118 protein-coding genes (2 of these 118 running past the window's edge) are annotated in these 110,251 nt (G+C 60.9%); 68 read left to right on the forward strand and 50 right to left on the reverse strand.

From position 1 onward, the window contains the following. Positions 1–938, forward strand: the 3' portion of a protein-coding gene (locus tag ACRZ94_RS11555; protein ID WP_480797392.1) for a GNAT family N-acetyltransferase. 250 nt of this gene lie to the left of the window's left edge; 938 of the gene's 1,188 nt are visible here — the last part of the coding sequence; the start codon falls outside the window, past its left edge; its stop codon occupies positions 936–938. Beyond that, positions 935–1,228, forward strand: coding sequence for a 4a-hydroxytetrahydrobiopterin dehydratase (locus tag ACRZ94_RS11560; RefSeq protein ID WP_480653423.1), 294 nt, complete (start codon positions 935–937; stop codon positions 1,226–1,228). Before ACRZ94_RS11555 ends, ACRZ94_RS11560 begins: the two co-directional genes overlap by 4 nt. On the opposite strand, the gene ACRZ94_RS11565 is transcribed toward ACRZ94_RS11560, so the two are convergent. From ACRZ94_RS11565 to ACRZ94_RS11580, 4 genes are all read right to left on the reverse strand, one after another. After that, positions 1,225–1,536, reverse strand: a complete 312-nt coding sequence (locus tag ACRZ94_RS11565) for a hypothetical protein (protein WP_480653425.1) — start codon at positions 1,534–1,536, stop codon at positions 1,225–1,227. The two genes, ACRZ94_RS11560 and ACRZ94_RS11565, sit on opposite strands and share 4 nt — an antisense overlap. Positions 1,537–1,588: 52 nt before the next feature. Beyond that, the gene (locus tag ACRZ94_RS11570; protein ID WP_480653427.1) at positions 1,589–1,936 is read right to left on the reverse strand and encodes an EF-hand domain-containing protein; all 348 of its coding nucleotides are present in this window, start codon (positions 1,934–1,936) and stop codon (positions 1,589–1,591) included. An 11-nt stretch (positions 1,937–1,947) separates the two neighbouring features. Beyond that, on the reverse strand, positions 1,948–2,193 hold the full coding sequence (locus tag ACRZ94_RS11575) for a glycine zipper 2TM domain-containing protein (RefSeq protein WP_480653429.1): 246 nt from the start codon (positions 2,191–2,193) through the stop codon (positions 1,948–1,950). 107 nt (positions 2,194–2,300) lie between these two features. Next, positions 2,301–2,786, reverse strand: a complete 486-nt coding sequence (locus ACRZ94_RS11580) for a redoxin family protein (RefSeq protein ID WP_480797393.1) — start codon at positions 2,784–2,786, stop codon at positions 2,301–2,303. A gap of 99 nt (positions 2,787–2,885) precedes the next feature. Between ACRZ94_RS11580 and ACRZ94_RS11585 the strand changes: the two genes are divergently transcribed. From ACRZ94_RS11585 to ACRZ94_RS11600, 4 genes are all read left to right on the forward strand, one after another. Beyond that, complete coding sequence (locus tag ACRZ94_RS11585; protein WP_480797394.1) at positions 2,886–4,097, forward strand: NAD(P)/FAD-dependent oxidoreductase; 1,212 nt, start codon at positions 2,886–2,888, stop codon at positions 4,095–4,097. Continuing rightward, positions 4,094–4,648, forward strand: coding sequence for a 16S rRNA (guanine(966)-N(2))-methyltransferase RsmD (gene rsmD / locus ACRZ94_RS11590; RefSeq protein WP_480797395.1), 555 nt, complete (start codon positions 4,094–4,096; stop codon positions 4,646–4,648). The genes ACRZ94_RS11585 and rsmD overlap by 4 nt, the downstream gene beginning before the upstream one ends. A 151-nt stretch (positions 4,649–4,799) precedes the next feature. Continuing rightward, the gene (locus ACRZ94_RS11595; RefSeq protein ID WP_480653436.1) at positions 4,800–5,147 is read left to right on the forward strand and encodes a hypothetical protein; all 348 of its coding nucleotides are present in this window, start codon (positions 4,800–4,802) and stop codon (positions 5,145–5,147) included. Positions 5,148–5,212: 65 nt separating this feature from the next. Beyond that, complete coding sequence (locus ACRZ94_RS11600) at positions 5,213–5,392, forward strand: hypothetical protein (protein WP_480653437.1); 180 nt, start codon at positions 5,213–5,215, stop codon at positions 5,390–5,392. Here the strand turns inward: ACRZ94_RS11600 and map are convergent. Continuing rightward, complete coding sequence (gene map, locus ACRZ94_RS11605) at positions 5,380–6,192, reverse strand: type I methionyl aminopeptidase (RefSeq protein WP_480653439.1); 813 nt, start codon at positions 6,190–6,192, stop codon at positions 5,380–5,382. The genes ACRZ94_RS11600 and map overlap by 13 nt on opposite strands. A gap of 369 nt (positions 6,193–6,561) precedes the next feature. Between map and ACRZ94_RS11610 the strand changes: the two genes are divergently transcribed. Then, a complete protein-coding gene (locus tag ACRZ94_RS11610) occupies positions 6,562–6,927 on the forward strand; it encodes a hypothetical protein (RefSeq protein WP_480653441.1) in 366 nt (121 codons plus the stop codon). A 9-nt stretch (positions 6,928–6,936) separates the two neighbouring features. Here the strand turns inward: ACRZ94_RS11610 and sfsA are convergent, their stop codons facing one another. After that, positions 6,937–7,638, reverse strand: a complete 702-nt coding sequence (sfsA, locus tag ACRZ94_RS11615) for a DNA/RNA nuclease SfsA (protein WP_480653443.1) — start codon at positions 7,636–7,638, stop codon at positions 6,937–6,939. Positions 7,639–7,689: 51 nt separating this feature from the next. Between sfsA and ACRZ94_RS11620 the strand changes: the two genes are divergently transcribed. The 4 genes from ACRZ94_RS11620 to ACRZ94_RS11635 are packed head-to-tail and all read left to right on the forward strand — an operon-like array spanning position 7,690 to position 10,605. After that, positions 7,690–8,412, forward strand: coding sequence for a competence/damage-inducible protein A (locus ACRZ94_RS11620; RefSeq protein ID WP_480797396.1), 723 nt, complete (start codon positions 7,690–7,692; stop codon positions 8,410–8,412). Then, on the forward strand, positions 8,409–9,137 hold the full coding sequence (locus tag ACRZ94_RS11625) for a GNAT family N-acetyltransferase (RefSeq protein ID WP_480797397.1): 729 nt from the start codon (positions 8,409–8,411) through the stop codon (positions 9,135–9,137). Before ACRZ94_RS11620 ends, ACRZ94_RS11625 begins: the two co-directional genes overlap by 4 nt. Then, complete coding sequence (locus ACRZ94_RS11630) at positions 9,134–9,706, forward strand: peroxidase-related enzyme (protein ID WP_480797398.1); 573 nt, start codon at positions 9,134–9,136, stop codon at positions 9,704–9,706. The genes ACRZ94_RS11625 and ACRZ94_RS11630 overlap by 4 nt, the downstream gene beginning before the upstream one ends. Continuing rightward, positions 9,703–10,605: an OmpA family protein gene (locus tag ACRZ94_RS11635; protein WP_480797399.1), complete on the forward strand. Its 903-nt coding sequence runs from the start codon at positions 9,703–9,705 to the stop codon at positions 10,603–10,605. Before ACRZ94_RS11630 ends, ACRZ94_RS11635 begins: the two co-directional genes overlap by 4 nt. Before the next feature lie 68 nt (positions 10,606–10,673). On the opposite strand, the gene ACRZ94_RS11640 is transcribed toward ACRZ94_RS11635, so the two are convergent. Then, positions 10,674–11,579 (reverse strand): LysR family transcriptional regulator, encoded by a 906-nt coding sequence (locus ACRZ94_RS11640; protein ID WP_480797400.1) that lies wholly within the window; start codon positions 11,577–11,579, stop codon positions 10,674–10,676. A 228-nt stretch (positions 11,580–11,807) separates the two neighbouring features. Here ACRZ94_RS11640 and ACRZ94_RS11645 point away from each other — a divergent pair, with 228 nt between their 5' ends. After that, positions 11,808–12,248 (forward strand): DUF4399 domain-containing protein, encoded by a 441-nt coding sequence (locus ACRZ94_RS11645; protein ID WP_480653455.1) that lies wholly within the window; start codon positions 11,808–11,810, stop codon positions 12,246–12,248. A 74-nt stretch (positions 12,249–12,322) separates the two neighbouring features. Beyond that, entirely contained in the window at positions 12,323–12,931 is a 609-nt protein-coding gene (locus tag ACRZ94_RS11650; RefSeq protein WP_480653457.1) for a LysE family translocator, read from the forward strand. On the opposite strand, the gene ACRZ94_RS11655 is transcribed toward ACRZ94_RS11650, so the two are convergent. Continuing rightward, positions 12,932–14,959 (reverse strand): FAD-dependent oxidoreductase, encoded by a 2,028-nt coding sequence (locus ACRZ94_RS11655; RefSeq protein WP_480797401.1) that lies wholly within the window; start codon positions 14,957–14,959, stop codon positions 12,932–12,934. A 138-nt stretch (positions 14,960–15,097) separates the two neighbouring features. On the opposite strand from ACRZ94_RS11655, the gene ACRZ94_RS11660 reads away from it, so the two are divergent. The 3 genes from ACRZ94_RS11660 to ACRZ94_RS11670 all read left to right on the forward strand — a co-directional run bounded on the left by ACRZ94_RS11660 (position 15,098) and on the right by ACRZ94_RS11670 (position 17,901). Continuing rightward, complete coding sequence (locus ACRZ94_RS11660) at positions 15,098–15,583, forward strand: RNA pyrophosphohydrolase (protein WP_480797402.1); 486 nt, start codon at positions 15,098–15,100, stop codon at positions 15,581–15,583. Between the two features lie 108 nt (positions 15,584–15,691). After that, entirely contained in the window at positions 15,692–17,065 is a 1,374-nt protein-coding gene (locus tag ACRZ94_RS11665) for a radical SAM protein (protein ID WP_480653463.1), read from the forward strand. Further along, a complete protein-coding gene (locus ACRZ94_RS11670) occupies positions 17,062–17,901 on the forward strand; it encodes a DUF547 domain-containing protein (RefSeq protein ID WP_480653465.1) in 840 nt (279 codons plus the stop codon). The genes ACRZ94_RS11665 and ACRZ94_RS11670 overlap by 4 nt, the downstream gene beginning before the upstream one ends. 16 nt (positions 17,902–17,917) lie before the next feature. Here the strand turns inward: ACRZ94_RS11670 and ACRZ94_RS11675 are convergent, their stop codons facing one another. After that, entirely contained in the window at positions 17,918–18,907 is a 990-nt protein-coding gene (locus ACRZ94_RS11675; RefSeq protein WP_480653467.1) for an adenosine kinase, read from the reverse strand. Further along, on the reverse strand, positions 18,904–19,548 hold the full coding sequence (gene nth, locus ACRZ94_RS11680) for an endonuclease III (RefSeq protein WP_480653469.1): 645 nt from the start codon (positions 19,546–19,548) through the stop codon (positions 18,904–18,906). Before nth ends, ACRZ94_RS11675 begins: the two co-directional genes overlap by 4 nt. 116 nt (positions 19,549–19,664) lie before the next feature. Between nth and ACRZ94_RS11685 the strand changes: the two genes are divergently transcribed. Beyond that, the gene (locus ACRZ94_RS11685) at positions 19,665–20,507 is read left to right on the forward strand and encodes a methylated-DNA--[protein]-cysteine S-methyltransferase (RefSeq protein WP_480653471.1); all 843 of its coding nucleotides are present in this window, start codon (positions 19,665–19,667) and stop codon (positions 20,505–20,507) included. Between the two features lie 51 nt (positions 20,508–20,558). Here ACRZ94_RS11685 and ACRZ94_RS11690 read toward each other — a convergent pair whose 3' ends face one another. After that, positions 20,559–21,998, reverse strand: coding sequence for an aldehyde dehydrogenase family protein (locus ACRZ94_RS11690; protein WP_480797403.1), 1,440 nt, complete (start codon positions 21,996–21,998; stop codon positions 20,559–20,561). A 184-nt stretch (positions 21,999–22,182) separates the two neighbouring features. On the opposite strand from ACRZ94_RS11690, the gene ACRZ94_RS11695 reads away from it, so the two are divergent. Further along, positions 22,183–22,833, forward strand: coding sequence for a peroxiredoxin (locus ACRZ94_RS11695; protein WP_170794155.1), 651 nt, complete (start codon positions 22,183–22,185; stop codon positions 22,831–22,833). 70 nt (positions 22,834–22,903) lie between these two features. Here the strand turns inward: ACRZ94_RS11695 and ACRZ94_RS11700 are convergent, their stop codons facing one another. The 3 genes from ACRZ94_RS11700 to ACRZ94_RS11710 form a co-directional block, all read right to left on the reverse strand. Beyond that, on the reverse strand, positions 22,904–23,635 hold the full coding sequence (locus ACRZ94_RS11700) for a glycosyltransferase family 25 protein (protein ID WP_480797404.1): 732 nt from the start codon (positions 23,633–23,635) through the stop codon (positions 22,904–22,906). Between the two features lie 69 nt (positions 23,636–23,704). Further along, the gene (locus ACRZ94_RS11705; RefSeq protein WP_480797405.1) at positions 23,705–24,394 is read right to left on the reverse strand and encodes an outer membrane protein; all 690 of its coding nucleotides are present in this window, start codon (positions 24,392–24,394) and stop codon (positions 23,705–23,707) included. Between the two features lie 141 nt (positions 24,395–24,535). Beyond that, entirely contained in the window at positions 24,536–25,012 is a 477-nt protein-coding gene (locus tag ACRZ94_RS11710) for a PACE efflux transporter (RefSeq protein WP_480797406.1), read from the reverse strand. A 249-nt stretch (positions 25,013–25,261) separates the two neighbouring features. On the opposite strand from ACRZ94_RS11710, the gene ACRZ94_RS11715 reads away from it, so the two are divergent. Beyond that, entirely contained in the window at positions 25,262–25,897 is a 636-nt protein-coding gene (locus ACRZ94_RS11715; protein WP_480797407.1) for a DUF1326 domain-containing protein, read from the forward strand. Between the two features lie 184 nt (positions 25,898–26,081). Next, a complete protein-coding gene (locus ACRZ94_RS11720) occupies positions 26,082–26,807 on the forward strand; it encodes an ImmA/IrrE family metallo-endopeptidase (RefSeq protein WP_480653482.1) in 726 nt (241 codons plus the stop codon). Between the two features lie 57 nt (positions 26,808–26,864). Here the strand turns inward: ACRZ94_RS11720 and pnp are convergent, their stop codons facing one another. From pnp to rbfA, 8 genes are all read right to left on the reverse strand, one after another. Then, positions 26,865–29,012, reverse strand: coding sequence for a polyribonucleotide nucleotidyltransferase (gene pnp / locus ACRZ94_RS11725; RefSeq protein ID WP_480797408.1), 2,148 nt, complete (start codon positions 29,010–29,012; stop codon positions 26,865–26,867). Positions 29,013–29,211: 199 nt separating this feature from the next. Beyond that, a complete protein-coding gene (locus ACRZ94_RS11730) occupies positions 29,212–30,042 on the reverse strand; it encodes a hypothetical protein (RefSeq protein WP_480797409.1) in 831 nt (276 codons plus the stop codon). A 215-nt stretch (positions 30,043–30,257) separates the two neighbouring features. Then, positions 30,258–30,527 (reverse strand): 30S ribosomal protein S15, encoded by a 270-nt coding sequence (gene rpsO / locus ACRZ94_RS11735; RefSeq protein WP_068336567.1) that lies wholly within the window; start codon positions 30,525–30,527, stop codon positions 30,258–30,260. 145 nt (positions 30,528–30,672) lie between these two features. Then, positions 30,673–31,710, reverse strand: coding sequence for a calcium-binding protein (locus ACRZ94_RS11740; protein WP_480797410.1), 1,038 nt, complete (start codon positions 31,708–31,710; stop codon positions 30,673–30,675). 94 nt (positions 31,711–31,804) lie between these two features. Beyond that, positions 31,805–32,308 carry a DUF1643 domain-containing protein gene (locus ACRZ94_RS11745; RefSeq protein ID WP_480653489.1) on the reverse strand — a complete coding sequence of 168 codons (504 nt, stop codon included), beginning with the start codon at positions 32,306–32,308 and terminating at the stop codon, positions 31,805–31,807. Between the two features lie 20 nt (positions 32,309–32,328). Continuing rightward, positions 32,329–33,234, reverse strand: a complete 906-nt coding sequence (gene truB / locus ACRZ94_RS11750; protein WP_480797411.1) for a tRNA pseudouridine(55) synthase TruB — start codon at positions 33,232–33,234, stop codon at positions 32,329–32,331. Positions 33,235–33,288: 54 nt separating this feature from the next. Further along, positions 33,289–34,032, reverse strand: coding sequence for a phosphodiester glycosidase family protein (locus tag ACRZ94_RS11755; RefSeq protein ID WP_480653493.1), 744 nt, complete (start codon positions 34,030–34,032; stop codon positions 33,289–33,291). Further along, positions 34,029–34,424, reverse strand: coding sequence for a 30S ribosome-binding factor RbfA (gene rbfA / locus ACRZ94_RS11760; protein ID WP_170401134.1), 396 nt, complete (start codon positions 34,422–34,424; stop codon positions 34,029–34,031). The genes ACRZ94_RS11755 and rbfA overlap by 4 nt, the downstream gene beginning before the upstream one ends. Positions 34,425–34,515: 91 nt before the next feature. Here rbfA and dapB point away from each other — a divergent pair, with 91 nt between their 5' ends. Further along, the gene (dapB, locus tag ACRZ94_RS11765) at positions 34,516–35,325 is read left to right on the forward strand and encodes a 4-hydroxy-tetrahydrodipicolinate reductase (protein WP_480653496.1); all 810 of its coding nucleotides are present in this window, start codon (positions 34,516–34,518) and stop codon (positions 35,323–35,325) included. Positions 35,326–35,331: 6 nt separating this feature from the next. Here dapB and ACRZ94_RS11770 read toward each other — a convergent pair whose 3' ends face one another. The 3 genes from ACRZ94_RS11770 to tmpA all read right to left on the reverse strand — a co-directional run bounded on the left by ACRZ94_RS11770 (position 35,332) and on the right by tmpA (position 37,984). Then, a complete protein-coding gene (locus tag ACRZ94_RS11770) occupies positions 35,332–36,183 on the reverse strand; it encodes a hypothetical protein (protein ID WP_480797412.1) in 852 nt (283 codons plus the stop codon). 77 nt (positions 36,184–36,260) lie between these two features. After that, the gene (tmpB, locus tag ACRZ94_RS11775) at positions 36,261–36,851 is read right to left on the reverse strand and encodes a (R)-1-hydroxy-2-trimethylaminoethylphosphonate oxygenase (protein WP_480653500.1); all 591 of its coding nucleotides are present in this window, start codon (positions 36,849–36,851) and stop codon (positions 36,261–36,263) included. Further along, entirely contained in the window at positions 36,848–37,984 is a 1,137-nt protein-coding gene (tmpA, locus tag ACRZ94_RS11780; protein WP_480797413.1) for a 2-trimethylaminoethylphosphonate dioxygenase, read from the reverse strand. Before tmpA ends, tmpB begins: the two co-directional genes overlap by 4 nt. Positions 37,985–38,083: 99 nt before the next feature. On the opposite strand from tmpA, the gene ACRZ94_RS11785 reads away from it, so the two are divergent. Further along, positions 38,084–38,938, forward strand: coding sequence for a LysR family transcriptional regulator (locus tag ACRZ94_RS11785; protein WP_480797414.1), 855 nt, complete (start codon positions 38,084–38,086; stop codon positions 38,936–38,938). Between the two features lie 4 nt (positions 38,939–38,942). Here ACRZ94_RS11785 and ACRZ94_RS11790 read toward each other — a convergent pair whose 3' ends face one another. After that, a complete protein-coding gene (locus ACRZ94_RS11790; RefSeq protein WP_480653506.1) occupies positions 38,943–39,125 on the reverse strand; it encodes a DUF1674 domain-containing protein in 183 nt (60 codons plus the stop codon). A gap of 89 nt (positions 39,126–39,214) precedes the next feature. Here ACRZ94_RS11790 and ACRZ94_RS11795 point away from each other — a divergent pair, with 89 nt between their 5' ends. From ACRZ94_RS11795 to ACRZ94_RS11825, 7 genes are all read left to right on the forward strand, one after another. Further along, positions 39,215–40,471, forward strand: a complete 1,257-nt coding sequence (locus ACRZ94_RS11795) for an RsmB/NOP family class I SAM-dependent RNA methyltransferase (protein WP_480653508.1) — start codon at positions 39,215–39,217, stop codon at positions 40,469–40,471. 90 nt (positions 40,472–40,561) lie between these two features. Beyond that, positions 40,562–42,301 (forward strand): heparinase II/III family protein, encoded by a 1,740-nt coding sequence (locus ACRZ94_RS11800; protein WP_480653510.1) that lies wholly within the window; start codon positions 40,562–40,564, stop codon positions 42,299–42,301. Positions 42,302–42,323: 22 nt separating this feature from the next. Next, the gene (gene purH, locus ACRZ94_RS11805) at positions 42,324–43,913 is read left to right on the forward strand and encodes a bifunctional phosphoribosylaminoimidazolecarboxamide formyltransferase/IMP cyclohydrolase (protein WP_480653512.1); all 1,590 of its coding nucleotides are present in this window, start codon (positions 42,324–42,326) and stop codon (positions 43,911–43,913) included. Beyond that, entirely contained in the window at positions 43,913–44,383 is a 471-nt protein-coding gene (gene lspA, locus ACRZ94_RS11810) for a signal peptidase II (protein WP_480653514.1), read from the forward strand. Before purH ends, lspA begins: the two co-directional genes overlap by 1 nt. 50 nt (positions 44,384–44,433) lie before the next feature. Next, the gene (locus ACRZ94_RS11815; protein WP_480653516.1) at positions 44,434–44,952 is read left to right on the forward strand and encodes a DUF3035 domain-containing protein; all 519 of its coding nucleotides are present in this window, start codon (positions 44,434–44,436) and stop codon (positions 44,950–44,952) included. An 81-nt stretch (positions 44,953–45,033) separates the two neighbouring features. Continuing rightward, positions 45,034–46,374, forward strand: a complete 1,341-nt coding sequence (locus ACRZ94_RS11820) for a M16 family metallopeptidase (RefSeq protein WP_480653518.1) — start codon at positions 45,034–45,036, stop codon at positions 46,372–46,374. Beyond that, positions 46,371–47,675, forward strand: a complete 1,305-nt coding sequence (locus ACRZ94_RS11825) for a M16 family metallopeptidase (protein ID WP_480797415.1) — start codon at positions 46,371–46,373, stop codon at positions 47,673–47,675. The genes ACRZ94_RS11820 and ACRZ94_RS11825 overlap by 4 nt, the downstream gene beginning before the upstream one ends. Before the next feature lie 6 nt (positions 47,676–47,681). Here the strand turns inward: ACRZ94_RS11825 and ACRZ94_RS11830 are convergent, their stop codons facing one another. From ACRZ94_RS11830 to deoC, 4 genes are all read right to left on the reverse strand, one after another. Beyond that, entirely contained in the window at positions 47,682–48,404 is a 723-nt protein-coding gene (locus ACRZ94_RS11830; RefSeq protein WP_480797416.1) for a Crp/Fnr family transcriptional regulator, read from the reverse strand. A gap of 96 nt (positions 48,405–48,500) precedes the next feature. Next, complete coding sequence (locus ACRZ94_RS11835; protein ID WP_480797417.1) at positions 48,501–49,316, reverse strand: SDR family oxidoreductase; 816 nt, start codon at positions 49,314–49,316, stop codon at positions 48,501–48,503. A gap of 26 nt (positions 49,317–49,342) precedes the next feature. Then, positions 49,343–51,676 (reverse strand): aldehyde dehydrogenase family protein, encoded by a 2,334-nt coding sequence (locus ACRZ94_RS11840; protein WP_480797418.1) that lies wholly within the window; start codon positions 51,674–51,676, stop codon positions 49,343–49,345. Between the two features lie 10 nt (positions 51,677–51,686). Next, complete coding sequence (gene deoC, locus ACRZ94_RS11845) at positions 51,687–52,685, reverse strand: deoxyribose-phosphate aldolase (protein WP_480797419.1); 999 nt, start codon at positions 52,683–52,685, stop codon at positions 51,687–51,689. Between the two features lie 201 nt (positions 52,686–52,886). Here deoC and ACRZ94_RS11850 point away from each other — a divergent pair, with 201 nt between their 5' ends. From ACRZ94_RS11850 to ACRZ94_RS11875, 6 genes are all read left to right on the forward strand, one after another. Further along, on the forward strand, positions 52,887–53,840 hold the full coding sequence (locus ACRZ94_RS11850; RefSeq protein ID WP_480653526.1) for a metal ABC transporter solute-binding protein, Zn/Mn family: 954 nt from the start codon (positions 52,887–52,889) through the stop codon (positions 53,838–53,840). Between the two features lie 4 nt (positions 53,841–53,844). After that, a complete protein-coding gene (locus ACRZ94_RS11855; RefSeq protein WP_480653527.1) occupies positions 53,845–54,648 on the forward strand; it encodes a metal ABC transporter ATP-binding protein in 804 nt (267 codons plus the stop codon). Between the two features lie 2 nt (positions 54,649–54,650). Further along, entirely contained in the window at positions 54,651–55,856 is a 1,206-nt protein-coding gene (locus tag ACRZ94_RS11860; RefSeq protein WP_480653529.1) for a metal ABC transporter permease, read from the forward strand. After that, the gene (locus ACRZ94_RS11865) at positions 55,853–56,782 is read left to right on the forward strand and encodes a metal ABC transporter permease (protein WP_480653530.1); all 930 of its coding nucleotides are present in this window, start codon (positions 55,853–55,855) and stop codon (positions 56,780–56,782) included. The genes ACRZ94_RS11860 and ACRZ94_RS11865 overlap by 4 nt, the downstream gene beginning before the upstream one ends. A 282-nt stretch (positions 56,783–57,064) precedes the next feature. After that, positions 57,065–58,924, forward strand: coding sequence for a DNA mismatch repair endonuclease MutL (mutL, locus tag ACRZ94_RS11870; protein WP_480797420.1), 1,860 nt, complete (start codon positions 57,065–57,067; stop codon positions 58,922–58,924). Positions 58,925–58,976: 52 nt separating this feature from the next. After that, a complete protein-coding gene (locus tag ACRZ94_RS11875) occupies positions 58,977–60,206 on the forward strand; it encodes a DNA recombination protein RmuC (protein WP_480797421.1) in 1,230 nt (409 codons plus the stop codon). A 3-nt stretch (positions 60,207–60,209) separates the two neighbouring features. Here ACRZ94_RS11875 and ACRZ94_RS11880 read toward each other — a convergent pair whose 3' ends face one another. The 3 genes from ACRZ94_RS11880 to ACRZ94_RS11890 are packed head-to-tail and all read right to left on the reverse strand — an operon-like array spanning position 60,210 to position 61,990. Further along, positions 60,210–60,614: a hypothetical protein gene (locus ACRZ94_RS11880; RefSeq protein WP_480653536.1), complete on the reverse strand. Its 405-nt coding sequence runs from the start codon at positions 60,612–60,614 to the stop codon at positions 60,210–60,212. Between the two features lie 58 nt (positions 60,615–60,672). Further along, complete coding sequence (locus ACRZ94_RS11885; protein WP_480653538.1) at positions 60,673–61,323, reverse strand: ChrR family anti-sigma-E factor; 651 nt, start codon at positions 61,321–61,323, stop codon at positions 60,673–60,675. Positions 61,324–61,333: 10 nt separating this feature from the next. Then, on the reverse strand, positions 61,334–61,990 hold the full coding sequence (locus ACRZ94_RS11890; protein ID WP_480653540.1) for a sigma-70 family RNA polymerase sigma factor: 657 nt from the start codon (positions 61,988–61,990) through the stop codon (positions 61,334–61,336). 147 nt (positions 61,991–62,137) lie between these two features. Between ACRZ94_RS11890 and ACRZ94_RS11895 the strand changes: the two genes are divergently transcribed. The 5 genes from ACRZ94_RS11895 to ACRZ94_RS11915 all read left to right on the forward strand — a co-directional run bounded on the left by ACRZ94_RS11895 (position 62,138) and on the right by ACRZ94_RS11915 (position 64,722). Beyond that, positions 62,138–62,911: a DUF1365 domain-containing protein gene (locus ACRZ94_RS11895; protein WP_480797422.1), complete on the forward strand. Its 774-nt coding sequence runs from the start codon at positions 62,138–62,140 to the stop codon at positions 62,909–62,911. An 87-nt stretch (positions 62,912–62,998) separates the two neighbouring features. Further along, on the forward strand, positions 62,999–63,316 hold the full coding sequence (locus ACRZ94_RS11900; RefSeq protein ID WP_480653544.1) for a DUF3775 domain-containing protein: 318 nt from the start codon (positions 62,999–63,001) through the stop codon (positions 63,314–63,316). Positions 63,317–63,379: 63 nt separating this feature from the next. Further along, the gene (locus ACRZ94_RS11905) at positions 63,380–63,853 is read left to right on the forward strand and encodes a tetratricopeptide repeat protein (protein ID WP_480797423.1); all 474 of its coding nucleotides are present in this window, start codon (positions 63,380–63,382) and stop codon (positions 63,851–63,853) included. Positions 63,854–64,254: 401 nt separating this feature from the next. Beyond that, entirely contained in the window at positions 64,255–64,491 is a 237-nt protein-coding gene (locus tag ACRZ94_RS11910; RefSeq protein WP_480653548.1) for a DUF1127 domain-containing protein, read from the forward strand. Positions 64,492–64,521: 30 nt separating this feature from the next. Further along, positions 64,522–64,722 carry a DUF1127 domain-containing protein gene (locus tag ACRZ94_RS11915; protein WP_480653550.1) on the forward strand — a complete coding sequence of 67 codons (201 nt, stop codon included), beginning with the start codon at positions 64,522–64,524 and terminating at the stop codon, positions 64,720–64,722. Between the two features lie 58 nt (positions 64,723–64,780). Here ACRZ94_RS11915 and ACRZ94_RS11920 read toward each other — a convergent pair whose 3' ends face one another. From ACRZ94_RS11920 to ACRZ94_RS11935, 4 genes are read right to left on the reverse strand one after another with little or no spacing between them, the layout of a single operon-like run. Beyond that, complete coding sequence (locus tag ACRZ94_RS11920; protein WP_480797424.1) at positions 64,781–65,923, reverse strand: saccharopine dehydrogenase family protein; 1,143 nt, start codon at positions 65,921–65,923, stop codon at positions 64,781–64,783. A gap of 3 nt (positions 65,924–65,926) precedes the next feature. After that, positions 65,927–66,979, reverse strand: a complete 1,053-nt coding sequence (locus tag ACRZ94_RS11925; protein WP_480797425.1) for a saccharopine dehydrogenase — start codon at positions 66,977–66,979, stop codon at positions 65,927–65,929. Positions 66,980–66,994: 15 nt separating this feature from the next. Further along, complete coding sequence (locus ACRZ94_RS11930; protein WP_480797426.1) at positions 66,995–67,609, reverse strand: glutathione S-transferase family protein; 615 nt, start codon at positions 67,607–67,609, stop codon at positions 66,995–66,997. An 11-nt stretch (positions 67,610–67,620) separates the two neighbouring features. Further along, the gene (locus ACRZ94_RS11935) at positions 67,621–68,271 is read right to left on the reverse strand and encodes a histidine phosphatase family protein (RefSeq protein ID WP_480653558.1); all 651 of its coding nucleotides are present in this window, start codon (positions 68,269–68,271) and stop codon (positions 67,621–67,623) included. Between the two features lie 349 nt (positions 68,272–68,620). Between ACRZ94_RS11935 and gcvT the strand changes: the two genes are divergently transcribed. From gcvT to ACRZ94_RS11965, 6 genes are all read left to right on the forward strand, one after another. Further along, positions 68,621–69,715: a glycine cleavage system aminomethyltransferase GcvT gene (gene gcvT, locus ACRZ94_RS11940; protein WP_480797427.1), complete on the forward strand. Its 1,095-nt coding sequence runs from the start codon at positions 68,621–68,623 to the stop codon at positions 69,713–69,715. A gap of 18 nt (positions 69,716–69,733) precedes the next feature. Continuing rightward, positions 69,734–70,099, forward strand: a complete 366-nt coding sequence (gene gcvH / locus ACRZ94_RS11945) for a glycine cleavage system protein GcvH (RefSeq protein ID WP_480653562.1) — start codon at positions 69,734–69,736, stop codon at positions 70,097–70,099. 145 nt (positions 70,100–70,244) lie between these two features. Further along, positions 70,245–73,100 (forward strand): aminomethyl-transferring glycine dehydrogenase, encoded by a 2,856-nt coding sequence (gene gcvP, locus ACRZ94_RS11950; protein WP_480797428.1) that lies wholly within the window; start codon positions 70,245–70,247, stop codon positions 73,098–73,100. Positions 73,101–73,298: 198 nt separating this feature from the next. Next, complete coding sequence (locus ACRZ94_RS11955; RefSeq protein WP_480797429.1) at positions 73,299–74,480, forward strand: phosphoserine transaminase; 1,182 nt, start codon at positions 73,299–73,301, stop codon at positions 74,478–74,480. 72 nt (positions 74,481–74,552) lie between these two features. Further along, positions 74,553–76,148: a phosphoglycerate dehydrogenase gene (serA, locus tag ACRZ94_RS11960; protein ID WP_480653567.1), complete on the forward strand. Its 1,596-nt coding sequence runs from the start codon at positions 74,553–74,555 to the stop codon at positions 76,146–76,148. Between the two features lie 120 nt (positions 76,149–76,268). Next, positions 76,269–76,994: a metallophosphoesterase family protein gene (locus ACRZ94_RS11965; protein ID WP_480653569.1), complete on the forward strand. Its 726-nt coding sequence runs from the start codon at positions 76,269–76,271 to the stop codon at positions 76,992–76,994. Here ACRZ94_RS11965 and ACRZ94_RS11970 read toward each other — a convergent pair. From ACRZ94_RS11970 to ACRZ94_RS11980, 3 genes are all read right to left on the reverse strand, one after another. Then, on the reverse strand, positions 76,987–78,498 hold the full coding sequence (locus ACRZ94_RS11970; protein WP_480653571.1) for a malonate--CoA ligase: 1,512 nt from the start codon (positions 78,496–78,498) through the stop codon (positions 76,987–76,989). The two genes, ACRZ94_RS11965 and ACRZ94_RS11970, sit on opposite strands and share 8 nt — an antisense overlap. Before the next feature lie 80 nt (positions 78,499–78,578). After that, positions 78,579–79,283 carry a UTRA domain-containing protein gene (locus ACRZ94_RS11975; RefSeq protein WP_480653573.1) on the reverse strand — a complete coding sequence of 235 codons (705 nt, stop codon included), beginning with the start codon at positions 79,281–79,283 and terminating at the stop codon, positions 78,579–78,581. 9 nt (positions 79,284–79,292) lie between these two features. Then, the gene (locus ACRZ94_RS11980) at positions 79,293–80,648 is read right to left on the reverse strand and encodes a formimidoylglutamate deiminase (protein WP_480797430.1); all 1,356 of its coding nucleotides are present in this window, start codon (positions 80,646–80,648) and stop codon (positions 79,293–79,295) included. A gap of 81 nt (positions 80,649–80,729) precedes the next feature. On the opposite strand from ACRZ94_RS11980, the gene hutI reads away from it, so the two are divergent. The 8 genes from hutI to ACRZ94_RS12020 all read left to right on the forward strand — a co-directional run bounded on the left by hutI (position 80,730) and on the right by ACRZ94_RS12020 (position 88,032). Then, positions 80,730–81,938 carry an imidazolonepropionase gene (gene hutI / locus ACRZ94_RS11985; RefSeq protein WP_480653577.1) on the forward strand — a complete coding sequence of 403 codons (1,209 nt, stop codon included), beginning with the start codon at positions 80,730–80,732 and terminating at the stop codon, positions 81,936–81,938. Continuing rightward, positions 81,935–83,470, forward strand: a complete 1,536-nt coding sequence (gene hutH / locus ACRZ94_RS11990; RefSeq protein ID WP_480653579.1) for a histidine ammonia-lyase — start codon at positions 81,935–81,937, stop codon at positions 83,468–83,470. The genes hutI and hutH overlap by 4 nt, the downstream gene beginning before the upstream one ends. Next, on the forward strand, positions 83,470–84,267 hold the full coding sequence (hutG, locus tag ACRZ94_RS11995) for an N-formylglutamate deformylase (RefSeq protein ID WP_480653581.1): 798 nt from the start codon (positions 83,470–83,472) through the stop codon (positions 84,265–84,267). Before hutH ends, hutG begins: the two co-directional genes overlap by 1 nt. Further along, entirely contained in the window at positions 84,264–85,946 is a 1,683-nt protein-coding gene (gene hutU / locus ACRZ94_RS12000; RefSeq protein ID WP_480797431.1) for a urocanate hydratase, read from the forward strand. The genes hutG and hutU overlap by 4 nt, the downstream gene beginning before the upstream one ends. A gap of 62 nt (positions 85,947–86,008) precedes the next feature. Further along, a complete protein-coding gene (gene serB, locus ACRZ94_RS12005) occupies positions 86,009–86,887 on the forward strand; it encodes a phosphoserine phosphatase SerB (RefSeq protein ID WP_480653585.1) in 879 nt (292 codons plus the stop codon). 58 nt (positions 86,888–86,945) lie between these two features. Next, on the forward strand, positions 86,946–87,275 hold the full coding sequence (locus tag ACRZ94_RS12010) for an ArsR/SmtB family transcription factor (protein ID WP_480653587.1): 330 nt from the start codon (positions 86,946–86,948) through the stop codon (positions 87,273–87,275). After that, entirely contained in the window at positions 87,263–87,688 is a 426-nt protein-coding gene (locus ACRZ94_RS12015) for an SRPBCC family protein (RefSeq protein WP_480797432.1), read from the forward strand. Before ACRZ94_RS12010 ends, ACRZ94_RS12015 begins: the two co-directional genes overlap by 13 nt. A gap of 23 nt (positions 87,689–87,711) precedes the next feature. Beyond that, positions 87,712–88,032: a YciI family protein gene (locus ACRZ94_RS12020; protein ID WP_480797433.1), complete on the forward strand. Its 321-nt coding sequence runs from the start codon at positions 87,712–87,714 to the stop codon at positions 88,030–88,032. A gap of 2 nt (positions 88,033–88,034) precedes the next feature. On the opposite strand, the gene ACRZ94_RS12025 is transcribed toward ACRZ94_RS12020, so the two are convergent. Beyond that, positions 88,035–89,033, reverse strand: coding sequence for an asparaginase (locus tag ACRZ94_RS12025; RefSeq protein ID WP_480797434.1), 999 nt, complete (start codon positions 89,031–89,033; stop codon positions 88,035–88,037). Positions 89,034–89,211: 178 nt separating this feature from the next. On the opposite strand from ACRZ94_RS12025, the gene ACRZ94_RS12030 reads away from it, so the two are divergent. The 4 genes from ACRZ94_RS12030 to ACRZ94_RS12045 all read left to right on the forward strand — a co-directional run bounded on the left by ACRZ94_RS12030 (position 89,212) and on the right by ACRZ94_RS12045 (position 92,294). Then, the gene (locus tag ACRZ94_RS12030; RefSeq protein WP_480653595.1) at positions 89,212–89,745 is read left to right on the forward strand and encodes an invasion associated locus B family protein; all 534 of its coding nucleotides are present in this window, start codon (positions 89,212–89,214) and stop codon (positions 89,743–89,745) included. A 55-nt stretch (positions 89,746–89,800) separates the two neighbouring features. After that, complete coding sequence (locus ACRZ94_RS12035; RefSeq protein WP_480653597.1) at positions 89,801–90,178, forward strand: lysozyme inhibitor LprI family protein; 378 nt, start codon at positions 89,801–89,803, stop codon at positions 90,176–90,178. A gap of 79 nt (positions 90,179–90,257) precedes the next feature. Beyond that, complete coding sequence (gene rlmN / locus ACRZ94_RS12040) at positions 90,258–91,445, forward strand: dual-specificity RNA methyltransferase RlmN (protein ID WP_480797435.1); 1,188 nt, start codon at positions 90,258–90,260, stop codon at positions 91,443–91,445. 234 nt (positions 91,446–91,679) lie between these two features. Then, complete coding sequence (locus ACRZ94_RS12045; protein WP_480797436.1) at positions 91,680–92,294, forward strand: cytochrome P460 family protein; 615 nt, start codon at positions 91,680–91,682, stop codon at positions 92,292–92,294. Here the strand turns inward: ACRZ94_RS12045 and ACRZ94_RS12050 are convergent, their stop codons facing one another. Together ACRZ94_RS12050 and ACRZ94_RS12055 are read right to left on the reverse strand one after the other, a co-directional pair. Beyond that, on the reverse strand, positions 92,295–92,633 hold the full coding sequence (locus ACRZ94_RS12050) for a hypothetical protein (RefSeq protein ID WP_480653603.1): 339 nt from the start codon (positions 92,631–92,633) through the stop codon (positions 92,295–92,297). It lies immediately after the preceding gene. Next, positions 92,630–93,547, reverse strand: a complete 918-nt coding sequence (locus ACRZ94_RS12055; protein ID WP_480797437.1) for a DnaJ C-terminal domain-containing protein — start codon at positions 93,545–93,547, stop codon at positions 92,630–92,632. The genes ACRZ94_RS12050 and ACRZ94_RS12055 overlap by 4 nt, the downstream gene beginning before the upstream one ends. 142 nt (positions 93,548–93,689) lie before the next feature. On the opposite strand from ACRZ94_RS12055, the gene ACRZ94_RS12060 reads away from it, so the two are divergent. Beyond that, entirely contained in the window at positions 93,690–94,073 is a 384-nt protein-coding gene (locus ACRZ94_RS12060; RefSeq protein WP_480797438.1) for a hypothetical protein, read from the forward strand. On the opposite strand, the gene ACRZ94_RS12065 is transcribed toward ACRZ94_RS12060, so the two are convergent. Both ACRZ94_RS12065 and ACRZ94_RS12070 read right to left on the reverse strand, forming a co-directional pair. Beyond that, positions 94,074–95,168 (reverse strand): cystathionine gamma-lyase, encoded by a 1,095-nt coding sequence (locus ACRZ94_RS12065; protein ID WP_480797439.1) that lies wholly within the window; start codon positions 95,166–95,168, stop codon positions 94,074–94,076. Positions 95,169–95,171: 3 nt separating this feature from the next. Further along, the gene (locus ACRZ94_RS12070) at positions 95,172–96,014 is read right to left on the reverse strand and encodes an LOG family protein (protein WP_480797440.1); all 843 of its coding nucleotides are present in this window, start codon (positions 96,012–96,014) and stop codon (positions 95,172–95,174) included. A gap of 79 nt (positions 96,015–96,093) precedes the next feature. Between ACRZ94_RS12070 and ACRZ94_RS12075 the strand changes: the two genes are divergently transcribed. Continuing rightward, positions 96,094–97,005 (forward strand): threonine/serine dehydratase, encoded by a 912-nt coding sequence (locus ACRZ94_RS12075; protein WP_480797441.1) that lies wholly within the window; start codon positions 96,094–96,096, stop codon positions 97,003–97,005. 98 nt (positions 97,006–97,103) lie between these two features. Next, positions 97,104–97,931, forward strand: coding sequence for a 2,3,4,5-tetrahydropyridine-2,6-dicarboxylate N-succinyltransferase (gene dapD / locus ACRZ94_RS12080; protein ID WP_480653616.1), 828 nt, complete (start codon positions 97,104–97,106; stop codon positions 97,929–97,931). A 51-nt stretch (positions 97,932–97,982) separates the two neighbouring features. Here the strand turns inward: dapD and ACRZ94_RS12085 are convergent, their stop codons facing one another. Continuing rightward, positions 97,983–98,318, reverse strand: coding sequence for a cupin domain-containing protein (locus ACRZ94_RS12085; protein WP_480653618.1), 336 nt, complete (start codon positions 98,316–98,318; stop codon positions 97,983–97,985). Positions 98,319–98,417: 99 nt separating this feature from the next. Between ACRZ94_RS12085 and ACRZ94_RS12090 the strand changes: the two genes are divergently transcribed. Continuing rightward, positions 98,418–98,762, forward strand: coding sequence for a hypothetical protein (locus tag ACRZ94_RS12090; protein WP_170427741.1), 345 nt, complete (start codon positions 98,418–98,420; stop codon positions 98,760–98,762). Here the strand turns inward: ACRZ94_RS12090 and ACRZ94_RS12095 are convergent. After that, positions 98,759–99,817 (reverse strand): transporter substrate-binding domain-containing protein, encoded by a 1,059-nt coding sequence (locus tag ACRZ94_RS12095; protein WP_480797442.1) that lies wholly within the window; start codon positions 99,815–99,817, stop codon positions 98,759–98,761. The two genes, ACRZ94_RS12090 and ACRZ94_RS12095, sit on opposite strands and share 4 nt — an antisense overlap. Positions 99,818–100,014: 197 nt before the next feature. Here ACRZ94_RS12095 and dapE point away from each other — a divergent pair, with 197 nt between their 5' ends. Beyond that, positions 100,015–101,154: a succinyl-diaminopimelate desuccinylase gene (dapE, locus tag ACRZ94_RS12100; RefSeq protein WP_480797443.1), complete on the forward strand. Its 1,140-nt coding sequence runs from the start codon at positions 100,015–100,017 to the stop codon at positions 101,152–101,154. A gap of 48 nt (positions 101,155–101,202) precedes the next feature. Then, positions 101,203–103,461 carry a ribonuclease R gene (gene rnr / locus ACRZ94_RS12105; RefSeq protein WP_480797444.1) on the forward strand — a complete coding sequence of 753 codons (2,259 nt, stop codon included), beginning with the start codon at positions 101,203–101,205 and terminating at the stop codon, positions 103,459–103,461. On the opposite strand, the gene ACRZ94_RS12110 is transcribed toward rnr, so the two are convergent. Continuing rightward, positions 103,452–103,838 carry a DUF1801 domain-containing protein gene (locus tag ACRZ94_RS12110; protein WP_480653627.1) on the reverse strand — a complete coding sequence of 129 codons (387 nt, stop codon included), beginning with the start codon at positions 103,836–103,838 and terminating at the stop codon, positions 103,452–103,454. The two genes, rnr and ACRZ94_RS12110, sit on opposite strands and share 10 nt — an antisense overlap. 111 nt (positions 103,839–103,949) lie before the next feature. Between ACRZ94_RS12110 and ACRZ94_RS12115 the strand changes: the two genes are divergently transcribed. Then, the gene (locus ACRZ94_RS12115) at positions 103,950–105,248 is read left to right on the forward strand and encodes a lytic murein transglycosylase (protein ID WP_480797445.1); all 1,299 of its coding nucleotides are present in this window, start codon (positions 103,950–103,952) and stop codon (positions 105,246–105,248) included. Between the two features lie 75 nt (positions 105,249–105,323). Here the strand turns inward: ACRZ94_RS12115 and ACRZ94_RS12120 are convergent, their stop codons facing one another. Together ACRZ94_RS12120 and ACRZ94_RS12125 are read right to left on the reverse strand one after the other, a co-directional pair. Next, positions 105,324–106,721, reverse strand: a complete 1,398-nt coding sequence (locus tag ACRZ94_RS12120; protein ID WP_480797446.1) for an aspartate aminotransferase family protein — start codon at positions 106,719–106,721, stop codon at positions 105,324–105,326. Positions 106,722–106,796: 75 nt separating this feature from the next. After that, on the reverse strand, positions 106,797–107,480 hold the full coding sequence (locus ACRZ94_RS12125; protein WP_480797447.1) for a GntR family transcriptional regulator: 684 nt from the start codon (positions 107,478–107,480) through the stop codon (positions 106,797–106,799). Between the two features lie 140 nt (positions 107,481–107,620). Here ACRZ94_RS12125 and ACRZ94_RS12130 point away from each other — a divergent pair, with 140 nt between their 5' ends. The 3 genes from ACRZ94_RS12130 to ACRZ94_RS12140 form a co-directional block, all read left to right on the forward strand. Then, positions 107,621–108,709, forward strand: a complete 1,089-nt coding sequence (locus ACRZ94_RS12130) for a polyamine ABC transporter substrate-binding protein (RefSeq protein ID WP_480797448.1) — start codon at positions 107,621–107,623, stop codon at positions 108,707–108,709. Between the two features lie 67 nt (positions 108,710–108,776). Further along, complete coding sequence (locus ACRZ94_RS12135; RefSeq protein WP_480797449.1) at positions 108,777–109,904, forward strand: ABC transporter ATP-binding protein; 1,128 nt, start codon at positions 108,777–108,779, stop codon at positions 109,902–109,904. Continuing rightward, a protein-coding gene (locus ACRZ94_RS12140; protein WP_480797450.1) for an ABC transporter permease subunit crosses the window boundary here: on the forward strand, positions 109,904–110,251 show its start. 543 nt of this gene lie beyond the right edge of the window; only the first 348 of its 891 coding nucleotides appear in the window; its start codon is at positions 109,904–109,906; its stop codon lies off the right edge, out of view. Before ACRZ94_RS12135 ends, ACRZ94_RS12140 begins: the two co-directional genes overlap by 1 nt.

Genomic DNA, 110,251 nt, shown 5'->3' on the forward strand with positions numbered 1-110,251 from the left:
CGCACAGTCAGGGCGAATATATTTTTGACCACAGCTGGGCCCACGCCTATGAAAACGCGGGCGGGCGGTATTATCCCAAATTGCAGATCGCGGTGCCCTTTACCCCCGCCACCGGGCGTCGTTTTCTGGTCCGCCCGGGGTATGAGGCGATGGGCATGTCGGCACTGGTGCAGGGGGCCGTGCAACTGGCCGCCGACAACCGTGTCTCATCCCTGCATGCCACGTTCTGCACCGAAGACGAGGCCATCGCGGGCGAAGCAATGGGTCTGATGGCCCGCCATTCGCAGCAGTTTCACTGGCTGAATGACGGCTACGCCGATTTCGATGGGTTTTTGCAGGCGCTGTCGTCCCGCAAACGCAAGAACATCCGCAAGGAACGCGCGCAGGCCAGTGGCTTTGGCGGCGAGATCACAGCCTATACAGGTCAGGACCTGCGCCCCGAACACTGGGACGCGTTCTGGCGATTCTATCAGGATACCGGCATGCGCAAGTGGGGATCGCCCTATCTAACGCGTCAGTTCTTTGATATTGCACAGGAAACCATGGCCGATGACATGGTTTTGGTTCTGGCCGAGCGCAATGGCTATCCCATTGCAGGCGCGTTGAACTTTATAGGGCGGGAAACGCTGTTTGGCCGCTATTGGGGCTGTGTCGAACATCACCCCTGTCTGCATTTCGAACTGTGCTACTATAGGGCGATTGATTTTGCGATTGCCCACGGATTGGCGCGGGTCGAGGCAGGCGCGCAAGGCGAGCACAAGCTGGCGCGCGGCTATTTGCCCAAGCGCACGCATAGCCTGCATTGGGTTGGTGATCCCGGCTTTGCCGATGCAATCAGAAAATATCTGGACGCCGAGGCCCACGCAGTGGGAGAAGAGATTGAGATTCTGACGGATTACGGCCCGTTCAGAAAATCGAACCCGGAGGAACAGCAATGACCGAACTTTTGTCGACCGAGACCCGCGGCCCCCTTCTGGACCCGCTGTTCAAGAACGGCTGGACCATGGTCGAAGGCCGGGATGCGATCACCAAGACCTTCATCTTTGAGGATTTCGTGCACGCCTTTGGCTGGATGACTCAGGTGGCGATTTTTGCGGAAAAATGGAACCACCATCCGGAATGGTCCAACGTCTACCGCACGGTCGAGGTCACGCTGGCCACCCATGATGTGGGCGGGTTGTCGTCGCTGGATGCCAAGCTGGCGCGCAAGATGGACAGCCTGGTTTAACCCCGGTCGCTTTGCGATCCTTCGCCACCGGCCAGGGCTGCCACTGTTCCCAGCTGCCGGAACTCAACTGGCGTCACAGTTCCGTCGCTTGTGTCGATATTGCCCGGAATGCCGGTTGTGCGATTGCCGATCTGGCGCACGCTGCGCGCAAAGGGGTTAATATCGAGGCATTTGTTGTTGTAGCAGGTCAGGCCGGAGGTGTTGATCTGAATGCGCGGCTGTCCATCCGGCCCGGTCACAACCGGGGCCTGCGGCACATCGCAAGCGGCCAGCAGTCCCATAGCGCCAAGAAAAATCCACTTGTTCATAGTCCGCCTCCACCTGATTGGGCCTGCCCCGCAGGTCACGGGGCACGCCGGTTCAATCCAGCAGGCCGTTCTGATCCTGATCGGCGGACTGGAAATCATCGTTCATCTGAGCGTCGTATTCCGCCCTTGAGATAAAGTCATCCTTGTCGCGGTCAACTTTTTGAAACTGCTTGATGTCCAGAAACGGCTTGGCCTCGTCCAGACCCAGCGTGCCATTCTTGTCCTCGTCCATTTCCTGAAAGGCATAGTCGGAAAAGGCGTTAAACTCATCGCGCGACAGGAACCCGTCATTGTTGGTGTCGACGGATTGCAGCTCTTTCTCGTGCAGCTCGCTTACGGTTTCGGAAATGGCCGGGCTGGCCAGGGCGACGGTTGCGGCGAAAATAAATCCACGTGTCATCTCGGCTCTCCTCAGCATGCGTATCTGTTGCCTTCAAACCCACCGGCAGCAGCGCCTGCTGCGGTCAGAATGGTTTTGCCGGACCCGCCGCCGAATTGATTGCCGATGGCCCCGCCGATCAGAGCACCGCCCAAGGTGCCGCTGAGACAGGCGATTTCATGCTGACGTGCGGCCTGTTGTTGCGGTGTCGGGGCCGGACCGCAGGCCGCCAATGCCCCGGCAGTGCCAAGCAAAAGCGTGAATACTTTCAGTTTCATCAAAAATCTCCCTGATCATATGCCACAACTATTGGCTGATCAGGGCATTGCATCAAGTTAAATAGCGGATAAGGCCCCGGCATGGATGGCACCGGGGCCAAACCGTATCAGATGGCGTCCAACAGACCCTCACCTGCAGAAATCTCGCAGGCACCGGGGCTTTCTTCCAGATTCAGGGCGGTCACCTTGCCATCTTCGACCAGCATGGCATAGCGCTTGGACCGCGCAAGCAGACCGGCGGGGGGCGCGTCGAACTCCATGCCGATGGCCTTGGTGAACTCGGATGCGGCATCGGCCAGCATGGTCAGTCCAGCTTCGGTGGCTCCGGTTGCCTCGCCCCAGGCTTTCATGACGAACGGGTCGTTGACCGACAGGCAAATGATCTCATCCACGCCTTTGGCGTCGAACTGGTCCTTGGTGCGCAAAAAGCTGGGCACATGGGCCGAATGGCAGGTCGGCGTGAACGCGCCCGGCACGGCAAAAATCACCACTTTGCGCCCTTTGGTCTTGTCTGAAATCCGCACCTCTTCGGGGCCGTCCGCACCCATTTGGGTCAGCGTGGCGTCGGGCAGCATGTCACCTGTTGAAATCATTTTTCAGCTCCTGTCGTTTGGATTTGCAGAGTCGGGCTCAGCCGCAATATAGGTGGTCGCGTGGAGGAGACCACGGGAATTCGACAGGGTGAGGGACAGATGAGCCATATTGTCGTGATCGGTGCCGGGCAGGCGGGTGCATCGCTGGTGGCGCGGCTGCGCAAAGGGGGGTTTGACGGGGATATCACCCTGATCGGGGCCGAACCGCATTTGCCTTATCAGCGCCCGCCCTTGTCCAAAGCCTATCTGCTGGGCGAGATGGAGCTGGAACGCCTGTTCCTGCGGCCCGAGAGTTTTTATACCGAGAACAACATCACTTTGCGTCTGGGTCAGCGCGTCACGGCGATTGACGCGCAGGCCAAAACGGTAACGGTGGGGGATGAGGTCATCCCCTATGACGAACTGGCCCTGACCACCGGGTCCGACCCGCGCTACCTGCCCGCTGCGATTGGTGGCGACCTGCAGGGGGTCCACGTGGTGCGCGATCTGGCCCATATCGACGAGATGGAGCCCCGCGTGACCGAAGGTGCACGTGCCCTGATCGTGGGCGGTGGCTATATCGGGCTTGAGGCCGCGGCAGTCTGTGCAAAGCGTGGTGTTCAGGTGACGCTGGTCGAGATGGCGGATCGTATCCTGCAACGGGTGGCCGCGCCTGAGACGAGCGATTATTTCCGCGCCCTGCACACGGGATACGGTGCCGATATTCGCGAAGGCGTCGGGTTGGAGCGTTTGGTGGGCGAAAACGGTAAGGTGGTTGGTGCCGTTCTGACCGACGGATCGAAGATAGATGTTGATTTCGTTGTTGTGGGTGTGGGCATTGTGCCTGCGACCCACCTGGCCGAGATGGCGGGGCTGGAACTGGACAACGGCATCAAAACGGATGCCCATGGCCGCACGTCCGATCCATCGATCTGGGCGGCGGGGGATTGCGCGTCTTTCCCGCATGGCGAGGGCCGTATTCGCCTGGAAAGTGTGCCGAATGCGATTGATCAGGCCGAGATCGTGGCCCAGAACATGCTGGGCGCGGCCAAGGGCTATACGGCGACGCCGTGGTTCTGGTCGGACCAGTATGATGTCAAACTGCAGATCGCGGGTCTGAACACCGGCTATGATCGCGTTGTGACCCGGCAGGGTGAGGGGCAGACGGTGTCCTTCTGGTATTACAAAGGGGATCAGCTGATCGCGGTGGATGCGATGAACGATCCGCGCGCCTATATGGTCGGCAAGCGCCTGATCGACGCCGGAAAAACCGCCGACCCGGCCATTGTGGCCGACCCGGATGCGGACCTGAAACCGCTGCTTAAGGCGTGAGGATCATCGCGGGCGAGTTCCGGGGCCGCGCCTTGGCCTCGGTCGGCAAAGGGGATGCGGGCGCACATCTGCGCCCCACCACCGACCGGGTGCGCGAAAGCCTGTTCAATGTCCTTAGCCATCAGATCGACTTTGACGGTCTGCGCGTGCTGGACCTGTTTGCCGGCACCGGCGCGCTGGGGCTTGAGGCACTGTCGCGTGGCGCCGCACATGCAAGCTTTGTCGATGATGGGCGTGTGGCGCAGGGGCTGATCCGTAAGAATATCGACCTGACTCGCAGTGCTGATCGCACCGACCTGATCCGCCGCGACGCCACGCGGTTGGGCGACAACCCAGGCGCGCCCTATGATCTGATCTTTCTGGACCCGCCCTATGGCAAGGCGCTGGGTGAAAAAGCCCTCGCCAAAGCGGCGGAGGGCGGCTGGATCGCCCCGGACGCGCTGCTGGTTTGGGAAGAGAGCGCGCATATGGCAGCGCCCACTGGGTTCGAACTGCTCAGCACCCGAAAATATGGCGATACGCATATTTCTCTGATGCTTCGCGCTCAATAATATTTTTTAAAATCATGAGCTTATTTGGCTTTCGAGGGGCTGGAGAAGCGCTTTTTTGACCTGCCAGTTTCTGCACATCAATGCGTCACAATTTCGACCAAAATTGCCTCTAGCGGGTGCTGGTTTTTGCAACTTTCACTGAGACCCCCAAATGCTGTCCAAAACTCCCCTAGCTCTGCTCATCACCTGTGCGGCCGCGTCAGCCAGCTTTGCCGAAGCAAAGTTCGATACCAATGAATTTACTGTGAACTGCACATCTGCCGCAGGCGGCGACACCATCACGATCTCGCGGTCTGGCGGGGCTCAGAAAGGACAGATCGCAACCGGTGAAATAGAGGGTGAGGCCCAGATCCTGCTGGGTCTGGGCAATGTGACGTTCCTGTTAATTCAGGGAAAAGACGTCGTTACGTTTGTCGTGGATACGGACAGCATGGACTACGATTTGGCAGTTAAAGGGCCCCATCAGAAAACGGACAGAGGAACATGTGCCGCGTCCTAGGCTGACGCTGCCGGCCCTGTTGATCGTGTTTTGAGGGAACACCCCGGTTGTGCTAAGCTGCAAAAATGGATCGTGCAGTTTCGCCCCCGTTCTGGGGCATCTCTCAGGAAAAAGACACGGCGACGGGGCCGCCATCTAAACCGATGCGCGCACCCGTGTTTATCCACGACGCGGTTATCCCGTGGCGGGATGAGACATTGCTGCTGAAACTGCTTCGGGATCAGGAGGCGGATCAGGATGAATAGGTCGGGTGGTATTTGCCGCCGGGCGACAGGGTAAAAATCTCGACCCCGTCTGCGGTGACGCCGACCGAGTGTTCGAACTGCGCCGACAGGGACTTGTCGCGGGTCACTGCGGTCCAGTCATCGGCCAGCGTTTTGGTCTCGGGGCGGCCCAGATTGACCATCGGTTCGATGGTGAAGAACATGCCTTCTTCCAGCACAGCGCCCGTTCCGGGGCGGCCATAGTGCAGAACGTTTGGCGGTGCGTGGAATACCCGGCCCAGACCGTGACCACAGAAATCGCGGACAACGCTCATGCGGTGTGCTTCGACATATGCCTGAATGGCGTGGCCGATGTCACCGAAGGTGTTTCCGGGTTTGACCATATCAATCCCTTTGAACAGGGCGTCATGGGTCACCTGGATCAGACGCTCGGCCTTGCGGGGCAGCTTGCCTGCCACATACATGCGCGAGGTGTCGCCGAACCAGCCATCCACAATGACCGTGACGTCGATATTCAGGATGTCGCCCTCTTTCAGCCGCTTGTCGCCGGGGATACCGTGGCAGACCACGTGATTGACGCTGATGCAGCTGGCGTGCTGATAGCCCTTGTATCCGATGGTGGCCGAGGTTGCGCCTGCGTCTTCGACCATCTGGGTGATGATGCCGTCGATTGCACCAGTGGACTGGCCCGGAAAGACGTGCTGTGCCATCTCATCCAGAATCTGCGCAGCAAGGGCCCCTGCCGCATGCATGCCGGCAAAGTCACTCTTTTCGTAGATGCGGATGCCGTCCTTTGTCAGGCGGCCACGATGGTCTTTCATCGGTGCGGGGCTCCAAATGTTTCGCGCAGCGCTCCTTTTACGCTGCTTGTGCAGAAAGTTCCAGAGGGCGTCCGGTCGCATCGGCAATGAACGTCCGGTTCAGTCTTTTTTCGTATATACGCCCGACAAATAATCGCGAACCGCCACAAAGCAAGCCTTGTGGGGCGTATGGTGCGTGCCAGACCGTTTGCCTTGGGGCTATGTAGCCGCCGAAACTGCGCCGGATCAGGGAAATTCGTTAGAAATGGCGCCGTTGCCGCATGCGCGCGCAGGCTTTCAAAATCTCTTGAACACATGTTTCGGGCGTGGTCATCCCGCGCAGGATGGTTGCATTCTGCCCGTTCAAAAGGGCGCACCAAGAGGTACGGAATGATCCGACGAGCTGCTGCGGTATTGATTATGCTTGTTGCGGGCTGCCGCGACGAGGTGACGATGCTGTCGCATGACGATCTTGCGGCCCTTTTGTCCGAAGATCGCCACATCGCGTTTCAGCGCAGCGGGGTCAAAGGCACGGCGCGGCTTAACGCGGATTTCACCTTTGACGTTCTTGTTCCGCGGCTGGGGCAGGACAGCGGGGTCTGGTGGCTGGAAGGTGACAGGATCTGCAGCCAATGGGAGGATTTTCGCGCGGGGCGTCCGCAATGTGCCGTGGTGGGGCAGTTGGGGGATGGGACCTATCGCGGATACAGCCCCAAACCCCAAGTCTACCTGGGGGATTTCAGTATTTCCAAATAGGGTGCCAGCCTAGTCCACAGCCCAGGATTTCCTGGCATCCACCCACACGCCTTGCGGTGAAATCCGGGTGCCGACAATCAGCCTTTCGATCCCTTTGGCCGCTTGGAAGGCCCGCGCATAGGTGGGGTCAATATCGGCGGCCAGCGTAAAACGGTCGCAATCGGTGCGCTGCACCAGATACAGCATCACGGCGCGGTGCCCTTGCGCCGCCATCGCTGCCAGCGCGCCCAGATGCTTGGTCCCGCGTGCGGTGACGCTGTCGGGGAATTCGGCCAGACCGGGCTGGCGGGAAAGGGTGACGCTTTTGACTTCGACATAGGCGTCGGGCAGGCCGGGTTGGGTCAGCAGAAAGTCGATGCGGCTGTTTTCGCCGTATCTCACCTCAGGCCGGACGGTTTCATACGCGGCCAGTTGCGGGATTTCGCGGGCCTGTAGCGCGGCGCGCAGGGCTTTGTTGGGGACCAAGGTATCGACGCCGGTGAAGTGCCCGTTCTCATGATCCACCAACCGCCAGCCGTATTTCAGCTTTTTCTTCGGGTCGTCGTTTGGTTCCAGCCAGATTCTCTCACCCGGCTCAGCCAACCCCATCATCGAGCCGGGATTGGCGCAATGGGCCGTGACCTCGCGCCCGTCCTCCAAGGTGCAATCGGCCAGAAAGCGTTTGTAGCGGCGGATCAGGTGGGCGGGGACAAGGGGGGTTTCAAATCGCATGTCTCAGGGCCTATACCTGCCCTGACGGTCGATCAAGAGGGGGCGCATGCCATGGCAAATCCAACCGCTGCAATGCTGGTGATCGGGGATGAGATCCTGTCGGGCCGGACCCGTGACGCCAATATGCACTATCTGGCCGGAGAGCTGACCAAACACGGCATCGACCTGAAAGAGGTGCGCGTTGTCAGCGACGAGGCCCCTGCGATCGAAGGAGCGGTCAAGGCTCTGTCCGACCTCTATGATCATGTGTTCACCAGCGGCGGCATTGGTCCGACCCATGATGACATCACGGCTGATTGCATCGCCCGTGCCTTCGACACGCCGATTGACATCCGCGAGGATGCGCGCGCGCTGTTGCAGGCCCGTTACGATCAGTCGGGGCAAGAGCTGAACGCAGCCCGCCTGCGCATGGCGCGTATCCCGGATGGTGCGGCCCTGATCGACAACCCGGTTTCCACCGCACCGGGGTTCACCATTTCCAATGTGCATGTGATGGCCGGGGTTCCGTCGGTCTTTCAGGCCATGGTGGCCAGCGTTCTGCCCAGTTTGACCGGGGGCAGTCCGATGCTGTCACAGACCTTGCGCGTGGATCGGGGCGAGGGCGACATCGCCGGGCCTTTGTCGGTACTGGCGGGGGACTTTCCCGACCTGTCCATCGGCAGCTATCCGTTCCAGATCAATGGCGCTTTCGGCTCTAACGTGGTGGTACGGGGCACGGATGGGGCGCGGATCGATGCGGCTGTGACCCGGCTGGCAAAAGAGCTTGAGCTTTGAGCGCTCATTGGCCCGACATTGTCGACGGAACATGGCCCGCCGCGCAGTATGAACGGCTGGGCCCGTTTCAGCTGCGCCGTGGGCAGGGCGGTGGATCGCGCGTCTCTGCCGCGAATGCGCTGGGCCCTGCCTCTGAGGCTGAGGTAGAGGCGGCTGAAACCGCGATGCGCGCGATGGGCCAAACTCCGCTGTTCTGCCTGCGTCCGGGGGATGAGGCGCTGGATACGCTGTTGGACAGGCGCGGCTATACCGTGCTTGATCCGGTCAACATATATGCCTGCCCGGTGGAAAATCTGACGGATCAACCGGTGCCCCGTGTGACGGTGTTCAACACCTGGCCCGCGCTGGCCATCATGCGCGAAATCTGGGCCAAGGGCGGTATCGGCCCGGCGCGGGTCGATGTAATGGCGCGCGCGCAGGGCCCCAAGACCGGCCAGTTGCTGCGCCACAAGGATCAACCGGCGGGCGCTGGATTTGTCGCGATGCATGACCGTGTCGCGATGGTGCACGCGCTTGAGATTCTGCCCGACCACCGCCGTCAGGGCCTGGGCGGTTGGGCCATGCGGGGGGCTGCCTTTTGGGCGCAAGCGAACGGCGCACAGGTGCTGAGCGTGATCTGCACCAAGGCCAACGCCGGGGCAAACGGGCTTTACCGGGCGCTTGGGATGGAGGTTGTGGGCGAATACCATTACCGTCGTTACAAAGAAGAGGACAAGCAGACGTGACGCCCCAGACATCTCCGACCGCGCTGAACCTGCCAATGGCGGACCCGCTGCCGCCCGAGACGCAGAGGTATTTCGACATTTGCGTGGAAAAGCTGGGTTTTGTGCCGAATGTCCTGCGGGCCTACGCCTTTGACATCGACAAGCTGAACGCCTTCACCGCCATGTATAATGACCTGATGCTGGGCGACAGCGGTCTGAGCAAACTGGAACGCGAGATGATCGCGGTGGTCGTGTCCGCCATCAACAAGTGTTTCTATTGTCTTGTGGCACATGGCGCGGCCGTGCGCCAATTGTCCGGTGATCCCAAGCTGGGCGAGATGCTGGTGATGAACTACCGCACCGCTCCTTTGGACACGCGCCAGCGTGCGATGCTGGATTTCGCGGCCCGCATGACCACCGCCAGCGCCGAAATCGAAGAGCCTGACCGCCAGCGCCTGCGGGATGTGGGCTTTACCGACCGCGACATCTGGGACATTGCCAATGTCACCGGTTTCTTCAACATGTCCAACCGGGTGGCCAGCGCGACGGCGATGGCCCCGAATGACGAATACCATACGCAGGCCCGATGATCCGTTTCGCCGTTCTGATCCTTCTGCTTCTGACCCCGCCTGTCCTTGCGCAGGAAATGACCCTGCCCGCAGGATCGCGCCAACTGAGTGATCGCGTCAGCCCGCTGGACAGCTACGCCCTGCCCACCGGCCCGTTTGCGGATGGTGTCTTGCCTGCACGACAGGTCGAAGGGCGGGTTGAACGGATCACGTGGCGCCTGCAATCGGGGTCCAGTACAACCTTGCAGCTTTTGGCACCGTTGCGTGATCAGATCATCGCGCAGGGCTATGAAGTGGTGTTTGAATGCGAGGCCCGCGCTTGCGGCGGCTTTGATTTCCGCTTTGGGACTGAGGTGGTTCCGACCCCTGACATGTATGTGGCGATACAGGATTTCAGGTTCCTCTCGGCCACGCGCGGGGATGAGGTTCTCAGCCTGCTGGTCAGCCGAAACCAACCCAGCGGCTACATCCAGATGATCCGCGTCACCCCGGATGAGAGCGAGGCACCGCCCCCTCTGGTGATCGAAGAATCCGTTACCCCCTCGGGCGATTTGCTGACAGGTCTGACGCAGAACGGCCATGTGATTCTGGATGACCTGCATTTCCGCACTGGCGAGATCACCCTGGGCGAAGGTCCGTTTGCCTCGCTTGCGATGATCGCAAAATACCTTGCTGATAACCCCGAAACCCGTCTGGCGCTTGTCGGGCATACCGACGACACCGGCGCGCTTGAGGCCAATATCTCGGTCAGCACGGGCCGGGCGCAGGCCGTGCGCGCCCGGCTGATCGAATCGCATGGGGTCGCCGCTGATCGGGTTGAGGCGCGCGGTATCGGCTATCTGGCGCCGCTGACGTCGAACGCAACGCCCGAAGGGCGCGACCTGAACCGCCGGGTCGAGGCGGTTTTGCTGGTCAACTGATCCTCTGTCGCAGAACAAAAAAAGACCCGCACAAATGTGCGGGCCATCGAGGTTCACCGGGGGAGATATCACCAGTCCATCGGACCCTTTTCGTTGAAGGATTCGACAAGAAAATCAATGAAGGCCCGAACCTTGGGTTGGGTAAAGCGTCCAGGCGGGTAAACGGCATAGATGCCTTGCACCTCGTCGGGCAGGGACGGCATCGCATCCAGAACCGCACCTGATTTCAGCGCGTCTGCATAGAGGTAGCTGGGCAGATAGGCGATCCCCAGACCCGAGATGGCCGCGTTCAGCAGCGATTGCCCGTCATTCACGCTCAGCCAGCCGGCGGTGCGGACCTGCCGCTTTTCACCAGACGGAGCGGTCAGCCGCCACACATTGCCAGAGGATTGGCTGGAATAGTGCAGCAGCTTGTGTTCGTTCAGATCGTCGATCTTCTGCGGGCGACCGAATTTCTCGATATAGCTGGGGGCCGCGACCATGCGTTTGACGGTCTCGGTCAGCTTGCGGGCGCGCAGGGTGCTGTCTTCCAGCTCACCAATGCGAACGGCCACGTCGAACCCTTCGGAAATCAGCTCAACATAGCGGTTGTTCAGCACCATGTTCACGGTGATATCCGGGTAGGCGGCCAGAAAGTCTGACAAAACCGGTGACAGGTGATTCACGCCGAAATCCGTAGCAACACTGATCCGAAGCAAACCCGAGGGGGCGGATTGCATCGAGGTCACCAACGCATCAGCTTCGCCTGCGTCATTCAAAACGCGGCGCGCGCGGTCATAATAGGCCAGACCAATCTCGGTCGGGGAAACGCGGCGTGTCGTTCGGTTCAAAAGCCTGGCGCCCAACCGGGCTTCAAGGCTTGATACGTGCTTTGACACAGCCGATTTGGAAATGCCCATCTTCTTGGCTGCATCAGTGAATCCACCCTGATCAACCACATTGGCAAAGGCTTCCATTTCGGTCAGTCGATCCATTCTCAGTCCCCGGGTGTTTTTTCGTTGTCTGACATTGGCCTTCAATCTGGGCGGAAACAGGGCAGACATGGGATAATATCAGGGATTTAAATCGGATCGTTTGCAGATGGGAAACGCGGAAACAGTGGTTTCCAGCCCCGCCACAGACCCATCATCATAAGGTTATTCGGCGTTGCACGCCGCATATGCTAGGATGAGAATGGCATATTTGTGACCACGGAGGAGATCATGAAAGCCCTATTCGCCCTTGTTGCCCTGTGCCTGTCTGCAACTGTTGCGCTGGCCGCCGGAACAACCCCATCCAGCCCGGATGCCAAGCTTTATTTCGTCAATCTGGCCGATGGGGATGTCGTTCAGTCTCCGGTAACGGTGGTCTTTGGCCTCAGCGGTATGGGCGTAGCCCCGGCGGGGACCGAGGCTGAAAATACCGGCCACCATCACCTGCTGATCAACCGCCCTCCGATCGGTGAGGGCGAGGACGGCGCGGATGAGCTGGCTTATGGTCTGCCCGCGGATGACAATCACATCCATTTCGGCGGCGGCCAGACTGAGGTCACGCTGGACCTGCCTGCAGGCACCCACACGCTGCAGCTGGTGCTGGGCGATGCAGGACATGTGCCCCACAATCCACCGGTCGTGTCCGACGTGATTACAATTAGGGTCGAGTAGGCGCCGAGCGCGCGGAAACCGGTTTACAACACACTGAATGTCGGAAACTCTGTCGGTCAAAACAGGAGGCCGATATGTCGTTGGAGTTCTTTCTGACTTCCCTGATCGTGGTTTTGTTGCCGGGAACCGGAGTGATTTACACATTGGCTGTTGGCCTGGGGCGTGGGTTTCGCGCCAGCCTTGCGGCAGCGGCCGGATGCACGTTGGGGATCGTTCCGGCAGCTTTGGCCAGTATCATCGGACTTGCAGCTCTACTGCATACCAGCGCGCTGGCCTTTCAGGTCATCAAGTATCTTGGTGTCCTCTACCTGTTCTATATGGCGTGGGGTATCCTAAAAGACGGCGGAGCTATGGAGTTGAACGCCGAGAAATCCTCGGCGGGGTACTTCAAGATCACGGTGACGGGGACATTGATCAATGTTCTCAATCCCAAACTGTCGCTGTTTTTTCTGGCCTTCCTGCCCCAGTTTCTTCCGGCCGGTACGGCGAATGCCGGTTTGGAGCTGCTCAAGCTGGCCGCTGCCTTCATGGTGATGACCTTTGTGGTCTTTGTCGGATACGGTGCCTGTGCGGCCCTTGCACGGGACTATGTCATTCGCAGGCCATCCGTGATGGCCTGGATCAAACGGTGTTTCGCGACAGCATTTGGCGCGTTGGGCGTCAAGCTGGCGCTTTCTGAGTGATCAAAACGTTACCGCCAGCCGTGTGCCCTGATTGATTGCGCGTTTTGCGTCAAGTTCGGCGGCCACGTCAGCACCGCCAATCACATGGGGGGTAATCCCGCGGTCGATCAGTGCGTCAGCCAGGCTGCGCTCGGGCACTTGCCCTGAACACAGCACGATTGTGTCCGCCGCGATGACGGTTGGATCTGCGCGGTCTTCGCCAAAGCTGACATGCAGCCCGTCATCATCGATGCGTTCATAATTCACGCCACCCACGAAATTGACGTCCTTCATCTTGAGCGTCGCGCGGTGAATCCAGCCGGTGGTCTTGCCCAGCCCCTTGCCGTGCCGTTGTGCTTTGCGCTGTAACAGCGTGACCTGACGGGCGGGGGCTGCGGGTTGCGGGCCTTCAGGGGCCAGACCGGCGCGGTGCTGTTCGGGGTCGGTGACACCCCATTCCTTCATCCAGGCGGGCAGGTCGGTGGTGACGCTGTGCCCGTCCTCCAGCAGAAACTCGGACACGTCAAAGCCGATGCCACCTGCGCCGATGACGGCGACGGATTTGCCAACATCGGCCTTGTTGCGCAGCACATCGATATAGCTGAGGACATTGTCGCGCTCCTGCCCCGGTATCTGCGGATCGCGGGGGGTGACGCCCGTGGCGATGACAACCTCGTCAAAGCCGGTCAGGTCATCGGCGCTGACCTCGCGGTTCAGTTCCACCTTCACACCCAGATCGTCCATCATGGTGCGATACCAATCGACAAGTCCCCAGAACTCTTCCTTGCCCGGCACCTGTTTGGCCATGTTCAGCTGACCACCGATTTCGCCGGCCCGGTCGAACAGGGTCACGTCATGGCCACGCTGGGCGGCGGTCATGGCGGTCGACAGACCCGCCGGACCCGCGCCGACAATGGCGACGGTCTTGCGGGTGTCTGCTGTGCCAATCTCCAACTCGGTCTCATGGCAGGCGCGCGGGTTCACAAGGCATGAGGTCAGCTTGCCGCTGAACGTATGGTCCAGACAGGCTTGGTTACACGCGATACAGGGCGCGATCTGCGAAGACTGACCAGCAATGGCCTTGTTCACGAAATCCGCATCCGCCAGCATTGGGCGCGCCAGCGACACCATGTCGGCACAGCCGGTGGACAGAACCTCTTCGGCAACCTCCGGCGTGTTGATCCGGTTCGAGGTGATGATCGGAATGCCCACCTTGCCCATCAGCTTTTTCGTCACCCAGGCAAAGGCGGCACGGGGCACTGAGGTCGCAATCGTCGGTATGCGCGCCTCATGCCAGCCGATGCCGGTGTTGATGATCGTGGCCCCGGCCTTTTCAACCTCTTGTGCCAACTGCACCACTTCTTCATGGGTCGAACCATTGGGGACCAGATCGATCATCGACAGGCGATAGATGATGATGAAATCGGTGCCCACGGCCTCACGGGTGCGGCGCACGACTTCGATGGGCAGGCGCATGCGGTTCTCATATGACCCGCCCCAGCGGTCGGTGCGCTTGTTGGTATGGGTCACAAGGAACTGGTTCAGGAAGTACCCCTCGGACCCCATGATCTCGACCCCGTCATATCCGGCCTTTTGGGCCAGAACGGCGGCGTTGACGATGTCAGCGATCTGTTTCTCGATACCCTCTTCATCCAGCTCATGCGGCGGGAAAGGTGAGATCGGAGATTTCACCGGGCTGGGGGCCACGCATTTCGGGCCATAGGCATAGCGGCCCGCATGCAGGATTTGCATGGCGATCTTGCCACCCGCCTCATGCACGCGCTGGGTGACGATGGAATGGTTCGCCACCTCTTTGTCATTGGTCATCATCGACGCGCCGGGCAGGACCGAACCTTCGAGGTTCGGACCAATCCCGCCCGTCACCATCAACGCCACGCCGCCACGGGCGCGGTCGGCATAGAACTCGGCCACGCGGTTCCAGTCGCCGGTTTCCTCAAGCCCCGTGTGCATCGATCCCATCAGGACGCGGTTCCTGAGCGTGGTAAAGCCCAGATCCAGCGGGGCCAGCATGTTTGGGTACGCAGTCATGGCGAACTCTCCCTCCCGATTCTTATGCGTTAGATTGACGTGCACGTAAACTTTGTCACGCGAAACCTAACGTCACCCCCTTTGCGGTGGCGCATGTGCTTGTTACAGACAAGATATATCAGATTGATGAGGCCCCGAATGACCCCCGAAGAAATCGCCAAACTGCCCTATCGCCCCTGCGTCGGGCTGATGCTGATGAATGCCGAGGGCAAGATTTTCGTGGGCCAGCGCAATGATCGCCATGCGGATGCCTGGCAGATGCCCCAAGGCGGCGTGGACAAGGGCGAAGACCCGCGCGATGCCGCCCTGCGCGAGTTGTGGGAGGAAACCGGCGTGACCGCTGATCTGGTCGAGGTGATGGCCGAGACACCGGGTTGGCTGCCCTATGATCTGCCGCATGACATCGTGCCGAAAATCTGGAAAGGCCGCTATCGCGGGCAAGAGCAGAAATGGTTCCTGCTGCGCTTTACCGGCCGGGACGATCAGATCAACATCGACACCGACCACCCGGAATTCACCCGCTGGAAATGGCAGGAGCCCGCACGCTTGGTGGAAGAAATCGTCCCCTTCAAACGCGAGGTCTATGAACAGGTGGTCGCGGCGTTTGAGGCGCATCTGCGCTGAGGGCCCGGAACCACTCTGACGCCGACAGTTCTGCGCTGCGATCACCCGGCCACAACTTGCCGTGAGGGGGCGTAGTTCGGTTTCCGGCGGACCTCTAGCTTGGTGGGCATGAGAGACACCCAACATACCCATCCCGCCATTTTCCCAGCCGGGCGCAGATTCGAAGGCACTGACCAGCGCGCACCCTTGCGAGAGGGTTTGCAAAGCTGTGGTGAATACCGCGCCGGGCAAACCGCGGGACGGTTCTATCCGGTTGCTTGTGTGGCATTGGAAGTCACGCAGCGGTGCAATCTGGATTGCACGCTGTGTTACCTCTCGGATCGGGCCGAGATGACGTATGATCCGCCGCTCTCGGTCCTGTTTGCACGGCTGGCCACGATCCGCAGTCATTATGGGACCGGGGTTTCGGTGCAGCTGACGGGGGGCGATCCGACGCTGCGCAAGGTTGCGGATCTTGAGGCGCTCTGCCGGGAAATCCGCCGTCTGGGGATGCGGTCTTGCCTGATGACCAATGGTATTCGTGCCAGTCGGGCGTTTCTGACGCGTCTGGCGGCGGCCGGGCTGGATGACGTGGCCTTTCACGTCGACATGACGCAGGAGCGCAAAGGGTTCACAAGCGAGGTTGAGCTGAACACTGTGCGTCGCGCCTATATCCGCCGGGCGCGTGGGCTGGGGCTGCGCATTCTGTTCAACACCACGGTGTATGGCGGCAATTTCGATGAGCTGCCGCAATTGGCGCGGTTTCTGCGTGACCGGCCCGAGGTCGCGTTTGTCTCGTTCCAGATGCAGGCGGATACCGGGCGCGGGGTTTTGCGCGCGCGGCCCGATGCGATCACACAAGACAGTGTGGCGCGGGCAATCGAAGAGGGGTACGAAGCCCCGCTGCATTTCGGAACCGCCACTGTCGGGCATTCCAAATGCAACCGCTATGCCAGCGTTGTCCGCGCCGGTGGCCGCGCGGTGTCGCTGTTGTCGAACCAAAAGCTGGTGCATCGAGTGATTGCCGCGCTGGACGGCGTGGATGACAACCAGGACGCCCATATCCGCATTCGCCCCAAAACCTGGCGCCTGATCCGCCGCCACCCGTTGCTTGCGCTGCTCGCACTTGGGCATTTGGGACTCAGCGTAGCGCGGCTGGGTTCCGGTTTGCTGCGCGGTCCGGTGCGGCGGCAGGCGGTGTTCATCCACAACTTTATGGCCGCCGATGATCTGGACGAAGATCGCTGTGCCTCATGCGTGTTCATGGTGGCGACGGCCAACGGCCCTTTGTCGATGTGCGTGCACAACGCCCAGCGTGATTTTCATCTGGCCAGCCCGGACCGTGTTGATGGCCCCACGGGTTCAAGCTGGTGGAATGCGGCCGTGCCGCGCCTGTCCGCGCAGTCCAGCTTACCGGACCTGAATGATCCCGCTTTGGCCCCGCTGAAACGGTTGAAAGGCCAGATGCGTGCGCTGCGCGAAAACCAAAAGGATGCGTCATGAAAAAGCTGCTGATCCTGATTTTGCTGCCTTTGCTGGCGGCCTGCGCCAGTGTGGAACGTCTGGCCTTGCCCAAACCTGTGCCCCTGTCGGACACGGCGCTGACCCAGGCCGCCCCACCTCCGGGTGAGCGGGTGGACCATGGCGACTGGACCGCCTTTCTGTCCCGCTATGTCGCGCCCGATGCGGCGGGGGTGAACCGGGTGGCCTATGGGCAAGTGACGCAGGCCGACAAGGCGCGGCTGGACGGGTATCTGGCGCAGTTGCAGGCGGTTGATCCGGCGGGGCTGACCCGCGATCAGCAACTGGCATATTGGATCAACCTCTATAATGCGGTGACCGTGGATGTTGTGCTGGAAAACTACCCCGTTGCCTCGATCCGCGACATCAAGGACGGGCCATTGTCAATCGGTCCGTGGAACCGCCCGCTGGTGCAGGTGGATGGCGAAACCCTGACCCTGAACGACATCGAGCACCGCATCATCCGGCCTGTTTTTAACGAGCCCCGCATCCACTATGCGCTGAACTGCGCTGCCGTGGGGTGCCCCAACCTGATGGACCGCGCGTGGCAGGCCGAGACGCTGGAGCGGGACTTTGCCGCCGCCGAGCACGCCTATGTCAACGACCCGCGCGGGGTGCGGTTTGACGCGCGCGGCGGGCTGATCCTGTCGAAAATCTACATCTGGTTCCGCGAGGATTTCGGACCGAACGAGGCGGCGGTTCTGGCCTATCTGCAAACCGCCGCTGATCCTGACCTGCAAGCACGGCTGCAGGATGTCCCGCGCGTCAAAGCCTATCAATATGATTGGGCTTTGAACGATGCGGCAGCGGGATCTTAGGGCTCGGCTTGGCGCTTTACAGCAACCCCTCGGCGCGCAGCAGTTCTTGCATATTGGCCTCGGGGCGCGGGCCGATATGGCTGATCACTTCGCGGGCGCAGACATTGCCGATCTTTGCGCAGGTCTCGTAATCGCGGCCCGTGGCCATGCCAAACAGGAAGCCCGCAGCAAACTGATCGCCCGCGCCGGTGGCGTCCACAGGAACCACTTTCTCGACCGGGATGTCAAAGCGTTGGCCGTCATGCAGGACGGTGACACCGTCCCCCGAACGGGTGCACACGACCAGCGCGCAAATCTCAGCTGTCTGTGCCAGCGCCTCTTCCAGATTGTCGGTTTCGAACAGCGATTTGATCTCGGCCTCGTTGCCGATCACGAAGTCCAGCTCATTCTCGATTAGCAGCAGGAAATCGACCCGGTGCCGTTCAACGCAGAACGGATCGGAAATGGCGATCCCCGCTTTGCCTCCGCCAGCGTGGCAGGTGCGCGCAGCCTCAAGAAACGCCGCTTTGCCCTTTTCCTTGTCGAACAGATACCCTTCGAGGAACATGATCTGGCTGTTACCGGCAACCTCGGACGACACATCCGACGAAGACAGCTCGGACGAAATCCCCAGATAGGTGTTCATTGACCGTTCCCCATCCGGCGAGACAAAGATCATCGAGCGCGAGGTCGGCAGCTCACCGCCCGGCACCGGCGGGTTGACGAAATCCACGCCATCCTCGTTCATCGCATCGGCATAAAACCGACCCAGAGCGTCATCATGGACGCGCCCGATAAAGGCCGCATCCAGACCCAGCGCCCCCGCGCCTGCTATGGTGTTGGCGACGGACCCGCCCGGCGTCTGCACCCGACCCTCCATCGAGGCATAAAGAACCTCACCGCGTTCCTGTTCGATCAGCTGCATGATCCCTTTTTCGATGCCCATCAGTTCCAGGAAACTGTCATCGGCCTGAGAGATCACGTCCACAACGGCGTTGCCGATGCCAACAAGCTGGTAGGTTTTCATAGGGTTTTGTCCTCAAATTCGCAGAGATCGCGGATGATACAGGTGGGGCATTGCGGCTTGCGCGCTTTGCAATGATAGCGGCCATGCAGGATCAACCAGTGATGCGCATGCAGCTGGAAATCGGTTGGGATATTGTCTTCGATGGCGCGTTCCACCGCATCCACGTTTTTGCCGGGGCAGATGCCGGTGCGGTTGCCGACGCGAAAGATATGCGTGTCCACCGCCTGCGCCGGATAGCGCCACCACATGTTCAGCACCACATTGGCCGTCTTGCGCCCGACACCCGGCAGCGATTGCAGCGCGGCGCGGGAATTGGGTACCTCGCCACCATAGTCTTCGACCAGAATACGGCTGAGCTTGATCACGTTCTTCGCCTTCTGGCGGAACAACCCGATGGTCTTGATATGTTCGGTCAGGCCCTCTTCGCCCAGATCCAGCATCTTTTGCGGCGTATCGGCGATTTTGAACAGCTCTTTGGTGGCCTTGTTCACACCCGCATCGGTCGCCTGCGCCGAAAGCGCTACGGCAACGACCAGAGTATAGACGTTCACATGATCCAACTCGCCCTTGGGTTCGGGGTCGGCCTCGTGAAAACGCGTAAAGATCTCGCGGATCTGGTGATATCCAAGTTGCTTTGCCATCCGGGCCTTAATGCCGCCCGCAGGGCCCTGACACAAGCCCTAAGCCAATGCGCAAGTTCCGGGTCGCGGTGGCGCGATGCGAGCGCTATGGTCCGGGTCAGCAGATGAGGTGCGAAATGAACGTCCAGACCCCGGAAAGCAACTACCACTATAACGTCATGCGCCGCGCGATTGAGCTGATCGATCAGGGGGGCGAAACCCTCAGCCTTGAGGACCTGGCCCGGCAGATGGATATGAGCCCCGCGCATTTCCAACGCCTGTTCTCGCGCTGGACCGGGGTGTCGCCCAAACGCTATCAGCAATACCTGACGCTGGGCCATGCCAAGGCGTTGTTGCGCGACCGGTTCACCACGCTTGAGACGGCGCACAATGTCGGCCTGTCCGGCAGCGGCCGCCTGCACGATCTGTTCCTGAAATGGGAATCCATGAGCCCCGGCGAATACGCCCGCAAGGGTGCGGGGCTGACGATCTACTGGGGCTGGTTCGATTGTCCCTTTGGTCCGACCCTGGTGATGGGAACGGACAAGGGTATCTGCGGCATGGCCTTCGGGGCCGAAACCGGCCAAGACCCCGCGATGGAGGATATGGTCAGCCGCTGGCCCAAAGCCACCTACGTGCAAGACGAGGACAAGCTGCGCCCATGGGTCGATGCCTCGTTCGGGTCGGATCGGGCGGAAACCCCGTTGCACCTGATCGGTTCGCCCCTTCAGATCAAAGTGTGGGAGGCACTGATGCATATCCCGTCAGGTCAGGTCACCACCTATTCCGAAATCGCGCAGCGGGTGGGGTCTCCGCAAGCGGTGCGCGCCGTGGGAACTGCAGTGGGGCGCAATCCGGTCAGTTGGTTGATCCCATGCCATAGGGCATTGCGGAAATCTGGCGGTTTGGGGGGGTATCACTGGGGTCTGCCGGTCAAACGCGCCATGCTGGCCTATGAGGCCGCTCAGGCGGATGCCTGAGAAATAGAGCGAGGCACCGTCAGGTGCCTCACCGCTGAGTTACACCAAAGGTTATTCGGCTGCCCAGCCACCAACGGCCTTGACCTCAAGGAAGTCTTCCAACCCCCAAACGCCGCCTTCGCGCCCGTTACCTGATTGCTTCATCCCACCGAACGGCGATCCTGCCGAACGTGACTTGCCGTTCATCTCCACCATGCCCGAGCGCAACACCCGCGCCATGCGGTTGGCGCGGTCGCCATCTTGTGTCTGGACATAGTTGGTCAGGCCATAGGGCGTGTCATTGGCGATTTCGACGGCCTCTTCCTCGGTATCAAACGGGATCATGGTCAGGACCGGGCCAAAGATTTCCTCGCGCGCGATGGTCATCTGGTTGTTGGCATCGGCAAAGACGGTGGGGCGCACGTAATAGCCTTTGTTCAGGCCCTCGGGTCGTCCTGTGCCACCTGCGACCAGACGCGCGCCCTCATCAATGCCTTTCTGGATCAGGTCCTGAATTTTCGTCCACTGGACCTCGTTCACCACGGGCCCGATATGGCGGCCTTCTTCTGACGCTGGACCAACGGCCACATTGCCGGCCACCTCGGCGGCGGTCTCAACCGCCTGATCGTAGATCGGGCGTTGCACCAGCATCCGGCTGGGGGCGTTACAGCTTTGGCCCGTGTTTTGCATCATGTGCAGCACGCCGCGTTTGACGGCCTTGTCATCGGCATCGGCAAAGATCACATTCGCGCCCTTGCCACCCAGTTCCAGATGCACTTTCTTCAAGGTATCGGCCGCAGCCTTGGAAATCGCAGTCCCCGCACGGGTTGAGCCGGTAAAGCTGACCATATCAACATCCGGGTGCGCCGAAAGTTGCGAACCGACGCCCACGCCATCGCCATTCACAAGGTTGAACACACCGGGTGGGAACCCGGCCTCATCCATCATCTCGGCAAAGATCATCGCGTTCAGGGGGCTTTGCTCGGACGGTTTCAGCACCATGGTGCAGCCCGCTATCGCAGCCGCGCCGACCTTGAGCGTGATCTGGTTCATCGGCCAGTTCCACGGCGTGATTAGGGCGGCGACGCCCACCGCTTCGTGAATGATACGGTCATTGGGGGCGTGATCGCCCAGGGGGCGTTCGAATTCGAACGCTTTGGCGGCGCGGATGAAGTTCTTCAGGTGATAGATACCTGCGCCCGACTGCGCGCTGCGCGACAGGTCCAAAGGTGCGCCCATTTCCATCGACATCGCTTGGGCCAGATCCTCGGACCGGGTCTGGTAGATTTCGGCAAGCCTTTCCACCAGCGCGATACGGTCTTCAACCGGGGTCGCCATCCAGCCGGGCAGGGCCGCCTTGGCCGCAGCCACCGCCGCGTCGGTATCGGCCTGCGCGCCCAGAGAAATCACCGCGCAGGGTTCCTCGGTCGAGGGGTCTATGACATTGCAATCATTGATGCTTGTGGGCGGAACCCACTGGCCGTTTATATAGAATTCGCGTTTTTCGATCATGGCGCATCCTCCTGATCCTGCAGCCTGATACCTGTGTATCGGCGCCACTGTGTCACTGGTCCCGAAAGGGAGCAAGGAGATATATGATCAAATATTTTCGCGTGCCGGGACGGTTTAACAATTGCGCAAAGTGTTTAGGTTGGCTGCAACCGACTCGGGTTTTTCACAGGAAAGGAGATTCTCCATGGGTTTGCGCATCAACGATACGGTTCCGAATTTCACCGCAGAAACGGATCAGGGCACCATTCAGTTCCACGACTGGATCGGGGACAGCTGGGCCATTCTGTTTTCGCATCCCAAGGATTTTACCCCTGTTTGCACCACCGAGTTTTCCGCCGTTGCCCAGTTGAATGACGAATGGGCCGCGCGGGGGACCAAAGTGATCGGTGTGTCCGTGGACGGTGTTGAGGACCACAAGAAGTGGAAGAAAGATATCGAAGCCTATGGCAATGCCAATCCCGGCTTCCCGATCATCGCGGATGATGGGCTGGCTGTCTCCAAGGCATTCGACATGCTGCCTGCCGAAGCCTACCTGCCCGATGGCCGGACCCCGGCGGACAGTGCCACCGTGCGGTCGGTCTTTATCATCGGACCCGACAAACAGCTGAAGCTGTCGATGACCTATCCAATGACCGTGGGCCGGAACTTTGCCGAGATCCTGCGCGCGTTGGACGGGTTGCAGATGTCTGCCAAGGGTGTGGCGACGCCTGCGAACTGGGTGCCGGGTGAGGATGTGATCATTCCACCTGCGGTGTCAAACGAAGATGCCAAAGCCAAGTTTGGTGAGTTCGAGACGATCTTTCCCTATCTGCGCAAGACCAAGGCGCCGTCGTAAGGGCGGGTTGGGTCAGGGGGGCTGTCTGCCCCCCATCGCGCCATAGGCGCGATTCCCCCCGAGGATATTTTTAGACAGATGAAGCAGGCGGGCGCTGGGGGTGCAGTTGGAGCTTTGCCCGGTAGGCCGCGCGTTTGAATTCGCGTGTCAGCTTGTCTGAGACCGGTGGTTTGACCTGAATGGTCGAGCCTCCGATTTCGCGGGCCACTTCCTGATTTCCGCTGCCCAGCAGGGCGTGGATGGGTTGGCCGGTCAGCCAGTGCATTTGCATGAAGGTGTCTACGGGCCGGTCGATTTGTTCCGTGGCGGCCAGCAAACGGTTGGCGGCGCGCCGTCCCACCAACTGACACACACATTGCAGGCCAATCACCTTGGGCAGGATCAGGCGCAGCCCGTCCTGTTCCGCCAGCGTCTGCACGGGCGTTTCGCGTTGTTTCACCGGGATGCGGATATAGTGGTCGGGGGTGGCGATGGGCTCTAGCATTTCTAACACCTGGGCCATTCGATCCGGGTCGATGCGCAGGTCATCCTCGGTTATGATTGCCAGATCGATCTCTTCCTCGACCAGTTTGCGCCACAGGCGGCGGTGGCTTTCGAAAACCCCGATTTCAGCCGGGCGCAGGGCAAAAGGGTAATGGGGTTTATGCAGGTCGCCGGGGTGGAGGCGTACATGGCTGATCTGATTTGGGTCTTTGCCGTTCACGGCCTCAAATAGTTCGGCATTGGGCAGGGCGGCGCAGAGCTGGTCGGCATTGGGGCGCCGGGCCGTGCTGGAAGACATATGGATGATGAACGAACGCATGTCCCCGTGCATAGAACACGGGAACATGGGGGGGAAGAGTAACCGGGTAAAAACTGGCCAATCGGCAGCTTAGAACCCGTAGCGCAGACCGACATTGACGCTGAAGACGTCGATGTCATCGTCCACCGTGCCGGTCGATGCGCCGTTCGGGGCAAAGCGTTCCGCCGAGACGTCAAAGGCGCGGGAATAGCGGGTGTCCAGCGTCAGCGCGACATTCTGGTCGATCTCATACGCAACGCCTGCAATGACCTGTGCGGCAAAGCTGGTGTCACTGTCGTCAATATTCACGCCCGGACCGTATGAGAAATCCAGATCCGAATAGGTCGCGCCAATGCCCAGACCCACATAAGGGGTGAAGGCCCCGGCCTGGTTGAAATCGACCAGCACATTGGCAAAGAGCGAGGTCTGGGTCACGTCTCCGGACACATTGACCTCGGGTGCGGGGCCGTTGCCGGAAAAGCTCACGCCATCCACGTCGCTGTCGCGATAGGACAGTTCCAGCTCGACCCGCGTGGTGAACTGATCGTTGGACCATTGCGGAATCTCGGTGCCGACCGCGACGCCCAGCCCAAAGCCCGAGTCGAAATCCGTATCGACCGACTCGGGCGATCCGTTGATCGTGCCGCTGAAATCGGTGTCCTGCAATTGGCTGTAGCCTGCGAAGCCCTGAATATACAGACCCTCTGAAAGGCTTTGCGCGGCCAGTCCCGATGCGCTGATTGTCAGGGCCGCTGAGGCGAGAATAAGACGCTTAACCATAACCATGTCCTCTGTTCCAAGTTTGGTATGACGCTCATGTGGGCATCTGACGGGCGAAAGAAAGGCGCTGAAGTCTCACTTTGCGTCACAGGTTTTTGGACGGGCGTGAAGGGCGATCGGCGCGTCAGGGATTTTGGTGCGTCAGCTGGCTGGAGCGGGGGCGGTTCGGCTGGATTGGAACGCGATGGGATCGGGGGATTGAACCGGGCGGAACCGATCATAAACGATATGAAAAACATAGGTATAGGCCGAATAGGTCAGGGTCAGGCCAAGGTTGAACAACAGCGCCTCTTTCACGCTGTGGCCACCCGCAAAGATCAGCAACGGACAGGTGATCATGACGGCTGTGACCTCATGCAAGACCGCGTGAACGATGCGCAACCGGTGCGGGCGCGCGCAGGCCAATCTGCAGGTCCGGTTCCGCTCGATCAGATCGAACAGGGTGTTGAAAATAGGGGTCCAGATCAGAATGGCCATTGAGAGCAGGGCGATCAACGCAAACCCATGCGCCATCGACGCCCCCGCGACATAGGCATAGACAGGTGAGACGCAGGCGATCCCGATCAGCTCAAAACAGCTGGTCTGAATGACGCGTTCCTTCAAGGTTCTGAGTGTCATTGTCTGCCCCTTCGCGCCCGTGGAACGGCTGGGAAGCCGTTTTGATTGTTTCTTTTTTGCAAACTGTCACACTCGGGAAACTCTGACTGTGAACAAGACCACAGTGGCCGCGCGGGCGTCGCACGATCAGCAAAGACCTGTGCTGGTTCGTGATTTGGACGAATTGTGGTAAGGTCGCGTTGGCAAGTTAGGATACAGGCAGGCCGCAACAGCATCGGGCATTCAGACTGTGGGACACAGGAGATGACGATGGCATTTACAGATTGGTATCTGGAAGGTGAGGCATTCGGGAACTGCAATTGCGGATATGCATGCCCCTGCCAGTTTGAGGAATTACCGACCCACGGGCATTGCCGTGGCTTTGAGGTTCTTGAGGTCTCCAAGGGGCATTTCGCTGACACCGACCTGAAGGGAACCAAGGCCGCGTTGATCTATGCCTGGCCCGGCCCGATTTTTGAGGGCGGGGGTGAGATGCAGGTGATCATTGACCCGGCCGCCTCGGACGCGCAGCGCGCGGCGCTGGAAAAGGTCTTTCATGGTGAAGAGACCGAAGAGATGGCGACTCATTGGTATGTCTTCCGTGCCATGTGCAAAACTGTGCACGACACCCTGTACCTGCCTATCGATTTTGAAATGGACATGGAGGAGCGCACCGCCCGTGTAGACATCGGCGAAGTGCTACGCTCAACCGGTGAGCCCATACAGGCCCCCCATGGCGGCGGCCCCCACCGCGTGCGGATCGACATCCCCGGCGGGATTGAATTCACGCTGGCCGAGATTGGCAGTGCCTCAACCAAGGCAGATGCGGCGATCAAACTGGATTTGACCGACAGTTACGGCCAATGGCACGTGATGAAACACGGGCCGTCGGGCGTGGCGCAGTAAGGCCGTGAATTGGTCAAGTCCAGATAGCTGAGGTTGATGCTCGCCCAGATTGCCACCGACTGCGACGTTGCTTAGGATTGATGGGAGTTGAACAGGGAAAACCGGGTTGCAAATTGTGTGGAGGCCAGAGCGTCGAAACAGGAAAATAGGAACGAAGCATGCGGGATTCTCCAAGTCCAATGACATGCGCATCCCCAACAGCTGGTTGGACAAGCACGGAAATTATTCGGCTTTCTACGAACGACTTGATGCGCCGCAAGTTACAGAAATCGACATTGGCGACCACAGGCTAACACTGCTTTATGAAACTCCGAGAGAGGGGTTTTGCTATGGCTGTTCGCCGTCTGATGTCGCTCGAATTCTGGCCTCGTCGTCAGACCTTGCCCCAACCTTGCCTGATGTAGTTGCTTTTCGACAGCCAACAAGGAAGCAGAAACAGCAGAATCCAGTTTGGGGACGGTTCGTTTATTTCTCCGAATTCAAAGAACACGAAGGCACGGCCATTGTGCTAGAGGCGCAGGAATTGGGTTCGGCGCTCAAATGGCCGAAACGAATGACGCTTGAGGATCGCATCGAATATCAGAGACTGGTTCAAGACGGGCATGTGTTTATTGAAGACAAGCGCCATTTTGTGGCTGAACTGACCGAAACGGGTGTTCGCAATACTATTTTGTATCGCACCTTGCTGCATGAATTGGGGCATTTGGCCGATTACGTCCAGAAAGTACTGATTGCTTCTATGATGCTTGATCCTGATTCAGAGGTTGCGTCAGAACTTTTCTTTGCCCGGCCGCCTTCTGAACGGGAAGCTTTTGCAAACAGGTTTGCAGAAGAGCTTAGGCAAAATTTGGTACGCGATGGAGAAATACCTTTTGAGCCTGAGCCTTTCCCCGTCGACTCGTTTCCCTGAAATCAAGAAGGCCCCGGCGTTTCCGCCGGGGCCATAGGTCTTTGAAAAAGGCGCAGATTATTCCGCGTCTTCTTTCTTTTCTTTCTTCTCTGGAACGATCTCTTCGCCGGTTTCCTGATCGACCACTTTCATCGACAGGCGCACCTTGCCGCGGTCGTCAAAGCCCAGCAGCTTGACCTTTACTTCCTGACCTTCTTTCAGAACATCCGACGGATGGTTCAGGCGGCGGTTTTCGATCTGGGACACGTGGACCAGACCGTCGCGCTTGCCAAAGAAGTTCACGAAGGCACCGAAGTCGACGATCTTGACCACTTTACCGGTGTAGATCTGACCTTCCTCCGGCTCGGCCACGATCGAATAGATCATGTCATATGCCTTTTGGATAGATTCTCCATCCGGCGAGGCGATCTTGATCACGCCATCGTCGTTGATGTCGACCTTGGCACCCGAAACTTCGACGATTTCGCGGATGACCTTACCGCCCGAACCGATCACTTCGCGGATCTTGTCGGTCGGGATGTTCATGGTCTCGATGCGCGGGGCGTGGACCGAGAATTCGTTGGTCTCGGACAGGGCTTTGCCCATCTCACCCAGGATGTGCATCCGGCCGTCCTTGGCCTGGGCCAGGGCTTTCTCCATGATCTCGGGCGTGATGCCCGCAACCTTGATGTCCATCTGCAGCGAGGTGATACCGTTTTCGGTACCCGCAACCTTGAAGTCCATGTCGCCCAGGTGGTCTTCGTCACCCAGAATGTCCGACAGGATGGCATAGTCGCCGTCATCTTCCAGGATCAGACCCATGGCCACACCGGCAACCGGTGCTTTCAGCGGAACGCCCGCGTCCATCATCGACAGCGAACCGCCGCAGACCGACGCCATCGAGCTAGAGCCGTTGGATTCAGTGATCTCGGACACGATGCGGATCGTGTAGGGGAAGTCGGTCGCCGCAGGCAGAACCGCCTGCAGGGCGCGCCATGCCAGCTTGCCGTGGCCGATCTCACGACGGCCCGGGCCACCCACGCGGCCAACTTCGCCAACCGAATAGGGAGGGAAGTTGTAATGCAGCAGGAAGTTCGATTTGAAGTTGCCGTGCAGCGCGTCGATGAACTGCTCATCGTCACCGGTGCCCAGCGTGGTCACGGCCAGTGCCTGCGTTTCACCGCGGGTGAACAGGGCCGAACCATGGGTCCGCGGCAGCATCGAGGTTTCTGCCACGATCGAACGGATATCGGTGGTCGAGCGACCGTCGATCCGCTTGCCGCCTTTGACGACGTCGCCACGCAGAATGCCAGCTTCCAGCTTCTTCATTGCGGAACCGAGGTTGCCGTCTTCCAGCTGTTCCTCGGTCAAAGCTTCTTTGATCGCTTCACGAGCAGCAGCAACAGCGGCGGTGCGCTCTTGCTTGTCGGTGATCGCGAAAGCGGCGCGCATCTGCTCTTCACCGGCGGCTTTGACTGCGGCGTACAGGTCCGAATAGTCGGGGGCCTGGAAGTCAAACGGCTCTTTCGCGGCGTCTTCGGCCAGCGAGATGATCAGGTCGATGACCGGCTGAATCTGCGCGTGCGCGAAGTTCACCGCGCCTAGCATTTCGGCCTCGGACAGCTCGTAAGCTTCCGATTCCACCATCATCACGGCGTCTTTGGTCCCGGCCACAACCAGATCCAGACGCTGTTCGGGGTTCAGGCGCAGGTCCTGCATGTCATCGACGGTCGGGTTCAGCACGTATTCACCGTCTTCGAAACCAACACGGGCACCGGCGATCGGGCCCATGAACGGCGCGCCGGAAATTGTCAGGGCAGCGGAGGCTGCGATCATTGCGACGATGTCGGGGTCGTTGACCAGATCGTGGCTCAGCACGGTGCACATCACCAGAACTTCGTTCTTGAAGCCGTCAACGAACAGCGGGCGGATCGGACGGTCGATCAGACGCGCGGTCAGCGTCTCTTTCTCGGTCGGGCGCGCCTCGCGCTTGAAGAAGCCGCCCGGAACCTTACCGGCGGCATAGTATTTTTCCTGATAGTGGACGGTCAGCGGGAAAAAGTCCTGACCCGGTTTTTGCGCCCGTGCAAAGGTCACGTTTGCCATGACGCTGGTCTCGCCCAGCGTGGCAATCACGCTGCCGTCGGCCTGACGGGCAACCTTGCCGGTTTCCAGTGTCAGCGTCTCTTCGCCCCACTGCATTGATTTCTTTGTTACATCAAACATATGCGTATCCTAGAACGGAGCACTCCCGCCCCTGCGGGTCTCCGGTTTGCATGGCGGCCCCATTGCCGCCGACCCCATTTATCTTCCATTCGAGTGCCGGGGTCAGGGCACAACGTCTCAGATACCCGCGCGCATACATGAGATTGTGCACAAAGGAAAGGGGAACCGCATGCGCGGCGCGCAAGGGTACCGGAAAGGTTCAGAAAGACCGCTCACGTGATTTGCGCAGCGATCGAATGTCTTGCGCAGTCTCTTCCTCGGGCGGGGGCGTGACAGTTGGTGCGCCCGTGTCCTCTGATCTCAGAAACGCCAGAGCGGAAACAGACCAGAGCCATGCATTCAGCCAAAGCAATGCACCGCTTGCGGCCAGCCCCTTCAGGATGACCTCAAGATCGAAATTTGGCAAAGTCTGGTCAGTCAGGATCGTGAACACGGACAAGATGACAGGAAGCAGGGCGTAAACAGCGGCAAGTATCCCGAAGTAAATCTGCAGGAAGATTGAAACGAAAAACACGCAGAATAGCGGGATAAAGCTGCGCCCGAACCCGTTGAAGAACGTATGGCTTGGTGCCCGCAGCCCAGCGGATTGCGCGGCGCTTGCCATTGGCACCGCCATGACCGCGTAAAATGCAGCCAGAGCGAAGAGTATGACGATCAGCTTGCTGCCCACGGCGATCAGGGCGAAGGCGACTTGCGTGCTTTCCGCGGCGTTCTGCAGGGCGCTCCACGAGAAAGGCCCCCCGACCTGCCACATGGCGAACAGGATGGCAGAGAGGTTCACAATAAAGGTCAGGCACCATAGCGCGACTGCAAAGAACAGGCCGTACATGACCGAATACAGAATCAATGCTCTGTAATCCGTGCGCCGCCTGTCCCCTTTTGCCTCCAGCGCTGCGCGTATCCCGAACAGGCTGATAAAAGCGTTTGTGATCGGCTCACTGACGAAACCGGCTAGCCCTAGCGTGAAGACGCCCAGAACCATCCATACAACGATTGAGGCAAGGCTGATCGCAAGGATGGGAAGGATCATGCGGGGTGTCACACGGAGCGACAGCACCAATGAGTTCAGGATAAGGAGCATAATACAGGCTTTTGACAAAACTTATAGTTGTGCAAGAAGACACACCGCAACCCAGTGGCAATGTCAACGGTGCGGATCGACCGTTTCGGAAAATACAGTTCGGTGGTCCCCAAAAAAAACGCCCGCCAAATTGGCGGGCGTCTGAAACGTAATGCAAAAAGCGCTTAGCGGCGGATGCCCAGCTTTTTGATCAGGTCCTGATAGCGTGCTTCTTCTTTGCCCTTCAGGTAGTCCAGCAGCTTACGGCGCTGGGCAACCATTTTCAGCAGACCGCGACGACCGTGGTTGTCTTTCTTGTGGGTCTTGAAGTGCTCGGTCAGGGTGTTGATGCGCGAGGTCAGGATGGCAACCTGGACTTCTGGCGAACCGGTGTCGCCGTCCTTGGTTGCGAATTCTTTCATGACGCGTGCTTTTTCAGCGGCAGTAATCGACATCGGGGTCTCCTTGTAAAAGGTTAAGGGTGATGGCGCAGGCCGGGATGTCGTCCAGCACAGGCCCATGGAGAAAACCACACCGATTCCAGTGCGGATGCGCGCGTATAGGCGGAATTGGGGGGAATGGCAAAGGGATTCTGTTGGGTCAGCCCAAAGCGGTCAATTGTGCCAGTTGCGCCTCGGCGATCAGATGGATGTCATCCGCCGTCATCCCTTCGGCCCCCAAAAGCTGTGCCACGTTTTGCCCATCAACCAGAACATGGGTCAGGTTTTCGTTCTCTTCATCGGGCTCAATCCGAATGTCAGGGTCATCCTGACCATCCCAGGAAACAAACAATTTGTCCTGCCCGGGTTGGAAATCCATCACCGTCACGGCCTCATCTCCGGCCTCGGGGGTGAGGATGATGTCATCGGCATCGTCCCCGCCCGTGACGATGTCGCCGCTTTCGGCGAGAATCGTGTCTTCCCCGGCGCCGCCATTCAGGAAATCGGTGGCCGGTGCGCCGTCGCCATCTGCGCCGGTCAGAGTATCATCACCATCCCCACCAAACAGAACATCCTCACCCGCGCCTCCGGCCAATGTGTCGTCGCCATAGCCGCCGTGCAGCGCGTCGTCGCCTTCGCCCCCGGTCAGGGTGTCATCATCCTGCCCACCATAGAGCGTGTCGTCCCCGTCCCCGCCATCAAGCTGATCGTCACCGAAATGGCCATAGAGGCGATCCTCGCCATCCTCTCCGACCAGCTGATCGTCCCCACCTTCGCCATGCAGGATATCGTCGCCCTCACCGCCCTGAAGGGTGTCGACGCCTTCGCCCCCGTACACCACATCATCGCCAGCACCGCCAAGGATCGTGTCATTCCCACCAAAGCCGTTGATCTGATCGTCCCCGTCCTGTCCGGTCAGCAGATCCGTGCCTTCGGACCCTGCAATGACCAGATCGCCTTCGTATTCGGATTCGATTGTTCCGGTGGATGGGCTGTCGTCCCCATCGGTTTCAGCGGAGGTTTCGTCAACGGCCTCAGTGTTTTCGTCAAGGTCGAGGAACTTGCCCTCGGACACCTCATCCACCTGATCGTCCGAGATACCGTCATCCTCAGGCGTGTCTTCGGGAATGAACGCATCGCTCATGGCATAGGCGGCACCGCCGACGGCGGCCAGGCTTAGCAATCCGATCAGAAACATGGGAACCCTCCGTGAACGCACTGCCCCACGGATAAATCTCTCATGCAATCAAGTGTTTGGTCAAAGCCAAGCTGATCTTGTGGTTAACCCTTTGTCACCAGGGCTCGGGTTGCTGGGTATACGCGATATAGAGCGGGTGTTTCGGGTGTCCGGCCTTGCTCAGCCCCAGATGGAACAGCGGCTGGCCGGTGCCCCGCAGCAGGGTTTCAACCGCAGGCCCTCGGTCCAGATGTGCGCCGTGGGTGCCCCATGCGGCGATGACCTGATCGGCCCATTGGACGCCCTCCAGAATGGCCGCGTCATTTGCGGGGCCGACCGGATCGGCAGCGGCCCGCATCTTTCGCGGGTCGGTGTCGCGCCACGCAAAGATGTTGGTCACCTGAAACGCGCCGAACCCCAGCGCCCGTGCACGGCGTTCGCAGCGTTCGACTGTGGGGTCATTCTGAACCTCGGTCGCGGTCGAGGGGTTCAGCATCACAAACAGCGCCTTGCGCCCGTCCGGGTCCCACACACGGGTCAGGCTATAGCGATACTTTTCGCAATCGGAATAGACGGCGGTCGAGGGCGCATCGCCCTTGGTATGCGTTCGGGTGATCATGCCCCCGCCTAGCACGGAGTTCAGGTGACGAACACCCGGCTGGGATGCAATTCGCCCGATTTGTAGATGCCCACCGCCACGGCCTTGCCATCCAGCGAGGCCCAGGCTTCATCGCCATATTCCACGTCCGAGGCCAGCACCATGCCCGGATTGCCATTGCGCAGGCGGGTTGCGCCCTCAGCGGTGCATTTCAACTCGGGCAGGTCGGCGAGGCCGGTTTCCAGCGGGTGCAGGTAGTCGTCCAATGCCTCGGTCTTGGCCATCTCGTCGATCTGTTCGATGCTCAACCCATCTTCGACCTCAAACGGGCCGGACCAGATGCGGCGTAGTTCTTTCACATGGCCATGGCATCCCAGCGCCGCGCCCAGATCGCGGGCGATGGAGCGGACATAGCCACCTTTGCCGCAGGTCATCTCAAGCACCACGTGATCGTCATCCGGGCGGTCCACAAGGATCAGTTCCTCAACCCACAGGGGGCGGGCGGACAGCTCCACATCCTCGCCGTCGCGGGCCAGTTTATAGGCGCGCTGGCCGTCGATCTTCACGGCGGAGAATTTGGGTGGCACCTGCATGATGTCACCCAGAAACGGCGTCAGCGCCTGTTTGATATCGTCATTCGAGGGGCGCGCATCGCTGGAGGCGACCACCTCGCCCTCGGCGTCATCGGTGTTGGTGGCCTGACCCAGACGCACGGTGAAGGTGTAGGCTTTCAGCGCATCGGTGATATAGGGAACCGTCTTGGTCGCCTCACCCAGTGCAACGGCCAGAACGCCGGTTGCCTCGGGGTCCAGCGTACCTGCATGGCCCGCCTTTTTCGCATCCATTGCCCAACGCACTTTGTTGACCACGGAGGTCGAGGTCATGCCCGCAGGCTTGTCCACCACCAGCCAACCGGAAATGTCGCGGCCCTTGCGTTTGCGTCCCATGTCTTACCTTGCCTTTTGCTGAGGCGCGCGGGTTAACGGATCACGTGGGCACTGTCAATTTGCGGGCGCGTCTTCGACCACGCCCACGATCGGCCCCAGCGAGAACCCGATATCCGAACGGCCCCCGGCCCGGTCATACATGCGGGAAATATTCCCATCGAAGAACAGCGCATTGGGTGTTTTCAGCACGTCCCGAAACAGGCTGCCGAATTCGTGGAAGGTAACGTAGTCCTCGGAAATCGCGAACACCGCGCGGGTGCCATCATCGCTGGTCCCCACCCCGTTGCGCACAAACAGCGAGGTTGAATCGGGTAGAAAGCGGGGGTGCAATTCCCCGTCGATCACCAGCATGGGGCCGGATTGGGTGGCAAAGCGGCAGTCGGGCGCCTGATCGACATAGTCGAGCGTCTCGAACACATCGGCGCGGCCGTCGCGGATGCAGAACACGCCATTGGGCAGCAGGCCGAAATTGCCGGGGCCGGGGTTCGAGATCACGCGCATCTGCTCTTGCCCGTCCTCGACATAATGGCCCACGGGCGAACGGTCGTCGTGATACATGCCCGCGTTCATCGCAAAGGCCAGACGTTCGCCACCAGGGGCCAGCGCCTCATTCACCGAGGAAAAATGACCCAGCAGATCGCCATTGTCGTCGTTCAGAAACAGGCGCAGGTCTTCGTTTGCGGCGCCCACCTCGCAAACAGTATAGCGTTTGTCCTGATGGGAGACCTTCTCACAGCTCACCGCACCAGCCTGCGCGGCCCACAGGAGCGCGCAAAATGTGGCCAGTGTGCGGATCACTCGTCCAAATCGCGGCGCACCGCGTCCTGTTCGAACATGCGGCGGGTGTCGTCCAGACGGTCGAACGTGTCATCCAGACGGAACCGCAGATCGGGCGAAAATTTCAGGTTCAGCTTCTTGCCGATCACGCGCCGCAGCTCACCTTTGTTTCGGGCCAGCAGGTCGATCACATCCTCTTGCCCCTTGCCGCCTAAGGGCAGCACATAGGCGGTGGCGATCTTCAGATCGGGCGAGGTGCGCACCTCACCCACGGTTATCGACATGCGGTTCAGGTCGGGGTCGTGGACATCTCCGCGCGCCAGAACCTCGGACAGGGTGCGGCGGATCAGTTCGCCGACGCGCAGCTGTCGTTGGGACGGGCCGGGGCCATCGTGGAATTTGTTCTTTGCCATGTCTTCGATCTAAGCCCAAATCCCGCCTTTGCCAAGCGGGCGCGAACCGGGTAGGAGGCTTTGAGCCGACTAACGCGAAAGGACCAGCACAATGACCCATATTCCGGGGATCGTCATCACAGGGGCTTCGGGCCGTATGGGGCAGATGCTGATCAAGACCGTGACTGACAGCGATCAGGCGCGTCTGGTCGGCGTGGTTGAACGCGCGGGCCATGACTGGATCGGTCAGGATGTGGGTACGGCCATGGGCGGTCAGGCGCTGGGCGTCACAGTCACCGACGACCCGCTTGAGGCATTTGCGCAGGCGCAGGCCGTGATCGATTTCACCGCGCCTGAGGCAACGCTGGAATTCGCGGCACTGGCCGCGCAGGCACGTTGTGTGCATGTGATCGGCACCACCGGCATGACGGATGAACAGATTGCCGCGTTGGAGCCCGCATCCCGCCACGCTGTGATCGTCCGCGCTGGCAATATGAGCCTTGGGGTCAACCTGCTGGTGCAGCTGACCAAAAAAGTTGCCGCCGCGCTGGATGAAGATTTCGATATCGAAATCATCGAAGGCCACCACCACCACAAGGTCGACGCGCCCTCGGGCACGGCCTTGATGCTGGGCGAAGCTGCCGCCGAAGGGCGTGGCGTCAATCTGGCGGATGTGTCCGACAGGGCGCGCGACGGCATCACCGGCGCGCGCCAACGGGGCAATATCGGCTTCCACGCCATTCGCGGCGGAGACATCGTGGGCGAGCACGACGTCCTGTTCGCCGCGCCGGGTGAGCGCATTGTCCTGCGCCATCTGGCCACCGACCGGGCCATCTTTGCCCGCGGCGCGCTTAAGGCGGCGCTGTGGGGGCAGGGCAAAGCCCCCGGTCAATATGACATGGTGGATGTGCTGGGGCTGTAGGCGCGCTTAGCGGAATGCTGCCAGACCGGGCGGCTCTGCCCCATTTTGCTCAGCTTGCGCAAACAAAGCGTCTAACCGCTGATCCCATGACGGGAATTGTCCGGTCAGGGCATAGGTCAGCCGTTCAGCCCCCATGGAAATGCCCAGAGGCGCGGCCTTGCCATCGATGACGATCTCGCCAATCTCGGTCCAGTTGGCCGAGGGGGGATAGGACGTAGGCGCGGGTTCATCCGTGTCCCCGACGCGATAATAGACGCCCATCGTGACCAGATAGTCCTCACCAAACGGATCGGGAAAAAAGAACCCGGACGCGTCACGGGCGGCCAGGGCTTCGGCCTCATTCCGCAACAGAACCTTTTGCGCAAAAGGCAGGTTCAGGTCATCCAGAACAGGGCGTATCCCATCGGATTGCGGTACGCTGACAAAGGCAAGGCGCGACGGGTCCAGACCAAGCTCTTGCGTCAGAATCCGTATCATCAGGCGCGTTGTCATCTGGCCATCTGCATCGTCGGCCGGGTGGCATCCGACCTCGTGAAACAGCGGCAGAACGTCCGGGCGGGACTTCTCGGCAACGTCGCCAACGCGAGCCAGCGGCTGAACCACATAGTGCCCGACCGGCAGGCTGGATTGATCGAAGTCGTGGCGCAGCCCGCCGTTGTAGTCGGCGTCGCCCGACGCCAGGGGCAAAGGCGTCGTCTCAGTAAAGCCAAGCGCGGCAAAGACTGCGCCAAGACGGTTTAGTGTTTCGGCAAATGCGTCCTCGAACCCGTCGTTGCGAGCAAGGGCGATGCCGGGCAGCAACGTGCCTGCCGCTGCTGCCGAGCCCAGTTTTACAACCGCGCGCCTATCCAGTTCCATGCAAGCCTCCACATAGCTTCATGTGGAAAGTATCGCAGAACTTCACGGTTTAGGTGAAGGAATTCTGAATTCCGCGATCAGCCCTGTCCCAGATGCCGGTCGACCATACGCTGCACCATCGGCGCGAAATGCGCAAAATCCGGGGTTTCCATATCGGCGCGCTTGCCGGCCTCATCCAGATATCGGACCTGAATGATCTCTTTCAGGTTCGGGTTGGATTCGAATTCGGCCACCTCTTCGGGGCTCATGGGGCCGCCCTGCAATTCCAATGTGTGGACCGAGGCAGCGGACAGGCGGTTGAAATACTCAGGCTTGGTGGCGCACAGATACCGTTTGGCCGCCACATGATAGCGGCAGCAATCGGTGATGACCGAGGGGAAGAACTGTTCCAGCACTTCCGCGCCTGCGTCTTCGTGGTGGCGGTCCTCGGTGTCGTCAGGGTGATAGGTGCCGAACTCGGACGTAAAGTGCCCGATGTCATGCAGCAGGGCGCCGACGATGATTTCCTCGGGCTGGCCGTTTTGTTCGGCGATGGTGGCGCCTTGCAGCATGTGTTCGGCCATTGTGACGGGCTCGCCCAGATATTCCTCACCGCCGCGGCGGTCGAAGATATCAGCAATAAAGGCCACGATATTGTCGCGGTTCAGGGTCGAAAAATCGGGTTTCATTCCGCCGCCTCCGGCTGTGCCATCTCCATCGCCGCCAGCGTCGACAGCAGCCCGTCCTTGTCGGCGTAGCACCCTTGCAACCAGCGCGAGCCTGCGCCGGAATATCCCAGCCGTGCATGCAGGACGCGGCTGTTGTCGACGATAAAGCTTTCACCCGGTTCCAGTTTGAACGACACGCCCATGGCCGGGTCATCGATGATTGCACCCAGTTGGCGATAGGCGGCGTAATAGGCTTCCATCTGGTCAAAGGGGATGTCGACGAAGGGCGCGGACGAGCGGTTGTTGAAGCGGATGCCGATCAGCTCACCATCGGGGGACAGTTCGATCATCGGGCGGCGTGATCGCAGGCAGACCCCGTCCGAGCCTTTATATTCGAACCGGGCCGGGAACCCGGCCAGCAGGGCAAAGCCCGCGGGGTTCTGATCGCGCAGTTTTTCGGCGGCGCGGAAGCCGTCAACCACGATGGAATCGCCGCCCTCGGCGCTGTTCTCCAGGCAGTACAGAATTTGCAGCGTCGGTACCGGATCGCGATAGGGATTGTCGGTATGGGCCTGCAAACCCAAGCCGGTATAGGCGAGGTTGGTGGGGTTCACCTCGGTCCGGACCTCGAAATAGGGGCCATAGTTTGTCTCGCGCACATAGCCGAACAGATCAGCCACCTGCAGCAGCGATTCCGGCTTAGTCGGGCCGCCCGTCAGCTTGGCAAAGCCATACTCGGCCACCGCAGCCAGCCAATCGCGCTTGGCGGCGGGGGTGGCGTGCACGGCGGCCCAGTCACCGCTGGGCGCGTCGATGCCGCGTTCCCAGGTGGTAATGCCGGGGCCGGTGCGGCCCGTTTTTTCAGCGTGGCCGCAGTCATAGATGTGATCGGCCAGCCAGTCGGCGGGGAAGGTCACGGTTTTGTCTTCAGGCTGAAAGGTGACGCTTAGATCGCCATTCAGAACTTCGGCCGCGCTGACCGAGACATCGGCGGGAATGTCGCCGATGGTGATCAGGCGCTGACCATTGCCCGGCGCGCGGGTGTCGGGGTCCAGCGCGTTGTCGCGCAGCCAGATGGCGTGAAAGCGGGCTTGGGCGCCATCGGAAAATTCGACAGTCACGATCTGGGGCGTGTGGGTGGCGGTGCGCAGCATGGGGTCTCTCCTGTTCGGCGCGGGCTATGGTTGAGGAAATACGCGCCCCGTGGCATCACCACAATTAAACCTTATTGCGACTGAGGGTTGGAAAAACTTATGGCTAAGAAAAAGATTGGCCTGCCGCCGCTGGACTGGTTGCGCGTGTTCGAGGCCGCCGGGCGGCTGGGCGGGTTTTCTGCCGCAGCCAAGGAATTCGGTCTGACGCAGGCGGCGGTCAGTCAGCGGATCGCAAACCTTGAGGCATGGCTGGGCCGGACGTTGTTTGTGCGCGAGGCACGCGGTGTGTCGCTGACGGTCGAAGGCGAAAGCTATTTGCCGTTGGTGCAGGACAGTTTGCAGGCGCTGGAACGCAATACCGAAGACCTGTTCGGCAAATCCCCGCGTGAGCTGCGCGTGGCCGCGCTGTCGTCAAGCATTCATGCACTGGTTCTTCCGGCGATTCCCCGGTTTCAGCAGATGCGCCCCAAGGTGCGGGTGGTGACGGATTCGGTGGCGCGGCGGTCCTCGCTGGATGAGGAACGGACATGGCTGCAAATCCGCTATGGGCGCGGCACGTGGCCGGGGCGGGACGCAGAGCTGATCGCACCCGAGGTTCTGGTGCCCATGGCCGCGCCGGGCGTGGAGTGGGGTGCCCCCCTGATCGATCTGCGGGGGGAGAGGCCCGGCTGGCGCGACTGGGTGCGCAAGACCGGCCATGACGACATGCCGCCTTCGGTGATCAGTTTCGATTCTATGGAACATGCCATTTCGGCTGCACGGCAGGGATTGGGTGTCGTTTTGGGGTCGGAACCCTTGGCCAATGCCGATTTGCAGGCGGGGCGCTTGCACCGGCTGAACCTGCCCGCGCTGAACACCAAAGACGGCTATTGGCTGACATGGCCCGAGGATCGGGCGGCGTCCAAAAAGCAGCGCGCATTGATCGCGGATTTCCTGCAGGCGCTGCGGGGCTGAGCGATCAGAAATCGATCGCGATGCCCTTCTTTTCCCAATCGCCATAGCGGGCGGGGTCGGGGCCATCACGACCGCCCAGTTCCTTGGGCATCTCTTTCGCTTCGGCCTCGGCCTTGCGGCGACGGTCCTCGGCCTCGGCCAGGGCGCGCTGGGCGGCGGGCGGCAGGTCTGTGCGGTCGTCACTCATGAGATCGGGTTCCTTTCCGTTCCATGGCTTGATATACGCCCCCGTCCGCGTTTGGCAATGCGGGCGAGGGTCACACAAAAGGCGGTTCCATGTCCGACAACGCAACAGCGGCGCGACGCAGCGCGATCTATCTGCTGGATCAGATTCTGGGCGAAGGGCGGCTTTTGCCTGAATGTCTGGCCGCAGGGGCGCTGGACCGGCTGGACCGCGAAGACCGCGCCCGCGCACAACGCCTGACGCTGGAAACCCTGCGCGGGTTGGAGCGTGCTGACCGTCTGCTGGACAACCACTTGAAACGGACACCTGACCTGACCGTCCTCAACGCCCTGCGCCTTGGCGCGGTGGAACTGTGCCACGGAGAGGCCGCTCATGGCGTTGTCAATTCCATGGTCGAAATCGTGGGCCGGTCGCGCAAGCATGGCCGCCTTAAGGGGCTGGTGAACGCGGTGCTGCGCAAGGTGGCTGCCGAAGGGCCTGACGCGTGGCCCAAGATGCGCGTGCCCCGTCTGCCCGAATGGTTGCGCGAACCTTTGACCATGGCATGGGGACCAGAGGCCGTCTCGGGTATGGAGCAAGCGCATTTCGCAGGCGCGCCGCTGGACATCACCACAAAACCCAACGCAAACGGTCCCGGAGAAAAACTGCCCACCGGATCGCGGCGGGTGCAGGATGCGGGGCAGGTCTCGGCCCTGCCGGGCTTTGAAGCGGGCGATTGGTGGGTGCAGGACGCGGCAGCGGCGGTTCCGGTTCGGGTGCTGGCCCCTCAGGCGGGTGAAACCGTGTTGGACCTGTGCGCTGCACCGGGGGGCAAGACCTTGCAACTGGCCGCAGCCGGGGCGCAGGTCACGGCGCTGGATATATCAGAGTCGCGGCTGGACCGGGTGCGCGAGAATCTGGCGCGCACTGGCCTCAAGGCCGAGGTCATCGCGGGTGACGCGCTGGATCATCAGGGCCAATACGACGCCATCCTGCTGGACGCGCCCTGTTCGGCCACCGGCACCATCCGCCGTCACCCGGACCTGCCCTTTGCCAAAGACGGCTCGGAATTCGGCGGGCTGATCGAGTTGCAGACGCAGATGCTGGCCCATGCGTGGACCCTGCTGAAACCCGGCGGGCGGCTGGTCTATTGCACCTGTTCCCTGCTGCCGGATGAGGGCGAAGTGCAGATCGAAGAGGCGCTGGGCATGTTTCCCGACATGCTTGTGAACCGCGATGCGCTGAACATCGCCGGGATCGACCCGAACTGGATCACTGAAGAAGGCGGGCTGCGCCTGCGGCCGGATTATTGGGCGGATCGCGGCGGGATGGACGGGTTCTATGTGGCCTGCCTGAACAAATCTGCCTGACGCGTCGCTTTTCGGTGACTTGACGATCCGTGCGGTCTATCGTTGGGTCTCAGGCGCCAGCAGAGCGCAAGGGGCAGTGTAACGAGCGTCATGTCAAACCACGAGACCATGAGCAACCGGTGGAAACGGTTCCAGAACCGTCTGTTTGCGCGGCTGAGCCAGCGGCGCAAGGCGGTTGCGGGGTTTGTGGTCGAGCCCGAACCGCGCACGGTCGGCTCATTCGCGCGCGGGCGGCAATTGGTTGCGGGCAATCTGTTATTCGCAGGCTATCTGGTCGAGGCGCAGGATACAGGCCTGTGGGATGTCGCGGCCCCCAGCACCGGGTTTGACAATGAACGTCACGGCTTTGCCTGGCTGGATGATCTGGCCGCCGTGGGCGACATGCGTGCCCGCGACAAGGCGCAGCGCTGGGTCTGGGGCTGGATCGACGCGCATGGCCGCGGGCAAGGGCCCGGATGGGCACCGGATCTGACCGGCCGGCGGGTGATGCGCTGGATCAACCATTCCGTCTTCCTGCTGCGTGGTATGGATGACACGCAGAGCAAACTGTTTTTCCGCTCGCTGGCACAACAGACATGGTTCCTGTCCAAACGCTGGCATGCCGCCACGCCGGGCCTGCCCCGGTTTGAGGCGCTGGCCGGGCTGGTGCAGGCGGGGCTGGCGCTGAAAGGGTTGGAGCAGGTGGCCGACCCGGCCCTGCGGGCGCTGGCTAGGGAATGCGAAAAGCAGATCGACGCACAAGGCGGGCTTTCGACCCGCAACCCCGAGGAATTGCTGGACGTGTTCACGCTGCTCTCGTGGACCTCAGCTGCGCTGAGCCAGCAGGGGCGGGGAACTCCGGCGGCGCAGGCCGACGCGATCAAGCGGATGGCCCCCACATTGCGCAGCCTGCGCCATGCCGATGGCGCGCTGGCCCGGTTTCATGGCGGAGGGCGCGGTATCGAAGGGCGGCTGGATCAGGCGCTGGCCCAAAGCGGGGTGCGTGCGCAACATGCCACCGGTCTAGCGATGGGTTTTGCACGGCTTTACGCAGGCCGGACCAGCGTCATCGTGGATGCCAGCGCGCCGCCCAAGGGTGCGGCTTCGCATAACGCCCATGCCTCGACCCTTGCGTTTGAGCTGACATCCGGGCGGCGGCCCTTGATCGTGAATTGCGGCTCGGGCGAAAGTTTCGGGTCGGAATGGCGGCGGGCCGGACGGGCCACACCTTCGCATTCGACCCTGTGTCTTGACGGCTATTCCAGCGCCCGGCTGGCCCCGGCCGGTCATGGCAGCGAGGCCGAGGCGCTGGTCGATGCGCCCAAAGACGTGCCCGTGGATACCGAAGAAGCGTTCGAAGGCAGCCGTTTCATGGTTGGCCATGATGGCTATACCAAAACCTTTGGCCTGACCCATGCCCGCACGTTTGAGCTGCGCTTTGACGGGCGCGAGCTGACAGGCGAGGACATCCTGCTGACGGCTACCGACAAGGCCAAGCGGCAGTTTGACAAGGCGATGGATGCCTCGGGGCTGAAAGGCGTGGGCTTTGACGTGCGTTTTCATCTGCACCCCGATGTGGATGCAGCCATCGATCTGGGCGGCGCGGCGGTGTCGATGGCGCTCAAAAGCGGTGAGATCTGGGTTTTCCGCCATGATGGTGTGGGAAAGTTGTCCGTGGAACCAAGCGTTTATCTGGAAAAAACCCGATTAAAGCCGCGCGCGACAAAACAGATCGTTCTATCCGGGCGCGCAATGGAGTATGCGACGCGCATCCAGTGGACGTTGAGCAAGGCGCAGGATACAGCCTATGCCGTGCGCGACCTGCACCGGGACGAGCCCGATTTCGACTGACGCCAAAAGGACCTTTGGACCCATGACCGATTTTCACCCCGTGCGCCGCGCGTTGCTTTCCGTATCCGACAAGACCGGATTGATAGACCTCGGCAAGGCACTGGCCGAGCGCGGCGTTGAGCTGTTGTCGACCGGCGGCACGGCACGCGCGCTGCGTGATGCGGGGCTTGCGGTGAAGGATGTCAGCGAGGTCACGGGTTTTCCCGAGATGATGGATGGCCGGGTGAAAACCCTGCATCCGATGGTGCATGGTGGCCTGCTGGCGTTGCGTGACAATGACACCCATGTGGCCGCAATGAATGAACATGGCATCGATGCGATTGATCTGCTGGTGGTGAACCTCTACCCGTTCGAGGCGACCGTGGCCAAGGGTGCCGACTATGACGAATGCGTCGAGAATATCGACATCGGCGGCCCCGCGATGATCCGCGCTGCGGCCAAGAACCATGCGTTTGTGAACGTGGTCGTGGATGTCGAAGATTATGAAAAACTGCTGGGTGATATGGACCAGCACAACGGTGCGACCTGCCCGAAATTCCGTCGCAAACTGGCGCAAAAAGCCTACGCCCGCACCGCAGCCTATGACACCGCCGTGTCCAACTGGCTGGCCGATGCGCTGGAGCTTGAGGCCCCCAAGCGCCGCGCCTTTGCCGGTGAGCTGAAACAGACCCTGCGCTATGGCGAGAACAGTCACCAGACGGCGGCTTTTTATACCGACGGCACCAATCGCCCCGGCGTGGCGACTGCTGTGCAGCATCAGGGCAAGGAACTGAGCTATAACAACATCAACGACACCGATGCCGCGTTCGAGCTGGTGGCCGAATTCGACCCTGCGCAAGGCGCGGCCTGTGCCATCATCAAGCACGCCAACCCCTGCGGTGTGGCGACGGGTGATACGCTGATCGAGGCTTACAAGGCGGCATTCGACTGCGACCGCACCTCGGCCTTTGGCGGGATCGTGGCGCTGAACCAGCCCTTGGACGCGGAAACCGCGCAGGAAATCACCGGGATTTTCACCGAAGTGGTGATCGCCCCCGGTGCCTCGGATGAGGCCAAGGCGATCTTTGCCGCCAAGAAGAACCTGCGCCTGCTGACGACCGAAGGGCTGCCGGATGTGACCGCAGGCGGCAAGACCGTTCGGCAAGTGGCCGGTGGCCTGTTGGTGCAGGACAAGGACAATGGCTTTGTCGGCATGGACGATCTGAAGGTTGTGACCAAAAAGGCCCCGACCGAGGAGCAGATGCGCGACCTGCTGTTTGCGTGGAAAGTGGCGAAACACGTCAAGTCCAACGCCATCGTCTACGTCAAAGATGGCGCAACCGTGGGCGTGGGTGCAGGGCAGATGAGCCGCGTGGATTCGGCCTTGATCGCGGCCAAAAAAGCCGAACGCATGGCCGATGCGCTGGGGCTGCCGCAACCGCTGACCATCGGCTCGGCCGTGGCATCGGACGCGTTCTTCCCCTTCCCCGACGGTCTGATGGAAGCCGCTGAGGCGGGCGCGACCTGCGTCATTCAGCCCGGTGGCTCAATGCGCGATGACGAAGTGATCGCGGCGGCGGATGAGGCCGGGCTTGCCATGGTCTTCACCGGCATGCGCCACTTCCGCCACTGATGCGGTACCGTCTTCTGCTCTGGGCCGCGCTTGTGGCGTTTGCGATCGACCAGATCAGTAAGTATCTGGTCGTTCACGTCATGCGCGTGGCCGAGGGCGATATCGACGTGCTGCCGCCCCTGCTGGTGTTCAAATACGGTGAGAATCGCGGCATCAATTTCGGCCTGTTCCAAGGCGATACCGATGCGGCCCGTTGGGTCTTGATCGGGATATCGCTGGCCATTTCAGCGGGTGTTCTGATCTGGCTGCTACGGTCCGCGCCATCCAAACTGATGCAGTTCTGCGGCGGGCTGTTGATCGGCGGAGCGCTGGCAAATGTGCTGGACCGGGTGCTTTACGGCTATGTGCTGGATTTCCTGAATATGTCCTGCTGCGGCATCAACAATCCGTTCGTGTTCAACCTTGCGGATGTGTTCATCTTTGCCGGTGCCATCGGACTTGTGTTGTTCGAGGGCAAAAAGCCCTCGTGACGCGCCTTGGGAAATGCGATAAAAGCGCCTGAAACAGGCTGGAGACTCTGATGCGGTTGCCGCGTTCCATATTTGCTGTGACATTGGCCTTTGCGGCTGCGGGTTGTTCCGATATCGGTCTGCGCCATCTTCAGGCCCCCGGCGATGGCCCCGATGAATTCTCGGTGATGCCGGTGCGCCCGCTGACCCAGCCCGCGGATTATCAGTTCCTGCCCGCCCCAACCCCGGGTGGCGCGAATCTGACGGACCCCAATCCCAAGGCTGATGCAATTGTCGCGCTGGGCGGCAGTGAGGCGGCGCTGAACGCAAATGCTGCCATCCCCTCGGGCGATGCGGCGCTTGTGACCGCGTCCAGCCGCTATGGCGTGCCGTCGAATACCCGTCAGGTTGTGGATGCCGAGGACGCCGAGTTCCGCCGCAAGCAGGGCCGTCTGACCCGCCTGCGCCTGTTCAACGTGGATCGCTATTCGCAGGTTTATCAGCGTCAATCGCTGGATGCCGCGCAACAGAACGAAGCGGCGCGACGTGCGGGGATTGAGACGCCATCGGCGCCCCCGGCTGATGAATAAACTTTAACTTTCCGTCATCGGCCTTGAACCTGCGCAGGACCACCGTAGTTTATCTTCATTAAACGAAACGGAGGACGCCCCATGGTTCGGGCCCTGGCATTGTCTGCCGCCTTGTTCGCTGCCACCCCTTTAATGGCAAAGGAAGGGCATGAAGCGGTCACAACTTTCACGCTGGATAACGGCATGGATGTGGTTGTGATCGAAGATCACCGCGCACCTGTCGTGCAGCATATGGTCTGGTACCGGGCCGGGTCGGCGGATGAACCCGTAGGCTCGTCCGGTGTGGCGCATTTTCTGGAACACCTATTGTTCAAAGGCACCGATACGCTCGCGCCGGGTGAGTTCTCGGCCACGGTGGCGGCCAATGGCGGCAATGACAACGCCTTCACCTCTTACGATTACACCGCCTATTTCCAGCGCGTTGCCTCGGACCGGCTTGAGTTGATGATGCGGATGGAGGCGGACCGGATGCGCAATATCCGCCTGTCGGAAGACGATATTCTGACCGAGCGCGACGTGATCCTTGAGGAACGCAACCAGCGCACCGACAACAGCCCCCGCGCCCTGTTCGGCGAGCAGATGAACGCAGCGCAGTACCTCAATCATCGCTACGGGGTGCCCATCATTGGCTGGCGGCATGAGATGGAGACGCTGGACATGGACGACGCCTTGTCGTTCTACCAGACCCATTATGCGCCCAATAATGCCATTCTGGTGGTGACGGGCGATGTCGAACCAGACGAGGTCAAAACCCTGGCCGAGCAATATTATGGCGTCATTCCCGCCAACCCGGATCTGCCCGAACGGGTCCGCTCGCAAGAGCCGCCGCAAACGGCGGAACGGCGGCTGACCTATAAGGACGCCCGCGTGTCGCAGCCCTATGTGCAGCGCAGCTATCTGGCCACTGAACGGAACGCGGGTGAGCAGGAAAAAGCGGCAGCACTGTTCATGCTGGCGGAACTGCTGGGTGGCAGCACCACCTCTTACCTGAACGAAAAACTGCAGCTGGAACAGCAAAAGGTCGTCTATGCCGGAGCGTTCTATCGTGGTGTTTCGCTGGATAATACGACCTTTGATCTGCTGGTTGTTCCGGCGCAGGGCGTCTCTCTGCAAGAGGCTGAGGATGCGATGGATCAGGTCGTTGCCGATTTCATCGCCGAAGGTGTGAACCCCGACGATCTGGACCGGATCAAAATGCAGCTGCGCGCGGCACAGACCTATGCGCGCGACAATGTGGACGGGATCGGCAACCGCTATGGTCGGGCCCTGACCAGCGGTCTGACGGTCGAGGATGTGCAAGCCTGGCCCGACATTCTGCAGGCCGTCAACGGGGATGACATCATCGCCGCCGCCCGCGAGGTTCTGCAGCCTGAGACCTCGGTCACGGGCTGGCTGATGAAAGACGAAGAGGTGACGCAATGAACCGTATCTTTGCTACCCTGATTGCCTGCGTCATTGCTCTGCCCGGCTGGGCCGAGATCGAGATACAGGAAATCACATCCGATGGCGGCATCACCGCCTGGCTGGTCGAGGATCATTCGATCCCCTTCACTGCGCTTGAACTGCGGTTCCGGGGCGGCACGTCTCTGGACGAACCGGGCAAACGCGGCGCGGTCTATCTGATGAGCGGCCTGATCGAAGAGGGTGCCGGTGATCTGGATTCGCGCAGCTATGCGCGCGAGCTCGAATCGCTTGCTGCGTCCTTCGGGTACAATGCGGGCGACGATTCCGTCTCGATCTCGGCGCAGTTTCTGACCGAGAACCGGGACGAGGTGATCGATCTGCTGCGCACCACCCTGCACGAGCCGCGCTTTGACGTGGACGCGGTCGAGCGGGTGAAGGCGCAGATCGTGTCAGGGCTGCGTTCGGACCAGACGAATCCCAATGACATCGCGGGGCGGAATTTCGCGCAGATGGCCTATGGCGATCATCCCTATGGGACCGAAGGCAAAGGCACGATCGAAAGCGTCAGCGCGTTGACCCGCGACGACGTGGTGACCGCCTATGACAACGTTTTCGCCAAAGACCGCCTGTATGTCAGCGCCGTTGGCGACATCACCGCTGATGAGCTGGGTGATCTGCTGGACGAATTGCTGAGCGATCTGCCCGAGACAGGTAAACCCATCCCGGGCCGGGCCGAAGTGACCATCCCCGGCGGCGTGTCTGTGGTCGAGTTTGATACGCCCCAATCCGTCGCCCTGTTTGGTCATGCCGGCATTGACCGCGATGATGAGGATTTCTTTGCCGCCTTCGTCCTGAACCACATTCTTGGCGGCGGCGGCTTTGAAAGCCGCCTGATGCAAGAAGTGCGGGAAGAGCGTGGCCTGACCTATGGCATCTCGACCTATCTGGTGCCCAAGGATCTGGCCTCGGTCTATCTGGGCTCGGTGTCGTCGTCCAATGACCGCATTGCCGAAGCGGTCGAGGTGATCCGCGACGAATGGGCCCGTGCGGCGGAACAAGGTGTCACGCAGGCCGAGCTGGACGATGCCAAGACCTATCTGACCGGGGCCTATCCGCTGCGGTTTGATGGCAATGGCCGTATCGCCGGGATCATGGTGGGGATGCAGATGCAGGGCCTGCCCATCGACTATATCGCCACCCGCAACGATCAGGTGAACGCCGTGACCCTGGACGAGGTGAACCGCGTGGCCCGGGAACTGCTGGATCCCGAAGGGCTGCATTTCACCATCGTCGGTAAGCCCGAAGGTCTGGACGGCTGATCCCGTTCAGGCCGCAGCAGGCCGTTTGTGGGCCTGCAATGTGTGCTTGTTACTGCTGAGCAGTTTTTGCCGCGCATGCCTGAAATGCGCGGCCTTCAGCGCGTCATCGATGTGACGGTTGCGGCGCAGCAGGCGCGACAGGTTGATATTGTCGAACACCAGACATGTGGTCGGTTCGGTCGCGATGACTGTCGCGGTGGCGGGCAGGCCCAGGCTAAAGGTCAACTCGCCCAGTATTTCATCAGCGCCGCATTGGTTGATCACCTGACCGTCTTTCAGAACCGTTGTGCGCCCGTTCAGGACGTAACCCAGAAAATCGGTGGTCATGTCTTCTTCGATCAGGATATCCCCGGTTCCATACTCCTTGATCGAGGCGGTGTTTAACAACCGCCGGGCCTGATGCGGTTTCAGCGATTCAAGGTGATGGGCGATGAACTGACGCTCGGCATCGGAAAAGCGCACCAGATGCCGCGACAGGTAGCCCCGCAGCAGGCCAATGACCGAGATCGCGATGTAAGCCATCTGGATGATCGATCCGGCCAGATTGAACTCTTCGGCCATGCTGATCAGCACGCTTCCGGCGGCGACAATCACCAGGACAGGGTATAAAACTCCGTTGCCCCGGATGATGCCGATCTGCAAAAGGAAATAGTTCAGGATGTACAGCCCAGCCCCGAACACGCCGATCATGGTGACCAGATGAACAGAGGTCGGAAGATCAATCGGCATGTTTAACATCGTCGGGCCCACCCTTGGATCAGATGGGCCTTACGTTGGGTTAATCACACAGCGCTGTATATGAACAACTTCACAGGTTAATCGCTGTTATGAGCGTGATTTTGCCTGCATGCGCAGCATTTCACCCATCATTTGTCCAAATTTGCCCGACCCACGCTGATACAGAGCACCGTCCACCGACAACACTGTGCCGCTGATATAGCTGGCCAAATCCGAGCTGAGGAACAGACAGGCATTGGCCACGTCTTGCGGCTGACCCCAACGGCCCAGCGGCACGTCCCGGCGCAGCTCTTCATGGGCGTTTGGTGTCGGTGCCAGACGTTTTGCGCCCTCGGTCCCTTCGATGAAGCCGGGCACGACCGAGTTCACGCGGATGCCTTCGACACCCCATTCCATCGACAGCGTTCGGGTGATCTGATCCACACCCGCCTTGGCGGCACAGACATGGGCCTGACCTTCATACGGCAGAAACGCCTGCGGAGCCGAGATGTTGATGATGCTGGCGCCGGGCCGTTTCAAGTAAGGATAGGCGCCCTTCATCACGTGGACGGTGCCCATCAGGTCAATATCGACCACGGTTTTGAACGCATTGACCGACATCTCAGACGTCAGCGCCGGAAAATTGCCCGCCGCGCCGGACACCAGCACGTCGAATTCGCCAAACGCCTCATGAAACTGTTGCAGGCCCGTCGCCACGGCCTCGGGGTCGCGCACATCGAAGGCGGTGCCCATCGCGTCTGCCGCGCCCGCCGCTTTTAGCGCGGCGACGGTGTCATCCACCCTGTCCTGTGACCGGCTGGCAACCGCCACCTTCGCCCCAGCGGCAGCGAACGCTTCGGCGATGCCCCGGTTGATACCACTGGTGCCGCCAATGACGATAACGGTTTGGTTTGCAAAGTTCATGCGGGCCTCCGGCGATGCGTGGGGCCCTACTCGCCGTAGGGCACCCAGATGTTTTTCACTTCGGTCGCAGCCTGCAGGAAGCGGCGGGAATGGTCCATGCTCCAATCGCTTGCCGTCGCGTTATTGACCCATGTGCGCTTCAGATTTCCGGCGGACACAGCTTCGATTTCTTTCGACAGGTCGGTGGACGAGAACGACCAGACCGCATCCACGTTCAGATGCGAGGCCAGCGGTTTCGCCAGCTCCGCATGGCTGCCGGTCAGGATGTTGACCACACCAGCGGGCACGTCCGAGGTTTCGAGGATCTGGTAGAAATCCGTCGCGGCCAGCGGGTAGGGCTCGGATGCGGCCAGCACCACCCGGTTGCCCATCGCGATCGCAGGGGCCATGGCCGAGACCAGACCCAGCAGCGGTGCCTCATCCGCGCACAGCGCGCCGATCACGCCCACGGGTTCCTTCATCGCAATCGCCACGCCCCGGATTGGAACACCGTGCACCTGACCGTCATATTTGTCGGCCCAGGCGGCGGCGGTGAACAGGCGCTGGATTGAGGCGTCCACCTCTTTTGCACCGGTCTTGCCGCCGGTCATCGCATCAATCCGCGCCGCGAACTCATCCCCACGGGCCGAGAGGTTTTCGCCGATGTAATACAGGATCTGCGCGCGCAGATGGCCGGTGGTCTTGCTCCAACCTTTGGCCCCTGCGGCGGCTTCAACCGCGTTGCGCACGTCCTTGCGGTTGGCAAGACCCACATGGCCCAGAAGGCCGGATTTGCCCCAGACGGGTTTTGAATAGCCACCATCGGGCCGCGCCTGTTTGCCGCCGATATACATCTTGGCGGTGCGGTCGATGGGATCGACCGGGGCACCGTCGCCCGTTACAGCCTCGACCTTGGCCAGCGGCTTGGTCTTGCCCTTGGGCTTGGTATAGGCGGCCAGCCCCTCCCAACCGCCTTCACGGCCAAAGCCGCTTTCGCGCACACCGCCAAAGCCAGCGGCGGCGTCGAACAGGTTGGTGGCGTTCACCCAGACCACGCCCGCAACCAGTTTGGGCGCGATATCCAGCGCGAGGTTCACATTCTCGGTCCAGACCGTCGCGGCCAGCCCGTAGCGTGTATTGTTGGCCAGTTCGACCGCCTCAGCCGGGGTGCGGAAGGTCGTGGATACCAGAACCGGGCCAAAGATTTCCTCCTGCATCAGCGGGTCCGAGGTCTCCAACCCCGAGATCAGCGTCGGCGGATAATAGCAACCGTTTTCAGGCAACGCGCAGGCCGCCTGATAGACGTCCCCTGCGGTGTTGCTGTCGACCATGCCTTTGATTGCCTGCAACTGGATCGGGTCCACAACCGCGCCCACGTCGATGCATTTGTCCAGCGGGTCACCGATGCGCAAGCCATCCATCCGCGCGCGCAGCTTGGTGTAGAACCGCTCGGCAATGCCCTCTTGCACCAGCAGACGCGAGCCCGCACAGCAGACCTGACCCTGATTGAACCAGATCGCATCCACCAGCCCTTCGATGGCTGAATCAATATCGGCGTCGTCGAACACGATATAGGCGGACTTACCGCCCAGCTCTAACGTCAGTTCCTTGCCCGAGCCTGCCGTTGCCTCACGAATACGCCGCCCCACGGTGGTTGACCCGGTAAAGGCGATCTTGTCCACGTCGGCAGCCACGATCATCTCGCCCACCGCGCCGTCGCCGGTCACGATGTTGACCACACCCTTGGGCAGCCCGGCCTGAGAACAGATGTCAGCAAACAGCAGCGCCGTCAGCGAGGTATACTCGGCAGGTTTCAGAACCAACGTGTTCCCCATCGCCAGCGCAGGCGCGATCTTCCACGCCAGCATCAGCAGGGGGAAGTTCCACGGGATGATCTGGCCGCAGACACCCAACGCCTGCGCGTCGGGCAACTCGCTCTCCATCAACTGTGCCATGCCCGCGTGGTAATAGAAATGCCGCTGGGCTAAGGGGATGTCGATGTCGCGCGATTCCCGGATCGGCTTGCCGTTGTCGAGGCTTTCCAGAACGGCAAACAGCCGCGCATGCTTCTGCAACAACCGTGCGATCGCATAGAGATACCGCGCGCGGCCTGCGCCGCCCAGGCCCGCCCATTTCGGCTGCGCCTTGCGGGCGGCGGCTACTGCCGCGTCGACGTCTGCCTGTTTGGCTTGGGTCAGTTTGGCCAGAACTTCTCCGGTCGCGGGGTTGCGACTTTCGAACCCTTTGCCGGGCTTGGTGAAAGCCCCGTCAATATAGTGTCCGAACTTATCCCCCTGATCGACCAGCCAGGCCAGCGCCTCGGCTGCGCTTTCGGGGGCGGGGCCGTATTCCATGGTCTCGAAAATTTCTTTGACTGTCATTGTTCTGTCCTCAGGCCATGGAGTGGCGATAACCGGCGGAATAAGCGCCTGTCATATAGTGTTCCAACTGCCGTTCGATATCCCCCAGCAGCGAGGAGGCGCCAAAGCGGAACAGGTCCGGCTCCAGCCAGCGGTTGCCCAGCTCATCTTTGATCAGCGACAGATAGACCAGCGCATCCTTGGCTTTGGAAATCCCGCCCGCAGGCTTGTAGCCCACCCGATACCCGGTGCGGTCATAATAGTCGCGGATCGCACGGATCATCACCAGCGACACGGGCAGAGTGGCGTTGACGCTTTCTTTCCCTGTCGAGGTCTTGATGAAATCCGCCCCCGCCATCATGCACACGACCGAGGCGCGGGCGACATTGCGCAGGCTGCCCAGCTCTCCGGTCGCCAGAATGGCTTTGACATGGGCCTCGCCACAGGCGGTGCGAAAGGCTTTCATCTCATCATACAACGCCTGCCAGTCACCCGACAGCACATGGCGGCGCGAGATCACGATGTCGATCTCGTCGGCCCCGGCCTTCACGCTTTCTTCGATCTCGGCCACACGCAGGTGAAAGGGCGACAGACCCGCCGGGAACCCGGTCGAGACGGCAGCCACCGGAATGCCGGTGCCCTTCAGCGCCGCAACAGCAGGTTCGATCATGTCGTGATAGACGCACACCGCGCCTGTGGTGATCGGCGGCATATCCATCGCTTGCAATAGCGCGGGCGAAACGGGCTGACGCGCCTTGGCGCAAAGGCGGCGCACGCGGCCCACCGTGTCATCGCCCGCCAGCGTCGTGAGGTCGATCATCGTGATCGCCTTCAGCAGCCATGCGGCCTGAAAATCTTTCTTCACCGACCGTCGGCCGGGCAGGGTGGCGGCACGGCGTTCGATGGCCGAAGTGTTGGCCTGAACGGCGCGCACCCAGTCCAGGTCCAGGTCCATCCCCGGATTTCGGGGCTCGGTCACTTGCGGCAGATGCGCGGTGCGCACGGCGCTGTCATGGCTCTGCGTTTCCATACTCACATCCTTTGGGAGAGGTTTGCGCCAAAATCGCATGGCTTGGCGTCAATTGGAAGGTGTCGCGCTGTGTAAACGGTAATATTTTTGACCAAATGGACAAAAATGATGTTTTATTTGCGAATAATTCGCAATAGCGTTGACTTACTTGCGAATGGTTCGCATATTCATTTGCAAGAAGATAGCAGATCGGGGTCTGACATGATTCGTCGTAGCTTTATCGCGGCATTTGCCTTTGTTGTTGCTCTGCCCGCTATGGCATGGGCTGAAGCACCGCTGAAAGTGGTCGCCACAACGGGTATGATCGCGGATGCCGCGCGTCAGGTCGGTGGCGATCAGGTTGAGGTGAAGGGCCTGATGGGTCCTGGCGTTGATCCGCATGCGTATCGTCAGACCCGCAGCGATATTGTCGCCATGACGCGCGCCGATCTGGTTCTGTGGCACGGTCTGTACCTTGAGGCGCAGATGGAGGGGTTCTTCCACGACCTGAGCCGCAAGAATAACGTGGTGGCGGTGGCCGAAGGGCTGGCGACCGACAAGCTGCGCGCGCATGACGATTATGCCGATAAATACGATCCTCATGTCTGGATGAGCCCCGCCCTGTGGGGCGACGTGGTGGTTGAAGTGCAAAAGGCCCTGACCGAAGCACGCCCCGAGGCAGCCGACATCTTTGCCGCCAATGCAAAGGCGCACCTGACCGAAATTGACGCACTGACCGCCTATGCCGATCAGGTTCTGGCCGCGGTGCCTGAAAGCAATCGAGTTCTGGTGACGGCCCATGACGCCTTTGGCTATTTCGGCGCTGATTACGGCTATGAGGTGATGGGCATTCAGGGCATCTCAACCCAGTCCGAGGCTGGTCTGAACCGGATCGGAGAGCTGGTGGACACCCTCGTCGACAAGCAACTGAAGGCTGTGTTTGTGGAAAGCTCGGTCTCGGACCGGTCGATGCGCGCCCTGATCGAGGGCGCTGCGGCCAAGGGTCATGATGTGGGTGTTGGCGGAGAGCTGTATTCGGATGCCATGGGCGAACCGGGCACCTATGAGGGGACTTATATCGGCATGCTGGATCACAACATCACCGTCATCGCTGGCGCTTTGGGTGCGGATGTGCCAGCGCGCGGCCTGAACGGCAAATTGTCGGCGGGGTTCTGAGGGTATGCTGGAACTTGCAACAAACCGGGGTGTGTCCGTCACTGACAGCACAGCTGAAGACAGCCCGCTGGCCATACGTGGCCTGACAGTTTCTTACGGTCAGAAACCGGCGGTCTTTTCGGTCGATATGACCGTGCAGCCCGGCGCGATGACGGCGATCATCGGCCCGAACGGGGCGGGTAAATCGACCCTGCTCAAGGCCGCTTTGGGCATCGTCTCACCTCTGTCCGGTCAGGTCACTGTCTTTGGCAAAGCGCTGGAACAGCAACGGGCCCGTATTGCCTATGTCCCGCAGCGCGCCAGCGTGGATTGGGATTTCCCCACGCGGGTGATTGACGTGGTCCTCATGGGCCTGTCGCGGCAGCTGGGTCTGTTGGGCCGTGTGCGCGCGCGTCACATGGCGCAGGCGATGGATTGTCTGAACCGCGTTGGCATGCGTGATTTTGCTGATCGCCAGATTGGTCAGTTGTCCGGTGGGCAGCAACAGCGTGTCTTCCTGGCCCGCGCTTTGGCGCAAGAGGCCGATCTGTACCTGCTGGACGAACCCTTTGCCGGGGTCGATGCGGCCACCGAAAAAGCCATCATCGCGGTGCTGAAATCGCTGAAAGAGGCGGGTAAGACCGTGGTTGTCGTGCATCACGATCTGGCCACCGTCACCGATTACTTTGACCATGTGTTCCTGATCAATACCCGCAAAGTGGCCGAGGGGCCGGTGGCTGATGCCTTTACCGCCGAAACCCTGCAATCGGCCTATGGGGGCCGTCTGGCCACGGCTCAGATCGACCAGATCTCGCGCGCGCTGGGGTAATCATGCTTTGGGACGCTTTGACCCTGCAGTTGGGCTATAACGCCTCGCTGGTTGCCATTGGTGCAACGTTGCTGGGCGTGTCTGCCGGGGTGACCGGCACCTTTCTGTTTCTGCGCAAACGCGCGCTGGTCAGCGATGCGATCAGCCATGCCACCCTGCCGGGTGTCTGCCTTGCCTTCATGGCGATGGTGGCCTTGGGCGGTGACGGGCGCAATCTGGTGGGGTTGCTGGCCGGATCGGCGATCTCGGCCTGGGTCGGGCTGCTATGCATGACCTGGCTGACCCGTCGTACAAGGTTGGCCGAGGACGCCGCAATTGGTGCCGTTTTGTCGGTGTTCTTTGGTTTTGGCGTCGTGTTGCTGACCGTCATCCAAACCATGGGCGTCGGGCGGCAGGCGGGGCTTGAGGGCTTTTTGCTGGGCTCAACCGCCGGGATGTTGTGGGCGGATGCGCTCACCATTGCGCTGGGCGGGGCGGCGACGCTGATCCTGGTGATGATCATCCGGCGCCCCATGACGATGGTGGCGTTTGATCCTGAATATGCTGCCGCACGGGGCCTGCCGGTGCATCGCATTGACCTTGCGATGATGGGCTTGGTCATGGCGGTCACCGTGGTCGGCCTCAAGATTGTCGGCCTGATCCTGATTGTGGCCCTGCTGATCATTCCCGCCGTGACAGCGCGGTTCTGGACGGATCGGTCCGACCGGGTGGTGGTGCTGGCCGGGCTTGCGGGCGGGCTGGCGGGGTATCTGGGGGCGGCGCTGTCGGCTTCGGCCCCCAATCTGCCGACCGGTCCGATCATCGTTTTGGTCAGCTTTGGCTTTTTCGCACTGTCGCTGCTGTTCGCTCCGGTGCGCGGGGTTCTGGCGGCTGTGCTGAAACACCTGAAGTTCCAGCGCCGGGTTCATATCCGTCAGGGCTTGTTGGCACTGGCGCAGGACCAAAAGATTTATGAACCGCTGACCCTGCGCCTGTTGACCCGCGCCGGGCTGGCCCGTGCCGATGGCGTCGCGACCGAGGCGGGCAAAGCCCGCGCGGCCAAGGCCCTGCGCGATGAAAAACGCTGGGAAATCGTGCGCGCGGATCAGGCGCATGAGGCGACAGCCGCGCTTTATGACGGGTTGCGCGACATCGAGACCGTGCTGACCCGCGACCAGATTGCCGAGATCGACCGCCGCATTGGCGGCCCGCAGGGGGTGCCGTCATGAGCGGTGAGGAATTTGTACCCCTGTCCCTGACGCCTTTGCTGATCGGCACCTTTGCGGCCATTGCCTGCGCGCTGCCGGGCAATTTTCTGGTGCTGCGCAAACAGGCGCTGATCGGGGATGCGATCAGCCATGTGGTGCTGCCGGGGATCGTGGTGGCGTTCATCCTGACCGGAACGATTTCGACCTGGCCCATGATGCTGGGCGCGGCGGGCGCGTCGATTGTCGCGGTGCTGATGATCGAGGCGGTGCGCCGTCTGGGGCAGATCGAACCCGGCGCCGCGATGGGCGTGGTCTTTACGACGATGTTCGCCGCTGGTGTGCTGTTGCTGGAGCAGACCGATACGTCATCGGTGCATCTGGACGTGGAACATGCGCTCTATGGCAATCTGGAAAGCCTGATCTGGCTGGACGCGACGGGGTGGTCCTCGGTCCTGGATTTCACCGCGCTTGCGGGGCTGCCGCCGGAACTGCCGCGCATTGCGGTCACTCTGGTCGGCGTGGTCTTGTTTGTCACACTGCTGTGGCGGCCGCTGAAAATCTCGACCTTTGACGAAGGCTTTGCCCGCACCATCGGTATCCGCACCGGCCCCTTGGGCTTTGCGCTGGTGATCGTCGCCGCGATTGCCGCTGTGGCCGCGTTTGATGCTGTGGGATCGATCATCGTGATCGCCATGTTCATCTGCCCCCCGGCGGCGGCGCGGATGATGACCAACCGGCTGGAAACCCAGATCGCGTGGAGCGTCGCCTTTGCCATCCTCTCGGCTGTCACCGGCTATGTTCTGGCGGGCTACGGCCCGCTTTGGCTGGGTGGTGCGGACGCTGTCAGCGCGGCGGGCATGATTGCAACACTGTCCGGCCTGATCCTGGCCTGCGCCGCCCTTTGGGGCCCCTGCCGCACCCGCGCCGGAGCCCCCCAGAGCCCTTGACACGGCGTGTTCCTGCCGCCCCCCTCAGCGCGCGATCGGCTGGAATCTGCTCAGTTACCTGGTGCTTGCAAAGTTAACCACTTTCAATGCGTTATTCGTGCTAACACCGTCTCTATTACATTTGGATGACCACCACTCACTTCGGATCGTTCGGACAATCGTGACCTGATTTGCCGCCATTTTAGACAAGCTGGATGCGATTGTTCGAACGCCCCCTCCCCCAAAATTTGAGAACGCCAAACCAGTGGTAGAATCGTGCGCAAATGTGCTAGGTCTGGTGGTATGGTGCAGGCAAACCCCAATATCAGCGAAAACCGCCCGGTAATTCGGCAGCTCGACGATGCTGCGATCAACCGCATTGCGGCGGGCGAAGTGGTCGAAAGGCCAGCCTCGGCCGTCAAGGAATTGGTGGAAAATGCCATCGACGCCGGGGCCAGCCGGATCGCGATCGATGTGGCGGATGGGGGCAAGACGCTGATTCGTGTCACGGATGATGGTTGCGGAATCTCGGCCGGGGATTTGCCTTTGGCCCTGTCTCGGCACGCGACGTCCAAGATTGATGGCACAGATTTGCTGAACATCCACACGTTTGGGTTCCGGGGTGAGGCCCTCCCGTCGCTGGGCGCGGTGGGGCGGCTGACCATCACCAGCCGGGTGCCGGGGGCCGAGGCGGCGTCGATGCATGTATCGGGCGGCAAGATCGGCGCGGTGAAACCCGCGGCTCTGCGCGCAGGCACGGTGGTTGAACTGCGCGATCTGTTCTTTGCCACGCCCGCCCGGCTGAAATTCATGCGCACCGACCGGGCCGAGGCGCAGGCGATCACCGACACCGTCAAACGTCTGGCGATGGCCGAGCCCGCGATCACCTTTACCCTGCGCGATGTCTCGGGCGGGGGTGAGGGGCGGGTGACCTTCCGCGCCGACCGCGAGAATGGCGATCTGTTCGATGCGCTGCACGCCCGTCTGGCCCGCGTGATCGGACGCGAGTTCGCCGAGAACGCCTTGCAAATTGACGCCACGCGTGAGGGGATCAGGCTGTATGGCTATGCTGCCTTGCCGACCTACTCGCGGGGCGCGGCGGTGGCGCAATACCTTTTCGTCAATGGCCGCCCGGTGCGGGACAAGATGCTGACCGGTGCGCTGCGGGCCGCCTATTTCGATTTCCTCAGCCGGGATCGCCACCCGGCGGCGGCGCTGTTCATCGATTGTGACCCGACGCTGGTGGATGTGAACGTGCATCCCGCGAAATCCGAGGTCCGGTTCCGCGATCCCGGCGTGGCGCGCGGGTTGATCGTCTCGGCCCTGCGGCACGCGCTGGCCGAGGCCGGGCATCGGGCATCCTCGACCGTGGCCAATGCGACCTTGGGCGCGATGCGGCCGGAACCTGCGTTGCCGGCACAACCCGCACCGGCGCGGGTGTATCAGATGGATCGCCCCTCGCCCGCGGCGCGGCAGGCGGCCTTTCGGGCGCAGGCGCCGGGTTTTGCGGAACTGTCGCAGGATTACAGCGGCAGCATTGTGGAGCCGACACCAGTGGTTGCAGAGGAACCCCCGTCGCAGGACCTGCCATTGGGCGCGGCGCGTGGACAGGTGCATGAGAACTACATCATCGCCCAGACCGCCGATGGCATGGTGATCGTCGACCAGCACGCCGCGCATGAGCGGTTGGTATATGAAAAACTGAAAACCCAGATGGCCGAAAATGGCGTCGCCGCGCAGGCACTGCTGATCCCCGAGATTGTCGAACTGTCCGAAAGCGACTGCGCGCGCCTCATGGCGGTGGCCGATGACCTGACGCGCCTTGGCCTGACGCTGGAACCTTTCGGTGGCGGGGCTATTGCCGTGCGCGAAACGCCCGCGATTCTGGGTGAGGTCGATGCCCGCGCGATGATCCTGGATATCCTTGATGAGCTGGCCGATCAGGGCGAAAGCCAGACAGTACAGGCGCGGATAGAGGCGATTCTGAGCCGCGTGGCCTGCCACGGCTCGGTCCGGTCGGGCCGCCGGATGCGGGCCGAGGAAATGAACGCCCTGCTGCGCGAGATGGAGGCGACACCCCATTCCGGTCAGTGCAACCACGGGCGGCCAACCTATGTGGAATTGAAACTGTCTGATATCGAACGTCTGTTCGGACGCAGTTGATCCCGCGCGCGCCGCGCGCTAAGAAGAATAAAACAAGAACATCCGAGGCAACATGATCGAGATTGCTGGAACACAAATTGCGCTGAACGACCCTGTGATCCTGATCGGGGGCGGTTTGGTCGCGCTGATCCTGCTGTTGCTGTTCTTGTCGCTACGCGCCGCCAACCGATCCGCCCGCATGGCTGAGCCTCTGGTCCGGCAGATGGCGCATCTGGGCCAGCACGTTCAGCAATTGGGGCAGGGGCAGGAACAGCTGCGCGGGGGCCTCCAGCATGTTTCGGACACGCAGGCCAATGCGCAGGTGCAGGTGATCCAGACGGTTGAATCCCGCCTGTCCTCGGTGCAGCAGCAGATGAATGACCGGTTAGCGGATAACGCGATGAAGTCGGCCCGCGCACTGGCCGAGATGCAGGAGCGGATGAAGGAATCGCTGCATGGTTCGTCGAAACAAACCGCGACCTCGCTGACGCAATTGCAGGAACGGCTGGCGGCCATCGACAAGGCGCAGGACAATATCACCAAACTGTCGGGCGATGTGCTGTCGCTGCAGGACATCCTGTCAAACAAACAGACCCGCGGCGCGTTTGGTGAGATTCAGCTGAACGATATTGTGTCCAAGGCGCTGCCTTCGGACAGTTTCCAGCTGCAAGCAACCCTGTCGAACGGTCGGCGCGCGGACTGCCTGATCCACTTGCCCAATCCGCCGGGGCCCATCGTGATCGACAGTAAATTCCCATTGGAGGCGTATGAAGCGCTGATTGGCTCGACCAACGATGCCGAGTTGAAAGCGGCGGTGCAGATGTTCCGCAGCACGGTGCGCAAACACATCAACGACATTGCCGAGAAATACATTCTGGACGGCGAAACCGCCGATGGCGCGCTGATGTTCCTGCCGTCCGAGGCGGTCTATGCCGAGTTGCACGCCAAGTTCCCCGAGCTGGTGCAGGAAAGCTTCAGTAAACGCGTCTGGATCGTATCCCCCACCACCTGCATGGCCACGCTGAACACCATGCGCGCGATCCTCAAAGACGCTCGGATGCGGGAACAGGCGGGTGCCATCCGCAAGGAATTGGGGTTGCTGCACAAGGATGTCGAACGTCTGGGCGACCGGGTGTCCAATCTGGACCGTCATTTCGGGCAAGCTGCCAAAGATATATCCGAGATCAAGATCAGCGCCGAAAAGGCCGGTCGTCGGGCGCAGCGTCTGGACAACTTCGATTTTGAGGAACTGGCCCCCGACGATCACACCAACGTGGTGCCGCTGGGCCAGTCTGAAGGTTAGGCCCTATTGGATCGACAGGTCCAAATTATAGCCAACCGTCTTGCCGGTATCACGGTCGTTACCCATCAGGTAGACGCGGATCGTGAAATCTCCGCTTTCAGGCAGGGCGATGCGGGCGGTGTTGCCATCGATTGAGCCGATATACATCGCCTCGCCTTCGCTGTTCGGGGGCAGGATGTTGAAGTAGATCACTCCGTTGCCATTGGTGTCGCTGACATTGAGTTCAGCGAACATTTCCTGCCCGGCCTGCGCAAGCAGTTTGTAATCGAAATACTCGTCTCCGGTGATGGTTCCGCTGACCGTTGCGCCGTAGTTCCCGGCCTCGAACTTCACATCCGCCGCTCTCTGGGCGGATGAGGCCGAGGCACAGACTGCCAGAAATAGGGAAAAGGCCAATATGCGTTTCATGATACCAATCTCCTGCAAGGGGTGACCGGGCCATTTGGCGGCAGATTGGCCCGCTCGGTCAAATTCTGAGGAACGGCTGAAACAGGCGCGGCATCAGCTTGTTGAACTTCAGCGGCGCGTCTGTGACGGCCAGACAGATGCAGTCCTCGGAAATGTCGGCTGTTGGCGTGTGGTGCAGGTCTTCATCCGCGATCTCAACATCGCCGCGGGCGAAATGATCGACTTCATCCGAGAACGCGCCTTGCAGAACCATCGTCAATTCCATGCCGTTATGGCTGTGGTCCGGCACGGCGGCACCGGCGGGAATGAACAGCAAACGCGCCGTCGCCTCGCGCGTGGTCGGCAGGATGGCCTGTTTCACGCCCATGCCGATAGATCGCCATTTGATGTCATTGACGTCGCCGCCCACATAATCCTGCAACGGCGTCGGTAGGACCGCGCAGCCCGGACGCGCCGGTTTTGCAATCGGGGCACCTTGGGCAATCATCGCCATGGTGGCGGCCAGCGACCCGTCGCTCATGCTGACGGAGGTGTCCTGTTCCTGCAACACGCATCCGCCCACCGCGTCAAAGCTTTCGGCCCGTGCGCGGCAATGGTCGCACAGGGACAAATGCGTGGCGACCATCAGGTCGAACGCCTCGGGCAGAGTGCCTGTGGCATAGGCCATCAGCAGATCGTCTGTCAGGTGATGTTTGATCTTGTTGCTCATCTTCGTCATCTCAATTCATTGCATGGCGCAAGCGGTCCAGCGCCAGCCGTATACGTGATTTGATCGTGCCCAGCGGCAACCCGGTCTGCGTCGCAATCTCGCGATGGCTCAGGTCGCCAAAATAGGCCTTCTCAATCAATTCTCTCTGCGCGTCGGGCAACGCCGCCATGGCGTTACGCAGCTGCGCGGTTTCCTGTTGCATCGCCAGTACGTCGTCCTGTTCCGGCTCTGCCTCGGGGCCCCATCCCAGATCTTCGGGTTCGGGCCGACGTTGTTTGCGCAACACATCGATGCGCTTGTTTCGTGCAATCGTGAACACCCAGGTGGCCACGGTCGCGCGGGCCGGGTCGAACAAATGGGCCTTGTGCCACAAGGTTGCCATCACCTCTTGTGCGCATTCTTCGGCCGTCGTGGCGTCTGATCCTGACTTGATCAGGAACGCCTTGATACGAGGCGCAAAGTGCTGGAACAACTCGGCAAAAGCCGCCTGATCCTGCGCGTCGCGGATACGTCTGACGTGGGACACCCACTCAGTCCTGGTCTCACATATGCCATCCGCTTTGTTCACCGGCTTGCCCCTGATGCGTTTCTTCGCGCGCCAAGGTTTCTGTGCTGGCCGTTCGGCCACCGGTTCATCCAAGGTCACGGTATCGATCTCGGTAAACATAACCACATTACGCAGGCCAGCCCAAGACGGATCACTCTGGATAAAGTTTTTGATCCGCGCAGAGCAGAGTCGCGTATTATCTGTTAAGCAAGGATGCGGGAAATAAATGCCGTTAGAATGGTTTACAGGCAGTTTGGGGAAAAAGGCGTGAACGGGATCGACCATATAGCAGGCCATACGTTTCACGGGCGCAAGGGGGCTATTCAAAACGCCTTTCGCTATTCCGTGGACTACATCCTGTTCGATCCCGAGGCGCAGACCAAAACGCCGCTGCTGTTTTCACTGAACCGCGCCAATGTCACCAACTGGCGCGACCGCGACCATGGAGGAGAGCCCGGACAGGGGCGCGGGGCCGTCTGGCTGCGTGAACAGTTCGACCAATTGGGCGTGACGCAGCCATCGCGCCTGATCCTGCTGACCCAGGCGCGCGTATTCGGCCATGTGTTCAACCCGGTCAGCTTCTGGTTCTGTTTCGACGCGGATGATCACCTCTACGCTGTTGTGGCCGAGGTCACGAACACCTTTGGCACGCGCCACAGCTATCTTTGCCACAATGCGAATTTCTCTCCGATTCAGCCGACCGACCGGATCATGGCCGACAAGCTGATGCATGTCTCGCCGTTCCAGAAGATCGAGGGAACATATACGTTCCGCTTCGACTATCGCCCGGATCGCGTGGGCGTGTGGATCGACTATGGGCGCGAGGGCGGCGGTTTGATCGCCACATTGACGGGGCCGCGCGCGCCGCTGAGCGATGGCAAAATCCTGTGGTCCTTGCTGCGCCGCCCTTTTGGCGCCCGCCGTGCCTTTACCCTGATCCTGTGGCAGGCCCTGAAACTGTGGCTGAAAAAGGCCCGGTTCCGCCCGTTTCGTACAGCACCCGTGCCCGACCACCCGGTTTCCCGCATTCGCGAGCCCTGAACCGGGTCTGTTTGCGTAAGATCAAAGACTCAGACGCCTTGGGGTGGTTTTCGTAGGATGAGAACCGCGAACAGTAGGAGTTGGGTCATGTTGGAAATCTCGGCAAGAAAGATCGCTCAGGTCGCCATGATGGGGCGCGAGTTGGACCGCGCCGAGGGTGAGCTGCGTGCATTTATCGACCGTATGGGCGAGGATGAGCAGGCCGAATTGGTCGCCGTCATGTGGATCGGGCGCGAAAGCTTTTTCGCCGAAGACCTGCCCGAAGCGATCGCCACCGCCAAGTCCGAGGCCTCGACCCCCTGCGCCGATTACCTGATCGGCACGCCGCACCTGTCGGACCATCTGGAAAACGGTCTGGATGCGTTGGGCATTTCGGCAGAGGATGTGGAAAACGACTTGATGTAGGGGCACTTTACAAGGCGCTGCCCGTTTGGTTCAGTGCGGCCAGATATACTTCTGGTTGTTTGAATGACGTCTGAAACATCTTCTCGCAAACGCAAAGTGACCTTTGTGCGCGTGGCCATTTTTGTGGTCATGCTGGCCACGCTTGCCACATTCGCCTTGGGCAAAAAGCGAGTTGCATTGATTGACATCTGCAGCTCGGCTGAGGGTGATGTGCAAACCACCCTCGACGCCTGCGATCTGTTGTTGGATTGGGCCGTCTTCAACCCGGCTGAGCGGTCTATGGCGTATCGCAACAAGATGCGGCTTTATATGGGGTTGAAGGATTGGGAGGCCGCAAGGCGTGAGGCCGACCTGGCGATTGCAGCCGACCCCGACAGCGAAGTGCCGTTGCAATGGAAGGCATTTGTTTTGACGCGTACCAAAGATTACGCAGGTGCGTTGGTGGCTATTGAGGCGGCGTTGAAACGCGCACCAGACAATCACTATTCGCTGGACATGAAGAGAAAACTGCTGCGGTCTATGGGGCAGAACGACTAGTTACTAGCCTGTCTCGGATTGGAAGCAAAATAGCCCACCTTTGTCTTCTGAACAGCAGACCACTCATCTGGGATTTTGAGGCTAGTTGTTCCTTAGGAAGAAGCGGAACGCTTCATTATGGTTAGTGCCGTCTTCGACTGCGTTTTCCCCGAAAATACATCTACCCACTCCAGTATATCGGCCCTGAGGGGGACGATGCTGCGAGAGTTTGGGCGCATTTATTCACCCCGCCTCTGCGTCAAAACCTGCTTGATCTGGCGTATTTCTACCTGAATGCACCCCACCAAGCACAGTGATCCATCGCATTAAGCGGTCTTAACGTGGCAGGAAGGGCCTCTTAATCCTGACCTCTTTTATCTGTTTAGCAACGCCAATCGCAATTCAGGGAAAAGGAGAAAGTCATGGGATACGCGCAGACAGCAACGCCGCAAAAGGGGCTCTTCTTCGGTTTGTTCTCGAACTATGCTGAAGCACGGGTCGAGCTTTACCGGCGGGGCATCTTTGCCAAAACCGTGCGGTCGCTGGAGCAACTGACCGACAAGCAGTTGGATGACATCGGAATTCCGCGCAGCGAAATCAAGCAGCGCGCTTATCAGAGCGTGTATGAGGGCAAATCCGTAAGCCACTATTCGCACTGATCCGCCGCACAGCATATCGAGGAGGAGACGATGCTGGATTTCAAACCCACAAGTGATGCGCCAGTCAAGGCAAGTACTGTGCTGTTGTTCGACCGGGCCATGCGCCTGCAGACGATCCGAACAGACATCGTGCGCGCAGCACAGGAGCTGAACCGTCTGACCGATCAGGACCTGGCCGAACTGGGCATCAACCGCAGTGATATCGATGACGTCATCCAACGCTACATCTGAAGGATCGCGGTCAAGCGATGCAAAAGCCATTCCGGGAATTCGGAATGGCTTTTGTTGTTTAGTTCAGGTGGTCGACGACCTGTAGGTGTTGGGCCAGCGTGTCGATCTCGGCCATCCAGTCCTGCACCAGTTTCGGATCGCTGGGGGCGGCGTGGACACCGGCGGCGATGGCGCGGTTCATTACGGCTTCGACCGCCAGCGACACGGGGATCGACACCAGACGGGCCATCGCAGTGCCGCGCGCGTCGCCCCAGGCATCCATGACATAGGTCTTGTTCCAGACCGGGATGCCGTCTTTTTCAGCCTTCAGACCCACGCACAGAACCACGCGGTCGGGCTCGCCCTCGTCATAGGCGTTCTCGGCCCAGAACTGATCCGACATCTCTTTCAGACGCGCCTCGCCTTGCGCGCCCGAGAGGGTCTCGATCTCGGTGAACACATCCGACCACGCATCGGCCCAGCCGTTCAGGCGCAGGGTGCCGCGGACGAATTCCTTGACGGTCCAGTGATCTTCGAACTGGTACTCGGCCATGAAAGGCAGAGAGTCGCGGTTGGGATAGACTTCAAAGCTTTCCGGTGTCGGCAGCGGCGCGATATAGCTGCTGATCGCGTCCCACGGGCGGGCGACGTCCAGCGGGGCGTAGTCGCGGATCGACTTGGACGGGGACCGCAGCGCCTTGAGCACACCCAGAGGCGACCAGCTGAACTTGTACCGGAACGGGTTGGGGGTTTTGGGGATGCCACCGCAGTAAGAGATAAAGCTCAGGTGGTTTTGCGCATCGAACGCGTCCGAGGCGCGGTAATCCGCGACCAGCGCATGGGCCATCAGGTGATCGATGCCCGGGTCCAGTCCGACCTCATTGACCAGCGCCACACCGGCCTCGCGCGCTTTGTCGTCCAGTGCGCGCATTTCGGGGGCGATGTATGAGGACGAGACAAAGTTGGCCTCTTTCGAGATCGCCAGTTCCGCCAGCGGCACATGCCAGTCGCCGGGCAGCATGGACACGATCACGTCGCCCTTTTTCAGCACAGCGCCAAGCGCGTCGATGTCAAAGGCGCGGATGTCGTCGGTCAGGTCTCCGACCACGGCCTTGGCTTTTTCGATGGTCCGGTTCCAGACGGTAACCTTGTGCCCGCCGTCGATCAGGCGGCGCAGGCCGGGGATGGCCGACAGGCCGGTGCCACACCAGTGAATCGTCATTTCTCAGAGTCCTTCAATATGGGTTTTGTAAGTTGCTTCTGCCCGACCCCAGACGCCGCTGTCCAGATCGGTCAGCGTCAGCAATGAGGGCAACAGCTGCGCGGCATAGTCCTGCGAGCTTTCGACAGGCAGCATTGAGGGCAAGTTGTCGATGGCCATCACGTCCATCACCGGATCATCGGCCACGCGCAAGGCGGGGGCGTCCCATGTGGTCGCGCGGTCATAGACCGGGACCGGGTTGTAATCGCTGTCCGGGTCGCAGGCCACGTCGCCGATCGCGGTCAGTTTGCGCGGTGCGGTCAGCGCCTCACGCGGGACAAAGACGGGCGTTCCGGGGCGTGCAAAGATGCAGTTCAGGAACAGGTTGTGATCAAGGATTTCGGGGAAGGGTCCGCCGCTGGCGGTCTCGGCCATATCCCATTTGGTCACGGCAACACCCATCGCCTCGCACAGATCCGCTGCGCCCGTGCCTACGCGGCCCAAGGCGCCGATGACGATGGCGGTGGGGCGGGTGCCGATGGCGTCCAACTGTGCCAGCAGCTCGGCGTTCAAGGCGTCCTTGCCGGGATAAACGCCGACCGGGGGGCATTCCTGCCCCTGTTGCTGGGCAACCCATGTCTTCAGCGTGACCGCAGCGCCCGCATACCCGGCCCAATAGCCAAAGGCAGCCACGCGGCGGCCGTCTTCGTCCACCAGATATTCCAGATCATAAAGCGTGCCGCCGCCCGCCTTGAATCGCTCTAGCAGCGCGCGGCCCGAATGCTGGCCTTTGTAAGCATGGCCAAACATGATGTGGCGGTGGGGCAGGGGCGTGCCGTCTTCGGGCAGCTCTTTGAGGCCAAAGATGATCGCATCCAGCGGGGCCTCGGGCCATGAATTCTCGGCCACGATCTCACATCCGGCCTTTTTGTAACCGTCCAGCGGGATTGCGCGGACCGAGCTTTCCTCGACCGTCACGCGGATGCCCGCGGCGATGAGGGCGGCGGCCCCGTCGGGGGTCAGCCCAACCCGTTCCTCGTTCGGGCGCTGTTCTGCCCGGACCCAGAGATGTGTCATATCAGTTCCTTTTGTTCAGAGCATCCCGGCGGCGCGCACGGCCTGAACCGAAGGTCTCGCCTCCATCGCGTCGCGGAAGGCGATAATCCTGGGAAAGGCCCGGACATCAACCCCGTCCCCTTCCAGCCAGCTGCACACCACATAAAGATAGGCGTCTGCCAGCGAGAACGCCTCGCCCAGCACAAACGGCCCCCGCAGCCCGTTCGAGCAGATGTAGTCGCAAGAGGCGGTCATGGTCTGCGCGACCTTGTCCTTCATGTCCTTCCAGCTGGATTTCTTGTCGGCCCAGCGGTGCCCGCGCATCTTGTGGGCGTGGTTCACATGCATGGTTGAGGCAAGGTAATACATCACCTCACGCATCCGCGCCGCCATGATCGGATTTTCCGGGATCAATCCGGCCTGCGGTGCAATGGTGGCAATGTAGTCTAGCAACGCGCCCGTTTCGGTCAGAATCCCGCCGTCCACCACCAGAGCGGGCACGCGGCCTTTGGGGTTGATCTGCCGATAGGCCGGCTTGGTCTGCTCTCCGCCGGCAAAGTCCAACTGGATCGCCTCATAGTCCAGGCCGGCCTCTTCCAAAGCGATGGCCACGGCGACCGAGATCGTACGGGGGGCATAGTAAAGCTGCATCCGGGGGCTCCTTACAGGTGGGTCTGTGCGTATTGGCGGTCTGGCGCTTCCAGATGCGGAACGGCGTTGAACAGGACCGGGCTAAGCTGTGCGCCAATCGGGTGCAGACGATGCATTGACGTGTTCATGATGGCAAGCGCCACCCGCGCCATCGCCGGAATCTCCAGCCCCATTGCCTGACGCACCACCATCGAGATCAGCGCCCCCGAGGTCACGACAATCGCCGGGCCGCCCTCGGTTCCGATCTCGCGCAGGGCGTCGCTGACGCGGGTTTCGAACGCGTCAAACGTTTCCGGTGCGCCCGCGATCTCTCCGTTGGCCCAGGCTGTGAAGGTCCGCGGCAGGTGATCGACGAACCCCTCACGGTCGGTCGGGATCGCGATGCCGTGCTGCTGTTCATAGAGCTGCGCGATGGTGAAATATTCGATCTCATTCAGGCGCGGGTCGCGTATGGGATCGGGCAATCCCATGCTGGCTGCGGTTTCCACATGCCGCCGCAGGGTGCCGCAATAGACACGCGGATAATGCGCGCGCGTATCCTGCAGATGGCGCCCAAGCCAGCGCGCCTGCTGATGGCCCAGATCGCTGAGCTTGTCATAGCTTTCCTCGTCACGCGCGGCGGTGTTGGCCTGACCGTGACGCACCAGTGTGATATGTGACATGGCGCTCCCTCTTGGGGCGAAGTCTTAGGGCAGGTTGCAGGCCGGGGCCAGAGGCGTTCAGCGTCCAATTGTCAAAAATCCTTGGCGGTAAAAGCGGTGGCTTTACGCTCAACAGGAAGGTCTTAGAAAAATTGAGGTTGCGCAACGGAAAAAAGTTTCCTATTGGAAACATGAGAGCGGCATGCGGGTGTATACCACTAAGGCGACCCCGCCCTGCCTGCCATGACACAGGTCAAATTCGCAAGCCTGTTGACTTACGCAAAAGTCATGAGAGGCTGTGTTAAACCGTTTCTGTGCAGGGCAGGCTTTTGCGGCGCTCTGTGGCAACGGCTTAGGAAAGAACAGACCCATGACCGAGACGAAGCGCACACCCCTGTACGACCTGCATGTCGAACTTGGCGGTAAGATGGTTGATTTCGCGGGATGGGAGATGCCCGTTCAGTACCCTTTGGGGATCATGGGGGAACATAAGCAGTGCCGCGAAAAGGCCGCTTTGTTCGATGTCAGCCATATGGGTCAGGCGATCCTGCGCGGCGAGAATGTAGGCGAAAAGCTGGAATCGCTTTGCCCGCAGGCTTTTGCGACGTTGAAAGAGGGCAAGGCGCGGTACGGGTTCTTTACCAATGCGGACGGCGGGATCATGGATGATCTGATCGTGTCGAATGCGGGCGATCATTATTTCGTGGTGGTGAACGCAGCGCTGCGCCATCAGGACATTCCGCATATGCAGGCCCATCTGGATGGCGTCGAGGTGACCGAAATCTTCGACCGCGCGCTGGTTGCAGTGCAGGGACCGAAGGCTGAGGACGTGGTGGGCGACCTGTGCCCGGCGGCCCGCGATCTGACTTTCATGGAAACCACCGTGGCCGAGATCATGGGCGTCGAATGCCGCATCTCGCGCCTTGGTTACACAGGTGAAGACGGGTACGAGATTTCGATCCCCGAGGATAAGGCCATAGAGATCACCCGCGCCTTTCTTGATCATGACGATTGCGAACCGGCGGGTCTGGGCGCGCGCGACAGCCTGCGGCTGGAGGCGGGGCTTTGCCTATATGGCAATGACATCGACCAGAGCACCTCGCCGATTGAAGCGTCTCTGAGCTGGGCGATTCAGAAACGCCGCAAGGAAGAGGGTGGTTTTCCCGGCGCGGACCGTATCCAGAGGGAACTCGCCGAAGGCCCCGTGCGCAAGCTGGTGGGCATCAAGCCCGAGGGCCGCGCGCCTGCCCGTCAAGGCGTGGAAATCCAATGCGCCGAGGGCAATACCATCGGTGAAATCACCTCGGGCGGGTTTGGTCCGACGGCCGGCGGACCGGTTGCGATGGGCTATGTCGCGGCGGGACACACGGAACCGGGCGAGACCGTCAATCTGATCATCCGGGGCAAGCCGCAACCGGCGCAGATCGTGGCGCTGCCCTTCGTCACACAAAACTACAAGCGTTGAAGTCAGGAGAAAAACCCAATGGCAACCTATTATTCCGAAGAGCACGAGTGGATCGATGTTGACGGCGACACCGCCACTCTGGGCATCACCAAACACGCGGCGGAACAATTGGGCGATGTGGTCTTCGTTGAACAGCAAGAGGTTGGCGAAGAATTCGCCAAGGATGGCGAGATCGGCGTTATCGAATCCGTCAAGGCGGCCTCGGAACTCTATGCCCCCGTCGATGGTGAGATCACCGAAGTGAACGAAGCACTGGCCGACAATCCCGGCGCGCTGAATGAAGACCCCGAAGGTGAGGCATGGATCTACAAGATCAAGATCACCGACGCGTCTCAGCTGGAAGATCTGATGGATGAGGCCGGCTACAAGACCTTCATCGGTTAACTCTCACATTGGGGCCTTTTCATTGGGGCTCCGCCCGTTCGGGCCTGAAACTGTCCCCCGGACAGTTTCCAAGACGGCCCTCACTCCCCGCCGGAGGCATCTGTTACAGCGGCCCAGGCGGGACATTCCTTGAGGAGCGCAACACATGGCCTTCAAACTGACCGACTACGAAGCCTATGACTTCGCCAACCGCCGCCATATTGGTCCCAGCCCGACCGAGATGCGCGATATGCTCAAGGTGATCGGTTTCAAGACGCTGGACGCGCTGATCGACGCCACCGTTCCGCCGGCGATCCGCCAGAAGGACCCGCTGGACTGGGGTCCCGCGATGACCGAGCGTGATGCTCTCTTCCACATGAAAGAAGTGGCGAGCAAGAACACCGTTCTGACCTCGCTGATCGGTCAGGGCTATTACGGCACCACAACGCCCGCGCCGATCCTGCGCAACACTCTGGAAAACCCGGCTTGGTACACCGCTTATACGCCCTATCAGCCCGAGATCAGCCAAGGCCGACTTGAAGCTCTCCTGAACTTCCAGACAATGGTAAGCGATCTGACCGGTCTGGATGTGGCGAACGCGTCCTTGCTGGACGAAGCCACCGCCGCGGCCGAAGCCATGGCGATGGCCAAGCGCGGCGGCCGGTCCAAGGCCAACAACGCGGCGTTCTTTGTCGACCGCAACTGCCACCCGCAAACCATCGCGGTGATCAAAACCCGGGCTGAGCCTCTGGGCATCGACGTGCAGGTGGGTGTCCCCGATCAACTGGATGCAGGCGCGGTCTTTGGCGCGATCTTCCAGTATCCCGGCACCCATGGTCATGTACGCGACTTCACCGCCGAGATCGCAGCGCTGCACGAACACAAAGCCATCGCCATCGTCGCTGCCGACATCCTGTCGCTGGCGCTGCTGAAGTCACCGGGTGAGATGGGCGCGGATATTGCCATCGGCTCGACCCAACGGTTTGGCGTTCCGATGGGCTATGGCGGGCCGCACGCGGCCTATATGGCGACCACCGACAAGCTGAAACGCGCCATGCCGGGCCGGATCATCGGCGTCAGCATCGACAGCCGCGGCAACAAGGCTTATCGCCTCGCCCTGCAGACCCGCGAGCAGCACATTCGCCGCGAAAAGGCGAACTCGAACGTCTGCACCGCACAGGCGCTGCTGGCCGTCATCGCCTCGATGTATGCCGTGTACCACGGTCCCGATGGCATCAAGGCTATCGCGCAATCGGTGCACCGCAAGACATCACGCCTGGCCGCTGGTCTGGAAGAGGCGGGTTTTTCGGTCGAACCCGAAGTGTTCTTTGACACCATCACGGTCGAAGTCGGCCATTTGCAGAAAACGGTCATGGAGGCCGCCGTCGCCCGGGGCGTCAACCTGCGCAAGGTCGGTGATACGAAAGTGGGCATCAGCCTCGATGAGCAGACCCGCGCTGAAACCATCGAGGCTGTCTGGGGGGCCTTTGGCATCGACCGTCAGGATGACAGTTCGAACGTGGCCTATCGCCTGCCGGATTACGCCCTGCGCGAGACGCCCTATCTGACCCACCCGATCTTCCACAAGAACCGGGCCGAGGCCGAGATGACCCGCTATATGCGTCGTCTGGCCGACCGCGATCTGGCGCTGGACCGGGCGATGATCCCGCTGGGGTCCTGCACCATGAAGCTGAACGCGACCATTGAGATGATCCCGGTCACTTGGCCCGAGTTCGGCAACCTGCACCCGTTCTGCCCCGAAGATCAGGCGCAGGGCTATCACGAGATGATTGCCGATCTGAACGACAAGCTGTGCCAGATCACGGGCTATGACGCGATCAGCCAGCAACCCAACTCGGGCGCGCAGGGCGAATACGCAGGGCTGCTGACCATCCGCAACTATCACGTCGCCCGCGGCGAAGGGCACCGCAATGTCTGCCTGATCCCGACCTCGGCCCATGGCACCAACCCGGCCTCGGCGCAGATGGTGGGCTGGCAGGTGGTGCCGGTGCAGTCGGATGAGAATGGCAATATCGACCTGAATGACTTCCGTGCCAAGGCCGAGAAGCACTCGGGCCATCTGGCCGGATGCATGATTACCTATCCCTCGACCCATGGCGTGTTTGAGACCACCGTCCAGGAGGTCTGCCAGATCACCCATGACCACGGCGGTCAGGTCTATATCGACGGCGCCAACATGAACGCCATGGTCGGCCTGTCGCGTCCCGGCGACATTGGCGGTGACGTCAGCCACCTGAACCTGCACAAGACCTTCTGCATCCCCCATGGCGGTGGTGGCCCCGGCATGGGCCCCATCGGCGTCAAGGCGCATCTGGAGGAACATCTGCCCGGCCACCCGGAATACGGCACCGCCGTGGGCCCGGTCTCGGCAGCGCCCTTCGGCTCGCCTTCGATCCTGCCGGTCAGCTGGGCTTATGTGCTGCTGATGGGCGGCGCGGGTCTGACGCAGGCGACCAAGGTGGCGATCCTGAACGCCAACTACATCGCGGCCCGTCTGCAGGACGCCTATCCGATCCTCTACACCTCCGAGTCCGGACGTGTGGCGCATGAATGCATCCTCGACACACGGCCTTTGGATGCCGAGGCGCATGTCACTGTGGATGACGTGGCCAAGCGTCTGGTCGACTCAGGCTTCCACGCGCCCACCATGTCCTGGCCCGTGGCAGGCACCCTGATGGTGGAACCCACCGAATCTGAGCCCAAGGACGAGCTGGACCGCTTCTGCGACGCCATGCTGTCCATCCGGGCCGAGGCGCAGGACATTATCGACGGCAAGATCGACGCGGAAAACAACCCGCTGAAGAACGCCCCCCACACGGTGCGCGATCTGGTCGGCGACTGGGATCGCCCCTATAGCCGCGAACAAGCCTGTTTCCCTCCGGGGTCGATGGGTGTCGACAAATACTGGTCGCCGGTGAACCGCGTCGATAACGCATACGGAGACCGCAATCTTGTCTGCACATGCCCACCGATGTCGGAATATGAGGAAGCCGCTGAATAAAGACGCTACAAACCCCGCCGCTAAACCGGCGGGGTTTTTCGCCAATCGGAAACCTGTGTTCCGATTTGTAACCCGTTTCCGTGTCGTTTTCTGCGCGACTTGGGTCTTTTTTGCTTGCTGCGCCTGTAATCGCCCCATACCCCTGTAGGTGGGACACCCCTCCCCAACGAGGGGCGTGTATCTGGAAGGGTAATACAGATGACAAAAGAACAACCGGTGTCGCGCGACGCCGCGCGCAAACCTGAACTGCGGCCGACGAATCCGCGTTTTTCCTCGGGCCCATGTGCCAAACCCCCCACATTTGAGCTGTCTAAACTGGCCGATGCCGCGCTGGGCCGGTCGCACCGTGCGGCTGTCGGCAAGGACAAGCTGAAAGCGGCCATCGAAGGCACGCGCGAGGTGCTGGGCATTCCGGCGGACTATAAGATCGGTATCGTTCCCGCCTCGGATACTGGCGCGGTTGAGATGGCGCTGTGGTCGCTGCTGGGCGAACGCAAGGTTGAAATGCTGGCCTGGGAAAGCTTCGGCGCGGGCTGGGTCACGGACGTGGTCAAGCAGTTGAAGATCGACGCCGAGGTGAAAACGGCAGAGTATGGGCAGATCGTTGATCTGGCCTCGGTCGATTTCGCCAATGATGTCGTGTTTACTTGGAACGGCACCACCTCGGGTGTGCGGGTTCCCAACGGTGACTGGATCGCGGATGACCGTCAGGGTCTGACGATTTGTGATGCGACCTCGGCCGCGTTTGCGATGGACCTGCCGTGGGACAAGCTGGATGTGACCACGTTCAGCTGGCAGAAAGTGCTGGGCGGAGAGGCCGCGCATGGGATGCTGATCCTCAGCCCCCGCGCTGTTGAGCGGTTGGAAAGCTATACCCCCGCATGGCCGCTGCCCAAGATTTTCCGCCTGACAAAGGGCGGCAAGCTGATCGACGGTATCTTTACCGGGGCCACGATCAACACGCCCTCGATGCTGGCGGTCGAGGATTATCTGTTTGCGCTGGACTGGGCGCGCTCGGTCGGTGGGTTGCAGGGCCTGATTGCCCGCGCAGATGCCAATGCTGGTGCGGTTCATGCCTTTTGCGATCAAAACGACTGGATCGCCAATCTGGCCGAGGATGCGGCGACGCAGTCGAACACGTCCGTCTGCCTGAAATTCACCGATCCGCGCATTCAGGATGGTGCGACATTCGCCAAGGCCGTGGCCAAACGGCTTGAGGCTGAGAATATCGCGCTGGACATTGGGGCCTATCGCGACGCTCCTGCGGGTTTGCGCATCTGGTGTGGCGGCACGGTCGAGACCTCGGACATTCAGGCCATGCTGCCCTGGTTGGCCTGGGCCTTTGAGGCCGAGATCGCTGCGCAATCGGCAGCCGCCTGACAAGATTTTTCGACGAAAAATCTGGGCCCGCCTGTGGCCCGGACATCTCCCTATAGTTCAAGGACCAGAGATATGGCCCCCAAAGTACTCGTATCTGACAAGCTCAGCGAAACCGCCGTGCAGATTTTCCGCGATCGCGGCATTGATGTGGATTTCATGCCCGATCTGGGCAAGGACAAAGACAAACTGGTCGAGGTGATCGGCCAGTATGACGGCCTCGCCATCCGCTCGGCCACAAAGGTCACGCCGACCCTGTTGGAGAAAGCCGACAATCTGAAAGTGATCGGTCGCGCCGGGATCGGCACCGACAATGTCGACAAGGAAGCGGCCTCGAAGAAAGGTGTGATCGTGATGAACACGCCTTTTGGCAACATGATCACCACCGCCGAACACGCCATCGCGATGATGTTCGCCGTGGCGCGGCAAATCCCCGAGGCCAGCACCTCGACCCATGCGGGTAAGTGGGAAAAGTCCAAGTTCATGGGGATCGAACTGACCAACAAGACGCTGGGTGTGATCGGTGCTGGCAACATTGGCGGCATTGTTTGCGAGCGTGCGCTGGGGCTGAAGATGAAGGTCGTCGCATATGACCCTTATCTGAGCGAAGAGAAAGCCGACAAGATGGGTGTTGAAAAGGTTGAGCTGGATGAACTCTTGTCTCGCGCCGATTTCATCACCCTGCACGTGCCGTTGACGGACCAGACCCGCAACATCCTGAGCCGCGAAAACCTGGCCAAGACCAAACCCGGTGTGCGCATCGTCAACTGTGCCCGTGGCGGTCTGGTTGACGAAGAGGCGCTGGCCGAGATGCTGCAATCCGGTCACGTCGCCGGCGCGGCCTTTGACGTGTTCAGCGAGGAACCGGCCAAAGAAAACGCCCTGTTCAACCTGCCCAACGTAGTCTGCACCCCTCACCTTGGGGCGGCCACGACTGAGGCGCAGGAAAACGTGGCGCTGCAGGTGGCCGAGCAGATCTCGAATTATCTGCTGACCGGGGCGGTGGAAAACGCGCTGAACATGCCCAGCGTGACGGCGGAAGAGGCCAAGGTCATGGGCCCCTGGATCAAGCTGGCCGGTCATCTTGGCAGCTTTATCGGCCAGATGACGGATGAACCGATCAAGGCGATCAACATCCTCTATGATGGTGTTGCGGCCGAGATGAACCTGGCGGCGCTGAATTGTTCGGTCGTCGCGGGGATCATGAAAAAGTTCAACCCCGAGGTGAACATGGTCTCGGCCCCGGTTGTCGCGAAAGAGCGCGGCATCCAGATCTCGACCACCAATCAGGACAAAACCGGCGTCTTTGACGGCTATATCAAGGTCACAGTTGTCACCACCAAGCGTGAGCGGTCAATCGCGGGCACCGTGTTCAGCGACGGCAAGCCGCGCTTTATCCAGATCAAAGGCATTACAATCGATGCCGAGGTGGGCGCGCATATGCTCTATACCACCAACGAAGATGTGCCGGGCATCATCGGTGCGCTGGGTCAGACGATGGGCGAGAACGACGTGAACATCGCCAACTTTACCCTTGGCCGGTCCGGGGCCGGGGGCGAGGCCATTGCGCTGCTATATGTCGACGAGCCGGTCCCGGCCGAGGCACGGGCCAAGCTGGCCGAGACGGGTTTGTTCACCCAGATCAAGCCGCTGGAATTTGACGTCGCCTGACCTGCGGTGTTGGAATTCTGAGACTCTTCTTACCCGCGTCCCCCAGGGCGCGGGTATTTGCTTTTCTACCCCCGTCATTCGCGGCACAAACGGGGCAATCGTTTCGCCCAAGGATTTCTCATGACCTCCCCCATCTATGCCATTGGTGACATCCACGGCCAGCTGAGCATGCTGGAGAACGCCCTGCGCCTGATCGAACAGGATGGAGGGTCGGACGCGCGGGTTGTGTTTCTGGGCGACTATGTGGATCGCGGACCAGACAGCCGGGGTGTTCTGGACCTGTTGGTCGAAGGTCAACGCGCCGGGCGCAACTGGGTGATGGTCAAGGGCAACCACGACCGGATGATGGCCCGGTTCGTGCAGGACTGCGAGATTGCCGATAGCCATCTGCCCGTTACGCTCAGCTGGCTGCATCCGCGTTTGGGCGGGCGCGAGACACTGGCCTCATACTGGGTGGATGTCACTGACAATGATCGTATTGTCAACGTTCATCAACGCGCGGTTGATGCTGTTCCGCCGCAGCATCTGGATTTCCTCAACGCGCTGCCGAACTACCACCAAGAGGGCGAATTGCTGTTTGTTCACGCGGGTATCCGACCGGGCCTTCCGCTGGAACAACAATCCGAGAATGACCTGATCTGGATTCGCAACGAGTTTCTGATCGAAGCCGCCCCGCATCCGTGGCTGGTTGTCCATGGTCACACTCCCGTCGATCAGGCCGAGCATTGCGGCAATCGCGTCAATCTGGACACAGGTGCAGGGTATGGCCACCCGTTGGCCACGGCTGTTTTCGTAGGGCGTAAGAGCTGGCTTTTGACCCCGACCGGACGCGTGCCGCTCAGGTAAAGAGCTCGGAGAAACGCTCGCGCAGGGCGTTTTTCTGCACCTTGCCCATGGTGTTGCGGGGCAGTTCGTTCACAACGATCAGCTTTCGGGGATGTTTGAACCGGGCCAGTGCGTTTTGCACATTGGCCAGAATGGCCCCGGGGTCCGGGGTCTGCCCCGGTGAGGGCACCAGAATGCCCACGGGGGTTTCGCCGAAATCCGGGTGCGGCACGCCGATCACCGCGCTTTCCAGCACGCCGGGCTGGTCATCCAGCAGCAGTTCGATTTCTTTGGGATAGATGTTGTAGCCGCCCGAAATGATCAGATCCTTGCCGCGCCCGACGATATGGACATAACCGTCCGCATCCACCCGCCCCAGATCACCGGTGATGAAGAACCCGTCCGGGCGCAGCTCGGCGGCTGTCTTCTCGGGCATTTGCCAATAGCCTTTGAACACGTTCGGGCCGCGCACCTCGATCATGCCGATCTCGCCCTGCGGCAGCACATCGCCGGTTTCGGGATCGGTCACTTTCAATTCAACGTCCGGCAAGGGGAAGCCGACTGTGCCCGCGCGGCGTTCACCCTCGTAGGGGTTCGAGGTGTTCATGTTGGTTTCGGTCATCCCATAGCGTTCAAGGATGCGGTGGCCGGTGCGGGATTCAAACCGCTCATGGGTTTCTGCCAGCAAAGGGGCCGAGCCCGAGATGAACAGCCGCATATGCCGCGCGAGATTGCCGGTAAAGCGCGCATCCCCCAGCAAGCGGGTGTAAAAGGTTGGGACCCCCATCATCGAGGTCGCCTGCGGCATCAGGCGCAGCATGTCATCAAGATCGAACTTCGGCAGAAAGATCATCGACCCGCCCGCGGCCAACACCACGTTGGTCGCCACGAACAGCCCGTGCGTGTGGAAAATCGGCAGGGCGTGCAGCAGCGCGTCATCGGCTGTGAACCGCCATTCCCGCACCAGCGTTTCCGCATTCGACAAAAGGTTGGCCTGCGTCAGCATCGCGCCTTTGGACCGACCGGTGGTGCCCGAGGTGTACAGGAACGCAGCCAGATCATCCTCAGTGCGGCGCACGGGTTCGAACGCGGGAAGCATGCCCAAAGACCGCCGCATCAGACTGCCTGACCCATCGGCGTTCAGTGTCTCTAACCTTGCGTTTTGCGCGGCAGCGATCGGGGTCAGCCCCTTGGCCTTGGTGTCATCGCAGACGACCAGCTTGGCGCCGCTGTTTTCGATGAAATACTGCAACTCGGCTGTCGTGTAGCCGGTGTTCAATGGCAAAAAGATCAGCCCGGTCTGCGCGCAGGCCGCGTACAATGCCAGCGCCTGAGGGGATTTTTCCACCTGAACGGCCACCCGTTCGCCCGGTTCCAATTCATACCCGGTTAAGGCATTGGCGATCTGTGCGGCCATATCCAGAAACGCGGCATGGGTCAGGGTCTGACCATCCGGCAGATGCAGGAACGGGGTATCCTTGCCCGCATGAATGCCAAACAGCCGGTCATAAAGCGGGTTGCCCATATCGTCCTTCCTTTACGCCTGTTTCAAAGCCGAATCTGGATCGGATCAACCTGTTGGTAAAGCGGAAATCGGGGGCAGGTCTAGAATTGCGTCGTCATCCGGTAGCCTGCCGCGAAATACATCTTGGCAAAGGTCACAGGCTGGCCTTGCAGCCAGGTGATCCGCTCGCCGGTGAAGACAGGTTCACCCTCTGGCACGTCCAGAAACCCGGCGACCGTGGCATCGGCGCGGCTGGCCAGAAAGCTCAGCTCGACATTGGTGAAGGGTACGGTCTGGATCAGCCATTCATTGGGGCCGATTGCCGTGAAATCCGCCTGTTCCACCTGCGGGACCGAGGCGGTGACGATCCAGCGATCCTCATACTGAAACGGGGTGTTGCCGTTGAAATGCATGCAGCGCACATGCACCACGCTCTGCCCCGGTTGCAGCGCCAGACGGGCGCTTAGCCATTCGGGCGCAGTTTCGGTGCCCGATGACACCAGCGCATAGCGATAGGTGCCGCCAAGCGCCTCAACCTCATCGCGGACCATGGGGATGGTGAACCGCGCCTGCCGCTGAGGCGCGCTGAGCACGCGGGTTCCGGCCTTGCGGCGGCGTTCCAGATAGCCCTCCTCGGCCAGTTCGCGCATCGCCCGGTTGACCGTCGTGCGGGTGCACGAGAACTCGACCGCAAGCTCCTGTTCGTTGGGTAGCAGCGTGTCGGGCTGCCATTCGCCCGACCGGATACGCTCCAGAACGGTGTGCTTGATGTCTTTGTAGCTGGTGGTCTCGGTGGATTGGGGCATGGTGTAGCTCTAGACCGAGGCCAGCAGCTCTGCAATTGCAGACCGATAGGCAGGGATGATCCGGTCACGCGCGACATGGCGACCCTGTTTGACCACATGCCGCCCGGCCGACCACAAATCAGTGACCAGCCCGTCGGGCGCTGCAAAGCACAGCCCGTCCAGCAGTTGGTCATCTCGCAAGGCGCAAAGGGACGGGTGGGTCCGGTCAAATGCCACCAGATCGGCCAGTTTCCCCTCGGCGATCTCACCGGCATCGCGACCCAACGCCTGCGCGCCGCCCTGTGCTGCGCCGGTATACAGGGCGTGGCCGACGGACCCCTCGCCATTGACCAGAACCGCGCGCTGCTGGTCGCGCAGGCGCTGGGAATATTCCAGCATGCGCAGCTCTTCGGGCAGCGAAATTCTGACATTAGAGTCTGACCCAACGCCGAACCGCCCCCCGTCGGCGATGTACTGCGCGCCGTTGAAGATGCCATCGCCCAGATTGGCCTCGGTGATTGGGCAAAGTCCCGCAACGGCGCCTGATTGGGCCACAGCGCGTGTTTCTGCGTCGGTCATGTGGGTCGCGTGGATCAGACACCATCGCTGGTCCACCGGCGCATTGTTCAGCAGCCATTCGACTGGGCGTTGACCGAGTGCCTGCTGCACGTCGGCGATTTCCTTCACCTGTTCCGCAATGTGGATATGGACCGGCCCGTCAGGCGTGGCGTCCAGAGCCTCGGTCAGGTCCGCAGGAGAGGTGGCCCGCAGGGAATGTGGCGCAATACCTAGATTAGAGTCTGTTTCCGGCAAGTTGGCACGACATTCATCGACCAGTTTAAGAAACCGATCCACATCATTGCCAAAACGCAGCTGGCCGCCCGCCAACCCCTCCTGTCCGACACCGCCATAGGTGTAAAGGACCGGCAGGTGCGTCAGGCCAATCCCCGTCTCCTGCGCGGCGGCAAAGATGTGCTGGCTGAGTTCCGACAGCTGCGCATAGGGCGCGCCACCGGGTTGGTGATGGACATAGTGAAACTCACCGACCGAGGCATATCCGGCCTCCTGCATCTCCATGAACACCAGCGCGGCGATGGCCTGTATCTGCTCGGGCGTCAGGCGGTCGAGAAAGCGGTACATCAGGTCGCGCCATGTCCAAAAGCTCTCGCGCCCGGCGGCGCGGGTTTCGGTCATCCCCGCCATCGCGCGCTGAAAGGCGTGGCTATGCAGGTTCCCAAGGGCCGGCAACAGGACGTCAACACGCAGGTCATCGGGCAAAGCGCCGACACCTGTTTCAAGATCACGGATACGTCCCTGATCGATCCGCAGCCGAACATCCTGAATCCAGTCAGAGCCTATCAAGGCGGTTTTGGCGTGAATCAACATACCACTTCCAATTTGTATAGACTTTATACTTTTACACATATACGAAAAAATCAAACAAGAGGGGAGCGGAAAAGAATCGCCATGACCCAAAGAAAGGTCCTGACCAGCGCTGCGATGGCCACGATGCGGCAAGGCGGTACGCCTTATGGCCTCTGCCCGGATGCGGCGATTGCCATTGACGGAACCGACATTGCTTGGTCGGGCGCGCGGTGCGACTTGCCTGCCGATTATACCGATTGGCCTATGACCGATTTCGGCGCGCGTCTGATCACGCCAGCCCTGATCGATGCCCATACGCATGTGGTCTTTGGCGGCAATCGCGCGGCCGAGTTTGAGATGCGCCTGAACGGGGCCTCATACGAAGACATCGCGCGGGCAGGCGGGGGTATTCTATCCACGGTCAATGCAACGCGGTCCGCGACCGAAGATGAGCTGCTGAGTGACGCGCTGACCCGGGTTGATGCACTGTTGGCCGAAGGGGTCAGCACGATTGAGGTCAAATCCGGCTATGGTCTGGACACCGAGACCGAGCTGAAGATGCTGCGCGTGGCCCGCCGGATTGCCCGGATACGCCCGGTGCACATAAAGACCAGCTTCCTGGGGGCCCATGCGGTGCCGCCCGAATTCTCGGGCAAGGCGGACGATTACATCCGGGATGTCTGTATCCCGACCTTGCGGCAGGCCGATGCTGAGGGGTTGGTGGATGCGGTGGACGGGTTCTGTGAGGGTATCGCCTTTACTCCCCCCCAGATCGCTCAAGTTTTCGATGTGGCGCAGGAGTTGGGCCTGCCCGTCAAACTGCATGCCGAGCAATTGTCCAACCTGGGCGGTGCGCGACTGGCGGCGTCTTACGGGGCGCTGTCCGCCGATCACATCGAGTATCTGGATGCCGATGGCGTATCGGCCATGGCCGAGGCCGGAACATCCGCTGTTTTGCTGCCGGGCGCCTTCTATACGCTACGCGAAACGCAGGTGCCACCAGTTGACCTGTTGCGCCAACACAATGTGCCTTTGGTGCTGGCCACGGATTGCAACCCCGGCTCGTCCCCGCTGACCTCGCTGTTGCTGACGATGAACATGGGCTGCACCCTGTTCCGCCTGACGCCCGAAGAGGCCCTGGCCGGTGTCACACGCAACGCGGCCCTTGCGCTGGGGCTTGGCGATACAGGCTCTATTACGAAGGGAAAGCGGGCTGATCTGGCTGTCTGGGACGTGGACCACCCTGCCGAACTGTCCTATCGCGTTGGCTTCAACCCCCTGCACAAACGTATCTTCGGAGGTGCAGTATGACGTCTCTGTCTTTACAACCCGGCCATGTGTCACTGGGTCAATTGGCGAGGGTCTATTGGGACCAGACGCCGGTGACTTTGGACCCGTCCTGCAAGCCTGCGGTTGAGGCTGCGGCGCAGCGTATCCAGACCGCCGCGCAGGGGGATGCGCCGGTCTATGGCGTCAATACGGGCTTTGGCAAACTGGCCAGTCACAAGATCGCGCCCGCTGATACCTCGACCCTGCAGCGCAACCTGATCCTCAGCCATTGTTGCGGGGTCGGCCCGGCGGTGCCCCGACGGGTGACGCGTTTGATGATGACGCTCAAGCTGCTGTCCTTTGGGCGCGGTGCGTCCGGCGTGCGGTGGGAACTGATCGAACTGCTGCAGCAGATGCTGGCCAAAGGGGTCACGCCAGTGATCCCGGCGCAGGGATCGGTCGGCGCGTCGGGTGATCTGGCGCCGCTGGCCCATATGACCGCCGTTGTGATCGGGGCAGGTGAGGCCGAGGTAAACGGACAGACCCTGCCGGGCGAACAGGCGTTGAAATCAACCGGTTTAGAGCCTATTCAGCTAGGCCCGAAAGAGGGTCTGGCCTTCATCAACGGCACGCAGTTTTCAACCGCCTTTGCCTTGGCGGGACTGTTTGAATCGTGGCGTGCAGCGCAGAACGCGCTGGTGATCTCGGCCTTGTCCACGGATGCGATTATGGGGTCCACGGCCCCGTTGCAGCCCGAAATTCACACCCTGCGCGGCCATCGCGGCCAGACCGAGGCCGCCAGTGCCATGCGGGCAACCCTGGCCGGGTCCGAGATACGTGAAAGCCATCGCGACGGGGATACTCGGGTGCAGGACCCGTATTGCATCCGCTGTCAGCCTCAGGTCACCGGGGCGGCGATGGATGTGATGCGCCAAGCGGCGATGACGCTTGAGATCGAGGCCAACGCCGCCACCGACAATCCCTTGGTCTTGACCGAAGCCGGGGCCATCGTATCGGGCGGAAATTTCCATGCCGAGCCAGTGGGCTTTGCCGCCGACATGATCGCGCTGGCCCTGTCCGAGATCGGTGCGATTGCCCAACGGCGCATCGCGCTGATGGTGGATCCCGCGCTCAGCTTTGATCTGCCGCCCTTCCTGACCCCTGATCCGGGTCTGAATTCGGGCCTGATGATCGCCGAAGTCACCGCCGCCGCGCTGATGAGCGAGAACAAGCATCTGGCCAACCCTTGCGTGACGGACAGCACGCCCACGTCGGCCAACCAAGAGGATCACGTCTCGATGGCCGCCCACGGGGCGCGGCGTCTGAGCCGGATGGTCGAGAATCTGAGTTATATTCTGGGGGTCGAACTGCTTTGTGCCGCGCAGGGGGTGGAATTCCGAGCGCCTTTGACCACAAGCGGCCCGTTGCAGCAGGTTATCGCCCGGCTGCGGGCCGACATTCCCGCACTGAACGAAGATCGCTATCTGGCGCCTGAGTTGGAAATTGCGAAAACACTGGTATCGGACGGGGCCGTTCTGGCCGCTGTTGGCACACCTCTGCCGGAGCTGATGTGATGCAGGTGGTCAGCGTCGCGCGCGGCGATAGCCCGATCGTGCTGGGCCAGCCCCACGGCGGTACTTTTGTGCCAGATGGTATTGCGGCCCGGCTGAACTGGGCGGGGCGGGCGCTGGCGGATACGGATTGGCACATAAACAGGCTCTATCATGGGCTTTTGGGCTGTGTGACGGTGGTGCAATCCCACATCCATCGCTATGTCATCGATGCCAACCGCGATCCCAACGGGGTCTCGCTCTATCCCGGGCAGAACACCACGACGCTGGTGCCGTCGACCGATTTTGACGGGCAGCCGATCTGGCAGGACGGGCAGGAACCCTCAGATGATGAGGTCGCGCAGCGCAGACTGGCCTATCACGCCCCCTATCACGCGGCCCTGTCCGAAGAGTTGCAGCGCGTCCGTGACCGTCACGGCGTGGCGATTCTGTTCGATTGCCACTCGATCCGCAGCCACATTCCGTTTCTGTTTGAAGGCACTTTGCCTGACCTGAATATCGGCACGGATGGAGGCGTGACTTGTGCGCCAAAAATCGAGTCTATTACAGGAGATTTGGCAGCCTCATCCCCCTATAGCACCGTTCTGAACGGTCGATTCCGGGGCGGCTGGACAACGCGCCACTATGGCCGTCCAGCCGACGGGGTGCACGCCATTCAGATGGAACTGGCGCAATCCACCTATTTGTCCTCGGAGGCCGCGCCCTGGGGCTATGACGCCGCCAAGGCCAACCAACTACGCCCCTGGCTGCGCGATATTCTGATTGCCATCCAAGACACTGCATTGGAGCTGACAGCATGACCGATCCTCGCAAGAACACCCGTGACGTCTATCCGCCCACCGGCACCGAGCTGAACGCCAAAAGCTGGCTGACCGAGGCCCCTTTGCGGATGCTGATGAACAACCTGCACCCCGATGTGGCCGAGAACCCGCATGAGCTGGTGGTCTATGGCGGGATCGGGCGTGCCGCGCGCACGTGGAAGGATTTTGACACGATCGTGGCCGGTTTGAAGGATCTGGAAGAGGATGAGACCCTGATCGTCCAATCCGGCAAGCCGGTGGCCATCATCCGCACCCATAAGGACGCGCCACGCGTGCTGATCGCGAATTCGAACCTCGTGCCGCATTGGGCGACCTGGGATCACTTCAATGAGCTCGATAAGAAGGGTCTTATGATGTACGGCCAGATGACCGCTGGCTCTTGGATTTACATCGGCACGCAGGGCATCGTGCAGGGCACCTATGAGACCTTTGCCGAGGCCGGGCGTCAACACTATGGCGGCGATCTGACCGGCAAGTGGATTCTGACCGGAGGTCTGGGCGGCATGGGCGGTGCTCAGCCGCTGGCGGCGGTGTTTGCCGGGGCCAGTTGTCTGGCAGTTGAATGCAACCCGGACAGCATCGATTTCCGCCTGCGCACCAAATATCTGGATGAAAAAGCCGAAACGCTGGACGAAGCTCTGGCCATGATCGACCGCTGGACCAAGGCGGGCGAGGCGAAATCGGTGGGTTTGCTGGGGAACGCGGCTGAGGTCTTCCCCGAAATCTACCGTCGCATGGCCGCAGGCGGCATACGCCCGGACATCGTCACCGATCAGACCAGCGCCCATGATCCGATCAACGGCTATCTCCCGCTGGGATGGTCGATGGCGGATTGGCGGGAAAAACGGGAAACAGACCCTAAAGCAGTGGAAAAGGCCGCACGCGCGTCGATGAAACAGCATGTGGCCGCAATGGTCGATTTCTGGAACGCGGGCGTTCCGACGCTGGATTACGGCAACAACATCCGTCAGGTGGCGCAGGATGAGGGGTTGGAAAGCGCCTTTGCCTTCCCCGGTTTCGTGCCTGCCTATATCCGTCCGCTCTTCTGTAAGGGGATCGGCCCGTTCCGCTGGTGTGCTTTGTCCGGCGACCCCGAGGACATTTACAAAACAGACGCCAAGATGAAGGAGCTGTTCCCCGAGAACGAGCACCTGCACCGCTGGCTGGACATGGCGCAGGACCGCATTGCATTTCAGGGCCTGCCAGCGCGGATTTGCTGGATCGGGCTGGGCGACCGTCACCGCGCCGGGCTGGCCTTTAACGAGATGGTTGCAAATGGCGAGCTGAAAGCGCCGGTTGTGATTGGGCGGGACCATCTGGACAGCGGCTCGGTCGCCAGCCCAAACCGCGAGACCGAGGCGATGCTGGATGGCTCGGACGCGGTCAGCGACTGGCCTCTGCTGAATGCGCTGATCAACACGGCCAGCGGGGCGACCTGGGTGTCGCTGCATCACGGTGGTGGTGTCGGCATGGGGTTCAGCCAGCACGCGGGCGTGGTGATCTGCGCCGATGGCACCGAGGACGCCGCGCGGCGGTTGGAGCGGGTGTTGTGGAACGATCCGGCCTCGGGCGTATGGCGGCATGCGGATGCGGGGTACGAGGTCGCCAAGGATTGCGCCCGCGCGCATGGGTTACGCCTGCCGGGCATTCTTGGCTAAGTGTCTCTGGTGAATTGGCCCTCTCTGCGCTATGCGCAGGGAACCCCCGCAGGAGACCGACCATGTACGTAGCCACTTTGTTGACCGACCCAAACACGCCAAAGCTGGATGAGGCTTTGGTCGAGACGCTGTGCAACGCCTGGGGCGGGTCTGAGCCGGTCTGGTTGAGCGAAAACGAGGCTGCAGAATTCCGGTTTCCCGAAAAGACCGACAACCAGTGGGAGGTGTGGGCCGAACTGCAATTGCTTGAGGTCGATCTGATCGTTCAGCCTCTTGGCAAGCGCCGCAAGCTGATGCTGCTGGCCGATATGGACAGCACCATGATCCGGCAGGAATGCATTGATGAATTGGCCGATGAGGCCGGTGTCGGTGACCGCGTCAAAGAGATCACCGCCCGCGCCATGAACGGTGAGCTGGATTTCGAAGGCGCGCTGATCGAACGGGTCGGGTTGCTGAAAGGGCTGGATGAGGCAGTGATCGGCAAGGTGCTTGAGGAACGTATCACGCTGATGCCGGGCGGTCGGGAATTGGTGACCACGATGCGCGTGAATGGCGGCTACGCGGCGCTCGTATCCGGCGGGTTCACGGCTTTTACCGCCAATGTGGCGGAGCAATTGGGCTTTAACGAAAACCGCGCCAACACGCTGCTGGCCGAGAACGGTAAACTGACCGGCGATGTGCAGCGGCCGATTCTGGGCAAACAGGCCAAGGTGGATGCGTTGGAACAGATCACCAAACGTCTTGGTCTTTCCGAGGATGACGTTCTGGCCGTGGGCGACGGGGCCAATGATCTGGGCATGTTGGGTCGGGCCGGAACTGGGGTTGCGCTGCACGCCAAGCCCTCGGTCGCGCGGCAATGCGATATTCGCGTGAACTATGGCGATCTGACCGCATTGCTGTACTTGCAGGGCTATTCCCGCGCGGCGTTTGCGGACGTCTGACACAAAGCTCTTTCTCTTGGGGCTTTCTTTTATTTAACAAAAATGTTAAACAGTGGTCATGAACACGCTTCTGACCGCTTTCTCGGCCTTGTCCGATGCCACCCGATTCTCAATCGTTGAGCAGTTGATGCAGGACGGGGAATTGCCAGTAAGTGAGTTGATCGAAGGCCGCGGCATGTCCGGTGCCGCGATCTCGCGCCATCTGAAGCTGCTGCGTGAGGCGGGTCTGGTTCAGCAACGGGTGCACGGCAGCCAGCGGATGTATTCCATCCGGTCCGAGGGGCTGCGGGCAATTGCCGAATGGACCATCTCGAAACGGCAATTCTGGGAAAGCAGTCTGGATCGTCTTGCCGACGCAATCGAAAGGGAAAATTCATGGCCGACCTGAAACTGGAACGCACGTTCCCGACCAGCCCGGAAAACCTGTTTGCCTGGATCAGTGACGGCGCAAAGCTGCTGCAATGGTGGGGCCCCGAAGGGATGCATGTGCCAGAGCATGATCTGAATTTCTCGCGCTTAGGGCCGTGGTATTCGGTCATGGTGAATGGGGAGGGGCAGCGATTCAAAGTCTCGGGCCACGTCACCCATGTCGATCCGCCCAATTCGGTTGGGTTCACCTGGGGCTGGCATGACGAAAACGACCAGCGCGGTACGGAAAGCCATGTCACGCTGACAGTCACCGCAACAGCGACGGGTGCAAAACTGGTTCTGGACCATCGCGATCTTGCCGATGCCGAGGTCGCCGGGAACCACAAACAGGGTTGGACCTCGTCACTGCGCAAGCTCGAAGCTCAGTTTTAAGGATTTCATCACGGAGGACGACAATGCCCCAATTTCTGTTTGTCTATCACGGCGGTCACACCCCAACCGATCCAGCCGAAATCGAAGCCACCATGGCCGCATGGGGCGCGTGGTTTCAGAACATGGGGCCAGCGCTGGACATCCCCGGCAACCCGGTCGGCCAGTCCTATACGGTCAGCGCAGATGGCGTTGTCGACAATGGCGGTGCAAACCCGGCCTCGGGCTTTACCGTCATCAAGGCCGACAGTATCGATGCCGCGACCGAGATGGCCAAGGGGTGCCCCATGGTCGTGAACGGCTCTGGCTCGGTCGAGGTGGCCGAGGTCCATCCGATCGAGATGTAGCCTTAAACAGGAAACCCCGGCGCAGGGCGGATCACGCCGCATTCCAGCCCGCGGCGGCTGTATTGCGTGGCGTTCATGAATTTGAGTGTGGCCGGGTGATCCGCCTCTAACACGCCCAGATGTACCAAAAGGGCCGCAATGGCGCATTCGCTGGCGCGGGTGGTGCCATCGGTGATTTTCAACGCAATGCCCATGCGTTTTTCCGGCAGGATGGCGACGAAAACAGCCTCGGCCCCGGTTTTGATCGCGGCGCGGCCATCCATGGCGCGCATCAGCTCGGTACAGGCGCGGGTTTCCCCTGCGACCAGCTCGGGGTGTTTGATCATTGCGGCGGTCAGTTGCTGTGCCGCGTCGCTGGCCCGGTCCGACCGATCCGCAGCGCCGGCAAACCACGCCATCGACCGCGCAAGGCCAACCAGCGAGGTTGCAAAGTTCGGCGCGGAACAGCCGTCGATCCCATAGGCGGGGCTGGTCTCACCGCTGGTCTCTTCTAACGCGGACAGGCAGGCTTGTTGCACCGGGTGATCGATCTCAAGGTATTCCGGCCCCGCGCCCATATGCTGAGCCACGGTCAGAAAGCCGCAATGCTTGCCCGAACAGTTGTTGTGGATCTGGCAGGGCGTGTCGTCGGCCAGAATAAGCCCGTCGCGCGCCGCCATGTCCTGTGGCTCTTGCGGGCCGCAGCGCAGGTCGGGTTCGGACAAGCCCAGATGGTCAAGCCAGGCCGACACACGATCTGTGTGGATATGCGCGCCACTATGCGAGGCGCAGGCCAGCGCCAGATGTTCCGAATTCAGCCCATACTTGGCCGCCGCGCCCGAGGTGATCAGCGGCAGTGCCTGGATCATCTTGGCCGAGGATCGTGGATAGATCACCGCGTCTGGATCGCCCCAGCTTTGCACGATCTGGCCGCTGTCATCGCAGATCACCGCATGGCCCAGATGCAGGCTTTCCAGCAGGGGCCCGCGCCATAGTTCTGTCATTGGTACCGGCTGCGTCATCTGGCCCCTCCTGAATATGCGCAAAATTCTGCCAATCGCCCTTTCGCCTGTGGCGAAACCTGCGTTAGTGTGTGTATGTCGACAATCATCGGAATACGCAACTTAACAGACGAACCGGCAGAGTTCGCAGCTATGTCCGATGGGTATGAGGTATTAGGTCGAGCTAGGAGGCTGGACAATGGGATCGAAACTCGTCCGCGTGATCGCGGGCTTGTGCGTGGCAGGGATGGCCACCACTGCAATCGCTCAGCAAGCGACAAGCACCAATCGCGTGGCCGCCAAGACGGACTGGAGTGTGTTCGTCGAAGATGATCCCACCGAATGCTGGAGCGTGTCCGCCCCCAAGGAAACGGTCAATACACGTGGTGGACGGGTGGTGTCGGTGCGCCGCAGCGATATTTTGCTGTTCGTATTCTATCGCCCCAACGCCGAGGTCAAAGGTCAGGTAACCTTCACCGGTGGCTATCCCTTTGCCGCAGGATCGACCGTCAATCTTGAGATCGACGGGACCGAGTTCGAACTGATCACCGAAGGTGAATGGGCCTGGCCCGCAACCGAAGGTGAGGACCTGAAAGTTGTGGCTGCAATGAAACGCGGGACCGAGGCGGTGCTGACCGCACGCTCAGAACGGGGCACGCAAACCAAAGACACATTCTCATTGCTGGGTTTCACCGCAGCGATCGAGGATGCGGAAAAGCGTTGCACCAACTGATCCGGTCACGGCGATGATGTGGTAACATAGGGCGTCCGCTATCGGAGGCCCTGCTATGCGTTACACCCTTCTTTTCTGCCTGTTTCCCTGTTTGGCTTTGGCCGACCCGATGCTGGAATGCGCCGATGCCGCGTCGCAGGTCGAAATTGGCGCCTGCGTGTCTGATGTGGAACGGCGCGTGGATATGGCGTTGCAGGCCGCATATGGTTTTGCCCTTGATGCCGCTCAGGAATTGGACGAAGTGACCGGCCGCACCGTGGCCCAACCCGCCCTTGAGACGGCGCAGGTGGCCTGGAGCACCTATCGTGATGCGCAATGCGAGGCCGTGGGGGCTTCGTTCGGCGGAGGGTCGGGCACGGGGATCGGCATCACTGCGTGCCGGGTCGATTTGGGCCGGGCGCGTGTAGATGAATTGCTGCGCATGGCAAATTAAGCGGCACGATTTCTTTTGATCTTTGCGCGCGATCCTATATAGAGGCGCATCCCAAGCCAGAATCCTCAGAGATACGCCAATGTCGCCCAAAGCGCCGATCACTCAAGACGTCATGACCATCCCCCGCAAACTGCCCGAGGGGAAGGTGAACCTCGTCGGTTTGACCCGCGATCAACTGCGCGCGGCGCTGATCGAACATGGCACGCCGGAAAAGCAGGCCAAGATGCGGACCGGGCAGATCTGGCAGTGGATCTATCAGTGGGGTGTGCGCGACTTTGCGCAGATGACCAATCTGGCCAAAGCCTATCGCGCGCAACTGGCTGAGAGCTTTGTGATCGAAATCCCCGAAGTGGTCACCCGTCAGGTGTCCGAGGACGGCACCCGCAAATACCTGTGCCGCATCGCAGGCGGGCATGAGGTTGAGGTGGTGTACATCCCCGAGGATGACCGCGGTACTCTGTGTATCTCATCGCAGGTGGGGTGCACGCTGACCTGTTCTTTCTGTCATACCGGTACGCAGAAACTGGTGCGCAACCTGACGGCGGCGGAAATTGTCGGTCAGGTGATGATGGCCCGCGACGATCTTGAGGAATGGCCGGTCCCCGGTGCGCCCAAGGATGAAACCCGCCTGCTGTCGAACATCGTTCTGATGGGCATGGGCGAGCCCCTGTACAATTTCGACAACGTGCGCGACGCGATGAAGATCGCCATGGACCCCGAGGGGATTTCCCTGTCGCGGCGCCGGATCACCCTGTCGACCAGCGGTGTGGTGCCCGAAATCGCGCGCACAGCGGAAGAGATCGGCTGCCTGCTGGCGATTTCCTTCCATGCCACCACGGATGAAACCCGCGATGTGCTGGTGCCGATCAACAAGCGTTGGAACATCGAGGAACTGCTGGGCGCGCTGGCAAGCTATCCCAAGGCGTCGAATTCGGAACGGATCACCTTTGAATACGTGATGCTGGATGGCGTCAATGACAGCGACGAAGATGCGCATCGCCTGATTGACCATATCAAGCGCCACAACATTCCGGCCAAGATCAACCTGATCCCGTTCAACGAATGGCCGGGCGCGCCCTATAAGCGCAGCTCGAACAACCGTATCCGGGCTTTTGCGAATATCATCTATCAGGCTGGCTATGCCTCACCCATCCGTAAGACACGTGGCGAGGATATCATGGCCGCCTGCGGGCAGCTGAAATCGGCCACCGAACGGGCGCGAAAATCACGCAAGCAGATTGAAGCCGAGGCTGGCATGCAACGCTGAGCTGCCTAATTGTGCCTAAGTGGGCAACAATAATTTAATGTTGCCCCTTCTGTCTTTCGCATAGGAAATTTGATATATTTGGGCTGTCACGGCAGGATGGACGTGTCTCACTCTTGCGCACAAAGCGGTGAAGACCGCGATCTTGTGGTGGCATGTTTGTTCAGTGCCGCTATCTGAATTACAGCACGACACGCGGCGTTCAGGCGAACCTTATGGATCAGGTGGGCCAGTTATATGTTTTTTGGATTTTTACGACTTTCGACGTTACTCATTGTAATCTTTTCGTTTTCGGGCGTCTCCGCTCAACAATCCCCGGGTGAGGGTGCACATATCACCATTGAAAACCCTGCGGATCTGACCAAGGACGAAGCGGCGCAAATCTATGAATCGCTGCAGCGGCGCATGGCGCGCGGGTATGGGGCAGCGCAGTTGGATTTGCTGCTGAATTATCAGAACTGGCCGCTGTTCAACGATGCGCCCTATATCTCGGCCACCCATGGCCAGCGCTATGTGAACAGCTATGCCAACCGGATGGCGCATAATTATGGCACCTTGCAAGAGGGTGAGGTGCTGCCTGTCGGCTCGGTTCTGGCCAAGGACAGCGTGACTGTCACGGATGAGGGCAATATCCACCCCGGTGCCCTGTTCGTTATGGAAAAGCTGCCCGCAGGCACCAGCCCTGACACTGCGGATTGGCGCTATATCATGGTGCTGCCGGACGGGTCTCTGTTCGGTGACACGATGGGGGACCGCGCCCGTGCCGTAGCCTATTGCCATGACTGTCACGAGGCGGTCGCGGATCGCGACTACACGTTTTTCGTGCCCGAGGATTACATCGTCGGGAACTGACTATCCGCGTTTGAACCGCGCGGCCCCGATGACCTCGATCAGGGATTGGCGCACCGGTTCGGGCTGTGCCTCAACCGCGTTCAGCACCTCGCGCAGTTCCGCACGCAATCCGTGCATCTGGTCGATCAGCGAGATCATCATGGACAGGGCGTCGGGCTCCATCTCGTATTGATCGTGCAGCTCGCAGGCCAGTTCCAATCGGGCAACGTCGAGGCTGCGATAGACAAGGCCCTGTTCGCCCTGTTCCGGGATCACGATTTCAGCCGCCAGATACTCGGTCAACCGGGTCGAGGTCAGGCGGGTAACGGTTGCGATCAGTTCCTTTTCGGTCAGGGTCATGATGGCATTCCTTTGCGCGGATCATAGCTGTTGGTCTCGCGCCATGTCTCCATGAAGTTCTTCAGGTCCTCGTCAATCTGGTCGGGCATGGTCACGGTCAGTTCGATCAACTGATCCCCCCGGTTGGTCGAGCCGCGCTTCTTCACCCCCTTGCCGCGCAGGCGCAGGGTCTTGCCGCTGCTGGTGCCCGGCGGGACGCTGACATTGACACCGCCGTCGATCGTGGGGGCGGGGACTTTGCCGCCCAAAATGGCCTCATCAATGGTGATCGGCAGGGTGATGTGGATGTCGTCACCCTGACGGTCGAAAACCGGATGTTTTGCAACCGAAACCGTGACCAGAGCATCCCCAGCGGGGCTATTCCCAAAGCCCGGATCGCCCTTGCCGCGCAGGCGGATGGTCTGGCCATCGGTGATGCCTGCGGGGATTTTTACCTCGATCCGGTCGCCATCTGGCAGGGTCAGTTTCTGGCTGGCGCCAAAGACGGCGTCCAGAAAGCTGATCTGCAGGCTGTAGGCCCGATTGTGGCCGGGCGCGTGAAATTCCTGACTGCGCTGGCCATACCCGCCGCGCCCGCGCATGAACTCGGCAAAGATGTCCGACATGTCCTCCGGGTCTGCCTGTCGTCCGCGATAGGGGTTCCCGGCGGCCTCGGCATAGTCGCGGTAATATTGCTGTTTGGGTCGCTCCTGACCCGAGGCGTCAATCTCACCCCTGTCAAACTGCGCCCTTTTCTCAGGGTCTTTCAGCAGGTCATAGGCGGCGGCTGCGGTTTTGAACTTGGCCTCAGCCTCGGCGTCGCCGGGTTTCAGGTCCGGGTGGCAGTCCTTGGCGATGCGCCGATAGGCTTTTTTGATCTCGGCATCGCTGGCGTCTTTGGTGACGCCAAGGGCGGAATAGGGATCGTCGCTCATCTCACCTCTCGCGGGTCGGTCTGAACAGGTGGTTTTATCATGCGTTTTCAACGGCCCAAAAGGAAGAGGCTTTTGAAACCGCTCGCAAATCCCTAAAGACCTGCTAACATATGCATGTTTTTATTGTATGACCGGAGGCCCCATGACGCGCCGATTGAAATCCATTCTGGCCTTGCTGGCCGGGAACGCCATCGGGCTGTTGCTGGCGGCCATTTTGCTACCGGAATTTGCAATCAAGCCAATCTCGTTCATCGTGGTGGTGATCGTCTTCACGCTGGTTCAGTGGGTGGCCGAGCCGTTGATCCTGAAGCTGGGCGAAAAGAAAGCACCTGCGCTGAAAGGTGGGATTGCGCTGATCGTCACCTTTGTGGGGCTGCTGATCACCGATCTGGTCACCAACGGGCTGACTGTCGGCGGGATTTCCAACCTGCTGGCGGCGACGCTGCTGGTGTGGCTGGGCGCGCTGGTGGCCAGCATTGTGCTGCCGATCTATCTGTTCCCCGAACTGCGTGGACCCAAGAAGTAACTACAGCGCATCCAGGCTGGCCGCGATGGCCTGCCACAGCTCATCCACCGGTTCGCATCCGACCGACAGGCGGGTAAAGGCGGGGTCGACATCGTCACCCCAGCGCGCGCGGCGCTCGGCGGAACTGTGGACGCCGCCAAAGGACGTGGCGGGGCGCAGCATGGGGCAGGCGTTTATGAAAGCCTCGGCCTTCGCTTCGCTGTCCAGCGTGATCGACAGCAGAAACCCGAACCGGCTGGTCTGCGCCTTGGCCAGAGCGTGCGAAGGGTCGCCGGGAAGGCCCGGATAGCGGATATGTTTGACCGCAGGGTGATCGGCCAGTCGTTCTGCCAAAACCTGCGTTGAACTGCACATGCGGTCAAAGCGCACCTCCAGCGTCTCTAACCCGCGATGCAGCAGCCAAGCCTCATGCGGGCCGGGGATCGCGCCGGACACGCGCCGCCATTCTTCGACCCGTTCCATGATCTGCGCATTGCGGCTGGCGACATGGCCCATCAGCAGGTCGGAATGCCCGCCCATGGCCTTGGTGTCCGAGGCCACAACCACATCTACGCCCAGATCCAGCGGGCGTTGGCCCAGAGGCGTCATGGTCGTGTTGTCGGCAATCGTGATGCCTCCGCCCGCGCGCACGGCTTTGGCGATGGCCGGCAGGTCCATCATGTCCAGCCCGGGGTTCGACGGACTTTCAACAAAGACCACATCGAACCCGTCAAACCCGCCCTCGGCAAAGGTGGTCGTCGGGCGTTCGGTGATCGAAACCCCCAGTCCGGATAAAAACTGATCGGCCAGCACGCGCGTAACGTAGTACCCGTCCGAGGGGATCAGCAGCCGCGACCCGGCCTTCAGCGTCGCGAACAGCGCGGCTGAGATTGCCCCCATGCCCGAGGGGAAGGCCAAACAGGGCGCGTCTTCAAGATGGGACAGAACATGTTCCAGATGCGTCCAGGTGGGGTTGTCAGCCCGGCCATAGGTGGGCAGCCCGTCAGGCGCGCCCGGCAGGTGGTACATGCTGCTTTGCGTCAGCGGCAGCGCCACCGGATCGCCGGGGTTCAGCGCATTGCCGCGCAGGTGCAGCATCTCTCCGGGTTTGGGCATCCCTCAGCGTCCCGGGATTTCGTCGCGCGGCGGGGCGGGTTCCCAGTTCTCGATGATGTCGACCGCCTCTTGCGCTGTGTCGACAAAGCGGAACAGGTCCAAATCTTCTTCCGAGATGGTGCCCGCATCTGCCAGCGCTTCCCAGTTGATGACCTTTTCCCAGAATTCCCGGCCAAACAGCAGGAAGGGCACGCGCTCCATCCGGCCAGTCTGAATCAGGGTCAGCGACTCGAACAGCTCATCCATCGTGCCGAAGCCGCCGGGAAAGATGGTGATGGCACGGGCGCGCATCAGGAAGTGCATCTTGCGGATGGCGAAATAGTGGAAGTTAAAGCTGAGCTCGGGCGTCACATACAGGTTCGGTGCCTGCTCGTGCGGCAGCACGATGTTCAACCCGATGGAACAGCCGCCCGCATCCTGCGCGCCGCGGTTCCCGGCCTCCATCACGCCGGGGCCGCCGCCGGTGACGATGACATTCTCGCGGCAGCCTGTCTGGTTCGATTTCTCGGTCATCAGCCGGGCGAACTCGCGCGCTTCGTCATAATATTCCGACAAATCGGCCAGCGTTTGGGTGCGCGCGGTGTGTTTCTGCGATGGCTCGGGAATGCGCGCGCCGCCGAACATGACGATGGTCGAGGTGATCTCACGCTCGGTCATAATCATCTCGGGCTTGAGCAGTTCCAGCTGCAGGCGCACCGGGCGCAGCTCATCGCGGCACAGGAAATCGTCATCGGCAAAGGCAAGGCGATAGGCCGGAGACCGGGTTTGCGGCGTATCGGGAACCTCGCTCGCGGTTGAGCGGTCGGTCTGTGCGTCGCGGAAGGGGCTCAGGCGGTCTTCTCTCATGTGTGATGGTTCCCTGCTTGCGTGTTCACAAAACAGCTATAGGGTTCGCGGCCAGAGCGCCAGTCACGGAAGAACAACAATGAATTGGAAAAGCGAGATTTCAGCCGCCGCAGACCGGATCGCCGGATATGCGCAAGTAACGCCGGTGATGGAAAGCGACATGCTGGGCTATCCTATCGAGCTGAAGCTGGAGCATCTCCAGCACACCGGCAGTTTCAAGGCGCGCGGGGCGTTTAACACATTGCTCAGTTCGGACGTGCCACAGGCCGGGGTTGTGGCCGCATCGGGTGGCAATCACGGGGCGGCGGCGGCCTATGCGGCGCGGGCGCTGGGCTATCCGGCCAAGATCTTTGTGCCGGAAATCGCGGGGCCGTCCAAGATTGCCCTGATCGAACAGACCGGCGCGGACCTGAGCGTGGTGTCGGGGGAATACGCCAATGCCCTGACCGGCGCGCAGGCGCATGAAGAGGCGACCGGTGCGATGCAAATCCATGCCTATGACGCGCCCGCCACCGTGGCCGGGCAGGGCACTTGTTTTGCCGAGTGGGAGGCGCAGGGCCTGAAGGCCGATACGGTTCTGGTTGCCGTTGGCGGCGGCGGGCTGATCGCAGGTGCTTTGGGTTGGTTCGAGGGCGCGCGCAAGGTCGTTGCGGTGGAACCCGAAACCTCATGCGCGCTGAACGCGGCGCTACAGGCCGGGGAACCGGTGGATGTGAGCGTTTCAGGTATCGCCGCCAACGCGCTGGGCGCGCGGCGGATCGGGTCGATCTGTTTCGATCTGGCGCAGGGGATGACCTCGGTTCTGGTCAGCGATGACGCCATTGCCGAGGCCCAGCAACTGCTATGGCGCGCGCATCGGATATTGGTGGAACCCGCAGGGGCTGCGGCGCTGGCGGCGCTGTTGTCGGGGGCGTATCAGCCCGAGCCGGAAGAGCGGGTGGCAGTGCTGATTTGCGGCGGCAATATCGCGCCGGACCCGCTGGGCGGGTGAAACAGCCGCAAACCGCGCGTTCTGCGTCGCATTGCGCCATGGATGGCGCTTGCGTATAGGCAAAACCAACGTGAACAGATTCGTCAGGGAGCCCCGAAATGTCCAACGCCCAACTGGAAGCCGCCATCGAAGCCGCATGGGAGGCACGTGACACCATCACCCCCGCCACCACCGGCGAAACGCGTGAGGCCATCGAAGACACGCTGAACGCGCTGGACAGCGGCGCGCTGCGCGTGGCGGAAAAGCTGGAAAGCGGTGACTGGCATGTGAACCAGTGGGCCAAAAAGGCGGTTCTGCTGGGGTTCCGCATCAAGGACATGGAGCATCAGGCCGGCGGCCCGCAAGACGGTGGCTGGTGGGACAAGGTGGACAGCAAGTTCGCCGGTTGGGGCGAAAACCAGTGGCAGGCTGCCGGGTTCCGCGCTGTGCCGAACTGCGTTGTCCGCAAATCCGCCTATATTGCACCCGGCGTTGTGCTGATGCCGTCCTTTGTGAACCTGGGCGCCTATGTGGACAGCGGCACCATGGTTGATACCTGGGCCACCGTGGGCTCGTGTGCCCAGATCGGCAAGAACGTGCACCTGTCGGGTGGCGTCGGGATCGGCGGCGTGCTGGAACCGATGCAGGCCGGACCGACCATTATCGAAGACAACTGCTTTATCGGCGCGCGGTCCGAGGTGGTCGAGGGCTGCATCGTCCGCGAAGGCTCGGTTCTGGGCATGGGCGTCTTTATCGGCAAGTCAACCAAGATCGTCGACCGCGAAACCGGTGAGGTCACCTATGGCGAGGTTCCGCCTTATTCGGTGGTTGTTGCAGGTTCGATGCCGTCCAAGAACAACATCAGCCTCTATTGCGCTGTGATCGTAAAGCGGGTGGATGAGAAGACCCGCTCGAAAACCGGGATCAATGAACTGCTGCGCGACTAACCCGCGCGCAGAACAGACAGGGGCCGCAGCACCGCGCTGCGGCCTTTTTTGTTACCCTTTGATCGGATAGCGGTCGGGTTCCTCGAAAACGTCGATCACCCGCGACCCGGCCTTGATCTTGCCGCCATGTTCCACACCCGACGGGATCGAATAGCTGTCGCCGGGGCGGTAGATGCGCGTTTCATCGCCAATGGTCAGCTCAACCTCACCCTCGACCACGGTGCCCCATTGGGCCTTGTGCGAATGCATGGGCAGTTCGAAATCCTGCAAAAAGGTGAAAAACGCCACCAGCCCGGCATCGGATCGGATGACGGCTGTCTGCACCACGTCTTCGGGGAACGGCACATCAAGGCTGGGAAAATCGGTGATGAAATCGGGATAGGTCATAAGCTGTCCTTGCTGGCTAATCGCGCGGTTACTATGGCGTCGTGGCTGCATTGTTGCAATTGCTTGACCGGACAGGGGCGCGCGGCTATGGCCCCTTGCATGGAAAAGCAAAAGAAACCTTCCCGTCAGCAAGTCTATACCCTGCTTGTGCAGATCGGCCGCAAGGATGGCGATGGCCTGCCCGAAGGCGCGACCGGGGCGGCGCTGATGTGCTTTGCCAGCGGCGTGGACGAGGCCGAGGCGGTGCGCGAAACCGTGGCGATCCTGAAACAGGCCGACACCGCGCCTTTGGATGTGACGGGCTATGGCACTCTGGCCGAGCGTGAGGCGCAGGGCCATGACATCGACCCGGATGAGCGCGCCCTGATGCAGCGCGCGCTGGATGAGAACGCCGTCATAGTCGCGCAGATGACACCGTTTTTCGGGGATGAGGGAACCGCCTAGTTCCGCACTCCGAACCAATTGCGGTAAATCTCGTCATAGGTGCCGTCTTCACGCAGGGCCAGCAGCGCCTGATTGACATCCTCGACCAGCGGAGAGCCGGTCGGGAAAGCAATCCCGTAGCTTTCGCGCAGGAATACCCCTCCGGTCATCGTCGCGATCCGGCGCCCTTCATGCGAGGCGTAGTAGGACAGGATCGGCGCGTCGAATACCACCGCGTCCAAGTCCTTGTTCTCGAACGCGGCCAGCAACTCATCCAGACCGGCGTAACCGGTGAATTCAACCTCGCGCCGGTTCAGAAAGCTGGCGGCGGTCGAGTTTGAGATGGTGCCGACCTGCTTGCCATAGAGGTCATTGACCGAATTCACACTGCCGCTGATCGCATCCACCGTCATGACCGAGGTGATACGCGCCGTAAACACCGACACGATGAACAGCGACGAAACCACAAGGACGACGCCCAGCAGGCGGCCAAAGGGGGTGCGGGGCATACGCTCTTCAAACCCGCCATTGACCACGAGGTTCAGCGCCCACCAAAAGGACGGGAACCACGCCTCGTCCAGGCTGCGGTCAAAATAGGGTTGCGCGCGGCGTTCAAATGTCCACATCAGCATGCCGCCGCCCAAAAGGATGGCAAAGGCCAGGCCAATGGCGATGAACAGCTCGCGCGAGAGAAGCGCCGACAGCAGCGATGGCTGGCGCGCGGCCTCGGACGGGACCATGATCTGCAGGCCGGCCTCAAAGATCGGCTGGCTGAAGTCCATCAGTGTTTCCCGCGAGGCGGTGATCGAGATATTGGCGATGGCCAGATCGGCCGCGCCATCCTGCACCGCCCCCAGCATGTCGCCGAACCCTTCGACCCGGTTGATCGCATAGTCCCAGTTCAGGGACTCGGCCAGCGCCGCCAGCAGGTCCATGGAAAACCCAGTCTGTGCCCCGTCCTCGACATAGGAAAACGGGGGGCGGGTCACCGTGGTGACGGTCAGTGTCTGTGCCTGGCTTTGCTGAGCGAGAGCGGCGAAAGTCAGGCACAACCATACGAAAAGGGCGCGTATCATAGTCCAGTTACCTGTTTCGGCGGGCTCTAGCGCAATTCCACGCGACCGGGCAAGCGTGCCGCTACGAAAACGCGTTGTTTTGTTGGAGTGTCAGAGCGATACGCCTGAAAAAATGGCGGGTTTTTCACTCGGGCAGGGGTTGGCAATCCGCTCAATTCGTTGAATCTGTGTGCGCAAACCAACCAGAGGGGGCCGCGATGACTGATCCGGTGAAACTGACTGCAGACCTGATCCGTTGCCCATCGGTCACACCCGAGGAAGGCGGTGCCTTGGTTCTTTTGGACAACCTGCTGTCCGAGGCGGGCTTTTCCTGCAGCCGCGTCGACCGTGGTGGCATCAGCAATCTGTTCGCGCGTTGGGGCGACAAAGGCCACCGGCGCAGCTTTGGGTTCAACGGCCATACGGATGTGGTTCCGGTCGGGGACAAGGCCGCGTGGACCATGCCGCCATTTGGCGCGGAGATCCGCGATGGGGTCATGTATGGCCGGGGCACCACGGATATGAAATCAGGCGTGGCGGCCTTTGCCGCGGCGGCCATTGATTTCGTGCGCGACACCCCGCCCGACGGGGCCATCATCCTGACCATCACCGGGGATGAGGAGGGGGATGCGCTGGATGGCACCACGGCCCTGCTGGACTATATGGATCGCGAGGGCGAGGCGATGTCGGTCTGTCTGGTGGGTGAGCCGACCTGCCCCAATACCATGGGTGAGATGATGAAGATCGGGCGACGCGGCTCGATGAATATCTGGTTCACGGTGACCGGCGTGCAGGGCCATGCGGCCTATCCGCACCGGGCCAAAAACCCGATGCCCGCGATGGCGCGGCTGATGGACCGGCTGGCCAGTCACGAACTGGATCAGGGCACGGACCATTTCGATGCCTCCACGCTGGCGGTTGTGAACATCGATACCGGCAACCCGGCCACCAACGTGATCCCGGCGCAATGCAGCGGCACGGTGAATATCCGGTTCAACGATCTGCATTCGGGCGAAAGCCTCAGCACCTGGCTGCGGGCCGAGGCCGCCGCCGTCGCCGACGCCTTTGGCGTTGAAATCGACGTGCGGATCAAGATCTCGGGCGAAAGCTTTCTGACCCCACCGGGCCCCTTGTCCGATCTGGTGGCCAATGCGGTTCAGGCGGAAACGGGTGTTGCGCCTGAATTGTCCACCTCGGGCGGAACCTCGGATGCGCGGTTTGTCAAAAACCACTGCCCGGTGGTCGAGTTTGGTTTGGTCGGGCGCACCATGCATCAGGTGGATGAATGTGTTGAGGTGGCGCAGATCGAACAGCTTACGGCGATTTATGCGCGCATCCTGCGGGACTATTTCGCCTGATCCGTTTTTAGTCATGACGCGGTCGCACACCCGTGCTAGGCCGGGATTATGACTCGCATCCCCACCAAGCAAGAGGTCCTTGACTGGATCTCGGCGAACCCCACCCTGACCTCGAAACGCGATATTGCCAAAGCCTTTGGGATCAAGGGCGCGGCGCGGATCGACCTGAAACGCATCCTGCGCGAGCTTGAGGCCGAGGGCCATCTGGAAAAGCGCAAGCGCAGCTATGGCGACCCGGATCGTCTGCCGCCTGTCAGTGTGCTGCAGGTGAAGGCGCCGAACGCCGATGGCGACCTGTTCGCCCGTCCGCTGGAATGGCATGGTGAAGGGGTCGAACCCATCGTGCTGCTGATCACCCGCGCCAGCGATCCGGCCCTGGGCGAAGGCGACCGGATTCTGGCGCGCCTGACCGTGGTGCATGAAGAAGACCACAATTACGAGGCGCGCCTGATCCGCCGGATCGGCACCAACCCGCGCAAGATCGTTGGCATCTTTCGCAAAGGGGCCGAGGGCGGGCGGATCGTGCCCATCGACAAGGCGAGTTCGACCGAGTGGCTGGTGCCCGATGGCGCGGTTCATGGGGCCAAGGACGGTGAGCTGGTCGAGGCCGAACAGGCCGGACCCAAGAACCGCATGGGCCTGCCGCGCGCCCGCATCGTCGAACGGCTGGGCGACCCAACCGCGCCCAAAGCCGTCTCGCTGATCGCGATCCACCAGCACGGCATTCCGGACGACTTCCCCGACAAGGTGATCGATGAGGCCGACAAGGCCAAACCCGTCGGCCTGAAAGGGCGCGACGACCTGCGGGATATGCCGCTGCTGACCATCGACCCCTCGGATGCGCGGGATCACGACGATGCTTGTTATGCCCACGCCGACGATGATCCGAAGAACCCCGGCGGCCATGTAATCTGGGTCGCGATTGCCGATGTCGCCGCCTATGTGCAGCCCGGCACCGCGCTGGACCGCGAGGCGCGCAAGCGGGGCAATTCCAGCTATTTCCCCGACCGCGTGGTGCCGATGCTGCCGGATCGTCTGTCGGGCGATCTGTGTTCGCTGCACGAAGGCGTCCCGCGCGCCTGTATCGCCGTGCGGATGCAGATCGATGCGGATGGCAACAAGATCGGTCACCGGTTCGTGCGGGGCCTGATGCGCTCGGCCGCATCACTGCATTATGCCGAGGTGCAGGAGGCCATCGACGGCAATCCCAACGACCGCACCGGGCCGCTGTTAGAGACGGTCTTGAAACCGCTCTATGCCGCTTATGCCGCGCTGAAAAAGGCGCGGGCGGAACGGCAGCCACTGGATCTGGACCTGCCTGAGCGTCAGATCGTACTCAGTGACACGGGCGAAGTGACCAGCGTGGCCTTCCGCGATCGGCTGGACGCGCATAAGCTGATCGAAGAGTTCATGATCCTCGCCAATGTCGCTGCGGCTGAGACGCTGATCGCCAAACGCCGCCCGCTGCTGTTCCGCGTCCACGAAGAACCCGCGCCGGAAAAACTGGAAAGCCTGCGGGAAACCGCGCAGGCTGCGGGGCTGAATCTGGCCAAAGGGCAGGTGCTGCAGACCCGCCACCTGAACGCCCTGCTGAACGCCGCCGCCGGGACCGAGGATGCGGAGCTGATCAATCTGTCCACCCTTCGGTCGATGGCGCAGGCGTACTACAACCCCGAGAATTTCGGCCACTTTGGTTTGGCGCTGCGGAATTACGCGCATTTCACATCTCCCATCCGCCGCTATGCGGACCTGATCGTGCACCGCGCGCTGATCTCGGCCCATGGCTGGGGCAAGGATGGGCTGACCGAGGATGAAATCGCGCGGCTGGACGAAACCGCCACCCATATCTCGGATACTGAACGCCGTTCTATGATGGCGGAACGGGATACCACCGACCGCTATCTAGCGGCCTATCTGAGCGAACGGGTGGGCAATGAGTTCACAGGTCGCATCAGCGGTATTGCCCGCTTTGGGGCCTTTGTGAAAATGGATGAAACCGGCGCGGATGGGCTGGTTCCTGTGCGGTCTCTGGGGCGTGAGTTCTTTCATTTTGACCGCGAGGCCGGGACGCTGATGGGATCGGATACCGGGTTGATCATCGCAATCGGTCAGCGTGTTACCGTGCGCCTGGCTGCGGCGACGCCTGTGACCGGCGGATTGGAGCTGGAGCTTCTCTCAATCGACGATCAGGCTCTGCCGCGCGGGCGAGGTTCCACGAAACGTGGCGCGCGTCGCAAGGCGGTCAGCACCAAGCGCAAGAAGGACAAGATCAAGCGCAAGGTCGAACGCAAACGCCGTCAAAGGTGATAGGTCAAAGCCCGCGCAATCAGCCAGCCGTGGCGCGTTGCGTCGATCTGTGCAGGGTCGTCGAACAGCACCGCCCTGTTGCCCTCAATCCGGTCCTCGCCGGGAAAGGCCGAGGTGAAATCCCCCATCAACCGGCTTTGGCAATGTACAAACAGTGCAAAGCTGGCCGCTTTGTGCCCGCCCAGACGGATGGTCGACCCCTTGGGGGCCAGATAGGCTGGCTGACCCCAGCGCAGCGCCTCTTGCAGCGGGTGTGCGCGGGGCAGGGACGCCGCAGTCTCAAAGATCAATTCACGCAGAGCCAAAGCGCCGTTGCGGGCCTCGGGTGAAAGAGTGTCATAGGCGGCGGCGACTTTCGGGTCGGTAAAAGGTGTCATGCCAGCAGCTTAACTGCTTTGTGTGGTCACGTCAGACATTTCGCTCAGAGCGCTTTGTGAAAATCGCTTTTTGCGCTATTCTATGCCTGAGCAGTAATCAGGAAAATCGGAATGCGTAAATGCATGGGTGGCGTCGTTGCCGCCGCATTATGGGCATCCATTGTGCAGGCGGAAACTCTCAACACACCGGATGGGCTGAGATCCATCCAGCTGGCCTCGGCGGATGTGACGGTGTCCATCCGACCCGTCTTGCGGCCCCAGATTAAGGAGGTTCGGGTGTCGACCGAAGGAAACGCGCGGTTTCAGGCGTGGCTGGGCGCGTTTCGCGAGCGGGCGCAGGCACAGGGGATTTCTGCGGCAACGCTTGATCAGGCTTTGGCGGGCCTGACCTATGACAAGAAGATCATCGAGCGGGACCGAAATCAGGCCGAGTTCTCAAAACCGATTTGGGAGTATCTGGACGCCGCCGCCTCAGACCGTCGGATCGCGAACGGGCGCGCGGCGCTGGACCAGCATGGGGCAACCCTGACTCGGATTGAGGCGCAATATGGCGTCGAAAAAGAGGTCGTGACCGCGATCTGGGGGCTTGAGACCTCATTCGGTACGTTCCGGGGCAGTGATCACACGATCCGCTCACTGGCGACGCTGGCTTTTGATGCGCGGCGGTCACAGTTCTTTGAGACCCAGCTGGTCGCCGCGTTGCAGATCATTCAGGCGGGTGATGTCAGTCCCGACCATATGATTGGCAGTTGGGCCGGGGCTATGGGACATACGCAATTCATGCCAACCTCATATCTGGAGCACGCGGTGGATTTCGACCGGGATGGACGGCGCGATATCTGGTCGGATGACCCGACCGACGCGCTGGCCTCGGCGGCGTCATACCTGGCGCGGCATGGCTGGACCAAGGGGCAACCGTGGGGGGTGGAAGTCCGTTTGCCCGATGGGTTCGATTATTCGATGGCGCGGCGGGATTTCACACTGCTGCCCGCAGATTGGGCCGCACGCGGGGTTGTTGACCGGACCGGTCAGCCTGTGCCCGATCACGGCCAGGCCGCCATCCTGCTGCCTGCCGGAGGGCAGGGCGTGGCGCTGATGATCTTTGACAATTTCCGCGTGATCGAGGCCTATAATGGTGCGGATGCCTATGTCATCGGCATTGGCCATCTGTCCGACCGTTTGTCCGGCCGCGCGCCGTTTCAGGCCAACTGGCCGCGTGGTGACCGGATATTGAGTTTTACCGAGAAAAAAGAACTGCAAACCCGCCTGACCGAGGCCGGATTTGACACGCAGGGCATCGACGGGCGGACCGGGCCGAACACGGTGAACGCCGTGCGCGCCTATCAGCTGGCGCAGGGGTTGGTTCCGGATGGGTATCCGTCCCCGCGGCTGCTTGAGCGGTTGAGGTAGGGGAGGGGGCTCTGCCCCCGCCGCGGCAAGCCGCGACTCCCCCGGGATATTTTTGGCCAGATGAAGCTGCGCGGATCAGCTTGCGGCTTTCATCAGTCCCTGTTCGATGATGTCGGTCTGCGCCTCGTCCAGTGACTTGTGGATGCGTACGAACATCTCGTCGATATCCGCAGGCGTCAGGATCAGCGGGGGGGAAATGATCATCCGGTCGCCCACATGGCGCATGATCAGGTTGTTGCCAAAGCAGCGGTCGCGACAGACATAACCCACGGTGCCTGGGGCTGACGCAAACTTGGCGCGGCTGGCCTTGTCCGGGGTCAGCGCGATTGAGGCCATCATGCCGACGATCTTGGCCTCGCCCACCAGGGGGTGGTCGGCCAGGGCCTCCCATTTCTCTTTCAGGTAGGGGGCGGCCACGTCGCGGACATGCTCGACGATCTTTTCCTCTTCTAGGATGCGCAGGTTTTCCAGTGCCACGGCCGCGGCGACCGGGTGGCCGGAATAGGTGTAGCCGTGGTTGAATTCGGTGCTGCCGATCACCTCGGCGATCTCGTCATTGACGATGGAGCCGCCGATGGGCGCGTAGCCCGAGCTGAGGCCCTTGGCGATGGTCATGATGTGCGGCTTGATGCCGACAGTTTGCGAGCCGAACCAGTTGCCAGTGCGGCCAAAGCCACAAATCACCTCATCCGCGATCAGCAGGATATCGTATTTGTCGCAAATGCGCTGGATTTCCGGCCAATAGGTGTCGGGGGCCACGATCACGCCGCCTGCGCCCTGCACCGGTTCGGCGATGAAGGCCGCGACGCGGTTTTCGCCCAGTTGCTCAATCGCCTCTTCCAGCTCGCGCGCGCGGGCGAGGCCGAACTCTTCGGGCGACATGTCACCGCCCTCGGCCCACCAGTTGGGTTGGTTGATGTGGTGAATGTTCGGGATCGGGATGCCGCCCTGTGCGTGCATCCCGGCCATCCCGCCCAGCGAAGCCGACCCAACCGACGAGCCATGATAGGCGTTGTGGCGGCTGATGATGATGTTCTTGTCAGGCTGGCCTTTTTCGGCCCAGTAGGTACGGACCAGGCGAATGTTGGTGTCATTTGCCTCGGACCCGCCCGCAGCGAAGAAGACGTGGTTCAAGTCGCCCGGGGCCAATTCGGCCAATTTGTTGGCCAGCGCTATGGCGGGCACGTGGGTCGTTTTGAAGAAGGTGTTGTAATAGGGCAGCTCGCGCATCTGGCGGGCGGCAACCTCGGCCAGCTCATCGCGGCCATAGCCGATATTGACGCACCACAGACCGGCCATGGCGTCCAGAATCTCTTCGCCTTCGCTGTCGGTCAGGTAGACGCCCTTGGCACGGGTGATGACACGGGCGCCTTCTTTGCCCAGTGCGCCGTTGGCCGAGAACGGGTGCATGTGATGGGCTGCATCCAGCGCCTGCAATTCGGCGGTGGGCATGTGATTGGTGATGGTGGACATCCGAGATCCTCCTGAAAGAGCGGTTGGCTTTCACAATATGATCAAATTTTATCCTGTCAATCGAATCGCGCAGGGTCAGTTTTTGGCAAGGGCATCCGCCATCAGCTCCATCCCCTGTTCGATGTCCTGAGCGGTTGCTTTCGCCACCGCGTCGGCGTGCTGTGCCCGTAGGGCGGCGATGATATCCTTATGCCTGTCCGGCAGGCTGCGGGTGCCAAAACGCCCGCAGACCACCCGCAATGACGGCCCGAATCTGAGCCATAACCGCTCGGCCAGATCGCTGAGAATCGGAGCATCGGCATGGGCATAGAGCATCTCGTGGAACTGGTGGTTCAGGCGCAGATAGCCGCTGACGTCCCCATCAGTGATGGTGCGGTCCAATTGCTGATCTGTTTGCTCAAGCTCGTCGATATCAGCACTGTCCATATTCCCGGCAGCGCGCCTGGAAAGCTCTGATTCTATTGATATTCTGGCGAAGATCATCTGTTCGACATCGCCTTTGGACAACAAAGGCACACTGACCCGTCGGTTGCCCTGAAACACCAGCGCGCCGTCCGAGATCAGCCTGCGAATCGCCTCGCGTACCGGGGTCATGCCGACACCCAGAGAATCGGTCAGCCCCTGGATCGTTACGGGTTGTCCGGGCACCAGATCACCAAACATGATCTGTGCTTTGAGGGTGTGGTAGACCTGTTCGTGCGCGGGTCTTTTCTCGGTGTCCGCTTTTGGGGCGAATGCCTTGTTTTTGATCAAATCCAATTGGTTTGCCCTGTTTCGACTGATGCTGCATTGCCAGGTATCTGACCTCATGGAATCATACGCGTGATCGGGGGAAAACGCAAAACTTGATCAAATCCAAAAAAACGGGAAAATACCCGAACATTTGCAGGGAGAAGAAAATGTCAATTAAAACGCTGACCGTGACAGCGGCGGTAATCGCATTGGGGACTTCGGCGGCCTTCGCTGAAGAGGTGCGTGTTTACAACTGGTCCGACTATATCGATGAGGGCCTTCTGGAGAAGTTTGAGGAAGAAACCGGCCTGACGCTGATCTACGATGTGTTCGACAGCAACGAAGTGCTGGAAACCAAGATGCTGGCCGGTGGGTCGGGCTATGACGTGGTGGTGCCGACCGGCAGCTTTATGAGCCGTCAGATTCAGGCGGGCGCGTTTCAGCCACTGGACCCGGCGCAGCTGTCCAATATCGGCAATGCCTGGGATGTCATCGCCGAGCGGGTCGCGCAGTTCGATCCTGGCAACAAGCATTCGGTCAACTACATGTGGGGCACCACCGGGCTGGGCGTGAATGTCGGCAAAGTACAAGAAGTGCTGGGCGAAGATGCGCCGCTGGATTCGATGGAGCTGATCTTTAACCCCGACAACATGGCGAAGCTGGCCGAATGCGGTGTCTACTTCCTGGATGCCCCCGATGAGATGGTTCCGGCCGCCCTGGTCTATGCCGGGCTGGACCCGAACAGCCACGACAAGGATGACATCGCCAAGGCCGAAGAGGTGTTTGCCGCCGTTCGTCCTTATGTGACCAAGTTCCACAGCTCGGAATATATCAACGCGCTGGCCAACGGGGACATCTGTGTGGCCGTCGGTTTCTCGGGCGACGTGTTGCAGGCGCGGGATCGCGCGGCTGAGGCCGACAATGGGGTCGAGATCGCCTATAACGCCTTCAAGGAAGGCTCGCAGATGTGGTTCGACCAGATGGCCGTGCCAGTTGATGCGCCGAACCCCGAAGGTGCACATAAGTTCATCAACTTCATGCTGGATGCGCAGAACATGGCGGCGGCATCGAACTATGTCTACTACGCCAACGGCAACAAAGCCTCGCAGGAGTTTCTTGAGGAAGACGTGATCACCGATCCGGCGATCTATCCGTCGGCTGAGGCGATGGACAATACCTATATCAAGGGGCCGTACCCGCAAAAGACGCAGCGCGTCGTGACGCGGATGTGGACCAAGATCAAATCGGGCACCTGACCGGGTGTCTGCGCGGGGCGGCATGCGCCGCCCTGTGTCCTTTCCAGACTGATGTACGGGGGCCGATTTGAACTCTGACGTTTTTGCGCCGTGGGAAGACCCGCAGGCGAAGCCTTTGATCCAGTTCCGCAATGTCACCAAACGGTTTGGCGACTTTACGGCCATCGATAACCTGTCTCTGGACATTTTCGAGCGTGAGTTTTTCGCTCTGCTGGGGCCGTCGGGCTGCGGCAAGACCACCATGATGCGGATGCTGGCAGGGTTTGAGACACCCACCGAAGGGCATATCATGCTGGGGGGTCAGGACATTGATCCAATCCCGCCGAACAAGCGGGCGGTGAACATGATGTTCCAGTCCTACGCGCTGTTCCCTCACTTAAGCATCTGGGAAAATATCGCCTTTGGCCTGCGGCGCGACAACATGCCCAAGCATGATCTTGAGGACCGCGTCGAAGAAATGCTGCGCCTGACCCGGCTGGAGCAATTCGCCCGCCGCAAACCGCATCAGATCTCGGGCGGGCAACGCCAACGGGTGGCGCTGGCGCGGTCTCTGGCCAAAGCGCCGAAACTGTTGCTGCTGGACGAGCCGCTGGGTGCGCTGGACAAGAAACTGCGGCAGGACACGCAGTTTGAACTGATGGACATTCAGGAAAAGACCGGGACCACCTTCGTGATCGTGACTCATGATCAGGAAGAGGCCATGACCGTCGCCAGCCGCGTGGCCGTGATGGATCAGGGCAAGCTGATGCAGGTGGCCACGCCGGATCGGATTTATGAGAACCCGAACTCGGTCTATGTGGCTGACTTCATTGGCGACGTGAACATCATCCAAGGCCGCGCCTCTGCCAATGGTGGGGATACCTATCAGGTCGACTGGGCCGAAGGGCAGGCGCCGCTGACCGCGACGTCGACCAACTGGTTTGCGCAGGGGCAGGCGTGCCATCTGGCCATCCGCCCCGAGAAGGTGACGATTTCCGCCGACCGTCCGGCGGATGCGATCAACGCGGTACAGGGCAAGGTGCATGACATCGCCTATCTGGGCAACCTGTCCACTTATTACGTCGAGCTGCCGAACGGCACGATCATCAAGGCGCAGACGGCCAATACCCGCCGTATCTCGCGCCGGTCCTTTACATGGGAAGACCCGGTCTGGCTGTCCTGGACAGCCACCGCCGCGGTCCTGCTGGCCGACTGATGCGCCGCGCGGTTCTGATCGCCATCCCCTATGTCTGGCTGTTGGCGCTGTTTCTGGTACCGTTTTTCATTGTCCTGAAAATCTCGCTGTCGGACACGGAACTGGCCATCCCGCCCTATGCGCCGACGCTGGATCTCTCGCAGGGCTGGGCAGGCATCAAAGAGTTCTTCAGCCAGCTTGATCTGGAAAACTATGTCTGGTTGTCCGAGGATGATCTGTATTGGAAAGCCTACCTCTCCAGCGTCAAGATCGCGGTGATTTCCACGTTTTTCACACTGCTGGTCGGCTATCCCATCGCATATGGCATGGCCCGCGCACCCGCGGAATGGCGTCCAACGTTGATGATG

It is taken from the genome of Ruegeria sp. CH10, assembly GCF_056537125.1.

Bases quoted from the DNA above. Each gene is read 5' to 3' on its own strand.
- rpsO (WP_068336567.1), bottom strand. From the start codon at position 30,527: ATGTCGATTACTGCCGCTGAAAAAGCACGCGTCATGAAAGAATTCGCA.
- ACRZ94_RS11715 (WP_480797407.1), top strand. From the start codon at position 25,262: ATGGCATTTACAGATTGGTATCTGGAAGGTGAGGCATTCGGGAACTGC.
- serB (WP_480653585.1), top strand. From the start codon at position 86,009: ATGTACGTAGCCACTTTGTTGACCGACCCAAACACGCCAAAGCTGGAT.
- ACRZ94_RS11660 (WP_480797402.1), top strand. From the start codon at position 15,098: ATGACCCCCGAAGAAATCGCCAAACTGCCCTATCGCCCCTGCGTCGGG.
- ACRZ94_RS12050 (WP_480653603.1), bottom strand. From the start codon at position 92,633: ATGACCCTGACCGAAAAGGAACTGATCGCAACCGTTACCCGCCTGACC.
- ACRZ94_RS11620 (WP_480797396.1), top strand. From the start codon at position 7,690: ATGGCAAATCCAACCGCTGCAATGCTGGTGATCGGGGATGAGATCCTG.
- ACRZ94_RS11975 (WP_480653573.1), bottom strand. From the start codon at position 79,283: ATGCCCCAATCCACCGAGACCACCAGCTACAAAGACATCAAGCACACC.
- truB (WP_480797411.1), bottom strand. From the start codon at position 33,234: ATGGGACGCAAACGCAAGGGCCGCGACATTTCCGGTTGGCTGGTGGTG.
- ACRZ94_RS11860 (WP_480653529.1), top strand. From the start codon at position 54,651: ATGCTTTGGGACGCTTTGACCCTGCAGTTGGGCTATAACGCCTCGCTG.
- hutU (WP_480797431.1), top strand. From the start codon at position 84,264: ATGACCGATCCTCGCAAGAACACCCGTGACGTCTATCCGCCCACCGGC.
- deoC (WP_480797419.1), bottom strand. From the start codon at position 52,685: ATGGAAACGCAGAGCCATGACAGCGCCGTGCGCACCGCGCATCTGCCG.
- rnr (WP_480797444.1), top strand. From the start codon at position 101,203: ATGACTCGCATCCCCACCAAGCAAGAGGTCCTTGACTGGATCTCGGCG.
- ACRZ94_RS12120 (WP_480797446.1), bottom strand. From the start codon at position 106,721: ATGTCCACCATCACCAATCACATGCCCACCGCCGAATTGCAGGCGCTG.
- gcvT (WP_480797427.1), top strand. From the start codon at position 68,621: ATGACCGAGACGAAGCGCACACCCCTGTACGACCTGCATGTCGAACTT.
- ACRZ94_RS11645 (WP_480653455.1), top strand. From the start codon at position 11,808: ATGAAAGCCCTATTCGCCCTTGTTGCCCTGTGCCTGTCTGCAACTGTT.
- hutG (WP_480653581.1), top strand. From the start codon at position 83,470: ATGCAGGTGGTCAGCGTCGCGCGCGGCGATAGCCCGATCGTGCTGGGC.
- ACRZ94_RS12075 (WP_480797441.1), top strand. From the start codon at position 96,094: ATGAATTGGAAAAGCGAGATTTCAGCCGCCGCAGACCGGATCGCCGGA.
- ACRZ94_RS12110 (WP_480653627.1), bottom strand. From the start codon at position 103,838: ATGACACCTTTTACCGACCCGAAAGTCGCCGCCGCCTATGACACTCTT.
- ACRZ94_RS11890 (WP_480653540.1), bottom strand. From the start codon at position 61,990: ATGTTTACCGAGATCGATACCGTGACCTTGGATGAACCGGTGGCCGAA.
- ACRZ94_RS11935 (WP_480653558.1), bottom strand. From the start codon at position 68,271: ATGTCACATATCACACTGGTGCGTCACGGTCAGGCCAACACCGCCGCG.
- ACRZ94_RS11880 (WP_480653536.1), bottom strand. From the start codon at position 60,614: ATGAAACGCATATTGGCCTTTTCCCTATTTCTGGCAGTCTGTGCCTCG.
- hutI (WP_480653577.1), top strand. From the start codon at position 80,730: ATGACCCAAAGAAAGGTCCTGACCAGCGCTGCGATGGCCACGATGCGG.
- serA (WP_480653567.1), top strand. From the start codon at position 74,553: ATGGCCCCCAAAGTACTCGTATCTGACAAGCTCAGCGAAACCGCCGTG.
- lspA (WP_480653514.1), top strand. From the start codon at position 43,913: ATGCGGTACCGTCTTCTGCTCTGGGCCGCGCTTGTGGCGTTTGCGATC.
- ACRZ94_RS11665 (WP_480653463.1), top strand. From the start codon at position 15,692: ATGAGAGACACCCAACATACCCATCCCGCCATTTTCCCAGCCGGGCGC.
- ACRZ94_RS11905 (WP_480797423.1), top strand. From the start codon at position 63,380: ATGACGTCTGAAACATCTTCTCGCAAACGCAAAGTGACCTTTGTGCGC.
- ACRZ94_RS11570 (WP_480653427.1), bottom strand. From the start codon at position 1,936: ATGACACGTGGATTTATTTTCGCCGCAACCGTCGCCCTGGCCAGCCCG.
- ACRZ94_RS11790 (WP_480653506.1), bottom strand. From the start codon at position 39,125: ATGAGTGACGACCGCACAGACCTGCCGCCCGCCGCCCAGCGCGCCCTG.
- ACRZ94_RS11865 (WP_480653530.1), top strand. From the start codon at position 55,853: ATGAGCGGTGAGGAATTTGTACCCCTGTCCCTGACGCCTTTGCTGATC.
- ACRZ94_RS11635 (WP_480797399.1), top strand. From the start codon at position 9,703: ATGATCCGTTTCGCCGTTCTGATCCTTCTGCTTCTGACCCCGCCTGTC.
- ACRZ94_RS12045 (WP_480797436.1), top strand. From the start codon at position 91,680: ATGTTTTTTGGATTTTTACGACTTTCGACGTTACTCATTGTAATCTTT.
- rlmN (WP_480797435.1), top strand. From the start codon at position 90,258: ATGTCGCCCAAAGCGCCGATCACTCAAGACGTCATGACCATCCCCCGC.
- ACRZ94_RS11690 (WP_480797403.1), bottom strand. From the start codon at position 21,998: ATGATCGAAAAACGCGAATTCTATATAAACGGCCAGTGGGTTCCGCCC.
- ACRZ94_RS12010 (WP_480653587.1), top strand. From the start codon at position 86,946: ATGAACACGCTTCTGACCGCTTTCTCGGCCTTGTCCGATGCCACCCGA.
- ACRZ94_RS12085 (WP_480653618.1), bottom strand. From the start codon at position 98,318: ATGACCTATCCCGATTTCATCACCGATTTTCCCAGCCTTGATGTGCCG.
- ACRZ94_RS11745 (WP_480653489.1), bottom strand. From the start codon at position 32,308: ATGATCACCCGAACGCATACCAAGGGCGATGCGCCCTCGACCGCCGTC.
- ACRZ94_RS11770 (WP_480797412.1), bottom strand. From the start codon at position 36,183: ATGGAACTGGATAGGCGCGCGGTTGTAAAACTGGGCTCGGCAGCAGCG.
- rbfA (WP_170401134.1), bottom strand. From the start codon at position 34,424: ATGGCAAAGAACAAATTCCACGATGGCCCCGGCCCGTCCCAACGACAG.
- ACRZ94_RS11925 (WP_480797425.1), bottom strand. From the start codon at position 66,979: ATGACACATCTCTGGGTCCGGGCAGAACAGCGCCCGAACGAGGAACGG.
- sfsA (WP_480653443.1), bottom strand. From the start codon at position 7,638: ATGCGATTTGAAACCCCCCTTGTCCCCGCCCACCTGATCCGCCGCTAC.
- tmpA (WP_480797413.1), bottom strand. From the start codon at position 37,984: ATGCTGCGCACCGCCACCCACACGCCCCAGATCGTGACTGTCGAATTT.
- ACRZ94_RS11835 (WP_480797417.1), bottom strand. From the start codon at position 49,316: ATGAACTTTGCAAACCAAACCGTTATCGTCATTGGCGGCACCAGTGGT.
- ACRZ94_RS12095 (WP_480797442.1), bottom strand. From the start codon at position 99,817: ATGATACGCGCCCTTTTCGTATGGTTGTGCCTGACTTTCGCCGCTCTC.
- ACRZ94_RS12035 (WP_480653597.1), top strand. From the start codon at position 89,801: ATGCGTTACACCCTTCTTTTCTGCCTGTTTCCCTGTTTGGCTTTGGCC.
- ACRZ94_RS11640 (WP_480797400.1), bottom strand. From the start codon at position 11,579: ATGGATCGACTGACCGAAATGGAAGCCTTTGCCAATGTGGTTGATCAG.
- ACRZ94_RS11910 (WP_480653548.1), top strand. From the start codon at position 64,255: ATGGGATACGCGCAGACAGCAACGCCGCAAAAGGGGCTCTTCTTCGGT.
- ACRZ94_RS11720 (WP_480653482.1), top strand. From the start codon at position 26,082: ATGCGCATCCCCAACAGCTGGTTGGACAAGCACGGAAATTATTCGGCT.
- ACRZ94_RS12065 (WP_480797439.1), bottom strand. From the start codon at position 95,168: ATGCCCAAACCCGGAGAGATGCTGCACCTGCGCGGCAATGCGCTGAAC.
- ACRZ94_RS12070 (WP_480797440.1), bottom strand. From the start codon at position 96,014: ATGAGAGAAGACCGCCTGAGCCCCTTCCGCGACGCACAGACCGACCGC.
- dapB (WP_480653496.1), top strand. From the start codon at position 34,516: ATGACCCATATTCCGGGGATCGTCATCACAGGGGCTTCGGGCCGTATG.
- ACRZ94_RS11695 (WP_170794155.1), top strand. From the start codon at position 22,183: ATGGGTTTGCGCATCAACGATACGGTTCCGAATTTCACCGCAGAAACG.
- mutL (WP_480797420.1), top strand. From the start codon at position 57,065: ATGGTGCAGGCAAACCCCAATATCAGCGAAAACCGCCCGGTAATTCGG.
- ACRZ94_RS11955 (WP_480797429.1), top strand. From the start codon at position 73,299: ATGACAAAAGAACAACCGGTGTCGCGCGACGCCGCGCGCAAACCTGAA.
- ACRZ94_RS11730 (WP_480797409.1), bottom strand. From the start codon at position 30,042: ATGATCCTTCCCATCCTTGCGATCAGCCTTGCCTCAATCGTTGTATGG.
- ACRZ94_RS11705 (WP_480797405.1), bottom strand. From the start codon at position 24,394: ATGGTTAAGCGTCTTATTCTCGCCTCAGCGGCCCTGACAATCAGCGCA.
- hutH (WP_480653579.1), top strand. From the start codon at position 81,935: ATGACGTCTCTGTCTTTACAACCCGGCCATGTGTCACTGGGTCAATTG.
- ACRZ94_RS12060 (WP_480797438.1), top strand. From the start codon at position 93,690: ATGACGCGCCGATTGAAATCCATTCTGGCCTTGCTGGCCGGGAACGCC.
- ACRZ94_RS11930 (WP_480797426.1), bottom strand. From the start codon at position 67,609: ATGCAGCTTTACTATGCCCCCCGTACGATCTCGGTCGCCGTGGCCATC.
- nth (WP_480653469.1), bottom strand. From the start codon at position 19,548: ATGGCAAAGCAACTTGGATATCACCAGATCCGCGAGATCTTTACGCGT.
- ACRZ94_RS11575 (WP_480653429.1), bottom strand. From the start codon at position 2,193: ATGAAACTGAAAGTATTCACGCTTTTGCTTGGCACTGCCGGGGCATTG.
- ACRZ94_RS11595 (WP_480653436.1), top strand. From the start codon at position 4,800: ATGCTGTCCAAAACTCCCCTAGCTCTGCTCATCACCTGTGCGGCCGCG.
- ACRZ94_RS11855 (WP_480653527.1), top strand. From the start codon at position 53,845: ATGCTGGAACTTGCAACAAACCGGGGTGTGTCCGTCACTGACAGCACA.
- ACRZ94_RS11795 (WP_480653508.1), top strand. From the start codon at position 39,215: ATGTCCGACAACGCAACAGCGGCGCGACGCAGCGCGATCTATCTGCTG.
- ACRZ94_RS11785 (WP_480797414.1), top strand. From the start codon at position 38,084: ATGGCTAAGAAAAAGATTGGCCTGCCGCCGCTGGACTGGTTGCGCGTG.
- ACRZ94_RS11600 (WP_480653437.1), top strand. From the start codon at position 5,213: ATGGATCGTGCAGTTTCGCCCCCGTTCTGGGGCATCTCTCAGGAAAAA.
- ACRZ94_RS11980 (WP_480797430.1), bottom strand. From the start codon at position 80,648: ATGTTGATTCACGCCAAAACCGCCTTGATAGGCTCTGACTGGATTCAG.
- ACRZ94_RS11560 (WP_480653423.1), top strand. From the start codon at position 935: ATGACCGAACTTTTGTCGACCGAGACCCGCGGCCCCCTTCTGGACCCG.
- ACRZ94_RS11565 (WP_480653425.1), bottom strand. From the start codon at position 1,536: ATGAACAAGTGGATTTTTCTTGGCGCTATGGGACTGCTGGCCGCTTGC.
- tmpB (WP_480653500.1), bottom strand. From the start codon at position 36,851: ATGAAACCCGATTTTTCGACCCTGAACCGCGACAATATCGTGGCCTTT.
- ACRZ94_RS11900 (WP_480653544.1), top strand. From the start codon at position 62,999: ATGTTGGAAATCTCGGCAAGAAAGATCGCTCAGGTCGCCATGATGGGG.
- ACRZ94_RS11915 (WP_480653550.1), top strand. From the start codon at position 64,522: ATGCTGGATTTCAAACCCACAAGTGATGCGCCAGTCAAGGCAAGTACT.
- gcvP (WP_480797428.1), top strand. From the start codon at position 70,245: ATGGCCTTCAAACTGACCGACTACGAAGCCTATGACTTCGCCAACCGC.
- ACRZ94_RS11825 (WP_480797415.1), top strand. From the start codon at position 46,371: ATGAACCGTATCTTTGCTACCCTGATTGCCTGCGTCATTGCTCTGCCC.
- dapD (WP_480653616.1), top strand. From the start codon at position 97,104: ATGTCCAACGCCCAACTGGAAGCCGCCATCGAAGCCGCATGGGAGGCA.
- ACRZ94_RS11850 (WP_480653526.1), top strand. From the start codon at position 52,887: ATGATTCGTCGTAGCTTTATCGCGGCATTTGCCTTTGTTGTTGCTCTG.
- ACRZ94_RS11650 (WP_480653457.1), top strand. From the start codon at position 12,323: ATGTCGTTGGAGTTCTTTCTGACTTCCCTGATCGTGGTTTTGTTGCCG.
- map (WP_480653439.1), bottom strand. From the start codon at position 6,192: ATGAAAGACCATCGTGGCCGCCTGACAAAGGACGGCATCCGCATCTAC.
- ACRZ94_RS11875 (WP_480797421.1), top strand. From the start codon at position 58,977: ATGATCGAGATTGCTGGAACACAAATTGCGCTGAACGACCCTGTGATC.
- ACRZ94_RS11610 (WP_480653441.1), top strand. From the start codon at position 6,562: ATGATCCGACGAGCTGCTGCGGTATTGATTATGCTTGTTGCGGGCTGC.
- ACRZ94_RS11655 (WP_480797401.1), bottom strand. From the start codon at position 14,959: ATGACTGCGTACCCAAACATGCTGGCCCCGCTGGATCTGGGCTTTACC.
- ACRZ94_RS12025 (WP_480797434.1), bottom strand. From the start codon at position 89,033: ATGACGCAGCCGGTACCAATGACAGAACTATGGCGCGGGCCCCTGCTG.
- ACRZ94_RS11675 (WP_480653467.1), bottom strand. From the start codon at position 18,907: ATGAAAACCTACCAGCTTGTTGGCATCGGCAACGCCGTTGTGGACGTG.
- ACRZ94_RS12115 (WP_480797445.1), top strand. From the start codon at position 103,950: ATGCGTAAATGCATGGGTGGCGTCGTTGCCGCCGCATTATGGGCATCC.
- ACRZ94_RS11815 (WP_480653516.1), top strand. From the start codon at position 44,434: ATGCGGTTGCCGCGTTCCATATTTGCTGTGACATTGGCCTTTGCGGCT.
- ACRZ94_RS11800 (WP_480653510.1), top strand. From the start codon at position 40,562: ATGTCAAACCACGAGACCATGAGCAACCGGTGGAAACGGTTCCAGAAC.
- ACRZ94_RS11685 (WP_480653471.1), top strand. From the start codon at position 19,665: ATGAACGTCCAGACCCCGGAAAGCAACTACCACTATAACGTCATGCGC.
- ACRZ94_RS11820 (WP_480653518.1), top strand. From the start codon at position 45,034: ATGGTTCGGGCCCTGGCATTGTCTGCCGCCTTGTTCGCTGCCACCCCT.
- ACRZ94_RS11740 (WP_480797410.1), bottom strand. From the start codon at position 31,710: ATGTTTCTGATCGGATTGCTAAGCCTGGCCGCCGTCGGCGGTGCCGCC.
- ACRZ94_RS12130 (WP_480797448.1), top strand. From the start codon at position 107,621: ATGTCAATTAAAACGCTGACCGTGACAGCGGCGGTAATCGCATTGGGG.
- ACRZ94_RS11670 (WP_480653465.1), top strand. From the start codon at position 17,062: ATGAAAAAGCTGCTGATCCTGATTTTGCTGCCTTTGCTGGCGGCCTGC.
- ACRZ94_RS11840 (WP_480797418.1), bottom strand. From the start codon at position 51,676: ATGACAGTCAAAGAAATTTTCGAGACCATGGAATACGGCCCCGCCCCC.
- ACRZ94_RS12020 (WP_480797433.1), top strand. From the start codon at position 87,712: ATGCCCCAATTTCTGTTTGTCTATCACGGCGGTCACACCCCAACCGAT.
- ACRZ94_RS11585 (WP_480797394.1), top strand. From the start codon at position 2,886: ATGAGCCATATTGTCGTGATCGGTGCCGGGCAGGCGGGTGCATCGCTG.
- gcvH (WP_480653562.1), top strand. From the start codon at position 69,734: ATGGCAACCTATTATTCCGAAGAGCACGAGTGGATCGATGTTGACGGC.
- purH (WP_480653512.1), top strand. From the start codon at position 42,324: ATGACCGATTTTCACCCCGTGCGCCGCGCGTTGCTTTCCGTATCCGAC.
- ACRZ94_RS11965 (WP_480653569.1), top strand. From the start codon at position 76,269: ATGACCTCCCCCATCTATGCCATTGGTGACATCCACGGCCAGCTGAGC.
- ACRZ94_RS11885 (WP_480653538.1), bottom strand. From the start codon at position 61,323: ATGAGCAACAAGATCAAACATCACCTGACAGACGATCTGCTGATGGCC.
- pnp (WP_480797408.1), bottom strand. From the start codon at position 29,012: ATGTTTGATGTAACAAAGAAATCAATGCAGTGGGGCGAAGAGACGCTG.
- ACRZ94_RS11700 (WP_480797404.1), bottom strand. From the start codon at position 23,635: ATGCGTTCGTTCATCATCCATATGTCTTCCAGCACGGCCCGGCGCCCC.
- ACRZ94_RS11710 (WP_480797406.1), bottom strand. From the start codon at position 25,012: ATGACACTCAGAACCTTGAAGGAACGCGTCATTCAGACCAGCTGTTTT.
- dapE (WP_480797443.1), top strand. From the start codon at position 100,015: ATGACTGATCCGGTGAAACTGACTGCAGACCTGATCCGTTGCCCATCG.
- ACRZ94_RS12030 (WP_480653595.1), top strand. From the start codon at position 89,212: ATGGGATCGAAACTCGTCCGCGTGATCGCGGGCTTGTGCGTGGCAGGG.
- ACRZ94_RS11580 (WP_480797393.1), bottom strand. From the start codon at position 2,786: ATGATTTCAACAGGTGACATGCTGCCCGACGCCACGCTGACCCAAATG.
- ACRZ94_RS12055 (WP_480797437.1), bottom strand. From the start codon at position 93,547: ATGAGCGACGATCCCTATTCCGCCCTTGGCGTCACCAAAGACGCCAGC.
- ACRZ94_RS11970 (WP_480653571.1), bottom strand. From the start codon at position 78,498: ATGGGCAACCCGCTTTATGACCGGCTGTTTGGCATTCATGCGGGCAAG.
- ACRZ94_RS12090 (WP_170427741.1), top strand. From the start codon at position 98,418: ATGGAAAAGCAAAAGAAACCTTCCCGTCAGCAAGTCTATACCCTGCTT.
- ACRZ94_RS11920 (WP_480797424.1), bottom strand. From the start codon at position 65,923: ATGACGATTCACTGGTGTGGCACCGGCCTGTCGGCCATCCCCGGCCTG.
- ACRZ94_RS11830 (WP_480797416.1), bottom strand. From the start codon at position 48,404: ATGCCGATTGATCTTCCGACCTCTGTTCATCTGGTCACCATGATCGGC.
- ACRZ94_RS12015 (WP_480797432.1), top strand. From the start codon at position 87,263: ATGGCCGACCTGAAACTGGAACGCACGTTCCCGACCAGCCCGGAAAAC.